Origin of the sequence: Cupriavidus sp. KK10 (assembly GCF_018223725.1) — a bacterium.
GTDB lineage: Bacteria > Pseudomonadota > Gammaproteobacteria > Burkholderiales > Burkholderiaceae > Cupriavidus > Cupriavidus necator.
In genome coordinates, this window is sequence record NZ_CP073677.1 from 6110074 (window position 1) to 6225172 (window position 115099).

Annotated in this window: 97 protein-coding genes, 3 tRNA genes, 3 rRNA genes and 3 pseudogenes (2 of these 106 running past the window's edge); 37 read left to right on the plus strand and 69 right to left on the minus strand. The window is 66.3% G+C overall.

All coding sequences use genetic code 11. The features are described from left to right. Positions 1-686, minus strand: the 5' portion of a protein-coding gene (dapA, locus tag KB879_RS28435; protein ID WP_013958029.1) for a 4-hydroxy-tetrahydrodipicolinate synthase. It extends 211 nt beyond the left edge of the window; 686 of the gene's 897 nt are visible here — the first part of the coding sequence; its start codon is at positions 684-686; its stop codon lies off the left edge, out of view. A 318-nt stretch (positions 687-1004) separates the two neighbouring features. Beyond that, on the minus strand, positions 1005-1979 hold the full coding sequence (locus KB879_RS28440) for a LysR family transcriptional regulator (RefSeq protein ID WP_211982334.1): 975 nt from the start codon (positions 1977-1979) through the stop codon (positions 1005-1007). 98 nt (positions 1980-2077) lie between these two features. Here KB879_RS28440 and KB879_RS28445 point away from each other — a divergent pair, with 98 nt between their 5' ends. Both KB879_RS28445 and KB879_RS28450 read left to right on the plus strand, forming a co-directional pair. Continuing rightward, entirely contained in the window at positions 2078-3418 is a 1341-nt protein-coding gene (locus tag KB879_RS28445; RefSeq protein ID WP_211982337.1) for a D-serine ammonia-lyase, read from the plus strand. A gap of 93 nt (positions 3419-3511) precedes the next feature. Beyond that, positions 3512-4073 (plus strand): annotated as a pseudogene (locus KB879_RS28450) (MFS transporter); the annotation flags it as partial. 282 nt (positions 4074-4355) lie between these two features. Here the strand turns inward: KB879_RS28450 and KB879_RS28455 are convergent. The 7 genes from KB879_RS28455 to KB879_RS28485 form a co-directional block, all read right to left on the minus strand. Continuing rightward, complete coding sequence (locus KB879_RS28455; RefSeq protein WP_013958036.1) at positions 4356-5540, minus strand: ribonucleotide-diphosphate reductase subunit beta; 1185 nt, start codon at positions 5538-5540, stop codon at positions 4356-4358. Positions 5541-5678: 138 nt separating this feature from the next. Then, positions 5679-8612 carry a ribonucleoside-diphosphate reductase subunit alpha gene (locus KB879_RS28460; RefSeq protein WP_211980311.1) on the minus strand — a complete coding sequence of 978 codons (2934 nt, stop codon included), beginning with the start codon at positions 8610-8612 and terminating at the stop codon, positions 5679-5681. Positions 8613-9105: 493 nt separating this feature from the next. After that, positions 9106-9723: a 1,6-anhydro-N-acetylmuramyl-L-alanine amidase AmpD gene (ampD, locus tag KB879_RS28465; RefSeq protein WP_013958038.1), complete on the minus strand. Its 618-nt coding sequence runs from the start codon at positions 9721-9723 to the stop codon at positions 9106-9108. Then, positions 9720-11342: a sigma-54 dependent transcriptional regulator gene (locus KB879_RS28470; RefSeq protein WP_211980312.1), complete on the minus strand. Its 1623-nt coding sequence runs from the start codon at positions 11340-11342 to the stop codon at positions 9720-9722. Before KB879_RS28470 ends, ampD begins: the two co-directional genes overlap by 4 nt. A 25-nt stretch (positions 11343-11367) precedes the next feature. Then, on the minus strand, positions 11368-13473 hold the full coding sequence (locus KB879_RS28475) for a sensor histidine kinase (protein ID WP_211980313.1): 2106 nt from the start codon (positions 13471-13473) through the stop codon (positions 11368-11370). Further along, positions 13470-13775: a PP0621 family protein gene (locus KB879_RS28480; protein ID WP_013958041.1), complete on the minus strand. Its 306-nt coding sequence runs from the start codon at positions 13773-13775 to the stop codon at positions 13470-13472. The genes KB879_RS28475 and KB879_RS28480 overlap by 4 nt, the downstream gene beginning before the upstream one ends. A 6-nt stretch (positions 13776-13781) precedes the next feature. Next, on the minus strand, positions 13782-14720 hold the full coding sequence (locus tag KB879_RS28485) for an inner membrane protein YpjD (protein ID WP_211980314.1): 939 nt from the start codon (positions 14718-14720) through the stop codon (positions 13782-13784). Positions 14721-14852: 132 nt separating this feature from the next. Between KB879_RS28485 and ffh the strand changes: the two genes are divergently transcribed. Then, positions 14853-16247 (plus strand): signal recognition particle protein, encoded by a 1395-nt coding sequence (gene ffh, locus KB879_RS28490; protein ID WP_013958043.1) that lies wholly within the window; start codon positions 14853-14855, stop codon positions 16245-16247. A 54-nt stretch (positions 16248-16301) separates the two neighbouring features. Continuing rightward, positions 16302-16844, plus strand: a complete 543-nt coding sequence (locus KB879_RS28495; RefSeq protein ID WP_013958044.1) for a hypoxanthine-guanine phosphoribosyltransferase — start codon at positions 16302-16304, stop codon at positions 16842-16844. A 47-nt stretch (positions 16845-16891) separates the two neighbouring features. Here KB879_RS28495 and KB879_RS28500 read toward each other — a convergent pair whose 3' ends face one another. The 4 genes and pseudogenes from KB879_RS28500 to KB879_RS28515 form a co-directional block, all read right to left on the minus strand. Then, a complete protein-coding gene (locus KB879_RS28500; RefSeq protein WP_211980315.1) occupies positions 16892-17506 on the minus strand; it encodes a LysE family translocator in 615 nt (204 codons plus the stop codon). Between the two features lie 106 nt (positions 17507-17612). Beyond that, entirely contained in the window at positions 17613-18095 is a 483-nt protein-coding gene (locus KB879_RS28505) for a type II secretion system protein (RefSeq protein ID WP_211980316.1), read from the minus strand. Then, a pseudogene (locus KB879_RS28510) lies at positions 18067-18458 on the minus strand (type II secretion system protein). Before KB879_RS28510 ends, KB879_RS28505 begins: the two are co-directional and overlap by 29 nt. Next, complete coding sequence (locus tag KB879_RS28515) at positions 18433-18843, minus strand: general secretion pathway protein GspG (RefSeq protein ID WP_211980317.1); 411 nt, start codon at positions 18841-18843, stop codon at positions 18433-18435. The pseudogene KB879_RS28510 and the gene KB879_RS28515 overlap by 26 nt, the downstream one beginning before the upstream one ends. Here KB879_RS28515 and KB879_RS28520 point away from each other — a divergent pair. Continuing rightward, positions 18836-19270: a lytic polysaccharide monooxygenase gene (locus KB879_RS28520; RefSeq protein ID WP_211980318.1), complete on the plus strand. Its 435-nt coding sequence runs from the start codon at positions 18836-18838 to the stop codon at positions 19268-19270. The two genes, KB879_RS28515 and KB879_RS28520, sit on opposite strands and share 8 nt — an antisense overlap. A gap of 16 nt (positions 19271-19286) precedes the next feature. On the opposite strand, the gene KB879_RS28525 is transcribed toward KB879_RS28520, so the two are convergent. Genes KB879_RS28525 through KB879_RS28535 form a run of 3 tightly spaced genes read right to left on the minus strand, consistent with a single transcriptional unit; the run spans position 19287 to position 22647 of the window. Further along, entirely contained in the window at positions 19287-20180 is an 894-nt protein-coding gene (locus tag KB879_RS28525) for a 2OG-Fe(II) oxygenase (protein WP_013958049.1), read from the minus strand. Further along, entirely contained in the window at positions 20177-20920 is a 744-nt protein-coding gene (locus KB879_RS28530) for a lytic transglycosylase domain-containing protein (RefSeq protein WP_013958050.1), read from the minus strand. Before KB879_RS28530 ends, KB879_RS28525 begins: the two co-directional genes overlap by 4 nt. A gap of 5 nt (positions 20921-20925) precedes the next feature. Continuing rightward, positions 20926-22647, minus strand: coding sequence for a proline--tRNA ligase (locus tag KB879_RS28535; protein WP_013958051.1), 1722 nt, complete (start codon positions 22645-22647; stop codon positions 20926-20928). Positions 22648-22839: 192 nt separating this feature from the next. Here KB879_RS28535 and KB879_RS28540 point away from each other — a divergent pair, with 192 nt between their 5' ends. After that, the gene (locus KB879_RS28540; RefSeq protein ID WP_013958052.1) at positions 22840-23523 is read left to right on the plus strand and encodes an RNA pyrophosphohydrolase; all 684 of its coding nucleotides are present in this window, start codon (positions 22840-22842) and stop codon (positions 23521-23523) included. Continuing rightward, on the plus strand, positions 23516-24097 hold the full coding sequence (locus tag KB879_RS28545) for a CNP1-like family protein (protein ID WP_013958053.1): 582 nt from the start codon (positions 23516-23518) through the stop codon (positions 24095-24097). Before KB879_RS28540 ends, KB879_RS28545 begins: the two co-directional genes overlap by 8 nt. 90 nt (positions 24098-24187) lie before the next feature. On the opposite strand, the gene proB is transcribed toward KB879_RS28545, so the two are convergent. From proB to rplU, 4 genes are all read right to left on the minus strand, one after another. Beyond that, positions 24188-25306, minus strand: coding sequence for a glutamate 5-kinase (gene proB / locus KB879_RS28550; protein ID WP_013958054.1), 1119 nt, complete (start codon positions 25304-25306; stop codon positions 24188-24190). A gap of 97 nt (positions 25307-25403) precedes the next feature. Then, positions 25404-26501: a GTPase ObgE gene (gene obgE / locus KB879_RS28555; RefSeq protein ID WP_211980319.1), complete on the minus strand. Its 1098-nt coding sequence runs from the start codon at positions 26499-26501 to the stop codon at positions 25404-25406. A gap of 133 nt (positions 26502-26634) precedes the next feature. Then, the gene (rpmA, locus tag KB879_RS28560; RefSeq protein ID WP_010814747.1) at positions 26635-26895 is read right to left on the minus strand and encodes a 50S ribosomal protein L27; all 261 of its coding nucleotides are present in this window, start codon (positions 26893-26895) and stop codon (positions 26635-26637) included. A gap of 39 nt (positions 26896-26934) precedes the next feature. Further along, positions 26935-27246 (minus strand): 50S ribosomal protein L21, encoded by a 312-nt coding sequence (gene rplU / locus KB879_RS28565; protein ID WP_006576525.1) that lies wholly within the window; start codon positions 27244-27246, stop codon positions 26935-26937. Between the two features lie 530 nt (positions 27247-27776). Between rplU and ispB the strand changes: the two genes are divergently transcribed. Together ispB and KB879_RS28575 are read left to right on the plus strand one after the other, a co-directional pair. Continuing rightward, the gene (ispB, locus tag KB879_RS28570) at positions 27777-28706 is read left to right on the plus strand and encodes an octaprenyl diphosphate synthase (protein ID WP_049800579.1); all 930 of its coding nucleotides are present in this window, start codon (positions 27777-27779) and stop codon (positions 28704-28706) included. A gap of 130 nt (positions 28707-28836) precedes the next feature. After that, positions 28837-28913, plus strand: a tRNA-Pro gene (locus tag KB879_RS28575). 110 nt (positions 28914-29023) lie between these two features. On the opposite strand, the gene KB879_RS28580 is transcribed toward KB879_RS28575, so the two are convergent. Continuing rightward, a complete protein-coding gene (locus tag KB879_RS28580) occupies positions 29024-29305 on the minus strand; it encodes a helix-turn-helix domain-containing protein (RefSeq protein WP_249221207.1) in 282 nt (93 codons plus the stop codon). A 240-nt stretch (positions 29306-29545) separates the two neighbouring features. On the opposite strand from KB879_RS28580, the gene pilB reads away from it, so the two are divergent. The 6 genes from pilB (at position 29546) to KB879_RS28610 (ending at position 35397) form a co-directional block, all read left to right on the plus strand. Further along, positions 29546-31276, plus strand: a complete 1731-nt coding sequence (pilB, locus tag KB879_RS28585; RefSeq protein ID WP_211980320.1) for a type IV-A pilus assembly ATPase PilB — start codon at positions 29546-29548, stop codon at positions 31274-31276. A gap of 79 nt (positions 31277-31355) precedes the next feature. Next, positions 31356-32627 (plus strand): type II secretion system F family protein, encoded by a 1272-nt coding sequence (locus tag KB879_RS28590; protein WP_013958059.1) that lies wholly within the window; start codon positions 31356-31358, stop codon positions 32625-32627. Between the two features lie 3 nt (positions 32628-32630). Continuing rightward, positions 32631-33533 (plus strand): A24 family peptidase, encoded by a 903-nt coding sequence (locus KB879_RS28595; RefSeq protein WP_013958060.1) that lies wholly within the window; start codon positions 32631-32633, stop codon positions 33531-33533. A gap of 63 nt (positions 33534-33596) precedes the next feature. After that, on the plus strand, positions 33597-34223 hold the full coding sequence (coaE, locus tag KB879_RS28600; protein ID WP_035826779.1) for a dephospho-CoA kinase: 627 nt from the start codon (positions 33597-33599) through the stop codon (positions 34221-34223). Positions 34224-34432: 209 nt separating this feature from the next. Next, positions 34433-35191 carry a cell division protein ZapD gene (gene zapD, locus KB879_RS28605; RefSeq protein WP_035826777.1) on the plus strand — a complete coding sequence of 253 codons (759 nt, stop codon included), beginning with the start codon at positions 34433-34435 and terminating at the stop codon, positions 35189-35191. A gap of 17 nt (positions 35192-35208) precedes the next feature. Beyond that, positions 35209-35397, plus strand: coding sequence for a DNA gyrase inhibitor YacG (locus KB879_RS28610; RefSeq protein WP_013958063.1), 189 nt, complete (start codon positions 35209-35211; stop codon positions 35395-35397). Positions 35398-35426: 29 nt separating this feature from the next. Here the strand turns inward: KB879_RS28610 and KB879_RS28615 are convergent. The 5 genes and pseudogenes from KB879_RS28615 to secA all read right to left on the minus strand — a co-directional run bounded on the left by KB879_RS28615 (position 35427) and on the right by secA (position 43278). After that, a pseudogene (locus KB879_RS28615) lies at positions 35427-37503 on the minus strand (OPT family oligopeptide transporter). Positions 37504-37597: 94 nt separating this feature from the next. Continuing rightward, complete coding sequence (locus KB879_RS28620) at positions 37598-38044, minus strand: NUDIX domain-containing protein (RefSeq protein ID WP_211980321.1); 447 nt, start codon at positions 38042-38044, stop codon at positions 37598-37600. Then, complete coding sequence (locus tag KB879_RS28625) at positions 38041-38946, minus strand: ATP-binding protein (protein ID WP_013958065.1); 906 nt, start codon at positions 38944-38946, stop codon at positions 38041-38043. The genes KB879_RS28620 and KB879_RS28625 overlap by 4 nt, the downstream gene beginning before the upstream one ends. Positions 38947-39123: 177 nt before the next feature. Further along, a complete protein-coding gene (gene argJ / locus KB879_RS28630) occupies positions 39124-40350 on the minus strand; it encodes a bifunctional glutamate N-acetyltransferase/amino-acid acetyltransferase ArgJ (protein ID WP_153954174.1) in 1227 nt (408 codons plus the stop codon). 150 nt (positions 40351-40500) lie between these two features. Continuing rightward, complete coding sequence (gene secA, locus KB879_RS28635; protein WP_013958067.1) at positions 40501-43278, minus strand: preprotein translocase subunit SecA; 2778 nt, start codon at positions 43276-43278, stop codon at positions 40501-40503. A 294-nt stretch (positions 43279-43572) separates the two neighbouring features. Here secA and KB879_RS28640 point away from each other — a divergent pair, with 294 nt between their 5' ends. Then, the gene (locus KB879_RS28640) at positions 43573-44076 is read left to right on the plus strand and encodes a hypothetical protein (protein WP_013958068.1); all 504 of its coding nucleotides are present in this window, start codon (positions 43573-43575) and stop codon (positions 44074-44076) included. Between the two features lie 65 nt (positions 44077-44141). Here the strand turns inward: KB879_RS28640 and lpxC are convergent, their stop codons facing one another. The 18 genes from lpxC to coq7 all read right to left on the minus strand — a co-directional run bounded on the left by lpxC (position 44142) and on the right by coq7 (position 64772). Next, complete coding sequence (gene lpxC / locus KB879_RS28645; RefSeq protein WP_013958069.1) at positions 44142-45059, minus strand: UDP-3-O-acyl-N-acetylglucosamine deacetylase; 918 nt, start codon at positions 45057-45059, stop codon at positions 44142-44144. Positions 45060-45212: 153 nt separating this feature from the next. Beyond that, the gene (locus tag KB879_RS28650; RefSeq protein WP_013958070.1) at positions 45213-45719 is read right to left on the minus strand and encodes a peroxiredoxin; all 507 of its coding nucleotides are present in this window, start codon (positions 45717-45719) and stop codon (positions 45213-45215) included. A 450-nt stretch (positions 45720-46169) separates the two neighbouring features. Beyond that, complete coding sequence (gene ftsZ, locus KB879_RS28655) at positions 46170-47363, minus strand: cell division protein FtsZ (protein ID WP_010814764.1); 1194 nt, start codon at positions 47361-47363, stop codon at positions 46170-46172. Between the two features lie 179 nt (positions 47364-47542). Continuing rightward, complete coding sequence (ftsA, locus tag KB879_RS28660) at positions 47543-48775, minus strand: cell division protein FtsA (RefSeq protein WP_010814765.1); 1233 nt, start codon at positions 48773-48775, stop codon at positions 47543-47545. Next, entirely contained in the window at positions 48772-49686 is a 915-nt protein-coding gene (locus KB879_RS28665) for a cell division protein FtsQ/DivIB (protein ID WP_211980322.1), read from the minus strand. Before KB879_RS28665 ends, ftsA begins: the two co-directional genes overlap by 4 nt. A 27-nt stretch (positions 49687-49713) precedes the next feature. Further along, on the minus strand, positions 49714-50697 hold the full coding sequence (locus KB879_RS28670; RefSeq protein ID WP_013958071.1) for a D-alanine--D-alanine ligase: 984 nt from the start codon (positions 50695-50697) through the stop codon (positions 49714-49716). Continuing rightward, positions 50694-52127 (minus strand): UDP-N-acetylmuramate--L-alanine ligase, encoded by a 1434-nt coding sequence (gene murC, locus KB879_RS28675; protein WP_013958072.1) that lies wholly within the window; start codon positions 52125-52127, stop codon positions 50694-50696. Before murC ends, KB879_RS28670 begins: the two co-directional genes overlap by 4 nt. Before the next feature lie 22 nt (positions 52128-52149). Continuing rightward, positions 52150-53220, minus strand: a complete 1071-nt coding sequence (gene murG, locus KB879_RS28680) for an undecaprenyldiphospho-muramoylpentapeptide beta-N-acetylglucosaminyltransferase (protein ID WP_013958073.1) — start codon at positions 53218-53220, stop codon at positions 52150-52152. Beyond that, positions 53217-54458: a putative lipid II flippase FtsW gene (ftsW, locus tag KB879_RS28685; RefSeq protein WP_013958074.1), complete on the minus strand. Its 1242-nt coding sequence runs from the start codon at positions 54456-54458 to the stop codon at positions 53217-53219. The genes murG and ftsW overlap by 4 nt, the downstream gene beginning before the upstream one ends. Beyond that, the gene (gene murD, locus KB879_RS28690) at positions 54455-55966 is read right to left on the minus strand and encodes a UDP-N-acetylmuramoyl-L-alanine--D-glutamate ligase (protein WP_211980323.1); all 1512 of its coding nucleotides are present in this window, start codon (positions 55964-55966) and stop codon (positions 54455-54457) included. The genes ftsW and murD overlap by 4 nt, the downstream gene beginning before the upstream one ends. Positions 55967-56036: 70 nt before the next feature. Next, the gene (mraY, locus tag KB879_RS28695; RefSeq protein WP_013958076.1) at positions 56037-57206 is read right to left on the minus strand and encodes a phospho-N-acetylmuramoyl-pentapeptide-transferase; all 1170 of its coding nucleotides are present in this window, start codon (positions 57204-57206) and stop codon (positions 56037-56039) included. 13 nt (positions 57207-57219) lie between these two features. Beyond that, positions 57220-58620 carry a UDP-N-acetylmuramoyl-tripeptide--D-alanyl-D-alanine ligase gene (gene murF, locus KB879_RS28700; RefSeq protein WP_153954171.1) on the minus strand — a complete coding sequence of 467 codons (1401 nt, stop codon included), beginning with the start codon at positions 58618-58620 and terminating at the stop codon, positions 57220-57222. Beyond that, positions 58617-60179, minus strand: coding sequence for a UDP-N-acetylmuramoyl-L-alanyl-D-glutamate--2,6-diaminopimelate ligase (locus KB879_RS28705; protein ID WP_153954211.1), 1563 nt, complete (start codon positions 60177-60179; stop codon positions 58617-58619). The genes murF and KB879_RS28705 overlap by 4 nt, the downstream gene beginning before the upstream one ends. Next, entirely contained in the window at positions 60176-61981 is a 1806-nt protein-coding gene (locus KB879_RS28710; RefSeq protein WP_013958079.1) for a penicillin-binding protein 2, read from the minus strand. The genes KB879_RS28705 and KB879_RS28710 overlap by 4 nt, the downstream gene beginning before the upstream one ends. Then, positions 61978-62295 carry a cell division protein FtsL gene (gene ftsL / locus KB879_RS28715; RefSeq protein WP_013958080.1) on the minus strand — a complete coding sequence of 106 codons (318 nt, stop codon included), beginning with the start codon at positions 62293-62295 and terminating at the stop codon, positions 61978-61980. Before ftsL ends, KB879_RS28710 begins: the two co-directional genes overlap by 4 nt. Further along, entirely contained in the window at positions 62292-63293 is a 1002-nt protein-coding gene (rsmH, locus tag KB879_RS28720; RefSeq protein ID WP_211980324.1) for a 16S rRNA (cytosine(1402)-N(4))-methyltransferase RsmH, read from the minus strand. Before rsmH ends, ftsL begins: the two co-directional genes overlap by 4 nt. A 7-nt stretch (positions 63294-63300) precedes the next feature. Continuing rightward, positions 63301-63729 carry a division/cell wall cluster transcriptional repressor MraZ gene (mraZ, locus tag KB879_RS28725; protein WP_013958082.1) on the minus strand — a complete coding sequence of 143 codons (429 nt, stop codon included), beginning with the start codon at positions 63727-63729 and terminating at the stop codon, positions 63301-63303. Between the two features lie 419 nt (positions 63730-64148). Then, positions 64149-64772, minus strand: coding sequence for a 2-polyprenyl-3-methyl-6-methoxy-1,4-benzoquinone monooxygenase (gene coq7 / locus KB879_RS28730; protein WP_211980325.1), 624 nt, complete (start codon positions 64770-64772; stop codon positions 64149-64151). 336 nt (positions 64773-65108) lie between these two features. On the opposite strand from coq7, the gene KB879_RS28735 reads away from it, so the two are divergent. The 4 genes from KB879_RS28735 (at position 65109) to KB879_RS28750 (ending at position 68511) form a co-directional block, all read left to right on the plus strand. Beyond that, entirely contained in the window at positions 65109-66248 is a 1140-nt protein-coding gene (locus tag KB879_RS28735; RefSeq protein ID WP_211980326.1) for a porin, read from the plus strand. A 184-nt stretch (positions 66249-66432) separates the two neighbouring features. Beyond that, a complete protein-coding gene (locus KB879_RS28740) occupies positions 66433-67434 on the plus strand; it encodes a tripartite tricarboxylate transporter substrate binding protein (RefSeq protein ID WP_211980327.1) in 1002 nt (333 codons plus the stop codon). 130 nt (positions 67435-67564) lie between these two features. Beyond that, a complete protein-coding gene (locus tag KB879_RS28745; protein WP_013958086.1) occupies positions 67565-68068 on the plus strand; it encodes a MarR family winged helix-turn-helix transcriptional regulator in 504 nt (167 codons plus the stop codon). Beyond that, the gene (locus tag KB879_RS28750; protein ID WP_211980328.1) at positions 68065-68511 is read left to right on the plus strand and encodes a hypothetical protein; all 447 of its coding nucleotides are present in this window, start codon (positions 68065-68067) and stop codon (positions 68509-68511) included. Before KB879_RS28745 ends, KB879_RS28750 begins: the two co-directional genes overlap by 4 nt. Before the next feature lie 72 nt (positions 68512-68583). On the opposite strand, the gene KB879_RS28755 is transcribed toward KB879_RS28750, so the two are convergent. The 4 genes from KB879_RS28755 to KB879_RS28770 all read right to left on the minus strand — a co-directional run bounded on the left by KB879_RS28755 (position 68584) and on the right by KB879_RS28770 (position 74389). Continuing rightward, on the minus strand, positions 68584-70266 hold the full coding sequence (locus KB879_RS28755; RefSeq protein WP_211980329.1) for a long-chain fatty acid--CoA ligase: 1683 nt from the start codon (positions 70264-70266) through the stop codon (positions 68584-68586). Positions 70267-70455: 189 nt separating this feature from the next. Beyond that, positions 70456-71118, minus strand: coding sequence for a TetR/AcrR family transcriptional regulator (locus tag KB879_RS28760; RefSeq protein ID WP_013958089.1), 663 nt, complete (start codon positions 71116-71118; stop codon positions 70456-70458). Positions 71119-71150: 32 nt separating this feature from the next. Further along, positions 71151-72284, minus strand: a complete 1134-nt coding sequence (locus tag KB879_RS28765; RefSeq protein ID WP_211980330.1) for an aminopeptidase — start codon at positions 72282-72284, stop codon at positions 71151-71153. Beyond that, positions 72281-74389 carry a molybdopterin-dependent oxidoreductase gene (locus KB879_RS28770; protein ID WP_211980331.1) on the minus strand — a complete coding sequence of 703 codons (2109 nt, stop codon included), beginning with the start codon at positions 74387-74389 and terminating at the stop codon, positions 72281-72283. Before KB879_RS28770 ends, KB879_RS28765 begins: the two co-directional genes overlap by 4 nt. A 287-nt stretch (positions 74390-74676) precedes the next feature. Here KB879_RS28770 and KB879_RS28775 point away from each other — a divergent pair, with 287 nt between their 5' ends. After that, positions 74677-75879 (plus strand): ABC transporter substrate-binding protein, encoded by a 1203-nt coding sequence (locus tag KB879_RS28775; RefSeq protein ID WP_211980332.1) that lies wholly within the window; start codon positions 74677-74679, stop codon positions 75877-75879. A 47-nt stretch (positions 75880-75926) separates the two neighbouring features. Here the strand turns inward: KB879_RS28775 and KB879_RS28780 are convergent, their stop codons facing one another. The 5 genes from KB879_RS28780 to KB879_RS28800 form a co-directional block, all read right to left on the minus strand. Continuing rightward, positions 75927-76958 carry an ABC transporter ATP-binding protein gene (locus KB879_RS28780; RefSeq protein ID WP_167540182.1) on the minus strand — a complete coding sequence of 344 codons (1032 nt, stop codon included), beginning with the start codon at positions 76956-76958 and terminating at the stop codon, positions 75927-75929. Between the two features lie 26 nt (positions 76959-76984). Then, positions 76985-77983 (minus strand): ABC transporter ATP-binding protein, encoded by a 999-nt coding sequence (locus KB879_RS28785; RefSeq protein WP_013958094.1) that lies wholly within the window; start codon positions 77981-77983, stop codon positions 76985-76987. Between the two features lie 13 nt (positions 77984-77996). Beyond that, positions 77997-78929 carry an ABC transporter permease gene (locus KB879_RS28790; RefSeq protein WP_013958095.1) on the minus strand — a complete coding sequence of 311 codons (933 nt, stop codon included), beginning with the start codon at positions 78927-78929 and terminating at the stop codon, positions 77997-77999. A 3-nt stretch (positions 78930-78932) separates the two neighbouring features. Further along, positions 78933-79910, minus strand: a complete 978-nt coding sequence (locus tag KB879_RS28795) for an ABC transporter permease (protein ID WP_013958096.1) — start codon at positions 79908-79910, stop codon at positions 78933-78935. A 153-nt stretch (positions 79911-80063) separates the two neighbouring features. Further along, positions 80064-81650, minus strand: coding sequence for an ABC transporter substrate-binding protein (locus KB879_RS28800; RefSeq protein ID WP_211980333.1), 1587 nt, complete (start codon positions 81648-81650; stop codon positions 80064-80066). Between the two features lie 325 nt (positions 81651-81975). Between KB879_RS28800 and KB879_RS28805 the strand changes: the two genes are divergently transcribed. Further along, the gene (locus tag KB879_RS28805) at positions 81976-83169 is read left to right on the plus strand and encodes a M20 aminoacylase family protein (RefSeq protein ID WP_211980334.1); all 1194 of its coding nucleotides are present in this window, start codon (positions 81976-81978) and stop codon (positions 83167-83169) included. 49 nt (positions 83170-83218) lie between these two features. After that, complete coding sequence (locus KB879_RS28810) at positions 83219-84244, plus strand: DUF2891 domain-containing protein (RefSeq protein WP_013958099.1); 1026 nt, start codon at positions 83219-83221, stop codon at positions 84242-84244. A gap of 18 nt (positions 84245-84262) precedes the next feature. On the opposite strand, the gene KB879_RS28815 is transcribed toward KB879_RS28810, so the two are convergent. From KB879_RS28815 to KB879_RS28860, 10 genes are all read right to left on the minus strand, one after another. After that, the gene (locus tag KB879_RS28815; RefSeq protein WP_211980335.1) at positions 84263-85213 is read right to left on the minus strand and encodes a DUF3047 domain-containing protein; all 951 of its coding nucleotides are present in this window, start codon (positions 85211-85213) and stop codon (positions 84263-84265) included. Positions 85214-85490: 277 nt separating this feature from the next. After that, positions 85491-85603: ribosomal RNA gene (gene rrf, locus KB879_RS28820) — 5S ribosomal RNA — on the minus strand. 126 nt (positions 85604-85729) lie between these two features. After that, a 23S ribosomal RNA gene (locus KB879_RS28825) occupies positions 85730-88610 on the minus strand. A gap of 296 nt (positions 88611-88906) precedes the next feature. Continuing rightward, positions 88907-88982, minus strand: a tRNA-Ala gene (locus KB879_RS28830). Positions 88983-88993: 11 nt separating this feature from the next. Continuing rightward, positions 88994-89070 (minus strand) — tRNA-Ile (locus tag KB879_RS28835). Between the two features lie 62 nt (positions 89071-89132). Continuing rightward, a 16S ribosomal RNA gene (locus tag KB879_RS28840) occupies positions 89133-90664 on the minus strand. The 16S, 23S and 5S rRNA genes sit together here with 2 tRNA genes alongside, the layout of an rRNA operon. Before the next feature lie 578 nt (positions 90665-91242). Next, positions 91243-92019: an enoyl-CoA hydratase gene (locus KB879_RS28845; RefSeq protein ID WP_013958101.1), complete on the minus strand. Its 777-nt coding sequence runs from the start codon at positions 92017-92019 to the stop codon at positions 91243-91245. A 93-nt stretch (positions 92020-92112) separates the two neighbouring features. Next, positions 92113-92865, minus strand: coding sequence for an amino acid ABC transporter ATP-binding protein (locus KB879_RS28850; RefSeq protein ID WP_211982339.1), 753 nt, complete (start codon positions 92863-92865; stop codon positions 92113-92115). A gap of 37 nt (positions 92866-92902) precedes the next feature. Next, positions 92903-93556, minus strand: a complete 654-nt coding sequence (locus KB879_RS28855; RefSeq protein ID WP_211980336.1) for an amino acid ABC transporter permease — start codon at positions 93554-93556, stop codon at positions 92903-92905. 110 nt (positions 93557-93666) lie between these two features. Further along, entirely contained in the window at positions 93667-94452 is a 786-nt protein-coding gene (locus KB879_RS28860) for an amino acid ABC transporter substrate-binding protein (protein ID WP_211980337.1), read from the minus strand. 265 nt (positions 94453-94717) lie between these two features. Between KB879_RS28860 and paaG the strand changes: the two genes are divergently transcribed. From paaG to paaK, 3 genes are read left to right on the plus strand one after another with little or no spacing between them, the layout of a single operon-like run. Further along, on the plus strand, positions 94718-95542 hold the full coding sequence (paaG, locus tag KB879_RS28865; RefSeq protein ID WP_211980338.1) for a 2-(1,2-epoxy-1,2-dihydrophenyl)acetyl-CoA isomerase PaaG: 825 nt from the start codon (positions 94718-94720) through the stop codon (positions 95540-95542). Between the two features lie 40 nt (positions 95543-95582). Then, positions 95583-96035, plus strand: coding sequence for a hydroxyphenylacetyl-CoA thioesterase PaaI (gene paaI, locus KB879_RS28870; protein ID WP_013958106.1), 453 nt, complete (start codon positions 95583-95585; stop codon positions 96033-96035). A 49-nt stretch (positions 96036-96084) separates the two neighbouring features. Then, positions 96085-97389 (plus strand): phenylacetate--CoA ligase PaaK, encoded by a 1305-nt coding sequence (gene paaK / locus KB879_RS28875; RefSeq protein ID WP_013958107.1) that lies wholly within the window; start codon positions 96085-96087, stop codon positions 97387-97389. Between the two features lie 64 nt (positions 97390-97453). Here paaK and KB879_RS28880 read toward each other — a convergent pair whose 3' ends face one another. Next, the gene (locus KB879_RS28880) at positions 97454-98584 is read right to left on the minus strand and encodes a murein transglycosylase A (protein ID WP_013958109.1); all 1131 of its coding nucleotides are present in this window, start codon (positions 98582-98584) and stop codon (positions 97454-97456) included. 113 nt (positions 98585-98697) lie between these two features. Between KB879_RS28880 and KB879_RS28885 the strand changes: the two genes are divergently transcribed. After that, on the plus strand, positions 98698-98913 hold the full coding sequence (locus tag KB879_RS28885; protein WP_041228161.1) for a hypothetical protein: 216 nt from the start codon (positions 98698-98700) through the stop codon (positions 98911-98913). Positions 98914-98926: 13 nt separating this feature from the next. On the opposite strand, the gene apaG is transcribed toward KB879_RS28885, so the two are convergent. After that, positions 98927-99301, minus strand: coding sequence for a Co2+/Mg2+ efflux protein ApaG (gene apaG, locus KB879_RS28890; RefSeq protein ID WP_010809905.1), 375 nt, complete (start codon positions 99299-99301; stop codon positions 98927-98929). A gap of 239 nt (positions 99302-99540) precedes the next feature. Between apaG and rpe the strand changes: the two genes are divergently transcribed. The 8 genes from rpe to KB879_RS28930 all read left to right on the plus strand — a co-directional run bounded on the left by rpe (position 99541) and on the right by KB879_RS28930 (position 106855). Continuing rightward, positions 99541-100242: a ribulose-phosphate 3-epimerase gene (gene rpe / locus KB879_RS28895; RefSeq protein WP_041228163.1), complete on the plus strand. Its 702-nt coding sequence runs from the start codon at positions 99541-99543 to the stop codon at positions 100240-100242. After that, entirely contained in the window at positions 100239-100982 is a 744-nt protein-coding gene (gph, locus tag KB879_RS28900) for a phosphoglycolate phosphatase (protein WP_211980339.1), read from the plus strand. The genes rpe and gph overlap by 4 nt, the downstream gene beginning before the upstream one ends. A 421-nt stretch (positions 100983-101403) precedes the next feature. Further along, on the plus strand, positions 101404-102921 hold the full coding sequence (gene trpE, locus KB879_RS28905; RefSeq protein WP_211980340.1) for an anthranilate synthase component I: 1518 nt from the start codon (positions 101404-101406) through the stop codon (positions 102919-102921). 20 nt (positions 102922-102941) lie between these two features. Further along, entirely contained in the window at positions 102942-103511 is a 570-nt protein-coding gene (locus KB879_RS28910; RefSeq protein WP_013958113.1) for an aminodeoxychorismate/anthranilate synthase component II, read from the plus strand. Positions 103512-103573: 62 nt separating this feature from the next. Further along, positions 103574-104599, plus strand: a complete 1026-nt coding sequence (gene trpD, locus KB879_RS28915; protein ID WP_211982341.1) for an anthranilate phosphoribosyltransferase — start codon at positions 103574-103576, stop codon at positions 104597-104599. Positions 104600-104610: 11 nt separating this feature from the next. Beyond that, a complete protein-coding gene (gene trpC, locus KB879_RS28920; protein ID WP_013958115.1) occupies positions 104611-105414 on the plus strand; it encodes an indole-3-glycerol phosphate synthase TrpC in 804 nt (267 codons plus the stop codon). 3 nt (positions 105415-105417) lie between these two features. Next, positions 105418-106047: a CYTH domain-containing protein gene (locus KB879_RS28925; RefSeq protein WP_153955460.1), complete on the plus strand. Its 630-nt coding sequence runs from the start codon at positions 105418-105420 to the stop codon at positions 106045-106047. Positions 106048-106078: 31 nt separating this feature from the next. After that, positions 106079-106855, plus strand: a complete 777-nt coding sequence (locus KB879_RS28930; RefSeq protein ID WP_013958117.1) for a uracil-DNA glycosylase — start codon at positions 106079-106081, stop codon at positions 106853-106855. A 4-nt stretch (positions 106856-106859) separates the two neighbouring features. Here KB879_RS28930 and KB879_RS28935 read toward each other — a convergent pair whose 3' ends face one another. Further along, the gene (locus KB879_RS28935; protein ID WP_013958118.1) at positions 106860-107138 is read right to left on the minus strand and encodes an acylphosphatase; all 279 of its coding nucleotides are present in this window, start codon (positions 107136-107138) and stop codon (positions 106860-106862) included. A gap of 212 nt (positions 107139-107350) precedes the next feature. Between KB879_RS28935 and KB879_RS28940 the strand changes: the two genes are divergently transcribed. After that, positions 107351-109102, plus strand: a complete 1752-nt coding sequence (locus tag KB879_RS28940) for an ABC transporter permease subunit (protein ID WP_211980341.1) — start codon at positions 107351-107353, stop codon at positions 109100-109102. 7 nt (positions 109103-109109) lie between these two features. Further along, on the plus strand, positions 109110-110447 hold the full coding sequence (locus tag KB879_RS28945) for a nitrate/sulfonate/bicarbonate ABC transporter ATP-binding protein (RefSeq protein ID WP_013958120.1): 1338 nt from the start codon (positions 109110-109112) through the stop codon (positions 110445-110447). An 80-nt stretch (positions 110448-110527) separates the two neighbouring features. Here the strand turns inward: KB879_RS28945 and KB879_RS28950 are convergent, their stop codons facing one another. From KB879_RS28950 to KB879_RS28960, 3 genes are all read right to left on the minus strand, one after another. Then, positions 110528-112924: an FUSC family protein gene (locus KB879_RS28950; protein ID WP_211980342.1), complete on the minus strand. Its 2397-nt coding sequence runs from the start codon at positions 112922-112924 to the stop codon at positions 110528-110530. Positions 112925-112974: 50 nt separating this feature from the next. Beyond that, complete coding sequence (locus tag KB879_RS28955; protein ID WP_013958122.1) at positions 112975-114789, minus strand: M61 family metallopeptidase; 1815 nt, start codon at positions 114787-114789, stop codon at positions 112975-112977. 70 nt (positions 114790-114859) lie between these two features. After that, positions 114860-115099 carry the end of an MDR family oxidoreductase gene (locus tag KB879_RS28960; protein WP_211980343.1) on the minus strand. Its footprint extends 765 nt past the window's final position, so the window shows 240 of its 1005 coding nt (coding positions 766-1005); its start codon lies beyond the right edge, outside the window — the gene reads right to left on this strand; it ends in the stop codon at positions 114860-114862.

Consider the following 115099-nt stretch of genomic DNA (forward strand, 5'->3'; position numbering starts at 1 on the left):
CTCAGACGCTGCTCAGCCACAGCGCGCCACAACGCCGAGAAGAGATCAGGCCGAATGTGCGCTGACGCAACGATTGCGCCCTGACCGCCCATGCACAGCGTGGCAAGCAGTTGGTGGTCCTCTCCCGAAAGGACAGCTAGGCGGCCATCGGCGATCAACGCCTGTGTAGTTTCAGCGTTACCGCCGCAGTCCTTGATACCTCGAATATTGCCGTGGTTCGCCAACGAGAGCAGCGTTTCGGCGCTCAGCGTCACACCGGTTCGGTAGGGGATGTCATACAGCACCAGCGGTGCCGTAGATCTATCGGCCAGGTCGCGAAAGTATCCCTTCAATCCTTCCTGCGACGGTCTTATGTAGTACGGTGCAGGCGCTAAGACCCCCGCCAGCGGACGCTCGCCAATCCTGTCCAGACGGCTCAACACATCCCGAAGATTGTTGCCAGCCAAGCCCATCATGACCGGCAGTTCCCCGGCCTCGGCCAGCACGGTATCCAGGACGGCCAACTGTTCCGCCTCATCGAGCGCGGCGGCTTCGCCGGTGCTCCCGCACACCACCAACCCCGCCAAGCCGCTACCGCGGTAATGGGCCACTAGCCGCCGCAGCGCGACGTGATCCACCTCATGGTTGCGAAAAGGGGTGACCAGGGGTAGCCAGATACCACGATAGAGATAATCCACTTCTTGCATTGCATGCTCCGGATCGACCGATTCGGAAACCGCGCAGGCAAGCGACGGAGCAAGATGCGCTCAAGACGGCAAGGGAGGGATTGGCAGACCGTCTTCTACACTGATGCTGTTCCGTCGCTCAACTGACGGAACAGCACGCTCCGGTCAGATGAGCGACTGTTTTTTGGATTTGGCGCGCGCGCCCCACTGCGGCTGGTTCGCAGTGAGATCAAGAGAGAGGGAGGCGGGGCGGCGGCTCATGGTTGCGTCAATCTATCCGCTTCTCGGCAAGCTCGTCAAGCCTGGCCTGGGAGGGCTCTCTTCCAAGGGGCTATCGAATCAACGCCCCAACCTGGCTCTTCGCGGTACTCCATCCAGCGAAAGCAACTCCATTCGCGCGGTATCGAAGCGCGCACACTCTGCCTTGAGCCACGTCGAGAAAATGATCACGCGCCTATCCTCAGGATTACGAGAAAGCAGCATGTAGCGCGCCGGCGCGCGTACGTGCTTGCCGAAGACATTCACCAGCCGTCCGCTCCTGATCTCGTCATAGACCAGGGCCGTACGCCCCATCGCCACCCCCTGGTGGTTCAACGCCGCGCTGATGGCAAGGCTCGACAGATTGAACTGCGGCCCCTCCAGATGCCCAATCCATGTCGGGTGAAAGGCCTCAAGCCATGTCCGCCATTCCACAAACTCGGCTGCGCCGACCCATGGCGATGCGTCATGCAGCAACACGACGCCGTCGAGCGAAGCCCCGTCAGATAGCCCAGGATGCTGGGTGAGGTACTCGGGTGTGGCCACCGGAATCAGGAACTCGTCCAGCAAAACGTCAGCTTGCAACTGGCTGTAGCGGACGGGGTCGTAACGCACTGCCACGTCAATGTCTTCCGCCTCCATCGATTGCCTGTCCAGGGCCTGGAACTCGGCTTTCAGGCGCACGGATACGTCCGGCTGCTCGCGGTGGAACTCAGTCAGGCGCGGCATCAGCCATTGCAGCGCATACGACGGCAGGCAATTGACCTGCAAAGGCGCATTTGGCAGGCCGAGTCGCTGGATCGTCTGCTGAATCTCGTGCAGTGCGCGCGTGGTCGTCTCGAACATAGCCTCACCCTTTGGCGTCAGTTTCAAGTTGCGCGGCTGGCGCACGAAGAGCATGTAGCCGAGACGGTCTTCCAGATGGCGAATCTGCTGGCTCACCGCGCTTTGGGTGAGGCTCAGCGATTCGGCGGCCTTGGTAAAGCTCAGCAAGCGCCCCGCGGCTTCGAAACACCGCAACGCGCCGAGAACAGAGGAATCGAGCTGCATTCGTATTAGCCTGACTAATGCATGCGTTAGAAACGATCGCTATTTTTGCACGATTACAGCGTCTACGATCACGGTTCATAAGGAATTCCTTGGAGAAGGACGTGATGGCCACCCTGCCGCTCACTCGTGATCTATTAGAAATACTTCAATCGAGACAGCCGCTGCTTTGGCTGAATCCGAGGCTGGGGCAACCCCTGCCGGCTTCCGCCCCATCGACGGAACTGATCGCATCGGCCGAGGCGCGCCTTGCGCGCTGTGCACCACTCATGGCGACGCTGTTTCCCGAACTGGGGTCAAGCCATGGGCAAGTGGAATCGCAATTGATGCCGGCCACCGCACTCCAACACGCGATCGTCGGCAACGATGGCGCCGAGGGGGCATGGTTCATCAAGCGGGACGACGAACTGCCGATTGCAGGTTCCATCAAGGCTCGCGGCGGCTTTCATGAAGTGCTGGCGATTGCCGAATCTATCGCGATCGAGCACGGTGTCCTGAAGCCTGCGGGTGATCGCCGCCTGCTGGCGACGGCGGCAGCGCGCGCGCTGTTCTCGCAATACTCGGTAACGGTCGGCAGCACGGGCAACCTCGGCTTGAGCATCGGCGTGATGGCGGCTGCTCTCGGGTTCGATGCGGTTGTACATATGTCCGCGGACGCCAAGGCGTGGAAGAAGGACCGCCTGCGCAAACGCGGCGTACGCGTCGTGGAACATGAAGGCGACTACGCTGAAGCAGTGGCAGCTGGCCGGGACCAGGCGCTGGCAGCGCCGCGCTGCCATTTTGTTGATGACGAGCGCTCCGCCCTGCTCTTCTTCGGATACGCTGCCGCGGCACGCCACCTGGCGCGCCAGCTGGCCGAAGCCGGCCGCGTCGTGGATGCCGCGCATCCGCTCTTCATCTATCTGCCCTGCGGTGTCGGCGGCGCACCCGGTGGTATCACTTACGGGCTCAAGGCACTGTTCGGCGAGCATGTGCACTGTTTCTTCGCCGAGCCCGTGGCCTCGCCATGCGTACTGGTGCAGTTGGCCTCAGGTGCGCAAGCTCCCGTATCCGTCTACGACATCGGCCTGGATAACCGGACCGACGCCGATGGCCTCGCCGTCGGCCAGGCATCCCATCTGGTCAGCCCGTTGATGGCTTCCCAACTCGCCGGCGTGTTCACCGTCCCCGACGATCAACTCTACGTTCAGTTGCTCGCGCTCAAGACGTCGATGGGCGTGGAAGTCGAGCCGTCAGCGGCCGCCGGCATCGGAGGCCCGGGCTGGCTGCGTCGCTCGCCCGAGGGCCAGGCGTATGTGCGCGATCACGGATTGCACATGCACGACGCCACGCATGTGATCTGGGCCACCGGCGGCTCGCTCGTCCCGCCCGAGGAGCTTCGCCGGTTCCAGGATTACGCCGCAACACTGGCCGGCCATGCTTCTGGCGCGATGCAACAGGCAGCCTGACCCTCTCGTCGTCGCGCCCCCCACAATACAAGGAGACACTTTCATGGAGCAGCATCGCCCGATGTTCAGGGGCGGCCTGACACTTACGCATTTGAAGACGCCACCTATCGCAAGGTCGCCCTGCGCTTCATCCCGTTCCTGATGCTGTGCTACGTCGTCGCGTATCGCGATCGCGTGAATATCGGCATCGCCAAGCTCAACATGCTGGCCGACCTGCAATTCAGCGAGGCGGCCTATGGGCTCGGCGCAGGGCTGTTCTTTATCGGCTACATGCTGTTCGAGGTACCGAGCAACCTAATCATGCATCGTGTCGGCGCGCGACGCTGGATTGCCCGCATCATGATCTCCTGGGGCCTGCTCTCAGGAGTCATGGCATTTGTCACGACACCATTGCAGTTCTACACGGTACGCTTCCCTGCTCGGCGTCGCCGAAGCCGGCTTCTACCCCGGCGTAATCCTCTATCTGACGTACTGGTTTCCGAATCGCCGCCGCGCTAAAGTCACTGCCATATTTCAGGCGGGCATTCCAATCGCCGGCTTGCTCGGCAGCCCTTTGTCGGACTGGATCCTGGAGCGCTTTCACCTGGTCGGCGGTCACGCCGGCTGGCAATGGGTGTTTGTGCTCGAAGCCCTGCCGACGCTCCCGCTGGCGATCGGCGTGAAATACGGCCTGACGACGAATTCACAAACACGTCAATCCCGCCCTGAGTGTCCTCTTCGACCGTTTATCTTTGGAAGTGGGTCGTTGAGCACCTCGCCATAGATGCGGGCGCACATATCTTCCAAGGCCGAATCGTCTGTTGGCTTCGAAATTTCAAATTGCACGACGCGCATGCCCTTCCCTTGTGCTTGCTCCTCTCGTGAAGGCGCCAATGCGCAAACAAAAAATGGGAGCGAGTTGCTCCCATTCTTTGTCACTTAGCATATATCTACTGCCTCAATCCCAGCTCAACGCCCCACCCGTCTGATACTCAATAACGCGAGTCTCGAAGAAGTTGCGTTCCTTCTTCAGATCGATCATCTCACTCATCCACGGGAACGGATTCTCCTCATTCGCGAACAACTGATCCAACCCAATCTGCTGGCAACGACGATTGCAAATGAACCGCAGATACCCCTTAAACATCGGCGCATTCAACCCCAACACCCCACGCGGCATCGTATCCTCCGCATAGCGATACTCCAGATCCACCGCCTTCTTGAACAGCTCAGTAATCTCAGCCTTGAACTCCGCCGTCCACAGATGCGGGTTCTCCAGCTTGATCTGGTTGATCAGGTCGATACCAAAATTGCAGTGCAGCGACTCATCGCGCAGGATGTACTGATACTGCTCGGCAGCACCAGTCATCTTGTTCTGCCGGCCCATCGCCAGGATCTGCGTAAAGCCCACATAGAAGAACAGCCCTTCCATGATGCAGGCGAACACGATCAGGCTCTTCAGCAGCTTCTGGTCGTTTTCCGGCGTGCCGGTCTTGAACGACGGGTCGGTCAGGGTGTCGATGAACGGGATCAGGAACTCGTCCTTGTCGCGGATCGACTGCACTTCGTGGTACGCGTTGAAGATCTCGGCTTCGTTCAGGCCGAGGGACTCCACGATGTACTGGTAGGCGTGGGTGTGGATGGCCTCTTCAAAGGCCTGGCGCAGCAGGTACTGGCGGCATTCCGGCGCGGTGATCTGGCGGTAGGTGCCCAGGACGATGTTGTTGGCGGCCAGCGAGTCGGCGGTGACGAAGAAGCCGAGGTTGCGCTTGATGATGCGGCGCTCGTCTTCGGTCAGGCCGTTGGGGTCTTTCCACAGGGCGATGTCGCGGGACATGTTGATTTCCTGCGGCATCCAGTGGTTGGCGCAGCCGGCCAGGTATTTTTCCCACGCCCACTTGTACTTGAACGGCACCAGCTGGTTGACGTCGGTCGAGCCGTTGATCACGCGCTTGTCGGCGGCATTGACGCGGCGGTTGCTTTGCGCGGCGGCGGCGTTGGGATTGTCGCCCAGGATACCGGGCTGCGTGGCGGCCGGCGGCAGTACGCCTTGCTGGTCGGCCGTGGCGGCAACAGCGGGTTGCAGGGCAGGCTGCGGTGCGGCCTGCGGGGTGGCTTGAACGTCGTCGTCCCAGCTCAGCATGATGTGGTTCTCCGTGATTCGATTTGGGGGCGGCGGTTTGGTCGGATTTGACGCTTCACTTCGTGGTGGCGCCGGCCCTCACCCCCGCCCCTCTCCCGCAAGCGGGAGAGGGGCGGGGGTGGCTTTTACTCTCTTACGTTATTGGCAGGCTTCGCACTCTTCAAAGCCAGGGTCGCCCGGGCGCATCGTGCAGACCGCGCCTTCGGCTTCCGGCATGGCCGGGGCCGATGCTGCGGCTGCGTCCAGGGCGGAGCCGCTGTCGCTGCCCGACGACACTGCGTTCAGCGAGCCGCGCGACACGGTGGACTTCTCCACGTGCGTCGCAGCCATGGTGCGCAGGTAGTAGGTGGTCTTCAGGCCGCGCAGCCAGGCCAGCTTGTAGGTGTCGTCCAGCTTCTTGCCCGAGGCGCCGGCCATGTAGATGTTCAGGGACTGGGCCTGGTCGATCCACTTCTGGCGGCGGCTGGCGGCTTCCACCAGCCAGGTCGGCTCCACTTCGAACGCGGTGGCGTAGATGTCGCGCAGGTCTTGCGGGATGCGGTCGATGCGCGACAGCGAGCCGTCGAAGTACTTCAGGTCGGCAACCATCACCTCGTCCCACAGGCCGCGCTCCTTCAGGTCGCGCACCAGATAGTCGTTGACCACGGTGAACTCGCCCGACAGGTTGGACTTGACGTACAGGTTCTGGAAGGTCGGCTCGATGCAGGCCGACACGCCGATGATGTTCGAAATGGTCGCGGTCGGGGCGATCGCGATGCAGTTCGAGTTGCGCATGCCGTGCTGCTTGATGCGGGCGCGCAGCGCGTCCCAGTCCATCGTGCTGGACAGGTCCACGTCCAGGTAGCCGCCGCGCTCTTCGGCCAGCAGCTTGAGCGAGTCTTGCGGCAGGATGCCACGGTCCCACAGCGAGCCTTCATAGGTGCTGTAGCGGCCGCGCTCTTCGGCCAGCTCGGTCGAAGCCTTGTAGGCGTAGTAGCACACCGCTTCCATCGAGGTATCGGCAAACTTGACGGCGGCGTCGCTGGAGTACGGCGTGCGCAGCACGTGCAGGCAGTCCTGGAAGCCCATGATGCCCATGCCGACCGGACGGTGGCGCAGGTTGGAATTGCGCGCCTTGTCCACGGCGTAGTAGTTGATGTCGATCACGTTGTCGAGCATGCGCATGGCGGTGCGCACGGTCTTCTGCAGCTTGGCGTGATCCAGCGCGTAGGTGCCGTCGGCCTGCTTGGTCATGTGGGCGACCAGGTTGACCGAGCCCAGGTTGCACACGGCGATCTCGCTCTCATTGGTATTGAGCGTGATTTCCGTGCACAGGTTGGAGCTGTGCACCACGCCCACGTGCTGCTGCGGGCTGCGGATGTTGCACGGATCCTTGAAGGTGATCCACGGGTGGCCGGTCTCGAACAGCATACCCAGCATCTTGCGCCACAGTTGCAGCGCCGGCAGCTTCTTGAACAGCTTCAGTTCGCCGCTGGCGGCCTTGGCTTCATAGCCCAGGTAGGCCTTTTCGAATTCCTTGCCGACCTTGTCGTGCAGGTCCGGGCAGGTGGCGGGCGAGAAAAGGGTCCATTCGCCGGCTTCCATCACGCGCTTCATGAACAGGTCCGGAATCCAGTTGGCCGTGTTCATGTCGTGGGTGCGGCGGCGGTCGTCGCCGGTGTTCTTGCGCAGTTCCAGGAATTCTTCGATGTCCAGGTGCCACGTTTCCAGGTAGGCGCAGACGGCGCCCTTGCGCTTGCCGCCCTGGTTCACCGCCACGGCGGTGTCGTTGACCACCTTCAGGAACGGCACCACGCCTTGCGACTTGCCGTTGGTGCCCTTGATGTGCGAGCCCAGTGCGCGCACGTTGGTCCAGTCATTGCCCAGGCCGCCGGCGAACTTGGACAGCAGCGCGTTTTCCTTCAGCGCTTCATAGATGCCTTCCAGGTCGTCCGAGACGGTGGTCAGGTAGCACGACGACAGCTGCGAGCGGCGGGTGCCGGAGTTGAACAGGGTCGGCGTGGACGACATGAAGTCGAACGACGACAGCAGCTGGTAGAACTCGATGGCGCGCGCTTCACGGTCCTTCTCGTTCAGCGCCAGGCCCATGGCCACGCGCATGAAGAAGGCTTGCGGCATTTCGATGCGGGTTTCATCGATATGCAGGAAGTAGCGGTCGTACAGGGTCTGCAGGCCCAGGTAGTTGAACTGGAAGTCGCGGCCGGCGTCCAGCGCCGCGCCCAGGCGGGCCAGGTCGTAGGTGGCCAGTTGCTCGTCCAGCAGTTCGGCTTGAATGCCGCGGGCGATGAACTTGGGGAAGTACTCGGCGTAGCGGCTGGACATCTCGGCCTGGGTCACTTCGGTGCCCAGGATTTCCTTGCGGATGGTGTGCAGCAGGATACGGGCGGTGACCTGGCTGTAGTCCGGGTCCTTTTCGATCAGGGTACGCGCGGCCAGGATGGCGGAGTCGTACACCTGCGTCATCGGTACGCCGTCGTACAGGTTCTTCAGGGTTTCCTTCAGGATCGGCTCGGCGCTCACTGCATTGCCAAGGCCGCTGCAGGCATTGTCGATCAGGGCGTGCAGCGCGGCGATGTCCAGCACGTGCGTGACGCCGCCATCGGTCACGTTGACCGAGATGCCGCCTTCCTGCACGCGGGCCACGGCCTGGGCGTTGGCCTGGGCGCGCTCGTCCTTGCGCTTCTCGCGGTACAGCACATAGGCGCGGGCCACTTCATGCTCGCCCGAGCGCATCAGCGCCAGTTCCACGTGGTCCTGCACGTCTTCGATATGGATGGCGCCGCCGTTGGGGCGGCTGCGCACCAGTGCGCGCACGACGTTGTCAGTCAGTTGCTCGACGATCTCGCGCACACGCGCGGACGCAGCGCCCTGCCCGCCGTTCACGGCGAGGAAGGCCTTGGTCATGGCAACGGCGATCTTGGACGGCTCGAAAGCCACCACGGCGCCGTTGCGTCGAATGATCTTGTGATCCGGGTAGTTCGTATTGGCGGCGTTGGCGGGGGTCTGCTGCGCGGTCGGTGCAATACCGGCGGCGGCGCCACCCGTGGTGATTTCGTTCTGGGCCGTTTGCATGAGAACTCCTGTTTTTACCCTGGAAATAAGAGACAAAAGAGTCCCTGGCGAAATGCGGCGAAAAGAACGTCCCTCCCGGCGTGAAGTCAGGGCGGACAGACTGCCTTTACGTGAACATTTCGCCAGGGACTCTTGTGATTCGCTGGCCTTAGCGGGCGGTTTCGAGACGATGCACGAACTTCGTGATCCCTGACTCGCCCTTGGGCCGGCTCCCCGGTTTGACTACTAGATATAGTGTGTGACGCGTGAAACTGGGCTAAGTATAGTGAAACGAATCCGAATGACCAGTCTTGACAAGCGCTATTTCGGAGGCGGTTGCGCCGATGCGGCAGCGCCACATGCCCGCAACCCTAATACTCGCAAGGGTTTTCGCCAGACCGTTCGCAACTGCACATTTCACAAAAATTTTTTTGATTGTTGCGAGGTTGCGATAGCCCCAGGCCGAGGTAGGGCATGTGCGCCGGAACGGGGCGCACGGGCATGGGGAATGACGTTAAGAATTCGTCACCTGGCCAGCCGCGCCAGGGCACTGGTAGGGCAACATGCCCGGCGCCACGCCCGCCTGCCTGGCGAAGCGCGCCCAGTCGAAATGCGGGCCGGGATCGGTCTTGCGCCCCGGGGCGATGTCGCTGTGGCCGGCAATCGCGCGCACCGGGTAGGCGACCAGCAGCGCGGGCACCAGCGCGGCCACGGTGTCGTACTGGGCCAGGGTGAACGGCAGGTCGTCGCAGCCCTCGATCTCGATGCCGATGGAAAAATCGTTGCAGCGGGCGCGGCCGAAGAAGTCTGACTGCCCGGCGTGCCAGGCCCGCTGCGTGCACGGGACGAACTGCACCAGTTCACCCTCGCGGGTGACCAGGAAGTGCGCGGACACCTGCACCTGGTGGATGGTGGCAAAGAACGGGTGCTTATTGGGATCGAGCCGGTTCTGGAAGAAGGCCTCGATGTCGCCGCTGCCGAACTGGCCGGGCGGCAGGCTGATGTTGTGCAGCACCACCAGGTCCACCGGCATGCCGGCCGGGCGCTCATCGAAATTGGGCGACGGCACGCGGCGCGCGGCGGGGACCCAGCCGTCGGCATCGGGCAGGTAGCGGTGCTCAGGCTTGCTCATGGCGTGCCCTCGCCTTCCACGGCGCTGCGGTCGGCGGCGTCCATGGCTTCGCGGATGCCCAGTTGCTGGATGCGGTAGCGCAGCTGGCGCAGGTTCAGGCCCAGCAGCGGCGCGGCCGCGGTGCGATTGAAGTTGGTCTGCGCCAGCGCCTGCAGAATCAGCTCGCGCTCCACGGCTTCCAGCCTGGCCGGCAGGTCGATCGGGAAGACGATGCCGCGGCAGGCACGTTCGGCGGGGTCGCCGGCGGGCTCGGGTTCGGGCGCGCTGGCTGGGGTCGGTGCCACGGGCGGCGGCTCTGCCAGGGCCGGCGCGGGCGCGGCGGCCGGCGGCACCGGCGCCCACATGCCTGCGGCACCCCAGGGTGCGTAATAGTTAGGCGCCATCGCCGGCGCGGGGGCATGCATCAGCCCGGCCCGTTCGGCACCGGCGTCCAGCGGGCCCAGATCGGCCGGCTCGATCTCTTCGCTCTCGGCAAAGGCGTAGGCGCGCTCCAGCAGGTTCTCCAGCTCGCGCACGTTGCCCGGGAAGGGATAGGCCACCAGCCGTTGCAGCGCCGCCGGCGACAGCCGCTTGGGGCGCGGGTCGCCGTAGCGCACCGCCAGGTGGTCCAGGATGGCGCGCGCCAGCACCGGGATGTCTTCACCGCGCTCGCGCAGCGTGGGCATGCGCAGCGCCAGCACGTTCAGGCGGTAGTACAAGTCCTGCCGGAACTGCCCGGCCGCCACCATCGCGGCCAGGTCCTTGTGGCTGGCGCACATCACGCGCACGTCGACGGCGTCTTCGCGGCTGGCGCCGATCTTGCGCACGCGGCGCTCCTGCAGCGCGCGCAGCAGCTTGACCTGCATCGGCAGCGGCAGGTCGGCCACCTCGTCCAGCAGCAGCGTGCCGCCGTTGGCGGCCTGGAAGAAGCCGCCGCGCTCCCCGTCGGCACCGGTGAAGGCGCCTTTGACATGGCCGAAGAACTCGGACTCCATCAGGTTCTCGGGGATGGCGCCGCAGTTGACGGCGATAAAGGGATGCGCGGCCCGCCCGCTGGTGGCGTGAATGGCGCGCGCGGCGCGCTCCTTGCCGCTGCCGGATTCGCCGCTGATCACCACCGGCGCCATGCTACGCGCCAGCCGCGACAGCGAGCGGCGAACCTCCTGCATGGCGGCGGAATGGCCGGGCAGCAGGGCCGCGGCGCGGTCGGCGGCCTGCTCGGCCGCGGCGGCTTCGGCATCGGTGCTGTCGCGTTGCTGGCGGCCCAGCGCGTTCAGCACCAGGCTGCGCAGCTGCTCCAACGAGACCGGCTTGGCGATGTAGTCGAAGGCGCCGGCCTTGAGTGCTTCCACGGCGTTGTCGGCGCTTCCATAGGCGGTGATGACCGCCACCGGGATGCGCTCCGGCGCGGCCGACAGCTGGCGCACGATCTCTATACCCAGGCCGTCGCCCAGCCGCATGTCGGTCAGCACCAGGCTGTAGCGGCCCTGTGCCAGCTTCTCGCGCGCCTCGGCCAGGGAGCCGGCCAGCACCACGTCATGGCCCATGCGGCGGATCGAGATGTCCAGCAGCTCGCGCAGGTCGGCCTCGTCGTCGATGACCAGGATGGGGTCGGGCGCTCGGGGCATTCGGGGTGGCATGAGGTGGTGGCTGGGTTGGGACAGGTCAGGCGGCGGCCGCATCGGCACTCTCGATGCGCAGCGTCAGCACGAAAGCCTTGGTCGGCAGTGTATCGCGCGCGGCGGGGGCCAGCATGCCGGTGCGCTCGAGCAGCGCCGGCAAGGCGATGGCGCCGTAGCGCACCTGGGCGTCATTGGCGCCGCACAGCTCGCGCGCCATGAACAGGCCCAGCCCGGTGCCCTGGGCGTTGCTGGTGAAAAACGGTTCGAACAGGCTGCGCTGGTGCTCGCGCGCGACTTCGGCGCCGTCGTTCCAGACGATCAGCTCGGCATGGTGCTGGTCCAGCGCATGCGCCAACAGCCGGATCGAGCCCGGCAGCCGGCTGCAGTAGCGCCAGGCGTTGTCCAGCAGGTTGCCCAGTACCTGTTGCAGCTGCGAGGCGTCGAACACCACCGGCTGGGCCACGTCCACGGTCAGCCGGATGGCATTGGCGTTGATGTCGGCCCGGCCCGCCGGGCGGGTCTCGCCGGCGCGCGGGCGGCGCGAGCGCATTTCGGCGCGCCAGCGCTCGACGATCTCGGGCAGCGCCTGCGCCAGGTGCACGGTGCTGCGGCCGGTGCGCGGGCGGCGCGACATCTGCAGCACGTCTGACACCACCTGGTCCAGCCGGCGCACGTTGTCGTTGATGATGCGCAGCAGGCGGGCGTCGATATCGACATCGGCGCCGCCATGGTCCTGGGCGGCGGGGTCGCGCCGGCCGGAATCGCCCAGCAGCTCGCTGGCCTGGCTGATCGCCGCCAGCGGGTTGCGGATTTGGTGCGCGATGCTGGCCACCAGCCGGCCCATGGCGGCCAGCTTTTCCTGCTGCACCTGCTCGGCGATGCGTTCCCAGCTTTCGATGTGGACCAGCACGGTGTCGCGCATCTCGTTGCGCAACAGGGCCTCATCCTCCTGCGACCAGGCCATGGCCTCGTTCTGGGCGATGGCCAGGCGCAGGCGGCCGGCGGCTTCGGGCGACAGTTCGCTCCAGGCGGCCGTATCCAGCGTGGCCGGCACGGTGCGGCCATGCGCCATGGTCGAACGCAAACCTGCCAGCCCCGGCAGCACAAAGCGCAGCCGCAGCCGGGTGTGCTGCATGGTGCCGTCTGCCAGCGCGGTGCCGGACGCCATCGGCAGCAGCTGCAGGATGCGCGGCACGTCGTCCTTGCTGTGCAGCCAGTCGCGCAGCATCTCCATCAGCGGCTGCAGGCGCGGGATGCGGCGCAGGTCGAACAGCACGGCTTCGCCGCCCTGCCCTGCCGCACCACCCAGCCGGCGTGAGTAGATGCGCTCATGCGGCTGCACGCCCAGCAGCACCACCGCCGCGGGGTTGGCCGCCACCACCGCGCCGTTGGCGCGCACCAGCATCACGCCGTCCTGCATATCGTTGACCATCAGCCGGTTGACCAGCTGCTGCAGGCGCAGCTCCTGCTCGCGCGCCAGCGCCAGCCGCTCCTGCGCGATCTGGCGGTTGGCCAGCATATACATCAGCAGCGCCGCGATCATGAACACCAGCCCGAACAGGCCCGAGCCCAGCAGCCCGGCATCGGCCTGGCGCAGCAGGATGGTGTGCATGAAGGGCCCGCTCATCACCACCAGCGCGGAGATCGAAGCGGCAAACAGCGCGAACAGCAGGCTGGTCAGCGCGCCGGCTTCCAGCGCCGGCAGCAGGAAGATCATGGCCAGGCCCTCGGCCTGCCCGCCCCGCCCCAGCACGCTGAAGACCAGCGCCAGCAGGGCCAGGTCGGCCAGCACCTGCACCCGCACGCGCAGATGGAAGTGCCGGCGCCACAGCGTGCCGGCCAGCATCGCCAAGGCAATGCCAAGATAGGGCACGGCGATGGTCATGGCCGCCGCGTGCTCGATGCCGCCCAGGGCCCCAAGGTCGAACGGCACGGGCGGGATCGCTTTCGTGACGGCGGTGATGGATGCCGGCTCGCCGCGCCGCATCAGCGCAAAGCCGACCAGCAGCAGGCCCACGGCCACGCGGGTCCAGCAGAAATAGCGCAGCAGGCGCCAGTGGAAGTCAGGCGGTTCGGGCTGGCGCCACAGCTGGGCCAGGCCGCGCCAGGCGTTCAGCCGCTGCCAGCCCGACGACGCCGGCTCTGTCACGGGCGGGGGCCGCTGCTGCCGTCACCGCCTTCAGCCCGACTCTCGTCAGGCAGATGGCTGCGGCGGCAGTAGTGCAGGCCGCGCCAGGCAATGGCCTCGCCCTGCGGCAGGTGCACGCCGCACTGGGCGCACTGGACCATGGGTTCGGCGGTGGCGTCGTCGGCCGGGCCGGCTGCGCCAGTGCGCTCGCCGGCCTGGCGGGCCTGGCGTGCGCGGTGTTCAGCCAGCCGGGCCTCGGCGCGGGCGCGCAGCCACCAGATGACGCCCAGCACCACGGCCAGCAGGATCAGGATACGTGCCATGGAAGATCAGAGACGATGCAGGACGACTTCAATCACGAAACGGCTGCCGACATAGGCCAGCAGCAGGATGCCGAACGAGGCGATGACCCAGCGCAGCGCCACCTTGCCGCGCCAGCCGCGGAAGATGCGCCCGGCCAGGATGCCGCCGAACATGGCCCACGAGATCAGCGCGAACACCGTCTTGTGGTCCAGCCGGAAGGCGCGGCCGAACAGCTCTTCAGAGAACAGCAGGCCCGAGCCGATGGTCAGCGTCAGCAGCACAAAGCCGGCGCCGATCAGCCGGAACAGCAGCTTCTCCAGCGTCAGCAGCGGCGGCAGCAGGTCAAGCCAGCGGCCCAGCCATTCGCTGGGTTGCTGCTCCGGCGGCCGCGCGGGCGCGTGCCGGAAGCCGTGCAGGCGCCGTTCGGCCAGGAGCATCAGGAAGGCGTGGAACGCCGCCAGCGTGAACAGCCCGTAGGCCACGTTGGCGATGATGAAATGCAGCTTGAACAGCGGCCGCGCCGCGTAGCCCAGGATCTGCGAGCCGGGGAAGGCCAGGGGCATCAGGCTGGCTACCAGCGCCACCGGGATCACGATCAGCCCCAGGCCCGCCAGCGAGAAGAAGAAGCTTTCTATCCAGTAGATGCCCACGCCCAGCCACAGCATGGCCGACAGCGCAAAGGCAAAGCCGAACATCATGCGCTCGGCCGGGAAGATGGTTTCATGCAGCAGCAAGCCGTGGCTGGCCAGCGCCGCCAGCATCAGCACGTGCCACCAGGCCGGGCGCCCTTCGCCATGCGCGCCGCCTACCGGGGGGATGGGGCCACCGCCGGCCACCAGCACGGCCGAGGTCGCCCCCCCTGCCTGGCCGGCAGCGGTGGCAACGCGTGGATGGCGCGTGGCCCAGCCGTGATAGGCCAGGCCGCAATAGAGAAGTGCCGTCAGGGCATACAGTACAATGACCATTTACGCAGTTTACCTTAGTGCCCACGGACGGTGGCGGCCGGTTGAACAGGTGTTCCAGGCGCGCCCCGTGTGCCAGACTGCCTCCGAATTTCAGCCCCGAGCCCTGCTCCGACTTCTCCCCCGATTCCTGCCATGCTGGACAATCTCACTCAACGCCTGGCGCGTGTGGTCAAGACCATGCGCGGCGAGGCGCGCCTGACCGAGGCCAACACTGCCGAGATGCTGCGCGAAGTGCGCCTTGCCATGCTCGAAGCCGACGTGGCGCTGCCGGTCGTGCGCGAATTCGTTGCCCGCGTGAAGGAAAAGGCCATGGGCGAGGAGGTTGTCAGCAGCCTCACCCCGGGCCAGGCCCTGGTCGGCGTGGTCCAGCGCGAGCTGACCGCCGTGATCGGCGGCGCCGACGCGGCCAGCGGCAACAACAAGGAAGCCGAGCTGAACCTGGCCGTGCAGCCGCCCGCCATCATCCTGATGGCCGGCCTGCAGGGCGCCGGCAAGACCACCACCGTGGGCAAGCTGGCCAAGTGGCTCAAGGAAAACAAAAAGAAGAAGGTGCTGACGGTCTCGTGCGACGTCTACCGCCCCGCCGCTATCGCGCAGCTGAAGACGGTTTCCGAGCAAGTCGGCGCTGACTTCTTCCCGTCACAGCCGGACCAGAAGCCGGTGGACATCGCCCGCGCGGCGGTGGACTGGGCGCGCAAGCACTACCACGACGTGCTGATCGTCGACACGGCCGGCCGGCTCGGTATCGACGAGCTGATGATGCAGGAAATCGCCGCGCTGCACGCGGAGCTGAAGCCCGCCGAAACCCTGTTCGTGGTCGACGCCATGCTGGGCCAGGACGCCGTCAACACCGCCAAGGCCTTCAACGACACCCTGCCGCTGACCGGCGTGGTGCTGACCAAGCTGGACGGCGATGCGCGCGGCGGTGCCGCACTGTCGGTGCGCCATATCACTGGCCGCCCGATCAAGTTCGTCGGCGTCGGCGAAAAGCTGGACGGCCTGGAGCCCTTCTACCCCGACCGCATGGCCCAGCGCATCCTGGGCATGGGCGACATCCTCGCGCTGGTCGAGGAAGCCCAGCGCGGCGTGGACATGGAAGCGGCCGAGAAGCTGGCCAAGAAGATCAAGAAGACCGGCGACTTCGACCTGGAAGACTTCAAGGCCCAGATCGGCCAGATGAAGAAGATGGGCGGCCTGGGCAGCCTGGTCGACAAGCTGCCGGCGCAGTTCGCCCAGCAGGCGCAGGGCGCCAACATGGACCAGGCCGAGAAGCAGGTGGCCCGCATGGAAGGCATCATCAACAGCATGACGCCCACCGAGCGCGCCAAGCCCGAGCTGATCAAGGCCAGCCGCAAGCGCCGCATTGCCGCGGGCGCCGGCGTGCCGGTGCAGGAAGTGAACCGCCTGCTCAACCAGTTCGACCAGATGCAGTCCATGATGAAGAAGCTCAAGGGCGGCGGCATGATGAAGATGATGCGCCAGATGGGCGCGATGAAGGGCGGCATGAAGGGTCTCTTCAACCGCTAGAATCCGTCTGCGCACCTCGACTTGCCTCCCCCGCAAAAGAACAGGAAAGACATCATGATGAGCGCCGTACAGGCCCGCGAGCTGTGGGCCAACTCCGAAGAAATCGTCTCCGCCGCGGAAGTCCAGGCGTCGCTGGACCGCATGGCCACGGAAATCACCGCCAAGATGGGCGATGCCTTCCCGCTGGTGCTGTCGGTGATGGGCGGCGCGGTGGTCTTCACCGGCATGCTGCTGCCCAAGCTGGCCTTCCCGCTGGAGTTCGACTACATCCACCTCTCGCGCTACAACAACAAGACCGTGGGCGGCGAGATGCAGTGGCGCGTGGCCCCGCGCGAGTCGGTCAAGGATCGCGTGGTGCTGGTGCTGGACGACATCCTGGATGAAGGCGAGACCATGGCCGCCATCCGCGAGCGCATCATGGACATGGGCGCCAGGGAATTCCACGCCGCCGTGCTGTGCGAGAAGACGCTGACCAAGATCAAGCCCATGCATCCGGACTTCTGCGGCTTTGCAGTGCCGGACCGCTATGTCTTTGGCTGCGGCATGGACGCCAAGGGATACTGGCGCAACCTGGACTCGATCCGCGCGCTGGTTTGATCAGTTGAATACAGGCACCCGCCCGGGTGCCTGCCCCGGCGCCATCCTCAGGCGCCCAGGATCGGCCACAGCGAGGCCAGCAGCAGCACGGCCATGCCGATATTGAAGGCGCGCAGCACCCGCGGACGCGCCAGCCAGCGCCGCAGCGCCGAGCCGCACAGCGCCCACATCGCCACGCTGGGCAGGTTGACCACCCCGAAGATCCCCGCCAGCAGCAGCACGTTGAGCAACAGGTTGCCGTGCAGCACGTAGGTGCTGCACGCGCCCACCGCCATCACCCACGCCTTGGGATTGACCCACTGAAACGCCGCCGCGGCCCAGAAGCCCATCGGCCGCTTGGCCTGCTGGTCCTGCACGCCGCCGGCAGTGGCCAGCTTCCACGCCAGCCATATCAGGTAGACCGTCGCCACCACGCGCAGCACCTGCCAGGTCCACGGGAAGGCGTGGAACAGCGATCCCAGCCCGAGCCCGACCAGCCCTACCATCAGCGCAAAGCCAATGCTGACGCCAAGCAGGTGCGGCACCGTGCGCACGAAGCCAAAGTTCACGCCCGAGGCGAGCAGCATCGTGTTATTGGGACCAGGGGTGATCGACGACACCAGCGCAAAGCCGGCAAACGCGGCAAAGACACCGGTTCCGGCGGCGAGTTGTGATACTTCCATGACTGACTCCAAGGCATTCAGGGAATCAGTCTACGGTCAGTAAACGGTACAGTACCGGTACACTTTGACGGAAATACGCCGATACAGGGATGCCGCCGGCCGCCGGTCAGTTTGCTTCCGGCTGGTGGACAAAGATCCACTCCTGGTAGCTGCCCTTGTCGGCAAACCCTGCGTTTGCCGGCGTAAAGCTGCCCACGCGAAGCGGGGTGCCTGGGGCCTGGCTGTACACGCCGACGATGCCGTTGTCCGGTCCGGGGACGATGCCCCACTCGCCGCCTTTCGGGAGCGGGTCGCGCCAGGCCCGGCGCAGGTAGCGCGCGACCACCGGCTGCCTCGGATCGAGCACCAGTTCATCAAGGCGCTTCGGGTACTGCCCGGCCGGGTTGGCATCGTAGTAGGCGCCGATTGCGCGGCGGATCTCGTTGCCGTGCGCGAGCAGGTCAGCCTCGCGCGCGCGCCGGTCCTGCGTGGCCCACAGCACGCCGAACTGGCTCAGCATCACGCCCAGGATAGCCAGCGCCACCAGCGCGCCGATGTAGACGGAGCCGCGGCTGTGCCGATCACCAGCTTGCATAGTCGGTCCCGTCATGCGCCTTGCCGGGCGCGCCGCTGTGCACGTCGGCAATGCCGCCCTTGGGCGAGCGCTCGAACACCCAGCTGTCGCGCCGGTTGTGAGCGGGTCCAGCGGCAGCTCGCGCAAGTAGCGGCGCTGCACCAGCTCGTCGAGCGATTCCGGGGATTTGCCACGGTCGTCGCGGTAATCGTCCAGCGCCTTGCGCAAGGTCACCAGGTTGTGGCGCAGCACGGTCTCGCGCGCCTTGTCCTGCTGGCGGAAGTACTGCGGCATGGCAAGCGACAGCAGCGTGGCGATAATGGCCAGCACCACCAGCAGCTCGATCAGCGTAAAGCCGCGGCGGCGCATGCCGTCACCACTGGTCATAGTGGTTGCCATCCAGCGCCTCGCCGCTATTGCGCGACATCACGTCGAACACAACGCCCCCCTCGCGCGGATCGTCGGGCGGGCTCTGGTAGCTGCGCAGGCGCCAGTTGCGCGCGGCGGGCTCATCGGGGCAGCCGCACAGCGGGTCGCGCGGCAGGCGCCGCAGGAAGTAGAGGCGGCGCTCGCCGGCGGGATCGGTGGCGTCGGGCACGCCCTCGGCCAGCGCTTCCAGCGACGGCGGATAGCCGCTGTCGCCGACCTTGCGCTGGATCTTGCCGGCGTCCGCCGCGTCCTTGTAGTCGTCGATGGCCTTGCGCAACTCGCGCAGTACGCGGCGCAGCTCGTTTTCCTGCGCGCGACGCACCGTCAGTTCGGCGGACGGCTCGGGCGTGCCCAATGCCGCTTGCCGCGAGGCCTTCCGGCGCAGCGGCGCCTATCCCTTCCAGCAATGGAACGAGATCACCGGGTTCCCGCAGGACTACAGCCAGGCCTCGGTCGAGCAAGCCATCAAGGACTGCACGCTGTGCAGCGGCGGCGACCTCAGGAAGGCGGGGCTCGACGTGCGCTCGACGCAGTGGCACAAGACCCCGATCAAGCCCCAGAGCGGCAAGATCCGCGTGATGTTCTACGCCACGCTGCGGGCCCTGCGCGCGCTGCGGCAGGAAGCCGGCGCGGCCGAGGACGACCCCCACCTGCTGGCGCGCATCGATGCGCTGCTGGAGTTGCTGACGCTGCTCGGCGGCTGGATGCACGGCATGCAGCGGCTGGACGATGAGGCCGTGCGGCGCGCATTGCGCCATGGCGCTGCGCCGGAGCCGCCCTAACGGGCCATGGGGTGGCTCACCGCTCGCTGCGGTACGGGCGTTCGCGCAGCCATTTGGTGGCGATCCACTTCTCGCCGGACGCCACCGGCAGGCCGGCGTGCAGCGTGCGTTCGTCCAGCGTGCCGTCGGGCAGCAGGTAGCTGAAGTACACCGCGTTGCCCTTGACCGGCGCCACCTCCAGCCCCACGCGCGGGAACGCCGTGGCGCCGCCCGCCTCGGGCGTGTTCAGGTAGATCACCAGGGTGGCGATGCGCTGCCCGCCGACGGACAGTTGCCGCGCCTCGCCCGGGCGCTGCGGGTTGAAGTAGTCGAAGTGCGGCTGGTACTCGCCGCCGGGCTTGTAGTTGAGGATCTGCAGCCCTTCGCCGTGCTCGGCGGGTACGCCGGTGACGGCGGCGATGCGCGCCTCGATGCGCGCGATCAGGGCGTGCTCGGCCACCTGGAACATCGCGCCCATGCTGGTGCGGGCGTCGATCAGGTTCTCGTCGCCGGTATCGGGGTTGACCACCGGCGAGCGCGCCAGGCGGCCGCGCGACAGCGCCACCAGGGCATCGCACTCGTCGTCGGTCAGCAGTTGCTGGAACAGCTGGACCTGCGGCGACGCCAGCCGGAACAGGATCGGGACCTGGCGGTCGCCGCCATCGGCCGCGTAGACCGCGGGCGTGCCGGCGGTGGCGGCAGGGCGGGCCGGCGCGGGCCTGGCCGGCGCGGCGCCATCGGCGCCTTGTGCAAAGGCCGAGGCCACGGCCCGGCGCGCAAAGGCCTCGTCATAGCCCGAGCGCAGCATCGACAACACCAGCGCATCGGCGGCAAAGCCCTGGGCGATATGCCGGGCCAGCCATTGTTCAAGTTCGGGCGAGGATTCGGTGTAGCCGGTCTTGCCGCCGGCAACGGAGGCTTCGCGGATCATGACGGATTGGCGGCGACGCGTTGCGACGAGAACGGGTTGCGGGCAGGCGGCTCGGACACCGGTGCGCGCGGGCGCGACGGCGCGATCTCGGGATCGCCGGCCACGGTGACCGTGGCTTCGGAATACTGCCAGCGCTTCCACGCCGCCAGCACCGCGTTCGGGTATTCGGGGCGGCCGCGGCTGCCGTTGTAGCGGCCCAGCGCCAGATACAGGTCGCCCTGCTCGCGGTCCAGGTAATAGCGCAGGATGGTGCAGCCGTAGCGCAGGTTGCTCTGCAGGTGAAACAGCTTGCGCGGGTCGCTGTCGCCGATGGCGCGCACCCAGAACGGCATCACCTGCATCAGCCCGCGCGCACCGGCCGAGCTGATCGCGTACTTGCGGAAGTTGCTTTCGACCTGGACCAGGCCCAGCACCAGCGCGGGCTCCAGCCCGGCGCGCTTGGCCTCGTAGTAGGCCACCTCGATCAGTTCCACACGCACCTGCGGCTCGGGGATGCGCGAGGCCAGGCGGGCGGACATCTCGCCCAGCCATTTCAGGTAGGCCAGGCGCTCGCCGCCGGACGCAAATACCGGCCGCGTGGGCCGGTCATCGGCGATGGCGGCGGCCAGCGCGCCGCGCACGGAATCGGCCAGGTCTTCTTCCTTTTGCGCGCCGGCGTGGGCTGCCATGGCCGCCAGGGCCAGCAGCAACCCGCCCGCGCAGCGGCGGGCGGCGTCGGTCATGCCGCGGGCGGCGCGCATGGGGCTCAGTTCGCCAGCTGGCTGCGCACGTGGCCGACCACATCGGCCACGCTGACGGCGGTGGCCTGCGCGTCGCGCCGGCCCTGGTACTCGACCTTGCCTTCCTTCAGGCCGCGGTCGCCCACCACCACACGGTGCGGCACGCCGATCAGCTCCCAGTCGGCAAACATCACGCCCGGGCGCTCGCCGCGGTCGTCCAGGATGACGTCCACGCCGGCGGCCAGCAGCTCGGCATGGATGCGGTCGGCCTCGGCCTTGACGGCTTCGGAGCGGTCGTAGCCCACCGGGCAGATCACCACCGCGAACGGCGCGATCGCGGCCGGCCAGATGATGCCGCGCTCATCGAAGTTCTGCTCGATCGCCGCGCCCAGGATACGGGTGACGCCGATGCCATAGCAGCCCATCTGCATCGGCTGGGTCTTGCCGTTCTCGTCCAGGAAGGTGGCGTTCATGGACTCGGAATAGCGCGTGCCGAGCATGAACACGTGGCCCACCTCGATGCCGCGGCAGATTTCCAGCGTGCCCTTGCCGTCCGGCGAGGCGTCGCCTGCGACCACGTTGCGCAGGTCGGCCACGATCGGCTCGGGCAGGTCGCGACCCCAGTTGACGCCGGTGTAGTGGTAGTCGCGATAGTTGGCGCCACAGACGAAGTCGCTCATGTTGGCGACGGTGCGGTCGGCCACCACCTTGACCGGCTTCTTCATGTCGATCGGGCCCAGGTAGCCCGGCGGCGAGCCGAAGGCGTCGACGATCTCGTTCTCGGTGGCAAAGCGGAAGTCGGCCAGGCCCGGCACCTTGGACGCCTTGACCTCGTTCAGTTCGTGGTCGGCACGGATCAGCAGCAGCCAGATTTCGGCGCCCGCTTCGGTATCCTTGGCCAACACGATCGACTTGACGTTGCGCTCCAGCGGGATGTTCAGGAATTCCGCCACCTGCTCGCACTTGACCTTTTCCGGGGTGAAGGTCTTGACCAGGTCTTCCTTGGGCGAGGCGCGCTCGGCAAGCAGGGGCAGCGCCTCGGCTGCCTCCATGTTGGCGGCGTAGTCCGAGGTCGGGCAGTAGACGATGGCGTCTTCGCCGGTGTCGGCGATCACATGGAACTCATGCGAGCCCGAGCCGCCGATGGCGCCGTTGTCGGCCGCCACGGCGCGGAATTCCAAGCCAAAGCGGCGAAAGATGCGCACGTAGGCGTCGTACATGTTCTCGTACGACTTGCGCAGGCCGTCCGTGTCGCGGTCGAAGGAATAGGCATCCTTCATGGTGAACTCGCGCCCGCGCATGATGCCGAAGCGCGGCCGGCGCTCGTCGCGGAACTTGGTCTGGATCTGGTAGAAATTGACCGGCAGCTGCTTGTAGCTGCGGATTTCCGAGCGGGCGATGTCGGTCACCACCTCTTCCGAGGTCGGCTGGACTGCGAAGTCGCGCTCATGGCGGTCTTTCAGGCGCAGCAGTTCGGGGCCCATCTTGTCCCAGCGGCCGGTTTCCTGCCACAGCTCGGCCGGCTGGATCACCGGCATGGACAGCTCCACCGCGCCGGCGCGGTTCATTTCCTCGCGCACGATGTTCTCCACCTTGCGGATCACGCGCAGCCCGATCGGCATGTAGTTGTAGATGCCGGCACCCAGCTTCTTGATCATGCCGGCGCGCATCATCAGCTTGTGCGAAACGATTTCCGCGTCGGCGGGCGCTTCCTTGAGGGTGGAAATGAAGAATTGCGAGGCTTTCATCCGTAATTTCTCTCTGGGCCGCTAGGTTCGGGAAAATCCGTCCCGGCAAAATCCGGGGGCCGGCGGCACTGAATTGTGTGCACGCGCCTGAAACTGCCCTTCCGCTCGGGGAAAACCAGCATCCCCCGGTCCGGGCCCGGCTGCGCGCTTCCTTTATAATCAGCGTAATTCTAAAGGATTCGAGGTGCAGTCATGCTCGATCGTGAAGGCTTTCGCCCGAACGTCGGCATCATCCTCCTCAACGCACGAAACGAGGTTTTCTGGGGCAAGCGAATCGGCGAACACTCCTGGCAGTTCCCGCAAGGTGGCATCAAGTACGGCGAAACGCCTGAACAGGCCATGTACCGCGAACTGCATGAGGAAATCGGCCTGCTTCCGGAGCACGTCAGGATCGTCGGTCGCACGCGCGACTGGCTGCGTTACGAGGTGCCGGACAAGTTCATCCGCCGCGAGATCCGCGGCCACTACAAGGGCCAGAAACAAATCTGGTTCCTGCTGCGCATGGCCGGCAGGGACTGTGATATCCATCTGCGTGCCACCGAGCACCCTGAGTTCGACGCCTGGCGTTGGAGTCATTACTGGGTGCCGCTGGAGGCGGTGATCGAGTTCAAGCGCGATGTCTACCAGCTGGCGCTGACGGAGTTGTCACGCTTCCTGAACCGGCACGCGCGTGTGCCGCTGAGTCCGTATGGCACACACGGGACGCACGGCCCCCACGGCATGCATGGCCGCCACGGCGGACCACGCAGCCAGGCGCTCAGCCGCGCCCAGCAGGCGCAGCAGGCCGACGCCGACTGCAATGCCGAGGCCGAGCACGCGACAGAGCACGATTCACCGGCAACGCCGGTTTCCACCTCACGGAGCACTGATGACTAGTTTCACCGGCCTGGGCCGCCGCGGCGGCCTGACCGCTGCCGGAATGCTGATTGCCGCGGCCAGCCTTGCGCTGGCCGGCTGCAAGACCACCGGCAAGGAAATGGCGGAGGAAGAAAGCACCTGGATCAACCCGTTCGGGGCCAAGACCTTTGAAGAGGCCAAGGCCATGCTGCCGGCGCCGCCGCAGGACGCCAACCTGATCCCGTTCACGGTGTCGGGTACCGGCTCGCTGTCGTTCGCGGTGGACGGCAAGTCGGTCTCGGTCGGCAAGGACAACGTGGTGCGCTACACGGTCGTCACCACCAGCCAGAGCGGCGCGCGCAACGTGACCTTCGAAGGCCTGCGCTGCGATGCGTTCGAGCGCAAGCTCTACGCCACGCTGCCCAAGGGTGCGACGGAATGGGTGCCCAACAGCAGCGACTACGGCGAGACCTGGCACCGCATGGAGACTGGCGTGCGCAATGCCTACGCCGCCACGCTGGCGATCGACTTCTTCTGCGAGGGCCGTACCGTGGCCGGCACCGCCGACGCCATGGTGCGCGACCTGCAATCGCGGGCGCCGCGCAAGCGCTGAAGCGCACAGCGTCGGCATGAAAAAACGGCGGGACTGCCTGGCAGCCCCGCCGTTTTCATTTCCGCCTGGCCTTTGCGCCGGGATGCCGGATCAGACCAGCACCAGGTTGTCGCGATGGATCAGTTCGGGCTCGTTCAGGTGTCCCAGCACGGACTCGATCTCGGACGAGGGCTTGCGCGCAATCAGCCGCGCCTCGGCACTGGAATAGTTGGTGATGCCGCGCGCCACCTCCTTGCCCTGGGTGTCGACGCAGGCGATTACCTCGCCACGGGCGAACTCGCCCTGCACTTCCGTCACGCCGATCGGCAGCAGCGACTTGCCGCCGCTGGTGAGCTTCTCGACCGCGCCGTTGTCGATCACGACCCGGCCGCGCAGTTGCAGGTGATCGGCCATCCATTGCTTGCGCGCCGTGAGCCGCCCGGTCGGCGCCAGCAGCTGTGTGCCGATGGCCTCGCCCGCGGCCAGTCGCTCCAGCACGTTGGCCTCGCGCCCGGAGGCGATGGTGGTGTGGGCACCGGACTTGGCCGCGCGCTTGGCCGCCAGGATCTTGGTCAGCATGCCGCCGCGCCCGATCGACGTGCCGGCGCCGCCGGCCATGGCTTCCAGCTCGGGGGTGCCGGCCAGGGCCTCGTCCACGAACTGCGCGGCCGGGTCCTTGCGCGGATCGGCGGTATACAGGCCGCGCTGGTCGGTCAGGATCACCAGCGCGTCCCCTTCGATCAGGTTGGTCACCAGCGCGCCCAGCGTGTCGTTGTCGCCGAACTTGATTTCGTCGGTGACCACGGTGTCGTTCTCGTTGATGATCGGCACCACACCCAGGGACAGCAGCGTGAGCAGGGTCGAGCGGGCGTTGAGGTAGCGTTCGCGGTCGGCCAGGTCGGCGTGGGTCAGCAGCACCTGCGCGGTGCGGATGCCGTAGCGGCCGAACTGGCTTTCATAGACCTGCGCCAGGCCCATCTGGCCGACGGCGGCGGCGGCCTGCAGCTCATGGATTTCCTTCGGGCGGCGCACCCAGCCCAGGCGCTGCATGCCTTCGGCGATGGCGCCGGAGCTGACCAGCACCACTTCCTTGCCGGCTACGCGCAGCTTGGCGATCTGGGCCGCCCAGCGGGCGATGGCGTCGTGATCCAGCCCCTTGCCGTCGTTGGTGACCAGGCTGGAGCCGACTTTAACGACGATGCGCTTTGCCTGCGCGATGACCGATTGCATGACGGGAATCCTGTCTCCCGGGCAGCCGGCGGCGGGCGCCGCGCCCGAATTGTCCGTGGGTATTCTTCTGTGGTGGGGCGCCAGCGGCGGCCCCGGCTTATGCCTCGCCCTGCCCCTGGTCGACGTTGTGCAGCCGCTCGTCCAGGCGGATGTCCGGCTCGGCCAGCGCCGCGGCCTCTGCGGCCTTGATCGCCAGCAGGTGATCCTTGATCGCGTAGATCAGCTCGCGGCAGCCTTCGCCGGTCAGCGCCGAAATCTGGAACACCGGCCCCTTCCACTTGTAACGCTTGATGAAATCCTTCACGCGGGCGGCGCGCTCTTCCCCGGGAACCACGTCGAGCTTGTTCAGCACCAGCCAGCGCGGCTTGTCGTACAGGGTTTCGTCGTACTTCTTCAGCTCGTTGACGATGGCCTTGGCCTCAGCCACCGGGTCGACTGCCTCGTCGAACGGCGCCAGGTCGACGATATGCAGCAGCAGGCCGGTGCGCTGCAGGTGGCGCAGGAACTGGTGGCCCAGGCCCGCGCCTTCGGCGGCGCCTTCGATCAGGCCGGGAATGTCGGCGACCACGAACGATTGCTCATGGTCCACGCGCACCACGCCCAGGTTCGGGTGCAGCGTGGTGAACGGATAGTCCGCCACCTTCGGACGCGCGTTGGAGATATGCGAGATAAAGGTCGACTTGCCGGCGTTGGGCATGCCCAGCAGGCCGACGTCGGCCAGCACCTTGAGTTCAAGCTTGAGCATGCGTCGCTCGCCCGGCTTGCCGTCCACCTGCTGGCGCGGCGCGCGGTTGGTACTGGACTTGAAATGCAGGTTGCCCCAGCCGCCCATGCCGCCTTCGGCCAGGCACACGCGCTGGCCGTTCTCGGTCAGGTCGGCGATGACTTCGCCGGTGTCCATGTCGGTGATCAGCGTGCCCACCGGCATGCGCAGCGAGATGTCCTCGCCGGCGGCGCCGTAGCAGTCGGAGCCGCGGCCATTCTCGCCGTTGCGGGCCACGTGCTTCCTGGCGTAGCGGAAGTCGATCAGGGTATTGATGTTGCGGTCCGCCACGGCGAACACGCTGCCGCCGCGGCCGCCATCGCCACCATCCGGGCCGCCGAAGGGCACAAACTTCTCGCGCCGGAACGAGGCGCTGCCATTGCCGCCGTTGCCGGCGATGGCTTCGATTCGGGCTTCGTCTATGAACTTCATGATGATGGGTTTCCGTGATGGATCGGCGGATCAGCGGCTGGAAGCCTCCAACCGGGCTGGCGAACTGACATTGTCGCCAGAAAAGAAAAGGCCCCGCAAGCGTTGCGGGGCCTTCATCCTGCAAAGGCTGTTATCAGGCCGCCGGAACGACGCTGACTTGCTGCTTCTTGGCAGGGCCCTTGACGGCGAACTGCACGTGGCCGTCCACCAGGGCAAACAGCGTGTGGTCCTTGCCCACGCCGACGTTGTCGCCGGCATGCACGCGGGTACCGCGCTGGCGGATGATGATGCCGCCGGCGTTGATGGCCTGGCCACCAAACACCTTCACGCCCAGACGCTTCGATTCGGAATCACGGCCGTTCCGCGTGGAACCGCCGCCTTTTTTCTGTGCCATGTCTTACTCCTGTCGCTTTACCTGGTTACGCTCGATCGATCAGGCAACGATCGCTTCGATGCGCAGTTCGGTGTAATTCTGACGATGGCCTTGACGCTTCTGGTAGTGCTTGCGACGGCGCATCTTGAAGATCTTCACTTTGTCGTGACGACCTTGGGAGATAACGGTAGCCTTGACGGAAGCCCCGCTAACCAGCGGCGTACCAAACTTGATTTGGTCGCCGGCGCCCACTGCGAGCACCTGGTCGAGCGTGATTTCTGCGCCAATGTCTGCCGGTATCTGTTCTACTTTCAGTTTTTCGCCAGCAGCAACCTTGTATTGCTTGCCGCCGGTTTTTACGACCGCGTACATTGTCGAACCTCTCGGATGTGAATAAAACGCCGTATGCCGGCACTGGCGCATCCTGCGCGGCCGGTCAATTGCACGGCCTGGCGTCTGGATGGGCTCACTGCGGCCCGGTTATCTCCCGCCGGCCAGAACCCGCAAAGCGAGCGCAGCTACCGGAGGAAACCGGGAATTGTAAACGAGATCAGGGAAAAGCGCAAAGAAAACAGGCGCATAGCCTGCGTGCGGCGGCATCACCACAAAGGAACCGCGCCCTGGCTCAGGTCAGGTCGGCGAGCAGGAATCCCGCCAGCGCCGCAAACGCCACCCAAAGGGCAGTGCGGCGCAGGTGGCGGCGAGGAACAGACTTGTTCATGGCTGCATTATAGATGCGCGCCTTGCGAACACCCTGAGCGCATACCCTGAGCACGAATCTTTAGAAGAGCCCCATAAGTAGAACGCCACGCGCATCGCATATAATCGTCCGGTTTTGCGTAACGGTGATCATCTTGTCCCAGCCTTCCGCCACTGCCTTGCTTGCCCCGGTCGCTGCAGACATGCGCGCGGTCGATGCTGTTATCCGCCAGCGGCTGTCTTCTGAAGTCCCCCTGATCGAGCAGATCGGCGAATACATCATCGGTGCCGGCGGCAAGCGCCTGCGCCCGGTGATCCTGCTGCTGACGGCGCGCGCGATGGGTTACGACGGCAATCGCCACCATGAGCTGGCCGCCGTGGTGGAGTTCATCCACACCGCCACCCTGCTGCACGACGACGTGGTCGACGAGTCCGAGCTGCGGCGCGGGCGTGATACCGCCAATGCCGTGTTCGGCAACGCCGCCAGCGTGCTGGTGGGCGACTTCCTCTATTCGCGCGCGTTCCAGATGATGGTCGATGCCGGCAGCATGCGCATCATGGAGATCCTGTCCAACGCGACCAACGTGATCGCCGAGGGCGAGGTCCTGCAGCTGCTGAACATGCACGACCCCGACGTCACCGTCGAGCGCTACCTGCAGGTGATCCGCTACAAGACCGCCAAGCTGTTCGAGGCCGCCGCGCAACTCGGCGCCGTGCTGGCCGGCGCCGACGCCCAGATGGAAGAAGCCGCGGCAGAGTATGGCCGCCGCATCGGCACCGCCTTCCAGCTGATCGACGACATGCTGGACTACACCGCCAGCGCCGAGCAGATGGGCAAGAACGCCGGCGACGACCTGCGCGAAGGCAAGCCCACCCTGCCCCTGCTGCACCTGCTGGAACACGGCACGCCCGAGCAGCGCCAACTGGCGCGCGACGCCATCGTGCAAGGCGGCACCGAGCATTTCGACGCCGTGTTCGCCGCGATCCACGCCAGCGGCGCGCTGGACGTCACCTTCGAAGCGGCACGGCGCGAGGCCGAAGCCGCCGAACAGGCAGCACGGCAGTTCCCGCCGTCGGAACTGAAGGAAACCCTGATCCAGCTCTGCGCGTTCTCATTGCAACGGCAGTCCTGACGCAACCGCGGGGAAGGCAGCGGAAGCGGGCTGAACGGCGATTTTCCTCGCCCTCTTCCATTCCCTAAAAAACGCTGCTAAACTTACATTCTTTGCTGCAGACGGTCAGACGTTTGCCAGCAAACCAAATCGGGGTGTAGCTTAGCCTGGTAGAGCGCTACGTTCGGGACGTAGAGGCCGGAGGTTCGAATCCTCTCACCCCGACCAGATTTAAAAGGCCGAACCAACGTCAGTTGGTTCGGCCTTTTGTCTTTCTGCCCCCTCCCGCCCTCCGGCAACTCATCCCTTGATCGCCTTGCGCTGACGCTTGAATGCCTTCAGGTCGGCCGCGGAGAACAGCTGGCTACGCCCACTTCCGCATGAGGCGCCAGCTTGCCGTCGCGCACCCTCCGCCGGAAGGTGGCAATTGAAACTTCGAGGTATTCAGCCGCCTCCGCGGCGGTGAAGTCTGCTTCAGCGAGGTGGCCAAAGACTTCCTCGTGCGAGAAGTTCTCGTCCTTGAAAGCCTGCTCGCCCGCCAGCGTGAAGAACTTGACGCGCTCCTGCGCGGGCATCTTGCTGACGGCCTTCATCAGGTCTTCTGCGGTCATGATGGTCATCTTTCTCTCCCTCTCTCAAAAGGACACCACCCCGCGCGCAAGGCAGCTGCCTGAAACGCCCCTTCTTCCCCGCGCAAGTAGGGTTGCGCCCGTGTCGCGCAAACGCCAACACCACGCCCGCATCGGCTTTACAAAAAGTGACCCCGGCGGCAAACTGCCCCGATCCGGGGACGTGGGTCCGTCCGCCCCCGCCAGCGTGGCATCCGCCACCGCCTAACCGCACCGCACAGCGCACCTGCCATGACACTCGGTCTTGCCCTGGCCCAGAGCCGGCGTATCGCGCCCGCCCTGCTTGCTCAGCTGGAGCAGGCCGCGCGTGAAAAGCAGTCGCAGCTGATCGACGAGATCGTCGGCAGCGGCACCATGAACGCGCACGACCTGGCGCTGTTTGCCGCGGACAAGTACCAGCTGCCGCTGCTGGACCTGGCCCAGTACAACCTGACCAAGGTGCCGCCGGCGCTGGCCGGCAACCGTGAATTCCACGCGCACCGGTTGCTGCCGCTGGGCCGGCGCGAGAACCGGCTGGTGCTGGCGATGTCCGACCCGTCCAACCAGGCCGGGCTGGATGCGATCAAGGAAAAGTACAAGCTGCCGGTCGAAGCGGTGGTGGTCGAGCACGACAAGCTGATGAAGCACGTGCGCTCCGCCGGCGAGGCCCTGGGCACGCTCAGGAACATCTCGCCGGTGCAGGCCGAGCGCAAGATGATCGAATACGATCCGGTGGCCGCGGCCGGCAACCAGCGCAACCGCACCACCGCCGACAATATCGACGACGCCCCGGTGGTGCGCTTCCTGCAGAAGCTGCTGACCGAGGCCTTCCACCGCGGCGCGTCCGACCTGCACTTCGAGCCGTTCGAGACCTTCTACCGCGTCCGCTTCCGCGTGGACGGGGTGCTGCAGGAAGTTGCACGCCCGCCGCTGGATATCCGCGACAAGATCGCCACCCGCATCAAGGTGCTGTCGCGCTTGGACATTTCTGAAAAGCGCGTGCCGCAGGACGGCCGCATGAAGCTGCTGATTGCCCTGCCCAAGGACAAGGACGCCAAGGAGACGGTCGAGAGGGCAGTGGATTTCCGCGTGTCGACGCTGCCGACGCTGTTCGGCGAGAAGATCGTGATGCGGATCCTGGAATCTTCGTCCGACAAGCTCGACATCGACCAGCTCGGCTATGAGCCCGAGCAGAAGGCGCTGCTGCTAGACGTGATCAAGCGCCCCTACGGCATGGTGCTGGTGACCGGCCCCACCGGCAGCGGCAAGACGGTGTCGCTGTACACCTTCCTGAACCTGCTGAACCAGGGCGACATCAATATCTCCACCGCGGAAGACCCGGCCGAAATCCAGCTGCCCGGCATCAACCAGGTCAACGTCAACGACAAGGCGGGCCTGACCTTTGCCGCGGCCCTGCGTTCGTTCCTGCGGCAGGACCCGGACATCATCATGGTCGGCGAAATCCGCGACCTGGAAACCGCCGACATCTCGATCAAGGCCGCGCAGACCGGTCACCTGGTGTTGTCGACGCTGCACACCAACGATGCGCCGACCACGCTGACGCGGTTGATGAACATGGGCGTGGCGGCCTTCAATATTGCGTCGAGCGTGCTGATGATCACCGCGCAGCGGCTGGCGCGGCGGCTGTGTACCTGCAAGCGCGAGGGCGAGGGCGAGATCCCGCGCGAGGCGCTGTTGGAGGCGGGCTTCCGCGAACAAGACCTGGACGGCAGCTGGCAGCCCTACCACCCGGTCGGCTGCGAGCGCTGCAACGGCACCGGCTACAAGGGCCGCTGCGGCATCTACCAGGTCATGCCGATCACCGAGGCCATGCAGGAGATCATCCTGACGCACGGCACGGCACTGCAGATCGCCGAGCAGGCGCGCAAGGACGGCGTGCTATCGTTGCGCGAAGCGGGGCTGCTGAAGGTGAAGCAGGGCGTCACGTCACTCGAAGAAGTGCTGGCGACAACGAATACTTAGGGAAGCAGGACAGGCGGGGCAAGACACAACGTAAATACAAGACGCAGAACAAGCGTCATTTACATCGGGGGTCAATATCATGGCGACGCGTGCACCAGCGGCGGGCGCCCGGACGGCGGCACCGTCACGGGCAAAATCAGGGAAGGGGCGCAAGGCACCCACCCAGTACATCTTTGAGTGGGAAGGCAAGGACCGCAAGGGCAAGACCTTCACCGGCGAACTGCGCGCCGAGAACCAGGCGGAGGTCACCGCCACGCTGCGCAAGCAGGGCCTGACCATCGTCAAGTTGAAGAAGCGCAAGGCCGCGCGCGGGCGCAAGATCACCGAGAAGGACATCGCCTACTTCACCCGGCAGCTGTCGACCATGCTCAAGGCCGGCATTCCGCTGCTGCAGTCGATCGACATCATCGCGCGTGGCCACGTGAACCCCAACTTCACCCAGCTGCTGTCCGACATCCGCTTCGACATCGAGGCCGGCAGCAGCATGGCCGCGGCATTCCGGCGCCATCCGAAGTACTTCGATACGCTGTACTGCAACCTGATCGATGCCGGCGAACAGGGCGGTATCCTGGACTCGCTGCTGGAGCGCCTGTCGCTCTACATGGAAAAGACCATCGCGCTGAAAGGCCAGATCAAGTCGGCGATGATCTATCCGATCGCGGTGCTGACGGTGGCCTTTGCCGTGACCGTGATCCTGATGCTGTTCGTGATCCCGGCGTTCAAGGGCGTGTTCTCCAGCTTCGGCGCCAACCTGCCGGCGCCGACGCTGCTGGTGATCGCCATCTCGGACTTCTTTGTCCAGTACTGGTACCTGGTGATCGGGGTGCCGGTGGCCGCCATCTCCTTCTACCTGCGCTCGCTGAAGAAATCGGAGAAGGTGCAGCGCGTCACCGACCGCGCGCTGCTGAAGCTGCCGATCTTCGGCAGCCTGTTCCGCAAGGCCGTGATCGCGCGCTGGACCCGCACGCTGGCCACCATGTTCGCCGCCGGCACGCCGCTGGTGGAGTCGATGGAGTCCGTGGCCGGCGCGGCCGGCAACTGGGTCTACTACGACGCCACGCGCGAGATCGAGCAATCGGTGCGCATCGGCACCAGCCTGACCAACGCGATGCAGGCCACCCATGTGTTCGACAACATGGTGCTGCAGATGACGCAGATCGGTGAGGAGTCCGGCGCGCTGGACAACATGCTGCTGAAGGTGGCGGAGTTCTACGAGCGCGAGGTCGACGATGCCGTGGCCGCGATCTCCAGCCTGATCGAGCCGCTGATCATCGTGGTGCTAGGTGTGCTGATCGGCGGCATGGTGGTGGCGATGTACCTGCCGATCTTCAAGCTGGGACAGGTGGTGTAAGCGATGTTGTCTGCGTGGTCTGCTTCTCCGTATCCGACCGGTGGCGCGCCGCTGGTGGAGGCACTGGCGGCGCTGCCGCCCGCCTTTCTGGTGGCTGCCGCGGCGCTGCTCGGGCTGGTGGTCGGCAGCTTCCTCAACGTGGTCATCCACCGGATGCCGCGCATGATGGAGCGCGACGAGGCCAACTATATCGCCGAGCTGCGCGGCGACCCGCTGCCCCACCCCGGCCGCTACAACCTGATGGTGCCGCGCTCGGCCTGCCCGCATTGCGGCCACGCGATTGCACCCTGGGAGAACGTGCCGGTGCTGAGCTACCTGTTCCTGCGCGGGCGCTGCTCGGCATGCAAGGCGCCGATCAGTGTGCGCTATCCGCTGGTCGAGCTGGCCTGTGGCGTGCTGAGCGCGCTGGTGGCGTGGCGCTTCGGCCCCGGCGGACAGGCCCTGGCCGCGCTGGTGCTGGTGTGGGCGCTGCTGGCGCTGACCATGATCGATGCCGATACGCAACTGTTGCCGGACCAGATCACCCTGCCGCTGCTGTGGCTGGGCCTGCTGCTGAACCTGGGCGGCGTCTTCGTGGCGCTGCCCGACGCCGTGATCGGCGCGGCTGCCGGCTACCTGGTGCTGTGGACGGCCTACTGGCTGTTCCGGCTCGTGCGCGGCAAGGAAGGCATGGGCTTTGGCGACTTCAAGCTGATGGCGGCGCTGGGCGCCTGGTTCGGCTGGCAGGCGCTGCCGGCGCTGGTGCTGCTGTCGTCGGTGGTCGGCGTGCTGTTCGGGCTGGCCAATATTGTGCTGCGCCGCCAGGAACGCGACACGCCCTTCCCGTTCGGACCCTTCATCGCGCTGGCCGGGGTGGTGGTGCTGCTGTTCGGCCCCGGCGTGCTGCCGCTGTTTGCATGGCCCTGACGGTGTCCGACGATATCCGCTGAAGCTGGTATCGTTGCGGCAACATCGTCAACAGAGCCTCACATGCTGGAAATCGGACTGACCGGCGGCATCGGCAGCGGCAAGACCCGCGTGGCCGACATGTTTGCCGCGCGCGGTGCCGCGATCATCGACACCGACCTGCTCGCGCACGAGATCACCGCCCCGGGCGGGCGCGCCATCCCGGCGCTGGTCGAGGCCTTCGGCCCGGCCTGCCTGCGCCCCGACGGCGCCATGGACCGCGACGCGATGCGCGCACTGGTGTTTGCCGACCCCGCAGCCAAGGCACGGCTTGAAGCCATCACCCACCCGCTGATCCGTGCGCTGACCACCGAGCGCGCCCACGCGATCCGCGATGCCGGCGAGCATCCCTACCTGATCTACGTGGTGCCGCTGCTGGTGGAATCGGGCTCATGGCGCGAGCGCGTGGGCCGCGTGCTGGTGGTGGACTGCACCGAGGCCACCCAGGTGGCGCGCGTGATGGCGCGCAACGGCTTCAGCCGCGAGCAGGTGCAGGCCATCATGGCCAGACAGGCCACCCGCGCCGCGCGCCTGGCATGTGCCGACGACGTCATCGACAACGACGGCCCGGTGGAGGCGCTGGTGGACCAGGTCGACCGGCTCGACCGCTACTATCGTGAACTGTCGGCGGCGGCCAGGGTCCATCCATAACGCGCAACCCGGCGCGCCAGCGCATGGCATCATGCACGCGACATTGTCCTCGGCCCTTGTCTCGCATAGAATGCGCTGGAATATGCGGGGAAATCACCGCATACTGCCGGTAACCGCCTGTCATATATCGCCCCTTCCGGCATTTCCCGGGCCTCATTCTGCACCGGGCCGCTCCTGAAAGCGCCCGACGCCCTGCACGGACATTGCACTTGATTCTGTACGAATACCCTTTCAACGAACGCATCAGGACACTCCTGCGCCTGGAGGACCTGTTCGATCGGCTGGAATACTTTCTCGGCCAGGATCATGCCCACCAGCATCATGTCGCGCTGACCACGCTGTTCGAGATCATCGACGTGGCCGGCCGCGCCGACCTCAAGACCGACCTGATCAAGGAACTGGAACGCCAGCGCCAGGCACTGGCGCCGCTGCGCGCCAGCCCGCAGATCGACCAGGAGGCACTGGACGCCATCATCGGCGAGATCGAGCAAGGCATCGCCATGCTCAACCAGACCGTGGGCAAGGCCGGCCAGCTGCTGGCCGACAACGAGTGGCTGACCAGCATCCGCAGCCGCGCGATCATCCCCGGCGGCACCTGCGAGTTCGACCTGCCGGCCTACTATGCCTGGCAGCACCGCCCCGCCGAAGACCGCCGCGCCGATATCCTGAAGTGGGTACGTCCGCTGCTGTCGCTGCGCATGGGCACCACCATCGTGCTGCGCCTGCTGCGCGAAGCCGGCCAGAGCGGCAAGGTGATCGCCACCGGCGGCAGCTACCAGCAGATGCTGTCCGGACGCAGCTACCAGCTGATGCAGGTCTACCTGGATGACTCGCTGCTGGCCTTCATCCCCGAGATGAGCGCCAACAAGTACATGCTGTGGGTGCGCTTTACGCAGCAGGACGGCGACCTGCGTCCGCGCTCGGTCGATGCGGATATCCCGTTCCTGCTGAAACTCTGCAATTTCTGAAGCCTGCGCTGAACGCTATGCCTGCTGTCGTCAAATGCCCCACCTGCGGCACCGAGGTGGCCTGGGTGCCCGACAACAAATTCCGCCCCTTCTGTTCCGAGCGCTGCAAGCAGATCGATCTCGGCGCCTGGGCGTCCGAGAAATACGTGATCGGCGGCAAGCCGGGCGAAACCTCCGCCGACCAGCCTGAAGACGAGGACGACTGAAGCGCCCTCGCCTTCAGCGCCCCCCTGGTTCAGTGCGCCGCCGCCAGCACGCGGCGGTAGAAGCCCACGCACACCAGTGCGAACACCGCCAGGCCCAGCCACTGCGCGGTCGCTTCAAACCCGGCCCCGACCAGCGCCAGCGGCGCATCCTTGCCCGACAGGCCGATCACCGCGGCCAGCATCACGCCGACCAGGCTTTCCCCCACGATCAGGCCCGAGGCCAGCAGCGTGCCGCGCCGCTCGGCATGTTCCAGCGCCAGCTTGACGTCGTCGCCGCGCGCGGTGGCGCGGCGGCGTTCGCTGCGCAGCAGGAGCCACGACAGCACCGCGCCCACCACCAGCGCCGAGCTGATGGTCGGCGGCAGGTAGATGCCGATGCCCACCGCCAGCACCGGCAGCCGCGCCGCGCCGCGGCGGCGGCGCAGCACCTCGTCGATGGCGATCAGCACCACGCCCAGCCCGATGCCGATCAGGATCATGGTCCAGTTGAGCTGGTGGGTGAAGATGCCGGTGGCGATCGCGGTCATCAGCGTCGCCTGCGGCGCGGCCAGCGCCTGGTTGGGGTCCATGCCCGCACGCGGCAGTGCGCCGGCGAAGCCATAGGCGCTGTAGAGCAGTTCCAGCGCCGGCGAAGCCATAGGCGCTGTAGAGCAGTTCCAGCACCGGCGGGATCACCGCGGCGCCGACCACGCAGCCGATCAGCAGCGCCACCTGCTGACGCCACGGCGTGGCGCCGACCAGCCAGCCAGTCTTCAGGTCCTGCAGGTTGTCATTGGCGATGGATGCGACCGCCACCACCGCCGAGGTGGTAAAGATCGCCAGCGCAATCGAGAACTTGCTGCCCTCGGGCGTGGCCAGCAGCCCGTCGGCCTTGCCCGCCACCAGGATCAGCAGCGACACCAGGATCACCGCGATGATGCCGATGCCCGAGATCGGGCTGGCCGACGAGCCCACCAGCCCCGCCATATAGCCGCACGCCGCCGCCACCAGGAAGCCGAAGATAAAGGCGAATACCACCGCGTAGATCACCAGGCGCCAGCGTGCGCCGCCATCGAGCGGCGCCGGCGCGAGGAACCAGGCGAATACCGTCACCAGCACCGCCAGCAGCCCCAGCATCACCAGCCCGATCCATTTGGCCGGCATATCCTGCTGCGTGCGCGGCATCTTGCCCTGCCCCGCCGGCCCGCCCTGCAGCGCGCCGAACGAGGCGCGGATACCGTACAGCATCGGCCCGGCCAGCGACAGCAGCGTCCAGATCGCGGCGATGCCGATGGTGCCGGCGCCGATAAAGCGCGCCTGCTGGCTCCACACCATGGTGCCGAAGGCCGACAGCGTGGCGCCGTCCGGGCGCGGCGTGATGGCCGTCAGCCACGGCACCGCGACGCCCCAGGTCAGCACCAGCCCGAGCAGCATGGCCAGCCCGCCGACGATGCCGACCAGGTAGCCCGCGCCCACCAGCGCCAGCGAGAAGCCCATCGACAGCCTCACCACCGAGGCCCCGGCCGACAGCCAGAAGTTGGCGCCCTCGGCCAGCAGGCGCAGACCGCCGGCGGCAAAGCTGAACAGCCCCGCCACCAGGCCGCCGGCCATCAGGTCGGCCAGGCCGGTCGCCTGAGGCTTCTGGCCCGGCGCGGCCTGGTCCGGCGCGGCGCTGCCCACGCGCAGGATTTCCGCCGCGGCCACGCCCTCCGGATAGGGCAGCTCGCTCTGCACCACCATCGCGTGGCGCAGCGGGATGCTGAACACCACGCCCAGCATGCCGCCGGCCGCGCAGATCGCCAGCGTCTGCCAGAACGGGAAGCCCTGCCAGTGGCCCAGCATCACCAGGCCCGGCAGGATAAAGATGATCGACGACAGGGTGCCCGCGGCCGAAGCCTGCGTCTGCACCATGTTGTTTTCCAGGATGTTGGCGCCGGGGAAGAGCCGCAGCACGGCCATCGAGATCACGGCCGCCGGGATCGCCGACGAGAAGGTCAGGCCGACCTTCAGGCCCAGGTAGATGTTGGAGGCGGTGAACACGACCGTGATCAGCGCACCGAGGATGATGCCGCGCAGGGTCAGTTCGGGCAGGGAAACGTCGTCGGCGATACGATCGACACGTAGCATGCAGGTTCTTTTCCTGTGGATCAGGGCCTGGTCAGGCCCTGGCGGCGCGCAAGCGGGCGCCGCGGCCGCTTGCCCGACAGCGGGAATGGCAGGGTCAGCCGTTGCCCGATTCCTCGGCCAGCCACTCCACCACGGGAATGGTGGCCGGCAGCAGCGGCCCCACCGTCACCGGCGTGCGCTGCCACGAGAAGGCCTGGCCTTCGCGGCCGATGGGGTCGCCCCGCCAGTCGGTGACCTTGCAGAAATACAGCCGCACATAGGCGTGCGGGTAGTCATGTTCCAGGATGTGCCAACGCTCACATTGCGTGACATCAAGACCCAGCTCTTCATGCAGCTCGCGGGCGAGTGCCGCCTCTACCGACTCGCCCGGCTCCAGCTTGCCGCCTGGGAATTCCCAGTAGCCCTCGTAGGGCTTGCCGGCCGGGCGCTGCGCCAGCAGGAAGCGTCCGTCGGGCTGCACCAGCACGCCGACCGCCACCTCGGTCACCTTGCGCGGCGGGTTGCCACCGGTCTGCGCGGGGTTCTGCGTGGCCGCGCTCATGCCTTGGCGTCTCCGGCGACATCGGCAATATAGGGCTTGCCATGCTTGCCGCCCCAGTCGCGCGCAAACTGCCAGGCCACGCGGCCCGAGCGCGAGCCGCGCTCCAGTGCCCACACCAGCGCGTCGCCGCGCGCTGCGGCGATGTCCTCGTCGGTGCAGCCGAAGTGCCTGAGCCAGTGGCCGACAATGGCCAGGTACTCATCCTGCTTGGGCGGGTAGAACGACAGCCACAGCCCGAAGCGCTCGGACAGCGAGATCTTCTCTTCCACCACTTCGCCGGGATGGATCTCGCCATCGTCGGTGTGGCGGTAGGTCTCGTTGTCCTTCATGTACTCCGGCAGCAGGTGCCGGCGGTTGGAGGTGGCGTAGATCAGCACGTTGTCCGACTGCGCCGCCACCGAGCCGTCCAGCGCCGACTTGAGCGACTTGTAGCCCGACTCGCCCTCTTCGAACGACAGGTCGTCGCAGAAGATCACGAAGCGCTCGGGGCGCTGCGCAACCAGCTCGACGATATCGCCGAGGTCGCCCAGGTCATCCTTGTCCACCTCAACCAGCCGCAGCCCGTCCTTGACGAAGGCATTGAGGCAGGCCTTGATCAGCGATGACTTGCCGGTGCCGCGCGCGCCGGTCAGCAGCACGTTGTTGGCCGGCAGCTTGCCCACGAACTGGCGCGTATTGCCGACGATGGCATCCTTCTGGCGCTCGATATTCTTCAGGTCGTCCAGGTGGATCGGCGGCAGCTGGCGCACCGGCTGCAGGTAGCCGATATTGCCGAACAGGCTCTGCCGCTTGCGCCAGCGGAACGCCACGGCCTCCTGCCAGTCGGCGTCGCTCAGTTGCGGCGGCAGCCATTGTTCGAGTCGTGCGAGGAAGTTGTCGAGGCGGGCGGCGAGGTCAGACATGGCAGGGGCGATGACAGTAGAGGGTTGGCTTATGCCAATTGTTTTGGCTCCCTCTCCCCTCAGCGGGAGAGGGTTGGGGAGAGGGGTGGTTTGGCTAGGCACCACGCATCTTGATACGCCGCCCCTCTCCCCCGGCCCCTCTCCCGCAAGCGGGAGAGGGGAGCAAACCAGCGATGCTTAAGAACGGTAGTCGGCGTTGATCGACACGTAGTCGTGCGACAGGTCGCAGGTCCAGACCGTCGCTTCGGCCTTGCCGCGGCCGAGCGCGATGCGCACGGTGATCTCGGCCTGCTTCATCACGCGCTGGCCGTCTTCCTCGCGGTAGTCGGGGTTGCGGCCGCCGTCGCGGGCCACCCAGACATCGTCCAGCCACAGGTTGACGCGGTCGACGTCGAGGTCGTTCACGCCGGCGTAGCCGACCGCGGCCAGGATGCGGCCCAGGTTGGGGTCCGACGCATAGAACGCGGTCTTGACCAGCGGCGAGTGCGCCACCGCATAGGCGATCTGGCGGCACTCGGCCACGTCCTTGCCGCCTTCGACGCGGATGGTCATCAGCTTGGTGGCGCCCTCGCCGTCGCGCACGATCATCTGCGCCAGCTCCTGCGCCAGCGCGGTCACTGCGTCGCGCAGCGCCTCGAAGGCCGGGCCTTCGGTGCGGTCGACCACGGCGCCGGACTTGCCCGTCGCGATCAGCACGAACGAGTCGTTGGTCGACGTATCGCCGTCAATGGTGATGCTGTTGAACGAATGGTCGGCGGCGTAGGAGACCAGCGCCTGCAGCACCGGCTGGGCCACGGCGGCGTCCATGGCGATAAAGCCGAGCATGGTCGCCATGTTCGGGCGGATCATGCCGGCGCCCTTGCTGATGCCCGACAGCGTCACGGTCTTGCCGTCGATCTGCACCGTGCGCGACGCGGCCTTGGGCTGCGTGTCGGTGGTCATGATGGCTTCGGCGGCGGCCAGCCAGTTGTCCGGCTTCGCGTTGGCGATGGCGGCGGGCAGGCCGGCCACCAGGCGGTCAACCGGCAGCGGTTCCAGGATCACGCCGGTCGAGAACGGCAGCACCTGCTCGGTGGCGATGCCCAGTTGCGCGGCCAGCGCGTCGCAGCTGGCGCGGGCATTGGCCAGGCCCGGCTCGCCGGTGCCGGCATTGGCATTGCCGGTGTTGACCACCAGCGCGCGGATGCCCTTGCCAGCGGCAAGGTGCTCGCGGCAGACCTGCACCGGCGCGGCGCAGAAGCGGTTGCTGGTGAAGACGCCGGCCACGGTGCTGCCTTCGGCCACGCGCACCACCAGCACGTCCTTGCGGTTGGCCTTGCGGATGCCCGCCTCGGCCCAGCCCAGCTCCACGCCGGCGACGGATTTCAGGTTCTCTGCCTGGGGCAGCGGAAGATTGACGGGCATGTGGACTCCTCTTTCCTGCTTGCGTTATCTGCTTGCGGCTTCTGCTCGCAACTTGCTTGTCATCAGACGAACATGCCCGCTAAGGGCGGGCATGTCGTTTCCATTCGCGTCACGCCGTGCGACGGGCGCGACCTCATACCGGTGCGCGACTCAGCTGAGCCTGCCGTGGCACTGCTTGAACTTCTTGCCCGAGCCGCACGGGCACGGGTCGTTGCGGCCGACCTTGGGCATGCCCGCCAGCGCCAGCTCGGCGGCGGCCATGGCCGCACCGGTGCGCGGCGACGGCGCTTCCTCGACCGGCTCTCGCCCTTCGGCGAACTCGTCGTGCTTGTACTGCACGTTCTCCAGGTGCGACAGGCCTTCCTCGATCTCTTCCGAAGCCTGCTCCAGTTCTTCCGGCGACTGGATCTGCACGTTGAAGGTCACGCGCGTGACTTCGCTCTTGATCAGGTCCAGCAAACGCGCGAACAGCTCGAACGACTCGCGCTTGTATTCCTGCTTGGGATCCTTCTGCGCATAGCCGCGCAGGTGGATGCCCTGGCGCAGGTGGTCCAGCGCGGCCAGGTGCTCGCGCCAGTGCGTGTCGATGCTCTGCAGCATGACCGAGCGCTCGAAGCCGGCGAACGACTCGCGGCCGACCATCGCGACCTTGCTGCCGTAGCGCTCCGCGGCCGCCTTCATGATCAGGTTGAGCAGCTCTTCGTCCTCGATGCTCTGCGCGCCCTCGATGGTCTGCGCCAGCGGCACTTCCAGGCCCCAGTCCTCGCGCAGGCGCGTTTCCAGGCCGGCGATGTTCCACTGCTCTTCCATGGTGTCGGCCGGCACGTGGTCGCGGAACAGCTCAACCAGCACGCTCTCGCGCAGGTTGGTCACCATGTCGCCGACATCCTGGGCTTCCAGCACGTCGTTGCGCAGCTTGTAGATTTCCTTGCGCTGGTCGTTGGCAACGTCGTCGTACTGCAGCAGCTGCTTGCGGATGTCGAAGTTGCGGCCTTCGACTTTGCGCTGCGCCGACTCGATCGAGCGCGTGACGATGCCGGCCTCGATCGGCTCGCCCTCGGGCATCTTCAGGCGTTCCATGATGGCGCGCACGCGGTCGCCGGCGAAGATGCGCAGCAGCTGGTCGTCCAGCGACAGGTAGAAGCGCGACGAACCCGGGTCGCCCTGGCGGCCGGCACGGCCGCGCAACTGGTTGTCGATACGGCGCGATTCATGGCGCTCGGTGCCGACGATATGCAGGCCGCCGGCGGTCTTGACCTGCTCGTGCAGCGAATGCCACTCATCCTCGAGCTGCTTGATGCGCGCGGCCTTCTCGGCGTCGGACAGGTTCGGATCCGCCTCGATAAAACCGGATTGCTTCTCCACATTGCCGCCCAGCACGATGTCGGTACCGCGACCGGCCATGTTGGTGGCAATGGTGATCATCTTGGGGCGGCCGGCCTGGGCCACGATCTCGGCTTCGCGTGCGTGCTGCTTGGCGTTGAGCACCTGGTGCGGCAGTTGTTCGCGATCGAGCAGGCCCGACAGGTATTCCGAGGTCTCGATCGAGGTGGTGCCCACCAGCACCGGCTGGCCACGCTCGTAGCAGTCGCGGATATCCCGCACCACGGCGTCGTAGCGCTCCTTGCCGGTCTTGTAGATCTGGTCCTGCTGGTCCTTGCGCTGGGCCGGGCGGTTGGTCGGGATCACCACCACTTCCAGGCCGTAGATCTCCTGGAACTCATACGCTTCCGTGTCAGCCGTGCCGGTCATGCCGGCCAGCTTGCTGTACATGCGGAAGTAGTTCTGGAAGGTGATCGTCGCCAGCGTCTGGTTCTCTTGCTGGACGGTGACACCTTCCTTGGCCTCCACGGCCTGGTGCAGGCCGTCGGACCAGCGGCGGCCGGTCATCAGGCGGCCGGTGAACTCGTCGACGATCACGACTTCGTCGTTCTGCACCACGTAGTGCTGGTCGCGATGGAACAGGCTGTGTGCGCGCAGGGCCGCGTACAGGTGGTGCATCAGCGTGATGTTCTGCGGCGCGTAGAGCGATTCGCCCTCGCCGATCAGGCCCTGCTGCGACAGGATCTCTTCGGCCTTCTCGTGGCCGGCTTCGGTCAGGTAGACCTGGTGGCCCTTCTCGTCGACGTAGTAGTCGCCCGGCTTCTCCACGCCGGTGCCATCGGCCTTCTCTTCACCGATCTGGCGCTCGAGCAGCTTGGGGATGCCGTTCATGCGCTGGTACAGGTCGGTCTGGTTCTCAGCCTGGCCGGAGATGATCAGCGGGGTGCGGGCCTCGTCGATCAGGATCGAGTCCACTTCATCGACGATGGCGTAGTTGAGCGGGCGCTGCACGCGCTGCGACGGGTCGTAGACCATGTTGTCGCGCAGGTAGTCGAAGCCGAACTCGTTGTTGGTGCCGTAGGTGATGTCCGAGTTGTACGCCGCCTGCTTGGCGTCGTGCGGCATCTGCGACAGGTTCACGCCCACCGACAGGCCCAGGAAGTTGTACAGCCGGCCCATCCACTCGGCATCGCGCTGCGCCAGGTAGTCGTTGACGGTCACCACGTGCACGCCCTTGCCGGTGATGGCATTCAGGTACACGGCCAGTGTCGCGGTCAGCGTCTTGCCTTCGCCGGTGCGCATTTCGGCGATCTTGTTGTCATTCAGCACCATGCCGCCGATCAGCTGCACGTCGAAGTGGCGCATCTTCATGACACGCTTGCTGGCCTCGCGGCAGACGGCGAAGGCCTCGGGCAGCAGCGCCTCGAGCGATTCGCCGCCGGCGTGGCGCTGCCGGAAGGTCTCCGTCATGCCGCGCAGCTCGTCGTCCGAGAGCTGCTCGAACTTCGGCTCCAGCGCATTGATCTGCGCCACCGTGCGGCGATATTGTTTGATCAGCCGCTCATTGCGGCTGCCGAAGACTTTCTTGAGAAGGCCGGTGATCATCGATTGCTTTCACCTGCGCGGAACCGGGTGCACCCCAGGGATGCGGGCTGCTCCGGCGGCCGGGCGAGGAATGGATAGATTGGCGCAAAACGCCGAGTTTATCATGTGCCGGGGTCACGGCCGGAACGCGCCTGGCCCCGTCCCGCAAGGGCAGGCAAGCCCGCCGAATGTTGACCACGCGTGTCGTGCGCATGATTGCCCGCGCGCCCCGTCAGCCACAGTTTGGGGCGGCCGCCGCAGCTTCAATCCGCGGTCGGGCAAGGCGGCCCCCGCGCCCCTTGCTAGAATGCATGCATGCGCCGCTTCACCCACCACGCCCTGCAGACCCCCGCCGCCAAGCCGCTGAACGACTGGCTGGCCAAGGCCGGCCCGGTTTCGACGCTGATGCAGACCGCGCGCCAGCTGTCGGTGCTGGAGGCCGAGGTGCTGGCGCTGCTGCCCGCCGGCATGCGCGACGGCCTGGCCGTGGCCGGCGTCAAGCGTGACGCCACCGACCCGAACGCCCAGGTGCTGCTGTTGCTGGCCGCGCACGGCGCCGCCGCTGCCCGCGTGCGCCAGGTGGTGCCGACGCTGCTGGCACGGCTGCACCAGCGCGGCTCGCACATCACCGCGATCCGGGTGCGGGTGCAGCCAGAGGTGTCGCGCCACGCGGACTGGGAAGTGGAGCCCGTGCAACGTCAGCGCACCGGCGGCCGCATGACGCCCACGGGACTCGCCAACCTCGACCAACTGGCGCGCAGCCTGCCGGATTCGCCGCTGCGCGACGCGCTCAATACGCTGCTCGCCCATCACCGCTAGCCCGGTGCCGATCACGAAAAAGCCGACCCTCGGGTCGGCTTTTTTTTTGCGCCAGTTCGCCAGGATCAGGCAAACGCCGGCTGCGCCTGCGGCAGGAACGCGGCCGGGGCTTCCTCGACGCGGTCGAAGGTGACCAGCTCGTAGGCTTCCTGGTCGGCCAGCAGCGCGCGCAGCAGCTGGTTGTTCAGGCCGTGGCCCGACTTGTTGGCCACATAGGCGCCGATCAGCGGATGGCCCACCACATACAGGTCGCCGATCGCATCCAGGATCTTGTGGCGCACGAACTCGTCGCCGTAGCGCAGCTCTTCATTGTTGAGCATGCGGTGCTCGTCCAGCACGATCGCGTTGTCCAGGCTGCCGCCGCGCGCCAGGCCCATCTCGCGCAGGGCTTCCACCTCGTGCGCAAAGCCGAAGGTGCGGGCGCGGGCAATCTCGCGCACGTAGCTGGTGTCGGCAAAATCGATCGAGAAGGTCTGGCCGGTCTTGTCGACCGCCGGGTGGCGGAAGTCGATGGTGAACGACAGCTTGAAGCCGAAGAACGGCTCCAGCCGCGCCAGCTTGTCGCCCTCGCGCACTTCCACCGGTTTCTTGACGCGGATGAAGGTCTTCAGCGCGTTCTGCTCTTCAATGCCGGCCGACTGCAGCAGGAACACGAAGGACGCGGCGCTGCCGTCCATGATCGGGATTTCCTCGGCGTCGACATCGACATAGAGGTTGTCGATGCCCAGGCCGGCGCACGCCGACATCAGGTGCTCGACGGTCGAAACGCGCGCGCCATCCTTCTGCAACACCGATGCCAGGCGCGTGTCGCCGATGGCCGACGCGGCCACGGGAATCTCGACGGCCTCGGGCAGGTCGACGCGGGTAAAGACGATGCCGGTGTCCGCCGACGCGGGACGCAGGGTCAACGTGACCTTGCGCCCCGAGTGCAGGCCGATGCCAACGGTCTTCACCAGGGATTTGATCGTGCGCTGTTTGAGCATGACAGCCTCAACTATTATAAAAATCTATCGTGTAGTTTTTCTGATTAAGGGATTTTACCACCACATCAAGGGCGCTGCAGCCGGGTTTTGTTTCCGGCTGTTAACACCCCCTTAATAAGTTGCGTATTATCCACGTTTACCCGGATGACTGTGTCAGCCACGCAACGCCGCCAGCACTGCCTCGGCGCTGCTGACGCGGAATTCGCCCGGTGCCTCGACGTCGAGCCGGGTGACGACGCCGTCGTCGATCACCATCGCGTAGCGCTTGGAGCGCACGCCCATGCCGCGTGCGGTCAGGTCCTGGTCCAGGCCCAGCGCACGGGTCCACTCGGCGCTGCCGTCGGCCATCATGCGCACCGTGCCGCCCGCCTGCTGCTCACGGCCCCAGGCGCCCATCACGAAGGCGTCGTTGACCGACACGCACCAGACCTCGTCGACGCCGGCCTCGCGTAGCGCCGCGGCATGCTGCACAAAGCCCGGCACATGCTTGGCCGAGCAGGTCGGCGTGAAAGCGCCGGGCAGGCCGAACACCACGATCTTGCGGCCGCGGACCAGGTCCGCCACCTTGAAGGCATTGGGGCCAAGGGCACAGCCGTTGCCTTCGGTTTCGAAGAATTCCTGCAGCGTGGCGTCGGGGACGCGGGAACCGACAGTGATCATGGGTCGTGGTCCTCCTGGGTTTTCTGAAGAATAGTCCGGATGCCGGTGCGCAGACGCCCGCACTCAGGCAGATGGGCAATCTCAAGATCATAGGCGCCTTGCCCACATTGCCAAAGCCGGCTCACATCCGGTGACATCCGGCGCGGATCCGATACACCTTGCTACAAAGACGTCCGCGCGGCGCACCTCTTGGGTGCGCCGCGCGGACGCTGATACATCCCGACCGGGAAGGCGGGAAACCAGTCCGGGGAGGCGGCCAGCGGCACGCCCGTCCCGGCGACGGGATGCGGGTGAAGCTCAGTCCGGCGCAGGCGCGGCGCCGCCAGCGGCCCGGCGGTTCACGTCAGTCCATGCAAGGCACGCGCGGATGGGGAGCGCACGTGCATCGCGACAAGGCGACGCGTTCCGTCAGGCGGCCGGTGGAGGCACCGATGCCGCGCCAGGCAGGGCTCAGTCTGCCTGCTTGCGCAGGAAGGCCGGGATGTCGTACGTATCCACACCCTTTTCCTGCAGCGCCGCCACGTGGGCCGACGCCGACTCACGCGAGCTGCGCCACACTGCCGGCGTATCCAGGTTGCTGTAGTCCGGCGAGCTGTGCGTGGCCGCGGCGGCGGTCATGTTGGCCATCATCTGCACCGGCATGTTGTCCGTGCCGGTCTTGAGCAGGGTCATCGGCTGTTGCTTCTTGGCCGAGCGGCCCAGGCCCGTGGCCACCACCGTCACGCGCAGCGCATCGCTCATCGAATCGTCGTACACCGTACCGAAGATCACGGTCGCATCTTCCGCGGCGTAGCTGCGGATGGTGTTCATGACTTCCTTGGTTTCCGACAGCTTCAGCGAACGGCTGGCGGTGATGTTGACCAGCACGCCGCGCGCGCCGGACAGGTCCACGCCTTCCAGCAGCGGGCTGGCAACGGCCTGCTCGGCCGCCAGGCGGGCGCGGTCAACGCCCGACACGGTGGCCGTCCCCATCATGGCCTTGCCTTGCTCGCCCATCACCGTCTTCACGTCTTCGAAGTCGACGTTCACCAGGCCGTCAACGTTGATGATCTCGGCAATGCCGGCCACCGCGTTGTGCAGCACGTCGTCGGCGCACTGGAAGCACTTGTCCATCTCGGCGTCGTCGCCCATCACTTCGAACAGCTTCTCGTTGAGCACCACGATCAGCGAGTCGACGCTCGATTCCAGCTCGCTGGAACCGTGTTCGGCCACCTTGGCGCGGCGCGCGCCTTCGAAGTCGAACGGCTTGCTGACCACGCCCACGGTCAGGATGCCCATCTCCTTGGCCACTTGCGCGACGATCGGCGCGGCGCCCGTGCCGGTGCCGCCGCCCATGCCGGCAGTGATGAAGACCATGTGCGCGCCGCGCAGGGAATCGGCGATCTGATCACGGGCCGATTCGGCGCAGTTGCGGCCGACTTCCGGCTTGGCGCCAGCGCCCAGGCCCGTATTGCCAAGCTGCAGCACGCGTGAAGCGCTCGAACGCTTGAGCGCCTGGGCATCGGTGTTCATGCAGATGAATTCGACGCCTTGCACGCCGCGGCTGATCATGTGCTGCACGGCGTTACCGCCCGCACCGCCCACGCCGACCACCTTGATGATGGTGCCGTCCTGCACTTCCGTTTCGATCATGTCAAAGTCCATCACTGCCTCCGAGAAAAATCAGTCCCCAGACGATGCAGCCTCCCCGCCGCAACCCCTGGTTTCTGAACAAGAAACCAAAAAAAGAAAACCAGAAAACTTCCACTCAGCACACAGGCCTGTCCGGTAGACCGCCCTGCCTGCGCGCCGCTGCATCGTCAGCGCGTCAATTTCCGCATTGATCAGAAATTGCCGACAAACCATTCCTTCATGCGCGTCCACACCTGCTTGACCGACCCGCTCTGCACCGCGACCTTGCGCCCGCGCATGCGTTGCACGCGGCCTTCCAGCAGCAGGCCCATCACCGTCGCATAGCGCGGGCTCTTCACCACCTCGTGCAGGTTGCCGCGGTACTCCGGCACGCCCACGCGCACGGGCTTGAGGAAGATGTCCTCGCCCAGCTCGACCATGCCCGGCATCATCGCGGTCCCACCGGTGATGACCACGCCTGACGACAACAGTTCTTCATAGCCGGACTCGCGCACCACCTGGTGCACTAGCGAGTACAGCTCTTCGATGCGCGGCTCGATCACCGCGGCCAGCGCCTGGCGGCTGAGCGTGCGCGTGCCGCGGTCGCCCACGCCGGGCACCTCGATCATGTCGTCCGGGTCGGCGATCGCCTGCTTGGCGATGCCGTACTGGATCTTGATGTCCTCGGCGTCGGGCGTCGGCGTGCGCAGCGCCATCGCGATGTCGTTGGTGATCTGGTCGCCGGCGATGGGGATCACGGCCGTATGGCGGATCGCGCCTTCGCTGAAGATGGCGATGTCGGTGGTGCCGCCGCCGATGTCGACCAGCACCACGCCCAACTCCTTCTCATCCTCGGTCAGCACCGCCAGGCTGGAAGCCAGCGGCTGCAGGATCAGGTCGTGCACTTCCAGGCCGCAGCGGCGCACGCACTTGACGATGTTCTGCGCGGCGCTGACCGCGCCGGTGACAATATGCACCTTCACTTCCAGGCGGATGCCGCTCATGCCGATGGGCTCGCGCACGTCTTCCTGGCCGTCGATGATGAATTCCTGCGTCAGGATGTGCAGGATCTGCTGGTCGGTCGGGATATTGACCGCCTTGGCGGTCTCGATCACGCGCGCCACGTCGGTCTGCGTGACCTCCTTGTCCTTGATCGCCACCATGCCGCTGGAGTTGAAGCTGCGGATGTGGCTGCCGGCAATGCCTGTGAAGACCTCTGAAATCTTGCAGTCGGCCATCAGCTCGGCCTCTTCCAGCGCCTTCTGGATCGACTGCACGGTGGCCTCGATATTGACCACGACCCCTTTCTTCAGACCCTTGGACTCTGACTGGCCCATCCCGATCACCTCGTAGCTGCCGTCGGGGCGCAGTTCTGCCACCACCGCCGCCACCTTCGAGGTGCCGATATCCAGACCGACCAACAGGTCCTTGTATTCCTTGCTCATCGGGTTTTCTCCGCGTTCTTGCTCTTCAGTCGCGTCGGATTGTTGTTGGAAGTACCTGAAACCGCTGCTGCCGCCGGCGCCGGCTTGGCCGCCTTCGCTGCCTTCGCCGCCTTCTCTGCCCTGACCGCCGCTGCGATCTGCGCCTCGGTCAGGAAGCGGGCATTGGCGGCGCGGATGGCAAAGCCGTTGGGATAACGCAGGTCGGCATACTCGATCTGGCTGCCCCATTGCTGGGTGACCTGCGGCCAGGCCGCGACGAAGCGCCGGACCCGCTGGTCCATCGCCACGCGATCCTCATCGTTCTGCTCGCGGCCCAGTTCGACCTCCATGCCGTTGGACAGCTTCGCGCGCCAGGCATAGCGGCCGGACAGGGCCACCGCCAGCGGCTCGGCCTTGAGCGGCTTGAACCACTGGCGCATGACCTCGAGCTTCTCGATCACGTCGCCCTCGCTGTCCGGCGGCCCGTCCAGCGCCAGCAGCTGTGCGTCTTCTTCCGCCTCGGCGGTGTTGGCGACAAAGATCTCGCCATAGGTATTGATCAGGCGCCCGCTGTCGGGCGTGCCCCAGGTGCCCAGCGCCTCGTGTTCCTCGACTTCGACCGCCAGGCCGTTGGGCCATTCGCGCCGCACGCTGGCGCGCCGCACCCAGGGCACCGACTCGAACGCCTGCCGGGCCGCGTTCAGGTCCAGCGTGAAGAAATTGCCGGTCAGCTTGCCCAGCGCGCTGGCGCGCACGCTGGGCGCGTTCACGTGGCGCAGGGCGCCGCCGTCCAGCGGGCCGATCTCCACATGGGTGATGGCGAACACCGGCCGCTGCGCCAGCCACAGCAGGCCTGCCGCGAGCGCCATCAGCACCACCAGCGCGTACAGCGCGGAGGCGATCAGGTTGAGCAGGCGTGCGTTATGCCACATGGTCCGGTGCGGTCCTGTTCGGTTGCGTTATTCGGGTTTCCAATGCTCGTTGGGATGCAGGTCCAGCGTGGCCGCGGCCACCACCTGCATCACGAAGTCCTCGTAGCTGATGCCAACCGCGCGCGCCGCCATCGGCACCAGCGAATGGCCGGTCATGCCGGGCGAGGTATTCATCTCGAGCAGGAAAGGCTTGCCGTCGGCGCGCAGCATCAGGTCGGCGCGCGCCCAGCCGCGGCATCCCAGCACGCGGTAGGACTGCACCGCCAGTGCCCGGACCTCGCGTTCGACTTCAGGGTCCAGGCCCGACGGGCACAAGTACTGGGTATCGTCAGTAAAGTACTTATTTTGATAGTCGTAGTTGGCTTCGGGCGCAACGATGCGGATCACCGGCAGCGCTTCGGCGCTGTCGCCCTCCCCCACGATCGGGCAGGTCAGCTCGGCGCCGTCGATAAAGGTCTCGGCAATGACGTCGTTGTCCAGCGCCGCGGCCTTCTCGAACGCCGCGCGCATCTGGTCGGCGGCAGTGACCTTGGTCAGGCCGATCGACGAGCCCTCGCGCGCCGGCTTGACGATCAGCGGCAGGCCCAGGTCGGCCGCCACGGCATCAAAGTCAGTGTCCGCATGCAGCATGGCAAAGCGCGGCGTGGCCAGGTCATGGGTCATCCACAGGCGCTTGGTGGCCTGCTTGTCCATGGCCATGGCCGAAGCCAGCACGCCGCTGCCGGTGTACGGCACGCCCAGTTGCTCGAGCAGGCCCTGCATGGTGCCGTCCTCGCCATAGCGGCCGTGCAGTGCGATAAAGACGCGGTCAAAGCCGGCCGCGGCCAGCTCGGCCACGCCCTGCAGGCCCGGGTCGAAGCCGTGCGCGTCCACGCCGCGCGACTGCAGCGCTGCCAGAACGCCCTTGCCCGACATCAGCGAGATCTCGCGTTCGGCCGAGCGCCCGCCCAGCAGCACGCCGACCTTGCCCAGCGACTTGGGATCGATATTGGGATGGGCGACGAAGCTCATGCCTGGCCTCCCTGCGTTGATTGCGTCGATTGCTGGTGCGACACCAGCTGCCCCGGCACGGCCCCGATCGAGCCCGCGCCCATCGTCACGACCACATCGCCCGGCCGGACGGCATCCAGGATGGCCTGCGGCATTTCTTCCATCTGCTCCACGAAAACAGGTTCGACCTTGCCGGCCACGCGCAGCGCGCGGGTCAGCGCACGGCCGTCGGCAGCCACGATCGGGGCTTCGCCGGCGGCGTAGACCTCGGCCAGCAGCAGGGCATCGACGGTGCCCAGCACTTTGACGAAGTCCTCAAAGCAATCCCGCGTACGGGTAAAACGGTGCGGTTGGAACGCCAGCACCAGGCGGCGCCCCGGGAACGCGCCGCGCGCGGCGGCCAGCGTGGCCGCCATCTCCACCGGGTGGTGGCCGTAGTCGTCCACCAGGGTGAAGGTGCCGGCGCCATCGGGCGTGGCCACCTCGCCATAGCGCTGGAAGCGCCGGCCCACGCCGTGGAATTCGCGCAGCGCCTTGACGATGGCGGCATCGGGCACTTCCAGCTCGGTGGCGATGGCGATCGCCGCCAGCGCGTTCTGCACGTTGTGCAGGCCGGGCAGGTTCAGCACGATCTCCAGCGGCGGCTCGGCATGGCCGTCGAGGTGGCGCTGCACGGTGAAGTGCATCTGGCCGTCGACCGCGCGCGCGTCCACGGCGCGGATCTGGGCATCCTCGGCAAAGCCGTAGCGCACCACCGGCTTGGACACGAACGGCAGGATCTCGCGCACGTTGGGGTCATCCACGCACAGCACCGCGATGCCGTAGAACGGCAACCTCTGCGTGAATTCGATGAACGCCTGCTTGAGCCGGGCAAAGTCGTGCCCGTAGGTGTCCATGTGGTCGGCATCGATATTGGTAATGACCTCGATGACCGGGAACAGGTTCAGGAAAGATGCGTCCGACTCGTCGGCCTCGGCCACGATGAAGTCGCCGGTGCCCAGGCGCGCATTCGCGCCGGCCGAGTTCAGGCGGCCGCCGATCACGAAGGTGGGATCGAGCCCGCCCTCGGCCAGCACCGACGCCACCAGGCTGGTGGTGGTGGTCTTGCCGTGCGTGCCGGCGATGGCCACGCCCTGCTTCAGGCGCATCAGTTCGGCCAGCATCACCGCGCGCGGCACCACCGGGATGCGCTTGCTGCGGGCGGCCAGCACTTCGGGGTTGTCGCCGCTGACCGCGGTCGACACCACCACCGCGTTGGCGCCGGTCACGTTGGCTGCGTCATGCCCGTGCATGACCGTGGCGCCCAGCGAGGCCAGGCGCCGCGTGGCGGCATTGTTGCCCACGTCCGAGCCCGAGACCTTGTATCCCAGGTTCAGCAGGACCTCGGCGATGCCGCTCATGCCGGCGCCGCCGATGCCCACGAAGTGGATGTTTTTGACGATATGCTTCATTCGATTGCTGCTTAATTAGGCTTCAGTCCCTGGCCAGCTGACTGCAGATCTCGGCGACGCGCCGGGTTGCCTCAGGCTTGGCCAGTCCGCGCGCCAGGCGCGCCATGTCTTTCAGCTGCGGCCGGGTCAGGCTGGCGATGGTTTGCGCCAGCCCCTCGGCCGTCAGGTCTTTCTGCTGCACCAGCAGGGCCGCGCCCTGCTTCGACAAAAATTCCGCGTTGGTGGTCTGGTGGTCGTCCACCGCATGCGGGAACGGCACGAACATCGCCGCCACGCCTGCGGCAGCCACTTCCGAAACCGTCATCGCGCCGGCGCGGCAGATCACCAGGTCCGCATCGGCGTAAGCGCGCGCCATGTCGTCGATAAACGGCAGGGTCTGCGCGGGCACCTGCGCGGCCGCGTAGTTGGCGCGCAGCGTGTCGATCTGCTTCGCGCCCGCCTGATGCGTGACCACCGGGCGCTTGCCCTCGGGCAGCAGCGCGATGGCCTTGGGTACCACCTCGTTCAACGCCGCAGCGCCCAGGCTGCCGCCCACCACCAGGATGCGCAGCGGGCCGCTGCGCTGGTCATAGCGCGCTTCGGGCGCGTCCAGGTGCGCCAGTTCCTCGCGCACCGGGTTGCCGGTCCATTCGCCGCCGGGCAGCGTGTCCGGGAATGCGCACAGCACGCGGTCGGCCACCTTGGCCAGCACCTTGTTGGCCAGACCGGCGATCGAGTTCTGCTCGTGCAGCACCAGCGGCCGCCCCAGCAGCGACGCCATCATGCCGGCCGGGAAGGTGATATAGCCGCCCATGCCCAGCACCACGCTCGGGCGCACCCGGCGCAGCGCGACTATGCTCTGCCAGAACGCGCGCAGCAGGTTCAGCGGCAGCAGGAACTTGGTCACCAGGCCCTTGCCGCGCAGCCCGCCGAACTGGATGAACTCCATCGGGATGTCGTGCTTGGGCACCAGCGTGGCTTCCATGCCGGTGCGGTTGCCCAGCCAGACCACCTTCCAGCCTTGCTCGCGCAGCGCGTGCGCGACCGCAAGCCCCGGGAACACGTGCCCCCCGGTGCCGCCGGCCATCACGAGCAAGGTGCGCGGTGCGGTCATACCTTCCCTCCGCGCATCAATACTCGATTTTCATAATCAATGCGCAGCAGGATCGCCAGCGCCACGCAGTTCATCAAGATCCCCGACCCGCCATAGCTCACCAGCGGCAGCGTCAGCCCCTTGGTCGGCAGCAGGCCCAGGTTCACGCCCATATTGATAAAGGTCTGCCAGCCGATCCACACGCCGATGCCCTTGGCCACCAGCCCGGCAAAGGTGCGGTCCAGCTGCAGCGCGGTGCGGCCGATATTGAAGGCGCGGCGCACCAGCCAGTAGAACAGCACAATCACCACCAGCACGCCGATAAAGCCGAATTCCTCGCCGATCACCGCGAGGATGAAGTCGGTATGCGCCTCAGGCAGGTAGTGCAGTTTCTCGATGCTGCCGCCCAGGCCCACGCCGGTCCACTCGCCGCGGCCGAAGGCGATCAGCGAGTGCGTCAGCTGGTAGGCCTTGCCCAGCGCATTGCTCTCTTCCCACGGGTTCAGGTAGGCGAAGATCCGCTCGCGCCGCCAGGGCGACGCGGTGATCAGCAGCGCGAACGCGCCCACTGCCACGCCGACCAGCCCGGCGAACAGCTTGCCGTTGATGCCGCCCAGGAACAGGATGGCCATGGCCACGGCCGCGATTACCAGGAATGCGCCCATGTCCGGCTCGAGAAGCAGCAGCATGCCGACCACCACCACGGCCACGCCCATCGGCAGGAAGCCCTTGGACACGGTCTGCATCCACTCCTGCTTGCGCACCGTGTAGTTGGCGGCATACAGCACCACCGCCAGCTTCATCAGCTCCGATGGCTGGAAGTTCATCACGCCCAGCGGGATCCAGCGCCGCGCGCCGTTCACGCCCTTGCCGACGAACGGCACCAGCACGATCACCAGCAGGATCAGTGCGACGATAAAGAGCTTGGGCGCGTAGCGGTCCCACACCTTGACCGGGATCTGGAACGACGCCAGCCCGACCGACAGCCCGATCCCCAGCGCGAACGCATGGCGCATCAGGAAGTGGCTCTCGCGGTAGTTGGCGTAGCGCGGCGAGTCCGGCAGCGCGATCGAGGCCGAATAGACCATCACCAGGCCGAGCGCGAGCAGCACGATCGACACCCACAGCATGGGCTGGTCGTACTCCATCATGCGCGAGCGCGTCGGCTTGACGCCGGACACGGCGTCGCGCAGGCCACCCCAGGCATTGCCGATGGTGGCGCCGATAAAGCCGCTGCGCTTGACCTGTGCTTCGCTCATGGCAGGATCCCCCGGGACAGCGCCAGTTCTTCCACCGCGCCGCGGAACACCTCGGCGCGATGCACGTAGTTGCGGAACATGTCGAGGCTGGCGCACGCCGGCGACAGCAGCACCACGTCGCCGTTCTCGGCCAGTCCGGCAGCCTTCGTCACGGCCTCTTCCAGCGTGGCGGCGTCGACCAGGCTGGCACCGCTGCCCTGCAATGCATCGCGCAGCTCACCCGCGGCGCGGCCGATCAGCACCACCGCGCGTGCGTACTGCGCCACCGGCGCGGCCAGCGGCGAGAAATCCTGGCCCTTGCCTTCGCCACCGGCGATCAGCACCACGCGCTTGTCCAGCCCCGACAGCGCGGCCACGGTGGCGCCGACATTGGTGCCCTTGCTGTCGTCGAAATACTCGACGTCGTCGATGGTGGCAACCCACTCCACGCGGTGCGGCTCGCCGCGGTATTCGCGCAGGCCGTGCAGCAGCGCGTTCATCGGCAGGTCGATGGCACGGCACAGCGCCAGCGCGGCCATGGCGTTGGTGGCGTTGTGCATGCCGCGGATATGCAGCGCGTCGGCCGGCATCAGGCGCTTGTGGCGCGCCGGCACGGCTTCCTGGACCACCTCGGCGGCCTTGCGGCGGCGCGGCTTGCCCTCCCCTTCCGCGTCCGGGTCGGCTTCGGCCAGCACCAGCCAGGGCATGCCGCCCTCGCGCAGGATGCCGAAGCTGCCCGGCGTTTCCGGCAGGTCGGTGCCGAAAGTCAGCGGCGAGCGCCCGGGCCGCGCCATGTCCATGGTCAGGCGGTCGTTGCGGTTGAGCACCTGCACGCACTCGCTGCCAGCCGGCCCGAAGATGCGCGCCTTGGATGCGGCATAGGCTTCCATCGAGCCATGCCAGTCCAGGTGGTCCTGGGTGACGTTGAGCACGGTGGCCGCGGCGGGCGCCAGCGTGTGCGTGGTTTCCAGCTGGAAGCTGGACAGCTCAAGCACCCACACTTCCGGCAGCGATGCCGAGGCGATGCAGGCCGACAGCTTGTCCAGCGCCGACGGGCTGATATTGCCCGCCACCGCCACGCTCTTGCCGGCGCGCTCCACCAGCCGGCCGGTCAGCGCGGTGGTGGTGGTCTTGCCGTTGGTGCCGGTGATCGCCAGGATCTTCGGCGCGTAGCCGGACTCGGCTTCCAGGTGGCGCAGCGCGCGCACGAACAGTTCGATCTCGCCCCACACCGGGATGCCGCGCGCCTGCGCCGCGGCCAGCAGCGCGCCGGTGCCGGCTTCCAGCGGCGACAGGCCCGGGCTGATCGCCACCAGGCCGATGCCGTCGAGCAGGCTGTCGGCGAACGGGCCGCCGACGAACTCGGCCGAAGTCAGCTCGGCCTGCAGGAAGACAAGGTTGGCGGGCGCCTCGCGCGTGTCGGCCACGCGCACCGCGCAGCCGTTCAGGCCACACCAGCGCGCCATGGCCAGGCCCGATTCACCGAGGCCCAGTACCAGCACATGAGGTTTTTGCAGCTCGCCAAACACTTCGATTTCCTGCCTTTGATTTCCTGAATCTATATAGAAGAGCGCCGTCAGTCCCTGACCCGCGCAACCGTTAACGCAACTTCAGTGTCGACAACCCGATCAGCACCAGCAGCATGGTGATGATCCAGAAGCGCACCGTGACTTGGGTTTCCTTCCAGCCGCCCAGTTCGAAATGGTGATGCAGCGGCGCCATCCTGAAGAGCCGCCTGCCTTCGCCATAGCGGCGCTTGGTGATCTTGAACCACGTGACCTGCGCCATCACCGACAGTGTTTCCACCACGAAGATGCCGCCCATCACGAACAGCACGATCTCCTGGCGCACGATCACTGCCACCGTGCCGAGCGCGCCGCCCAGCGCCAGCGCGCCCACGTCGCCCATGAACACCTGCGCCGGGTGCGCGTTGAACCAGAGGAAGGCCAGCCCCGCCCCGCTCAGCGCCGAGCAGAAGATCAGCAGCTCGCCCGCGCCCGGGATATGCGGGAACAGCAGGTACTTGCTGTAGACCGAACTGCCCATCACGTACGCAAACACACCCAGCCCGCTGCCGACCAGCACCACCGGCATGATCACCAGCCCGTCCAGGCCGTCGGTCAGGTTGACAGCGTTGCTCGAGCCCACGATCACCAGGTAGGTCAGCACGATGAAGCCGGCCACGCCCAGCGGGTAGCTGATCTCCTTGAAGAAAGGCACGATCAGGTTGGACTTGTACGGCATGTCCAGCGACAGCCCGCCCTCGACCCAGCTCAGGAACAGGTCCCACACCTTCACGTTGCTGCTTTCCGACACCGAGAACGCTAGGTAGACCGCGGCCACCAGGCCGATCAGCGTCTGCCAGAAAAATTTCTCGCGGCTCGACATGCCGCGCGGGTCGCGATACACCACCTTGCGGTAGTCGTCGACCCAGCCGATAGCGCCGTAGCCGAAGGTGACCAGCATCACCACCCAGATGAAACGGTTGCCCCAGTCGCACCACAGCAGCGTCGACACCGCGATCGAGACCAGCACCAGCACGCCGCCCATGGTCGGCGTGCCGGCCTTGACCAGGTGGGTCTGCGGGCCGATGGTGCGCACCGCCTGGCCGACCTTCAGCTCGGTCAGCTTGCGGATCACCCACGGACCGAACGCCAGCCCGATCAGAAGCGCGGTGAGGTTGGCCATCACCGCGCGGAAAGTCAGGTAGTTGACGACCCGGAGGAAGCTGTAGTCGTTTTGCAGCCACTGGGCCAGAGCCAATAACATCGTGTTGTCTTATTTAGTGTGCGGAAGAGTCTGCGACCAGCGCCGCGACCATCCGTTCCATGCGCATGAAGCGCGATCCCTTCACCAGCACGGCGCCCGCTTGCGCCACCATGCCCCTGCTGTCTTCCTCCAGTGCCTTTGCCAGTGCTTGCGCGCTGCCGAAATGCCGGCCGCCCGCGCCGAATGCCTGCACCGCATGCACGGCCAGTTCGCCGGTCGCCCACAGCGTGCCAACGCCGCGCGCCTTGGCGTAGGCGCCGATCTCTTCGTGGAACGCCGGGCCCTGGTCGCCCACTTCGCCCATGTCGCCCAGCACTAGGATGCGCGGCGCGGCAAAGCCGGCCAGCACGTCGATGGCGGCGCGCATGGAGTCGGGGTTGGCGTTGTATGTGTCGTCGATGACGACCGTCCCACCCGGCGTGTACTTGACCTGCAGCCGGCCCTTGACCGCATGAAAGCCGGCTAGGCCCGACTGGATCGCCGGCACGTGCACTCCCGCGGCCAGCGCGCAGGCGATGGCGGCCAGCGCGTTGCGCACGTTGTGCTCACCCAGCAGCGCCAGGCGCACGTCGAAGCCATGGCCGGGCGCGCGTACCTGCATCACCTGTGCGCCGTCGACCAGCGTCACGGTGGCGTGCACATCGGCGCGCTGCGAGGTGCCGAACGACAGCGCGCGGCGCGCGCCCGCGGCTTCGCGCCACACCGGCGCGTGGGCGCCGCCGCTTTCCGCGTCGAGCGGGTACACCGCCACGCCGTGGGCCGGCAGCGCCGCGATCGCGGCAGCGTGCTCGTGGGCGACGGCTTCCACGTTCACCATGAACTCCTGGTGCTCGCGCTGCGCGTTAGTGATCACCGCCACGGTGGGCTGGGCGATGCCGGCCAGGTAGACCGTCTCGCCCGGGTGGTTCATGCCGAGCTCCAGCACCGCCAGCTTGTGCGTGGCGCGCAGGCGCAGCACCGTCAGCGGCAGGCCGATATCGTTGTTCAGGTTGCCGCCGGTGGCCAGGCGCTGGTCCTCGCCCACCGCCGCGGCAAAGATGGCCGCGATCATTTCCTTGACCGTGGTCTTGCCGTTGCTGCCGGTCACCGCCACCGCCGGCAGCGTGAACTGGCGGCGCCAGCCGGCGCCCAGCTCGCCCAGCGCGAGGCGCGTGTCCGGCGCGACGATGGCCGGCACGCCGGCATCGACTTCGCGGCTGACCAGCACGGCGGCAGCGCCGCGTGCCACCACGTCGGCGATGAAGTCATGCGCGTCGAAGCGCTCACCCTTGAGGGCGACGAACAGGTCGCCCGGCTCGACGCTGCGGCTGTCGGTATGCACGCGCGAAAACTTCACGGCGCCGTCGCCGCAAACGCGCGCGCCGGCGATCCAGCCGGCGGCTTGCTGCAAGGTGGTCATTGGGGTCTGGCTCATGCCGATACTCCACGGGTGGCAAGCGCCAGTCGTACGTGTTCGCGATCGGAGAACGGGCGCTTGCGGCCCTGGATCTCCTGGGTGGCCTCATGGCCCTTGCCCGCCACCAGCACCACGTCGGCCGGTGCCGCGTGCTTGACGGCATAGAGGATGGCGGCGGCGCGGTCTTCGATCTGGCGAGCGCGCGCGCGCTCGGCCATGCCGTCGGCAATGGCGTCCAGGATGTCCTGCGGGTCTTCGCTGCGCGGGTTGTCGCTGGTCAGGATGACCTCGTCGGCCTCGCGCTCGGCCACTGCGCCCATTAGCGGGCGCTTGATCGGGTCGCGGTCGCCGCCGCACCCGAACACGCACCACAGGCGGCCGTTGCGCGCCTGCGCCACCGGGCGCAGCGCGGCCAGCGTCTGCGCCAGCGCGTCCGGGGTATGGGCGTAGTCGACCACGGCCAGTGGCGCATCCGGGCCGCCGGCGGCACCGAACAACTCCATGCGCCCTTCCACCGGCGTCAGCGCGCGCAGCGCGGCGATGGCCGCGTCCCACGCCACGCCGTTGGCGAGTGCCGCACCCAGCACCGCCAGCAGGTTGCTGACGTTGAAGGCGCCGATCATCGGCGTGGCCATCTCGGCGCTGCCGAAGCTGCCGTCGATATGGAAGGCGGTGCCGGTGGGCGTGGCGCGCACGTTGGTGGCGCGCAGCCACTCGCCGCGCGGGCGGCGCACCGTGGCCGCGTCGGGGCCGTCGATGCCGTATTCGATCACGTGCGGCGCACCGATGGCGGCGGCGTCCGCCGCAAGCAGGCGCTGGCCCATGGCGTCGTCGCGGTTGATCACAGCAGTGCGCAGGCCGTCCCAGCGGAACAGGCTCTCCTTGGCGGCCTCGTACTCAGCCATCGAGCCGTGGTAGTCGAGGTGGTCCTGGGTCAGGTTGGTCAGCACCGCCACCGAGAAATGCGTGCCGGCCACGCGCTCCTGCTCCAGGCCGTGCGAGGACACCTCCATCGCCACGGCGCGCGCGCCGGCGTCGTGCAGGGACGCCAGGCTGGCCTGCAGCTGCACCGCGTCGGGCGTGGTGAAGCCGGTGGCCTGCAGCGCGCCCGGGAAGCCGGTGCCCAGTGTGCCGATGGTCGCGCAAGGCGTGCCGGCGGCCTGCAGCACCCGTGCCAGCCACTGGCTGCACGATGTCTTGCCGTTGGTGCCGGTAATGCCGGTCACGGCCAGGCCGCGCACCGGGTTGCCATGCCAGCCGGCGGCGATCGGGCCGGCCAGCTGGTGCAGGCGGCTCACCGCGAGGTGTGGCACGACGTCGCCGAAGGGCCAGTCGAAGCCGTCGGCCTCATAGACGATGGCCCCCGCGCCGGCGGCGATCGCCTGGGCGATATAGGGCCGGCCGTCGGTGGCCAGGCGCTCGTTGCCGAGCACGTAGGCGAAGAACACATCGCCGCGCGCCAGGCGCCGGGTATCGCCGGTCAGCTGCGCGGCGGCGGCCACGTTGGTACGCAGCCAGGCCAGCGCGTTGCTGGCCTGGGCGGTGACCTCGAGCGGGAGCAGTGGCTTGGCCGTCATTGGGTCGAGCTCCACGGTTCGCTCTCCTGCACCTTGTCGCTGACCACCAGCTGGCGGATCGGCGAGTCGGGCTGCACATTCAGTGCGCGCAGCGTGCCGCCAGTGATGGCCGCGAACGCCGGGCCGGCCACCAGGCCGCCGTAGTGGCTGCCGGCCGTGGGCTCGTCCACGCTGACGGCCACGATGATGCGCGGATTCGACATCGGCGCCAGGCCGATGAACGAGGCGCGGTACTTGCTGCGGTTGTAGCCGCGGCCTTCATGCTTGTAGGCGGTGCCGGTCTTGCCGCCGACGCGGTAGCCCATCACCTGCGCCTCGGGGGCGGTGCCGCCGGGCGCGGTCACGGTTTCCAGCATGGCGCGCACATCGCGCGCCACCTGGGGCGACAGGATGCGTTCGCCGGCGACAGGACCGTTGGTGCGGAACATCGACACCGGGATCAGCTCGCCGTCATGCGCGAAGATGGTGTAGGCATGCGCCATCTGGAACAGCGACACCGACAGGCCGTAGCCGTAAGACATGGTGGCCTGCTCGATCGGGCGCCAGCTCTTGAACGGGCGCACGCGGCCGGCCACGGCGCCGGGGAAGCCGATCTTGGGCGCCTGGCCAAGGCCGACGCTGGTGAACATGTCCCACATTTCCTGCGGCTTCATCATCATCGCGATCTTGGTCGTGCCGATGTTGCTCGACTTCTGGATCACGCCGCTCACCGTCAGCGCCCCATAGTTGTGGGTATCGCTGATGGTGGCGCCTTCGAAGTTGTACTTGCCGGTGGTGGTGATCACCGTGGACGGCGTCACGCGCTTGAGCTGCAGCGCCAGGCCGACCGTGATCGGCTTCATCATCGAGCCCGGCTCGAAGGTATCGGTCAGCACGCGGTTGCGCAGCTGCTCGCCGGACAGCCGGGTACGGTCGTTGGGGTTGTAGGTGGGCCAGTTGGCCAGCGCCAGCACTTCGCCGGTCTGGGCGTCGAGCACCACCGCGCTGGCGGCCTTGGCCTTGTGCTTTTCGACCACGGCCTTGAGTTCGTTATAGGCCAGGTACTGGATCTTGGCGTCGATCGACAGCTGGATGTCCTCGCCGTCACGCGGGGTCTTCAGCACGCCGACGTCCTCGACCACGCGGCCCAGGCGGTCCTTGATCACCTGGCGCGCGCCGGCACGGCCGGCCAGGCCGGGTTCGCGCGCCAGCTCCACGCCTTCCTGGCCGCGGTCTTCCACGTTGGTGAAGCCGACGATGTGGGCCATCGCCTCGCCTTCCGGGTAGAAGCGCTTGTATTCGCGGGTCTGGTGGATGCCTTCGATCTTCAGCGCGGCGATCTTGTCGGCGACGTCAGGCAGCACCTGGCGCTTCAGGTAGACGAAGCCCTTGTCCTCGGACAGCTTCTTGCCCAGGTCTTTCTCGGACATGCCGAGCAACTTGGCCAGCTGGCGGATCTTGGCGGCATCGACCTGGTTGGGCACGTCCTCGGGCACCGCCCAGATGGCCTTGACCGGCAGGCTGGTGGCCAGCACCAGGCCGTTGCGGTCCAGGATCTTGCCGCGCGTGGCCGGCAGCTCCAGCGTGCGCTGGAAGCGCTTCTTGCCCTCGGCCTCATAGAACTGGTTGCCGGGGCCCTGGATCCAGGCCGCGCGCACGGCCAGCGCGCCGAAGGCCGCGAACATCATGAACACCACCAGCTTGGAGCGCCACATCGGCAGGCGCAGGCCCAGCACCGGGCTGGCCGAGAACTGGCCGCTGCGCGGGCGCGACGCGGTGCCGTTGCGGTCACGGCGGGGCGGGTTGGGACGGGCCATGCTCATCGGCGCGCCTCCGCGGCACTGGCCGGCGCCGCCTCGGCGGGCGCCGGCAGCACGATGCCGGACAGGTACTGGGTCTTGCCGGGGTTGACCGGCGCCATCTTCAGCTGCGCGCGCGCCGTGTCGGCGATGCGCGCGCTCTTGCCCAGCGCGCTCTGCTGGTACTGCAGGCGCGACCAGTCGATATCGAGCTGCTTCTCTTCAGCCTGGGCCCGCTCCAGTGCGACGAACAGCGTGCGCGCCTGGTGCTGCGCGCTCACCAGCGACAGCGCGCACAGGATCAGCGCGGCGAGCAGGAAGAAGGTCAGGCGGTTCATACGCGTGCGCCTCCGCCCGCAGGAGTCGCGGCAGGGGCCAGCTTCTCGGCCACGCGCATCACGGCCGAGCGCGCGCGCGGGTTGGCGGCCACCTCCTCAGTGCCCGGCTTGTAGCGGCCGAGCAGGCGCAGCGTCGGTTGCGGCAGGTCGGCCGCGCGCAGCGGCGCACGGCGCAGCGCCGGGTCGGCATCCTGCTGGGGACGGGCGTGCGCCGCCATGAACCGCTTGACGATGCGGTCCTCCAGCGAGTGGAAGCTGATCACCACCAGGCGCCCTCCGACCTGCAGCAGTTCATACGCCGCCTTCAGCCCTCTTTCGAGGTCCTCAAGCTCTTGATTGACGTGAATCCGTAGAGCCTGAAAGGTGCGGGTCGCAGGGTCCTGACCCTTCTCGCGTGTCTTGACGGCTTTCGCCACGAGCGCGGCAAGGTCGGCAGTAGTGGCGATGGGTCCGCCATCGCCGGGTTCGCTCCGGCGAGCAACAATCGCCTTTGCAATCTGTACAGCAAACCGTTCTTCCCCATAGTCTCGTATCACCCTGGCAATGTCCTGCTCATCCGCCTGCGCCAGCCACTGCGCGGCAGTGATGCCGCGCGTGGTGTCCATGCGCATGTCCAGCGGGCCCTCGAAACGAAAGGAAAACCCCCTCGCCGCCTCGTCGATCTGGGGCGAGCTGATCCCCAGGTCGAGCAGCACGCCAGCGACGTGGCCGCGCCCCGACAGGCGCTCGGCCATGGCCGCAAAGCTCGCGTGCTCAATGGAGAAGCGGGCATCCTTGATGGTGCCCGCTTCTGCGATTGCTGCTGGGTCCTTGTCGAACGCAACCAGGGCCCCGTCTGGCCCCAGCCGGGCCAGCACCGCCCGGCTGTGCCCTCCCCTGCCGAAGGTGCCGTCGACGTAGACCCCGTCGGGCCGCCAGACCAAGGCGTCGACGGCCTCGTCCAGCAGCACGGTGCGATGGCGCAGGGCGGGGGTTGCCGGCGTTCCGGTAGGACTCATGACCTCGTCAGAAAGAGAAATTCTTCAATGCTTCGGGCATGCCCTGCGCCATCGCCTGCTGTTCCTTGGCGGCGTAGGTCGCGGCATCCCACACTTCGAAATGGCTGCCCATGCCGAGCAGCATGACTTCCTTGTCGAGCAAGGCGGCACTGCGCAGTTCCGGGGCGATCAGCACCCGGCCCGCGCCGTCCATTTCCACGTCGGCGGCGTTGCCCAGGAAGATGCGCTTCCACCAGTGCGCATCCATCGGCAGCGCTGCAATGCGCGTGCGGAAGGTTTCCCACTCGGGCCGGGGAAACAGCAACAGGCAGCCATCCGGGTGCTTGGTCAGCGTCACCCGGCCTTCGGCCTGCTGTTGCAGCGCCTCGCGGTGCCGGGACGGAATGGACATCCGACCCTTGGCATCCAGCGAGAGTGCCGATGCTCCCTGAAACAAGCTTGCTCCCGGTCCATGCCGGCCGGTTGTCGGCCAGCATGCGCGTGAATCCCTTCTGTTCCGACTATGGCGACATCATCCCACGGCCGGGGCCCAATTTCACACAAAAATACACTTCCTCACACTATTTCCCACTTTAGAGGAAGCGATATGGCGGGTCAAGGCTGGTTGCAGGGCAGCAAACGAGTTTTTTTGAATCAGAACAATGACTTAGCGCGCACACTTCACGCACCGAAAAAGTGAATCCTTAATGAAATGAAGATCTTAGGGAGGAAAGCCGAGAAACCACCTGAGAACCACTTGCGGAGGAACTGCCGGCGGCACGGGAAAGACCTGCCCCGTCGCCCGAAGAAAGGATACAACAATTGCCCGCCAGCCCCGCCGGAACCAGGGCCAGCGAGGGGCAAGCAGGGGCCGGCTCAGATCCGGTAGGCGGCGGTGGTCATCACGCGCGAGGCGCCGCGCATCAGTGCCCGCACCGGGGCGGGCAACGGGATCCCGCCGGCATCGCGCGCGGCATCGCCGTGGCGGATCTCGTCGTCGCGCATCTGCTCGAGGATGGCGCGCGAGCGGCCGTCGGCCTCGGGCAGGCGGTCCAGGTGCCCGCCCAAGTGGTGCTCGACCTGGCGCTCGGTCTCGGCGACGAAGCCCAGGCTGACACGATCGCCGGCGCGGCCGGCCACCCAGCCGATGGCGAAGGCGCCGGCGTACCACAGCGGGTTGAGCAGGCTCGGGCGCGAGCCCAGTTCGCGCAGGCGCTCGGCGCACCAGGCCAGGTGGTCTTCCTCTTCGCGCGCGGCGGCATCCATCTGCGCGCGCACCGCGCCGTTGCGGGCGGTGAGCTTCTGGGCCTGGTACAGGGCCTGCGCGCAGACCTCGCCGACATGGTTGACGCGCATCAGCCCGGCCACGTGGCGGCGTTCATCGGCGCTCATCTGTTCGGTGTCCGGTGCCAGCCGGTCAGCCGGGTTGGTGCGCGCGGTGCGCGTGGCGCCGGCAATGGCGCGCAATGCCACGTCGAATTCTTTGATCAGGGTGTCCATGTCGCAGAGGCAGTTGGTCTTCGTTCCCGGCAGCCCCTGCCATCATGGGGTGCGCGGCCGCGGCGCGGCACGCGCAGGGGCCATCGGGATTACCCGCATTGTAGCTTGCCTCTAATCGGCGCCAACCCGCATCCCGCCTTGCATTGATGCGCCTGGCTACTCAGAAACCCTGAGTTGTTAAAAGAAGACAAGGGGGATTGGCCTGACTAGTGAATTAAGGGTTGTTTGTTACAGTACTTCGCAACTTCCAAGGAAGTTTGACGCACGGGGGATGGAGACCAACAGGAGGTTCGCCCGGGCCGTCACCAATAATTCTTACAGTGGAGATCAACGAGCATGAAGAAATCGCTTCTGGCGCTGGCAGCGCTTGGCGCATTTGCTGGGGCGGCGCAGGCCCAATCGAGCGTGACCCTGTACGGCGTGGCCGATGCGAACCTCGAATACGTCAGCAATATGTCGACGACGAACCCGACCAACGCCAGCCCCACCAACCCGTTCCCGGGCGCAGCGCACAACCTGTTCCGGATGTCCTCCGGCGGCCTGTCCGGCTCGCGCTGGGGCCTGCGTGGCGTCGAGGACCTGGGCAGCGGCCTGAAGGCGCTCTTTGTGCTTGAAAGCGGTTTTGGGCTGGATGACGGGAAATCGCAGCAAGGTGGCCGCCTGTTCGGTCGTCAAGCCTACGTCGGCCTGGAAAGCGACCAGGTCGGCCGCGTGACCTTCGGTCGCCAGTACACCTCGCTGTTTGACATGATGGCCAACTTTTCGCCGGCCGGCTATGCCACCCAGTACGAGCCGGTGGTCGCTCAACTGGGCCTGAACTTCCGCTCGGACAACACTGCCAAGTACACCGGCAAGTTCGGCCCGGTGACCGCGGTCGCGCACTGGTCGTTCGGTAACGGCGTTGCCGGCGGCGGCGAAGTCCCCGGCCAGTTCCGCCGCGACACCGGCTACGGTGCCGGCCTGGCGTGGGCCGCCGGCCCGTTCGGCATTACCGCCGCCTATGACCAGTACAACCCGACCCTGAACGCCGCCGGTGGCACCGGTGACTTCAAGAAGGCCGCGGTTGCCGCCAGCTATGCCTTCGGCCCGGCCAAGCTGATGGCCGGCTATCGCTGGGGCATGAACAAGGCACCGAATGACAATACGATCCTGAAGGACAACTACTACTGGGTCGGTGCCAACTACCAGGTCACGACGGCGCTGGGCCTGACGCTGGCTTACTACTACGACGACGTCAAGAACCTGAACCTGGCCGCCACCGGCGCCACCAACAATATCAAGAACCCCTGGCAGATTTCGTTCATCGCCGACTACAACCTGTCCAAGCGCACCGACCTCTACCTGACCACCGCCTATTCGAAGAACGCCGGCCTGAACTTCGACACCTCGGCCATCAGCTTCGCCAACGGCTACTTCCTGGGTGCCGGCAAGGACAACATGGTCGGCGTCGCCCTGGGCATCCGCCACAAGTTCTGATCGCCTGTCGATCCCGGTCGCAAGGCCGGTCTGCAAAGGCACCTCCGGGTGCCTTTTTTCATTGGCGCGCCCCCCACTCCCATAGGGCATCACCTCATCGGCGCCACCCCGGCAGCGGACTAGAATGCACTTACCGTAGCCGCCCCACCGACCTCACGAGCGGACAACACCAGGAGACTCACGCATGCAACCCAATCGCCGGCGCGCCGTCGCGCTGCTGCTGTCCGCCAGCCTTGCCGCGCTCGCCAGCCAGTCGGTGCTGGCCGCCGACCCGTACCCGGCCAAGCCGATCCGGCTGGTGGTGCCCTTTGCCGCCGGCGGCACCACCGACATCCTGGCCCGCGCCGTGGCCGCGGAGCTGGCCAGGCTGCCGGGCTGGAACGTGGTGGTCGACAACAAGCCCGGCGCCGGCGGCAATATCGGCGCGGACCTCGTCGCCAAGGCCGCGCCGGATGGCTACACGCTGCTGATGGGCACCGTGGGCACCCATGGCATCAACCAGTCGCTGTACGGCAAGCTGCCGTTCGACCCGATCAAGGACTTCGCTCCGATCACCGAGGTGGCGGCCGTGCCCAACGTGCTGGTGCTGAATCCGGCGTTTGCGCAGCAAAACAAGATCGACAGCGTCAAGGACCTGATCGCCTACGCGCGCGCCAACCCCGGCAAGATCAACATGGCCTCCAGCGGCAACGGCACCTCGATCCACCTGGCCGGGGAGCTGTTCAAGACGCAGACCCGGACCTTCATGGTCCACTTCCCGTACAAGGGCAGCGGGCCGGCGCTGACAGACCTGGCCGGGGGCACCGTGCAGGTGATGTTCGACAACCTGCCTTCGTCGATGGCGCTGATCAAGAGCGGCAAGCTCAAGGCGCTGGCGGTGACCAGCGCCAGGCCGTCGCCGGCGCTGCCGGGCGTGCCGACCATAGCCCAGGCCGCGGGCCTGCCGCAGTATGAAGCCAGCTCCTGGTTCGGCATGCTGGCGCCGGCCGGCACGCCGCCGGATGTCATCCACCGCATCCAGCAGGAAGTGACCAAGGCGCTGAATGCCCCGGCCGTGCGCGAACGCCTGCAGGCGCAGGGCGCCGAGCCTGTCGGCAACACCCCGGAGCAGTTCGCCGCGTTCATCCGCGCCGAAACCGCCAAGTGGGCCAAGGTGGTCAAGGATTCCGGCGCCAAGGTGGATTGACGCCGATTTGATCGCCGGCAGGGCGGCGGCCCGTATCGCGCATATACTTGAGGCATCAAATGTCGGCTGCCCGCCCCGTGGGCGGCCCCTGGCGGCTGCGGCCGCACCCCTGCGCACCGATGCACTGAAGATGCCAAACCCGTCCCCTGCCGCCGGCGCCGAAAGCGCGCCGGTCGACCTTGAAACCCGCGCCGACCAGACCGAGCACGAAGCCCTGCGGCTGTGGTTGCGGCTGTTGACCTGCACCACCCTGATCGAGGGCGATATCCGTTCGCGGCTGCGCCAGGATTTTGCCTGCACCCTGCCGCGCTTCGACCTGATGGCACAGCTCGACCGCCACCCTGAAGGCCTGAAGATGGGCGAGCTGTCGCGCCGCATGATGGTGACAGGTGGCAACGTCACCGGCATCACCGACCAGCTGCAGCAGGAAGGCCTGGTCTCGCGCGAGGCCCTGCCCACTGACCGCCGTGCCTACCTGATCCGCCTGACCCCGGCCGGGCGCGCCGCGTTCTCGCGCATGGCGCGCGCGCATGAGGACTGGATCGAGCAACTGTTCTCCGGCCTGGCCGAGACCGACCGGCGCGCCCTGTTCCGACTGCTTGGCCGGCTCAAGACCGGCCTGATCTCGCCATGAAGACCCTGCTCTACCTTGTCCTGTGCGGCCTGCTGCCGGCGCTGGCCGCCTGCAGCAGCACGCCGCCGCCGCCGCAGGTCACGCCGGTGAACGCCACCATCAAGCTTGGCCGCGTCACCGAGAAGACGTTCCTGACCCGCCTGGACGTGGCCCAGGTGCCCCCGTACTACGGCGGCGGCACCAGCGTCGGCGTGGGCGCCGCGGGTGGCGGCGGGGGTGGCGGGGTGGGCGTGGGCTTTGCCTTCGACCTGAGCCGGCTGTTCAGCAAGCCCGCACCGGTGCAGCAGGTGGACCTGTTCCAGTACAAGGTGCGAACCATGGACGGCGCGATCGTATCGGCCAACGCGCCGGCGGCGCCGGGGCTGGAGCCTGGCGCGTGCGTGCGGGTGATCTACCCCGACGGCAGCCAGGAAGCCCGCCTGGCGCCATCGAACGAGTGCTGAGCCGCCGCAACGCGGCCTGAAAGCACAACGGCCTCCACTCGGGAGGCCGTTGTCGTTTGCAGCGGCTGCCGCTCAGGCGGCCTTGCGGCTGTCGCGCAGTTCGCGGCGCAGGATCTTGCCGACGTTGGTCTTGGGCAGCTCGGTGCGGAACTCGACGTACTTGGGCCGCTTGTAGCCGGTCAGGCGTTCCTTGCAGAACTCAATCACATCGGCCTCGGTCAGCCCCGGATCCTTCTTCACCACGAACAGCTTGACCACCTCGCCCGAGTGCGTGTCGGGCACGCCCACGGCCGCCACTTCCAGCACGCCCGGGCACTCGGCGACCACGCCTTCGACCTCGTTCGGATACACGTTGAAGCCCGACACCAGGATCATGTCCTTCTTGCGGTCGACGATCTTGGTGTAGCCGCGCTCGTCCATCACGCCGATGTCGCCGGTCTTGAAGAAGCCGTCCGGGGTCATGACCTTGGCGGTCTCGTCCGGGCGGTTCCAGTAGCCGGCCATCACCTGCGGGCCGCGGATGCAGATCTCGCCCGGCTGGCCGAGCGGCACGTCCTTGCCGTCGTCGTCGCGGATCACCACTTCGGTCGAGGGTAGCGGCATGCCGATGGTGCCGGAGAACACGTTGGTGTCGGTCGGGTTGCAGGTGGCCGAGGGCGAGGTCTCGGACAGGCCGTAGCCTTCGATGATCGGGCAGCCGGTCTTGGCCAGCCACTGCTTGGCCACCGCCTCCTGCACCGCCATGCCGCCGCCGTTGGCCACGCGCAGGCCGGAGAAATCGACCTTGCTGATTTCCGGGTTGTTGAGCAGCGCGTTGTACAGCGTGTTGACCGCTGGGAACATGTTGAACCTGTACTTCTGCAGTTCCTTGATGAAGCCCGGGATGTCGCGCGGATTCGGGATCAGCACGCTGGTGCCGCCGCTGCGCATGCCCAGCAGGCAGCAGACCGTCAGCGCGAAGATGTGGTACAGCGGCAGCGCGGTGATGGTGATGGGCTGGTCGATATGGGCGCCCTTGTCCAGCGCCGGCTGCATCCACGCCTCGGACTGCAGCACGTTGGCCACCACGTTACGGTGCAGCAGCACCGCGCCCTTGGATACACCGGTGGTGCCGCCCGTGTATTGCAGGAAGGCAACGTCCTCCGGCCCCGTGGTGGCCGGCTGCAGCGTCAGCTTGCGCCCTTCGGCCAGCACGCTGTTGAAGCGCACGCAGTTGGGCAGCTCCCACGCCGGCACCATCTTCTTGACGTTGCGCACCACGAAATTGACGATCGCGCCCTTCAGGCCGCCGAGCATGTCACCCATGCTGGCCACCACCACATGCTTGACCGGGGTCTTGGCCAGCACCTGCTGCAGCGTCGAGGCAAAGTTCTCCAGGATCACGATGGCCTCGGCGCCGCTGTCCTTGAGCTGGTGCTCGAGTTCGCGCGGGGTGTAGAGCGGGTTGACGTTGACCACCACGAAACCCGCGCGCAGCACCGCCGCCAGCACCACCGGGTACTGCAGCACGTTCGGCATCATGATCGCCACGCGTGCGCCGGGGCGCAGCCCGCGCGACTGCAGCCACGCGGCAAAGTGGGCCGAGAGCTGGTCCAGTTCGCCGTAGGTGATGGCCTTGTCCATGCAGATGAAGGCCTTGCGGTCGGCATAGGTGCGGAAAGACGCCTCGAGCAGCGCGGCAAGCGAGCGGAACTGGCTGGCATCGATCTCGGCGGGAACGCCGGCCGGGTAGTGTTTCAGCCAAATTCTTTCCATAGCACCGTCTCCTGAATTTCTGAATGGTCGTTCGATTTTGCCGAGATGCTAAACGTGCGCCCCGGTTAAAACAACAACTTAGACGAAGTCCTCGGGGTCACCGGACAGCCCTTGGTGCCCCTGACGGGCATTATGCGCCACCGATCGGGCGCAAGTAGCGGGATAACCCCTAGTGAGGCAAATCCGCACTCACCCGCCGCTGGGCAGCGCCAGCTTCATCATGCTGGCGGCAAGCTCCTGCGCCAGTGTCTCCGGGTCCATGCGCCCGGGTTCATGCCAGGTGTACAGGAAGCCCACCACGCTGCCGATCGCATGCGCCGTCACGCGCGCGTCGCCGAAGGCGAACACGCCATCGCGCCTGCCCTCTTCCAGCAGCGCATAGAGGTCGCGATAGAAGTCCCGCGCCATGCTGTCGAGCCACGCCACGGTGTCGGGGCGCAGGTACTGGTTGTCGCGAAAGCTCAGCGTGGCCGGCACATGGCAGGCAACGCAGCGCCGCGCCATCTCGAGCAGGCAGGCCTGCAGGCGCTCGCGCACCGGCAGCGCCGGGTCCGCGGTCTCGCGGATCACGGGCAGGCAGGTCTGGGCCGACTCGCGGCACAGGATGTCGAAGATCTCGTACTTGTCAGTAAAGTAGTAGTAGACCGCCGGCTTGGTCACGCCCAGCGCGCGGCACAGGTCGTTCATGGTCATGCCGGGATAGCCCTTGCTGTAGAAGAGCTGCGCGGCGGTATCGAGGATCTGGCGGCGGCGGGCCTCCTGGCGCTCGGCGATATGCGGGCGGGCCGGCTGCGGCTCTGGCGGTGCGCTCAACGGCGGGTTCAGCGGTGCGGATCTGGGTGCAATCGACATGATGCAATTCTCGCACGGCGGGACGCGGCAGCTTAGTTGGCCGCCGTCTTGCCGCCCGCGGTCAGCGTGCCGGTGCGCGTGGCTGGCGGCGCCAGCCGCTGCAGCGCGGCCTCGCGCTCGGCGGCGGGCAGCGCGCCGATACGGGCGGCCTCGTCATAGAACCGCTGCCAGTCGCCGTTGCACCGCGCCAGCAACGCGGTGAAGGCCGGCACCCACTGCTGGTAGGTGGCCACCGCGGCCAGATGGGCGTTGGTCAGCGGCTGGTCGAACCAGCGGTCATAGCCGCTGAAGCCGCCCCACTCCGTGCGTAGCCGCGCGTACTCGGTGCGCAGGTCGGCGAAGATCCTGGCCTTGCCCTCGCGCTTGGCGTCATCATCGAGCGGGGTCTGGTACAGCGCCACCAGCCGGTCGCGCGTGCCCAGCAACAGCGCGCGGAACTGCTGGCGCCGGGCATCGTACTGCCGATAGCTGGCGCGCGCGTCCTCCGACGCATCCTCGGACAGCCAGCGCTCCACGCCCGCGGCTTCCACCGCGGTGGCGAAGGACTCGTTGAAGGCGGTGTCGTTGCGCACGTACACCACCTGGTGCGCCAGCTCGTGGAAGATCAGCCGCGCCAGTTCGCCCTCGGGCAGGTAGACGAAGGTATTGAGCAGCGGGTCGTCGAAATAGCCCAGCGTCGAATAGGCGGGGATGCCGGCCACGTACGTCTCCAGCCCGTCGCGGCGCAATCCCTGCGCATACTGCTCGGCATCGGACTGGGCGTAGTAGCCGCGGTAGCTGATGCAGCCGACGATGGGGAAGCACCACTTGCGCAGCTCCATCGACAGCTCGGGCGTGGCGAACACGCTCCACACCACATAGGGCCGGTGCAGGTTGGCGTAGCGGCGGTAGCTCCCGTTCTCGGGCAGCTTCAGTTCGCGCGAGGCAAAGTCGCGCATGCGGCCGGCCAGCGCCAGGCGCTGCGCCAGGCGCGCATCGTTGGCGTCGCGCGCGCTGGCGATGGCGTCGGTCAGCGGCTGTGCCTGGGCCATCACGCCCAGGTGGCCGCCGATCGACTGCGCGTAGTAGCCGACGGCCTCGCACCCGGCCGTCACCAGGACCACCGCGATGAGGCCGGTCGCCGCCAGGAGTGCCGCCCAGCGCCGGCGGCCAGGCTGCGGCGTCATGCAGGCAGGACTGCCCCTTGCGTGCAGGCCTCGACCTGCACCAGGCAGTCATAGAACACCGGCGCGCGGCCCAGGTCGGTCAGGCGCTGGCTGGTCAGCTCGTTGGCGTTCTTGCCGTCCGAAGCCAGCTTCTTCCACCAGATCGACAGGCCCACCACCAGCCCGCGCCGGGCGCGGTCGGTGACGCGGGCGCGCGCCACCATGCTGCCGCGGTCGTTGAAGACGCGCACCATGGCGCCGTGCACGATGCCGCGCTCGGCGGCGTCGGCCGGGTGGATGTCCAGGTGCGGCTCGCCCTCGGTGGCGCGCAGGCTGTCGACGTTGACGAAGGAGCTGTTGAGGAAGTTGCGCGCCGGCGGCGAGATCATCGCCAGCGGATAGCGCGCCGCCAGCTCGGGCGCGGTCAGCGGCGCCTCGTACTGCGGCACGTAGTCAGGCAGCGGGTCGAAGCCATCGCGCGCCATCGGCTCCGAATAGAACTGGCACTTGCCCGATGCGGTCGGGAAGCCGCCCTCGGCGAACGGCGCCGCCGGCAGCGCCAGCTTCTGCCAGCCCTGCTCCTTCAATGATTCCCAGCTGATGCCGGCCGCGCGCGCATCGCCCGGAATGATGGCCTGCGCGGCGATGGCCTCGTCGCTGTCGGCAAAGCACGCCTCGGTGAAGCCCAGGCGCTGCGCCAGCCGGCGGAAGATCTCGGTATTAGGCAGGGCCTCGCCCATCGGCGCGATGGCGGCGTTGTTGGCCAGGAAATAGGTATGGCCGTAGGCCTTGTGCACGTCGGTGTGCTCAAGCTGCGTGGTCGCCGGCAGCAGGATGTCGGCATAGTCGGCGGTGTCGGTGCGGAAATGCTCCAGCACCACCGTGAACAGGTCCTCGCGCGCAAAGCCCGCGGCGACCTTGCCGGATTCCGGCGCCACCGCGACCGGGTTGCTGTTGTAGACCACCACGGCCTCGATGCGCGGCGCGCCGGGTGCCGGCTCGGCCAGCAGCGCGTCGCCGATGGTGCTCATGTTGACGATGCGCGGCAGCGTCTGCGGCCAGCCAGGCAGCAGGTCGGGGCGCTGCAGCGCGGCTTCGTCGATCGGGAAGAAGCCCGAGGTCGACAGCTGCAGCCCGCCCGCGGGCTGGCGCCAGGCGCCCACCAGCGACGGCAGGCACGCCACCGCGCGCACCGCCTGGCCGCCGCCGTGCACGCGCTGCATGCCGTAGTTCAGGCGGATTGCCACCGGCTGGCGCTCGCGCACCGCCAGCTGGCCGTAGAGGCCGGCCAGCCATTCGATGTCCTCGGCCGGGATGCCGCAGATTTCGGCCGCGCGTGCCGGAGTGTAGGCCTGCGCGCGCTCGCGCAGCGCCTCGAAGCCGACGGTGTGGCGTTCGATGTAGTCGTGGTCGAGCAGGTCGTCGCGGATCAGCACATGGATCAGCGCCAGCGCCAGCGCGCCGTCGGTGCCGGGCATCGGGGCGATGTGGCGGTGGCACTTCTCGGCGCTCAGCGAGCGGTACGGGTCGATCGCCACCAGCGTGGCGCCGCGCCGCTTGGCTTCCTGCGCGCGGGTCCAGAAATGCAGGTTGGAAGCAATCGGGTTGCCGCCCCAGATGATCACCAGCCTGGCATCGACCACGTGCTCCATGTCCATGCCCACGCTGGCGCCGTAGGTGTAGCGCAGCGCGGTGGCGCCGGCGCTGGCGCAGATGGTGCGGTCCAGCCGCGACGCGCCCAGCTTGTTGAAGAAGCGCGCGGCCATGCTCTCGCCCTGCACCAGCCCCATGGTGCCGGCATAGCTGTACGGCACGATCGCCTGCGGATCGCGCGCCGCAATCGCCTGCAGGCGCGTGGCGATGGTGTCCAGCGCCTCCTCCCAGGAGATCGGCGCGAACTTGCCTTCGCCCTTCCTGCCGATGCGCTTCATCGGCGTCAGCAGCCGGTCCGGGTGGTAGGTGCGCTCGGTGTAGCGCGACACCTTGGTGCACAGCACGCCCTGCGTGCCGGGATGGTCGGGATCGCCCGCTACCTTGACGGCACGGCCGTCCTCGACGGTAACGAGCAAGGCACAAGTGTCGGGGCAGTCATGCGGACAGGCGGCGCGGACGATGCGGGAAGCCATGGGGTCTCCGGGCGGGGTGTGTTGTTTTCGTTCGGTCGTACGGAACTGGAGATGCCGGCGCAGGCGGCGGGTTGCGGCGCCCGAGCCGCGCCGGCGGGCGGCGCTTTCCCGGCCGTGCGGGGTGATGGCGGGGAGTATCTCGATCCGATTGTATTCGATTATGATGTGCCGGCGCGCTGCCGGCACAGACCAGTACGCGCACCATGCCGCACGACGTGAGCAATTCGCCGGCGAGAGACCGGCCGACGCGGCCAACGGGTAACCGAACCACATTTCGCGGGGGGTTTATGTCTTTCCGATCGGGGGTCAATGGCCGGCTTGCCGGCCTGCTGGTGGCGTGCGCCATCGGCACGGGTGGCGCATCCTGCGCTGCCTTCGCAGCCAACACGGCGGGCACCGCCGACACATCCGAAAACGGCGTCACTGCCGACACCATCCTGCTGGGCCAGTCCGCCGCCCTGACCGGCCCGACCGCCGTGCTCGGCAAGCAGATGAACTCGGGCGCGCGGCTGTATTTCGACCACATCAACCAGCAGGGCGGCATCTACGGCCGCAAGATCCGGCTGGAGGCGCTGGACGACTACTACGAGCCCGAGCCCGCCGCCAGGAACACAAAGAAGCTGATCGAGGAAGACCGCGTCTTCGCCCTCTTCGGCTATGTCGGCACGCCCACCAGCCAGGCCGCGCTGCCGCTGGCAACCCAGGCCAAGGTGCCGTTCTTCGGCCCGTACACCGGGGCGCAGTCGCTGCGCGAGCCGCGCAGCCGCTACGTCTTCCACGTGCGCGCCGGCTACAACGAGGAAACCGCGGCCATCCTGCGCCAGATCCAGACCACCGGCCTCAGGCGCGTGGCCGTGGTCTACAACGAGGACGCCTACGGCAAGGCCGGACTGGAAGGTCTGGAGCGCGCGCTCAAGGCCGCGCCCGACAGCGGCGTACAGATCGTCGCGCGCGAGCCCGTGATCCGCAATACCACGGAAATCGGCGACGCCATACAGGGCTCGATGAAGACCAGGCCCGACGCCGTGGTGATGATCAGCGCCTACCGCACCGCCGGCGCCTTCGTGAAGGAAGCGCTGCGCCGCGGCTACAACGGCCAGTTCTACAACGTCTCCTTCGTCGGCACGCAGGCGCTGGCCAACGAGGTCGGCGCGCAGGGCAGCGGCGTGATCATCTCGCAGGTGATGCCGCACCCGGGCAACGCCACGCTGCCGATCGTGCGGGAGTACCTGCGCATGCTGCAGGCCGCCGGCAAGCCCAGCGAATTCGACTACGCCAGCATCGAAGGCTTTATCGCCGCCAAGGCCTTCACCGAAGGCCTGCGCCGCGCTGGCAAGGACCTGACGCGCGAGAAGCTGGTGACCGCGCTGGAGTCAATGCGCAGCTATGACCTCGGCGGGTTTATCGTCAACTTCACGCCGGAGAACCACGTGGGCTCGAAATTCGTGGAGATGACGATCATCAATTCGAAGGGCCAGGTGATCCGCTGAGACTCCGGGTTTTCTCCTCCCTGCGCGAGGGAGGAGAAAACCAGGCCCTACTCCATGTCGTTCAGGTGACACGCCGAGAATCGCATCGGCGCAATCTCCTTCAGCAGCGGCTGCTCTTCCCGGCAACGCGGCATCGCATGCGGGCAGCGCGGGTGGAAATGGCAGCCCGGCGGCGGGTTCAGCGGCGACGGGATCTCGCCGCGGATCGCGACATAGGTCTTGCGGGCCACCTCCAGCTTGGGCGCCTCGGCCAGCAGTGCCTGGGTATAGGGATGGTTGGGCGCGGCGAACACGTCTTCGGTCGGCGCGGATTCGACCACCCGCCCCAGGTACATGATCACCACGCGGTCGCTGATGTGCTTGACCACGCCCAGGTCGTGGCTGATGAACAGGTAGGTCAGGTTCAGGTCTTCGCGCAGGCGCATGAACAGGTTCAGCACCTGGGCCTGGATCGACACGTCCAGCGCCGCCACCGACTCGTCGCACACCAGGAACTCGGGCTTCACCGCCAGCGCCCGGGCAATGCCGATGCGCGCGCGCTGCCCGCCGGAGAACTGGTGCGGAAAGCGCCGCAGCACGGTCGGGTCCATGCCCACGCGCACCAGCATGTCTTCCACATAGCCCTTCTGCGCGCCGCGCTCGACCATGCCGTGCACCACCGGCGCCTCGCCGACGATATCCAGCACGCGCAGCCGCGGATTGAGCGAGGCATACGGGTCCTGGAAGATCATCTGGATCGCCAGCTGCTTCTCGCGGCGCTTGTCGGGCGGCAGGTGGTCGAGGTTGGTGCCGCGCCAGAAACGCTCGCCCTCGGTCAGTGAGTGCAGGCCTACAGCCATGCGGCCCAGCGTGGACTTGCCGCAGCCGGACTCGCCCACCAGGCCCACCACCTCACCGGCACGGATGCTCAGGTCGACGCGGTCGACCGCGTGCACCACCTCGTCATGCGCATGGGCGCCGAACAGGTTGGCGATGCGCGCGGCGGCGTCGAGCGACTTGACGAAGCGCTTGGACACGCCGCGCAGCTCCAGGATCGGCGCGCTCGGCGTGGCCCCCTCTTCAGCGGCAGGATTCGTCATCGGTCGGGATTGCAGTTCAGTTGCGCTCATGCCGCCTCCTGGTTGGCCAGCACCGGATGGAAGCAGCGCAGGCGGCGGCCGTCGGCGGCGGTCTCCAGCGGCGGCTCGGTCTTGCAGGCAGCGGTGGCGTAGGGGCAGCGCTCACGGAAGGCACAGCCGCCCGGCAGGTTCAGCAGCGACGGCGTCATGCCCGGGATCTGCCGCAGCGGCGCGCCGCGCGGATTGCGCGACGGCGCCGAGCTGATCAGCCCGTGGGTGTACGGGTGCTCAGGGTGCTCCAGCACCTGGCGCACGTCGCCGGCCTCGACGATCTTGCCGGCGTACATCACGCACACGGTATCGGCCAGCCCCGCCACCACCGACAGGTCGTGCGTGATCCAGATCAGCGCCGTGCCCGATTCGCGGCACAGGGTCTGCATCTCGTACAGGATCTGGCCCTGGATGGTGACGTCCAGCGCGGTGGTCGGTTCGTCGGCAATGATCAGGTCGGGCTTGTTCAGCAGCGCGATCGCGATCGCCACGCGCTGGCGCATGCCGCCCGAGAACTGGTGCGGATAGGCCTGCAGGCGCTCGTCCGGCGACGGGATGCCGACCCGCGCCAGCGCATTGCGCGCGCGTTCGCGCGCCACCGCCTTGCCCACCTTCTCATGGGCCAGCACCGCCTCGATCATCTGCGTGTCGATGCGCAGGACCGGGTTCAGCGTCATCATCGGGTCCTGGAAGATCATCGCGATGCGGTTGCCGCGCACGTCGCGCTGCTGCGCCGGCGTGAGCGCGCGCAGGTCGCGGGTGATGCCGTCGCGGCTGGTCAGCGCGATGCGGCCGTCGACGATCTTCCCGGGCGGGTCGATCAGGCCCATGATCGAATACCCGGTCATGGACTTGCCCGAGCCGGACTCGCCCACCAGCCCCATGATCTCGCCGCGGCCCACGGTGAAGGACACGTCGTCGACGGCCTTGGCGATGCCGCCGCGCGTGTGGAATTGCGTCTTCAGGTGTTCAACTACCAACGTCGGTTGTGCCATGTTCCGCTCCTGGTTATTGCGTCTGCAGGCGCGGGTTGAGGACATCGCGCAGCTGGTCGGCCACCAGGTTCATCGCCACGATGGTGACCACCAGCGCGATGCCCGGGAAGAAGCTGATCCAGTACTTGCCCGACAGCATGTACTGCTGGCCGTTGGAGATCAGCGAGCCCAGCGAGGGCTCGGTGACCGGCACGCCCAGCCCGAGGAAGGACAGCGTCGCTTCCAGCGTGATGGCCGAAGCCACCTGCAGCGCCGCGATCACGATCAGCGGCGGCAGGCAGTTGGGCAGCAGGTGGCGGAACATGATGCGCATCGGCGGCAGGCCCAGGCAGGTGGCGGCCTCGATATATTCCTTGCGCCGCTCCACCAGCGCGGCGCTGCGCGTGGTGCGGGCGTAGTAGGCCCACTGCACCGCCACCAGCGCAATCACGATATTGCCCAGGCCCGGGCGCAGGAAAGCCAGCAGGATCAGCGCCAGCAGGATCGGCGGGAACGACAGCTGCAGGTCGGCCACGCGCATGATGACGGCCTCGGTGCGCCCGCCCAGGAAGCCGGCCAGCAGGCCGAGCGTGGCCCCCAGCAGCAGCGCGATCACGGTGCTGACCACGCCTACGCCGATGCTGATGCGCAGACCGTACATCACCGCCGACAGGATGTCGCGGCCCTGCTCGTCCGAACCCAGCAGGAAGGTCATGCCGTTGCCGGCCTGCTCGCCCGGCGCCAGGCGCGCGTCGAGCACGTCCAGCGTCGCCAGGTCATAGGGGTTCTGCGGCGCCAGCCACGGCGCGAAGATGGCGATCAGGATGATGATGACCAGCGTGGCCAGTCCGGCCACGGCAATCTTGCTGGAGAAGAACTCCGCGGCAAAGCGCCGCCACGGCGATTGTTCGCGCGCCGCGGCGGGCGGCGGCGTCTTGTCCTCTTGTTCGGCAGATACGGCACTCATGGCTCAGCCCTTGTTGTCGGCAATGCGCACGCGCGGATCGAGCATGCTGTAGATGATGTCCACCACCAGGTTGATCAGGATAAACAGCGTCACGATCACCATCAGGTAGGCGACGATCACCGGCCGGTCCAGCAACTGGATCGAGTCGATGATGAGCTTGCCCATGCCGGGCCAGGCGAAGATGGTCTCGGTCACGATCGCAAAGGCGATGATCGAGCCGAACTGCAGCGCGATCACCGTGACAATCGGGATCAGGATGTTCTTCAGCACATGCACGCCGACGATGCGCGTGTTCGACAGGCCCTTGGCGCGCGCGAACTTGACGTAGTCCTGCATCATCGCCTCCTGCGTGCCGGCGCGCGTGAGCCGGATCACCATGGCGATATTCAAGAGCGACAGCGTCACCGCCGGCAAGATCAGGTGGCGGATGCCGTCGGCGGTCAGGAAGCTGAGCGGGATGCCGAGCACGCGCACGGTCTCGCCGCGTCCGTTGGAGGGCAGCCAGCCGAGCTGCACCGCGAACACCATGATCAGCATCAGCCCGACCCAGAAGGTGGGCAGCGAGAAGCCCAGGATCGACACCGCCATGATCGACTTGCCGGCGATGCCCTTGGGCCGCAGCCCGGCCCACAGGCCCAGCGGGATGCCCAGCACGATCGCCAGCAGGATCGCGCAGATGGCCAGCTCCATGGTGGCGGGCATGCGCTCGAAGATCAGCTTGAGCGCTGGCGTGCCGTGCGCGAACGAGGTGCCCAGGTTACCTTGCAGCGCATTCTGCAGGAACACCCAGTACTGCTCCCACAGCGGCTTGTCCAGGCCCAGCGCCGCGATGGTGCGCTTGATGTCCTCCTGGTCGGCCTGCGGGTTGATCAGGATGTCGACGGGATTGCCGATGGCAAAGACGCCGAGGAAAACCAGCAGCGACATGACGAAGAGCACGACCACGCTCTGCATCAGGCGCCGGATGATAAAGACCAGCATAATCGAACCACTATCCTTTCGCGCGCGAATGCACGCCACGCCCGGGCCGCGCCGTGGCGCTTCCCGGGTGTGGCGCGGCAGCCATGCGCGGCACCGCAAACTCGGCCAGCAGACAATCCGCGGGCCGAGGCTCCTGTCTGAGCTGACCGGAGCTTACTGGGGCTTGAAGTTGTGCGCGTAGGTGCGCTCGTCGGTACGCGGCACGTAGACGATGCCCTTTTGCGTGGCCCAGGTGGTCACCTGCTGGTGGATCGGGACGATACCGCCATCGTTGATCGCGATTGCGGTGGCCTCCTGCAGCAGCTTGGAGCGCTCCTTGTCATCCACGGTGGACAGCGCCTTCTCCAGCACCACGTCCATCTTGGGGTTGCAGTACTCGCCCCAGTTGGTGGTGCCGAAACCCTTCTTGCTGTCCTCGCACGCCAGCAGCGCGCGCAGCGGCGAGCTGACCTCGCCGGTCTGCGCGCCCCAGCCCAGCAGCCCGAACGACCACTCGTGCTTGATGCCCTTGGACGAGTACGTCGCCATCGGCATGCCTTCGACCTTGGTGGCGATGCCGATGCGGGTCAGGTTCTGCGCAATCGTCTGCGCGATCTTCTCGTCGTTGACGTAGCGGTTGTTGGGCGTATGCAGCGTCACACCAAAGCCGTTCGGGAAGCCGGCGTCGGCCAGCAGCTTCTTGGCGGCCTCGGGATCGTACTTGACCGTCTTCAGGTTGGGGTTGTAGCCGAACAGCGTCGGCGGCACCAGGTTGTTGGTCGGCTCGGACAGGCCTTCCATCAGGCGGTCCTTGATGCCCTGCCGGTTGATCGCCATGCTGATGGCATTGCGCACGCGCGCGTCCTTCAGCGGGTTCTTGTCCAGCGGTGCGCCTTCCTTGGTGGTGACGTAGGGCGACTTGTCGCGCTTGGCATCGAAATACAGGTAGATCACGCGGTGCGAGATCTTGGAGAAGAACGACAGCTTGGGATCCTGGCGCACCTTCGGCAGGTCAGGCGTGGGCACGTTCTCGATGGCCTGCACGTCGCCCGACAGTAGCGCCGCCAGGCGCGTCGCCGGATTGGGGATGAAGCGCAGCGTGACCTTGTCCCAGGCCGGCTTGGTGCCCCAGTAGTCGTTGTTGCGCACCAGCTCGACCCGGTCATCGCGGGCGTAGCTGACGAACTTGAACGGCCCGGTGCCGACCATGCCCTTGCCCTGCGCGAAGTCATCCGAGCTCAGCCCCTGCGTGGCCTTCTTCTGCACGATGAAGATCGACGTGAGGTCGTTCAGCATCAGCGGATAGGGCTGGTTGGTGGTCAGCTGGATGGTGTACTTGTCGATGATCTTCTTGTTGACGATCGCCTTGGTGTAGACATCGAACTTGCCCGGGCTGTTCTGGATGGTGGCCGGGCGGTCCAGCGACCAGATCACGTCTTCCGCGGTCAGCTCGGAGCCGTCGTGGAACTTCACGCCCTTGCGGATCTTGAATTCCCAGGTGAGGTTGTTGACCAGCTTCCACGACTCGGCGAGGCCCGGGATGATGCGGCTGTCCGGGTCCATCTTGGTCAGCGAGTCAAAGATATGCTCGGAAACATTGATGTTGGAGAACAGGTTGTAGAAGTGCGGATCCATCGAGGTTGGCGGCGAACTCATGGCCAGTTTGAGGTCCGCGGCCTGGGCGGTGCCGGCAAGCGCCAGGCCAAGGGCCCCGGCTACCGCCACCACACCAATTGCCTTCTTGAAAGTGCGAAGGGACATCGCGCAATTCTCCGGAAGTGAAGCAGACGTTTTAGGATCGGCAATGCGCCGCGGGTCACGCGGCGGCGCTGCGTTTTGGTGCGGTTTGGGGTGCGCTTGCGCATCACAAAGCGACGAAATTGCCGGCCGGGCACTTCAAGCATGAACTGTTCCAGCAGTGTGCATGTCGCGGCAATGCGGGGAAACCCACCCGCGCTGGCATATTGCACTGCGCCAACCGGGCAAGCGCGCAGGAAATCGCCGCATTTTGGCGCTTTGCGGAGAGGCATCGTATGATCGGGGTATCCAACGCTAACGCCCCTAACGTCCAGGGCAGCCAGGCATCATGAAGCTCATTCCCGAAATCCTGCAGGCACAAGCCGAAATCCGTGCGATCCGGCGCGACATCCACGCCCACCCGGAACTCTGCTTCGAAGAACAGCGCACCGCCGACGTGGTCGCGCAGAATCTGGAATCGTGGGGCGTCGAAGTTCATCGCGGCCTGGGCACCACCGGCCTGGTGGGCGTGATCCGCAACGGCAACAGCCCGCGCACCATCGGGCTGCGCGCCGACATGGACGCGCTGCCGCTGCAGGAAGCGAACACCTTTGATCACCGCTCGCAGCACTCCGGCAAGATGCACGCCTGCGGCCACGACGGCCACACCGCCATGCTGCTCGGCGCGGCGCGCTACCTGGCGCAGCACAAGCCCTTCGACGGCTCCGTGCACCTGATCTTCCAGCCGGCCGAGGAAGGCGGCGGCGGCGCCCGTGAAATGATCAAGGACGGCCTGTTCGAGCGCTTTCCGTGCGACGCGGTGTTCGGCGTGCACAACTGGCCGGGCATGCCGGTCGGCACGTTCGGCACGCGCGCAGGCCCGCTGATGGCATCGAGCAACGAGTTCCGCATCGTGGTGCGCGGCAAGGGTGCGCATGCGGCCATGCCCAACAATGGCAACGACCCGGTCTTCACCGCGGCGCAGATCGTGTCGGCGCTGCAGGGCATCATCACGCGCAACAAGCGCCCGATCGATACCGCGGTGATCTCGGTCACGCAGTTCCACGCCGGCGACGCCACCAATATCGTGCCGGACCAGGCCTGGATCGGCGGCACGGTGCGCACGTTCACGGTGCCGGTGCTGGACCTGATCGAACGGCGCATGGAAGAAGTGGCGCGCGCGGTGGCGGCGGCGTTCGACTGCACCATCGAGTACGAATTCCACCGCAACTATCCGCCGACCGTCAACAGCGAGGCTGAGACCGGCTTTGCCACCGAGGTCGCCGCCGAACTGGTCGGGCCGGACAACGTCGACAGCAATGTCGAGCCCACCATGGGCGCCGAGGATTTCTCGTTCATGCTGCAGCACAAGCCCGGCTGCTACCTGTTCCTGGGCAACGGCGACGGCGGCCATCGCGACGCTGGCCATGGCATCGGGCCCTGCATGCTGCACAACCCGAGCTACGATTTCAACGACGAACTGCTGCCGGTCGGCTCGACGTTCTTCGTGCGGCTGGTGGAAAAGTGGCTGGCGCCTGCGTGACGTTACGTACCTGAGCACAGCACAACGATAACAAGAGGGGAGCATCCGGATGGGCCGCCTGGCGCTGGATCGCGAGACAGCGCGCAGCTTCGCGCGCGTGGCGCTGGACAATATCCTGCGCCGCTATCCGTACAAGCTGGACCACATGATGGCCAGCGCCGGTGACCTGGCCGAACCGGCGGCCTGGCATCCGGTCTTCTGCGGCAGCTACGACTGGCACTCCAGCGTGCACATGCACTGGTTGCTGGTGCGGCTGCTGGCGCTGTCGCCGGACCTGGAGGAGGCGCCGCGCATCCGCGCAACGCTGGATGCCCAGCTGCGCCCAGAGCACATCGCGGTCGAACTGGCCTACTTCCAGCGGCCCCATTCGCGCACCTTCGAGCGCCCCTATGGCTGGGGCTGGATGCTGAAACTGCAGGCGGAGTTGCTGGTGCTGGCGCGGCAGGACGCCCAGGCAGCCACCTGGGCCGAGGCGTGCGCGCCGCTGGCATCGCACCTGTCACGGCAACTGGCGGATTTCCTGGATGCAGCGGTTTTCCCGGTGCGCACCGGCACCCATTACAACAGCGCCTTCGCCCTGGTGATGGCCATGGCCTATGCACGCACGCACCAGGACCTCACCTTGCGGCGCGCCATCGTGCGGCGGGCCCACCGCTGGTTCGGACATGATCAGAAATACCCGGCGCGGTATGAGCCCGGCGGCGATGAATTCCTGTCCGGCGGGCTGACCGAAGCCGTGCTGATGCACGCCGTGATGGACGGCTGCGCGTTTTCAGAATGGTGGGAGTTGTTCGTGCCGGGGCAGGTGGAACTGGCCAACTGGCTGACGCCGGTCGAAGTGACCAATCGCAGCGATCCCAAGACCTCGCACCTGGACGGACTCAATCTGTCTCGCGCCTGGTGCTGGCGCATGCTGGAGCCCGCCCTGCCCGACCCGCTGCGGCCGCTGGCCATCCGGGCCTGGTCGGACCATCTCGAAGCGTCGCTGCCGCAGGCGGTCGAGGGCGAGTATGTGTCGACGCACTGGCTGGCCTCGTTCGCGGTGCTCGCGCTGGCCGAGCCGATCGGCGGCTGACGGCGCCGCCAGCGTCCTTCAGTCCAGCGCGATGTCGCCGTACCAGGACTCGGCCTTGCTCTTGGTGTTATCGGTATCGGTCATGATGCCCACGGCGATGACCCGGCCGGGGTCTGTCCCGAAGGCCTTGCGGTAGTCGGCGCGCAGGTCGCGCTCATGGCAACGCCACTCATTGGCGTGCTTCATGCCGCTATCCACCACGATCATGCGCACCCTGTCAGTGTGCGGATTTTTCACCACTGAGCCTTCCGCGCGCCGTCCGCCCCAGATATACATCAGCGTGGCGTAGGGCATTTCGCGGCCGGTGGTCAGCCGCGCCATCTCGTACATCAGCTGGTCTTTCAAGGACAATGCACCCTTGTCGCCGTCGAAGGCGACAAACAGGCGCAACGGCGAATCCTCGCGCGGGCCGTGGCTGTTGTCAGCGTTGCGGATAATGCCGCTGGTCTTCCAGGTCCAGCGCAGCATGCCGGCATCGCGATCGCGCAGCGGGACATACAGGCCGGAGGCTGAGCTCTCGGCCTGCGCATGGACGACCACGCGCTGGTCGACCTCTACCATCGAATAACGGGTGGGCGTCTTGTTGCGGTTGATGGTCCACGGCTGCCAGCCGACCGGCAACTGGCCGCGATGCGGTGAGACCGAGAACAACGGCAGCGTGGCCAGGGTCGGCGGCGGCGCGGCATCGGCGACTTCGCCGTCGTCACCCGCCTCGGCTTCCGCCGCATTGGTGTTGGCGGCAGCCAGCGGGTCGGGCGACGACACCGCAGGCAGCGCCGGGTCCGTCTGCGCTGCCACGTACGCGGTCATGCGCCTGGCGAACGTCTGGCAATCGATCGCGGAAGTGCCTGCCGTATTGGCCGTGTCATCCGAATGAACCGCGGAAACAGGGGGAGTGGATGCGCATCCTGCCAGCAGCAGCGCGCCGGCGGCGCCAGTCAAAACCAGCCGAAACACCTTGGCCGTCATGTAACCCCTCGAAACCCGAATCCGGACCTGCTCTGTTGGCAAGGGTCCGGCTATTGCCCACTACTTGCTGCAAACACATGTTGCAACCGCCTTCGTGCCGCATGTGGGCACTTGGGTGTCGACCATAGCAGAAGGCGCGCAGTCCCGGAATGCTCGGCGACCCGCGTTGCGGCATGAAAACAACGAGGACGCGCATGCCTGCGCCGGCCACGGCATTTTCGCCGCGCCAAAGCAAAAACCCCCAAGCCTTTTGGGCTGGGGGTTCTGCGGTATAAGAGCCTGGCGATGACCTACTTTCACACGGGTATCCGCACTATCATCGGCGCGGAGCTGTTTCACGGACCTGTTCGGGATGGGAAGGGGTGGTTCCAGCTCGCTATGGTCACCAGGCATAAGGGGTTGCAGCGCTGAGGTTGAGGTCAACGCTGCGAATAGGGATGTAGTTGGGGTTGTGTGTCTTGTGTCAACTGTTTCGGCACAGTCGCGATCACACACCAGGCAAAACACACTGGTTATAGGATCAAGCCTTACGGGCAATTAGTACTGGTTAGCTTAACGCATTACTGCGCTTCCACACCCAGCCTATCAACGTCCTGGTCTCGAACGACCCTTCAAGGAGGTCAAGCCTCCAGGGAATCCTCATCTTCAGGCGAGTTTCCCGCTTAGATGCTTTCAGCGGTTATCTCTTCCGTACATAGCTACCCTGCGATGCCTCTGGCGAGACAACAGGTACACCAGCGGTACGTCCACTCCGGTCCTCTCGTACTAGGAGCAGCCCCCGTCAAGATTCCAACGCCCACGGCAGATAGGGACCAAACTGTCTCACGACGTTTTAAACCCAGCTCACGTACCTCTTTAAATGGCGAACAGCCATACCCTTGGGACCGGCTACAGCCCCAGGATGAGATGAGCCGACATCGAGGTGCCAAACACCGCCGTCGATATGAACTCTTGGGCGGTATCAGCCTGTTATCCCCAGAGTACCTTTTATCCGTTGAGCGATGGCCCTTCCATTCAGAACCACCGGATCACTATGTCCTGCTTTCGCACCTGCTCGACTTGTCGGTCTCGCAGTTAAGCACGCTTTTGCCATTGCACTTTAGGTACGATGTCCGACCGTACCAAGCGTACCTTCGAACTCCTCCGTTACACTTTGGGAGGAGACCGCCCCAGTCAAACTGCCTACCATGCACTGTCCCCGACCCGGATTCACGGGTCAAGGTTAGAACCTCAAACAAACCAGGGTGGTATTTCAAGGACGGCTCCACGTGAACTAGCGTCCACGCTTCAAAGCCTCCCACCTATCCTACACAGATCGGTTCAAAGTCCAATGCAAAGCTACAGTAAAGGTTCATGGGGTCTTTCCGTCTAGCCGCGGGGAGATTGCATCATCACAAACACTTCAACTTCGCTGAGTCTCGGGAGGAGACAGTGTGGCCATCGTTACGCCATTCGTGCAGGTCGGAACTTACCCGACAAGGAATTTCGCTACCTTAGGACCGTTATAGTTACGGCCGCCGTTTACCGGGACTTCAATCAAGAGCTTGCACCCCATCATTTAATCTTCCGGCACCGGGCAGGCGTCACACCCTATACGTCCACTTTCGTGTTTGCAGAGTGCTGTGTTTTTATTAAACAGTCGCAGCCACCATTTTATTGCAACCCCTTCACCCTTCTGGCGCAGGCCAGTCAAGCTACCAGGGCGTACCTTATCCCGAAGTTACGGTACCAATTTGCCGAGTTCCTTCTCCCGAGTTCTCTCAAGCGCCTTAGAATACTCATCTCGCCCACCTGTGTCGGTTTGCGGTACGGTCTCGTATGACTGAAGCTTAGAGGCTTTTCTTGGAACCACTTCCAATTGCTTCGCAGCACTAGGCCGCTCGCCCCACATCCTTGAATTCCGCGCCCGGATTTGCCTGAGCGCCTTCTCCAATGCAGGGACCGGGACTTCCAACACCCGGACAACCTTCCGCGATCCGTCCCCCCATCGCATCATACGACGGTGCAGGAATATTAACCTGCTTCCCATCAGCTACGCATCTCTGCCTCGCCTTAGGGGCCGACTCACCCTACGCCGATGAACGTTGCGTAGGAAACCTTGGGCTTACGGCGAGGGGGCCTTTCACCCCCTTTATCGCTACTCATGTCAGCATTCGCACTTCCGATACCTCCAGCATCCTTTACAAGACACCTTCACAGGCTTACGGAACGCTCTCCTACCACGCACATTACTGTGCGTCCGCAGCTTCGGTATATAGCTTAGCCCCGTTACATCTTCCGCGCAGGACGACTCGATCAGTGAGCTATTACGCTTTCTTTAAAGGGTGGCTGCTTCTAAGCCAACCTCCTGACTGTTTTAGCCTTCCCACTTCGTTTCCCACTTAGCTATATTTGGGGACCTTAGCTGGCGGTCTGGGTTGTTTCCCTCTTGACACCGGACGTTAGCACCCGATGTCTGTCTCCCGTGATTGCACTCTTCGGTATTCGGAGTTTGCTATGGCGGGGTAATCAGCAATAGACCCCCCAACCATGACAGTGCTCTACCCCCGAAGGTGAGACACGAGGCACTACCTAAATAGTTTTCGGAGAGAACCAGCTATTTCCAGATTTGTTTAGCCTTTCACCCCTATCCACAGCTCATCCCCTAACTTTTCAACGTTAGTGGGTTCGGTCCTCCAGTACGTGTTACCGCACCTTCAACCTGGCCATGGATAGATCATCTGGTTTCGGGTCTACACCCAGCGACTCAACGCCCTGTTCGGACTCGCTTTCGCTACGCCTTCCCTAATCGGTTAAGCTTGCCACTGAATGTAAGTCGCTGACCCATTATACAAAAGGTACGCCGTCACCCCTTACGAGGCTCCGACTGTTTGTATGCATGCGGTTTCAGGATCTATTTCACTCCCCTCCCGGGGTTCTTTTCGCCTTTCCCTCACGGTACTGGTTCACTATCGGTCGATCACGAGTATTTAGCCTTGGAGGATGGTCCCCCCATCTTCAGACAGGATTTCACGTGTCCCGCCCTACTTGTCGTACACCTAGTTCCACAACGCTGTTTTCGCATACAGGGCTATCACCTGCTATGGCCGGGCTTTCCATCCCGTTCTGCTAACAATGCTGCTAAAGAGTACAAGGCTCTTCCCATTTCGTTCGCCACTACTTTGGGAATCTCGGTTGATTTCTGTTCCTGCAGCTACTTAGATGTTTCAGTTCGCCGCGTTCGCTTCCCTGACCTATGTATTCAGTCAGGGATGACCCATACGGGCCGGGTTTCCCCATTCGGACATCTCCGGATCAAAGCTTGTTTGCCAGCTCCCCGAAGCTTTTCGCAGGCTACCGCGTCCTTCATCGCCTGTGATCGCCAAGGCATCCACCACATGCACTTGTTCGCTTGACCCTATAACGAGTGTGTCTCGATTGCTCGAAACAGTCGCTACAGGATGAGTTCTCGCATTTGTGCCGTATTCCAAGTCATCTTTCGATCACTTAAATACATTTTGGTTGATACAATCACAACCCGGTATCGCGTTTTGTACTGCAGCGTCTCATCAACGCTTCGCGACACCTTTACTACATCCCATATTTTTAAAGAACAGCCGATCATTCGATCGCTTGGCAATGCCAAATGGAAACACTCGCAACTCAGCGTCGCGAAGCGCTTTCATTTGACAACCAATCCAAGGTACCAGGTAGTGGTGGAGGATGACGGGATCGAACCGACGACCCCCTGCTTGCAAAGCAGGTGCTCTCCCAGCTGAGCTAATCCCCCTTCGGATAACTTGGTGGGTCTGGTAGGACTTGAACCTACGACCCCCGCCTTATCAAGACGGTGCTCTAACCACCTGAGCTACAGACCCTTGGCTGTAACAGCAAACAAACCGATAAGTGTGAACGCTAGGCTTGAGACACAAGCCTCTAGAAAGGAGGTGATCCAGCCGCACCTTCCGATACGGCTACCTTGTTACGACTTCACCCCAGTCATGAACCCTGCCGTGGTAATCGCCCTCCTTGCGGTTAGGCTAACTACTTCTGGCAAAACCCACTCCCATGGTGTGACGGGCGGTGTGTACAAGACCCGGGAACGTATTCACCGCGGCATGCTGATCCGCGATTACTAGCGATTCCAGCTTCACGTAGTCGAGTTGCAGACTACGATCCGGACTACGATGCGTTTTCTGGGATTAGCTCCCCCTCGCGGGTTGGCAACCCTCTGTACGCACCATTGTATGACGTGTGAAGCCCTACCCATAAGGGCCATGAGGACTTGACGTCATCCCCACCTTCCTCCGGTTTGTCACCGGCAGTCTCTCTAGAGTGCCCTTTCGTAGCAACTAGAGACAAGGGTTGCGCTCGTTGCGGGACTTAACCCAACATCTCACGACACGAGCTGACGACAGCCATGCAGCACCTGTGTCCACTTTCCCTTTCGGGCACCTAATGCATCTCTGCTTCGTTAGTGGCATGTCAAGGGTAGGTAAGGTTTTTCGCGTTGCATCGAATTAATCCACATCATCCACCGCTTGTGCGGGTCCCCGTCAATTCCTTTGAGTTTTAATCTTGCGACCGTACTCCCCAGGCGGTCAACTTCACGCGTTAGCTACGTTACTGAAGAAATGAATCCCCAACAACTAGTTGACATCGTTTAGGGCGTGGACTACCAGGGTATCTAATCCTGTTTGCTCCCCACGCTTTCGTGCATGAGCGTCAGTGACGTCCCAGGGGGCTGCCTTCGCCATCGGTATTCCTCCACATCTCTACGCATTTCACTGCTACACGTGGAATTCTACCCCCCTCTGACATACTCTAGCCTTGCAGTCACAAGCGCCATTCCCAAGTTGAGCTCGGGGATTTCACGCCTGTCTTACAAAACCGCCTGCGCACGCTTTACGCCCAGTAATTCCGATTAACGCTCGCACCCTACGTATTACCGCGGCTGCTGGCACGTAGTTAGCCGGTGCTTATTCTTCCGGTACCGTCATCGACCCCGGGTATTAACCAGAGCCATTTCTTTCCGGACAAAAGTGCTTTACAACCCGAAGGCCTTCTTCACACACGCGGCATTGCTGGATCAGGGTTGCCCCCATTGTCCAAAATTCCCCACTGCTGCCTCCCGTAGGAGTCTGGGCCGTGTCTCAGTCCCAGTGTGGCTGATCGTCCTCTCAGACCAGCTACTGATCGTCGCCTTGGTAGGCTTTTACCCCACCAACTAGCTAATCAGACATCGGCCGCTCCTGTAGCGCGAGGCCTTGCGGTCCCCCGCTTTCACCCTCAGGTCGTATGCGGTATTAGCTAATCTTTCGACTAGTTATCCCCCACTACAGGGCACGTTCCGATGTATTACTCACCCGTTCGCCACTCGCCACCAGGCCGAAGCCCGTGCTGCCGTTCGACTTGCATGTGTAAGGCATGCCGCCAGCGTTCAATCTGAGCCAGGATCAAACTCTTCAGTTCAATCTCTGTGTGGAAGCCTCGCGGCTCCCTCGCTCTTTCGAGCGGTCGCTCACTCTCAGAAAACTGACTGACCAGATCCGAAGACCCAGTCACGTTTTGCTGTGCGAGCACTGCATAACTTGTGAAGCAACACTGTCCGAAGACAGTGGCGTCCGCTACCCAGCGCCCACACTTATCGGTTGTTTGGTTGTTAAAGAACTTCGCTGCCGGCTTTGCCGTTCAGCGCTGCTGCGTTGTCTGCAGCAGAGAAACGAGATTATGCAGAGCTTTCTTCGTTTCGTCAACCGTTTCAGCAACTTTTTTCGCTGCGGTCAGCGCGCTAACTTCGCTGCGCCAACCTACCCGGTCGACCCCGCAACCCTTGCTGCGTCTGCGTTGCAGCGCTGCGTTGTGTGTTGCGAGGGGGCGAATAGTAGGCCGGATTCGCGCACCTTGCAACAACTTTGTCACAACGATCCGCTAGGGGTTCCGGGGATTATGTCGTAAGCCATTGAGTGGCAAAGGAAATCCCCGAAATGACGAGTGCGGGAGAAACTTAATACCCCCGCACTGCCCTCGGGTATTCCCTGATCCAGGCCTTAGCGATGCTGAAAATTCGGGCTGCGCTTCTCGACGAAAGCGGCCATGCCTTCCTTCTGGTCTTCGCTGGCGAAGGTGGCATGGAACAGCCGGCGCTCGAAGTGCACGCCTTCGGCCAGCGTGGTCTCGTAGGCGGCGTTGACCGACTCCTTGATCATCATGACCACCGGCAGCGAGAACCCGGCGATGGTCTCGGCGGCCGCCAGCACTTCGTCCAGCAGCTTGTCGGCCGGCACCACGCGCGACACCAGGCCCGAGCGCTCGGCTTCGGCGGCGTCCATCATGCGCGAGGTCAGGCACAGGTCCATGGCCTTGGCCTTGGACACCGCGCGTGGCAGGCGCTGGGTGCCGCCGGCGCCGGGCATGGTGCCCAGCTTCACCTCGGGTTGGCCGAACCGGGCCGAATCTGCCGCAATGATGATGTCGCACATCATCGCCAGCTCGCAGCCGCCGCCCAACGCATAGCCGGCCACGCCGGCGATCACCGGCTTGCGGATCTTGCGGATGGTTTCCCAGTTGCGGGTGATGTAATCGCCCTTGTACACATCCATGAAGGAATACTTGGCCATCATGCCGATATCGGCGCCGGCGGCAAAGGCGCGCTCGCTGCCGGTAATGACGATGGCGCCGATGCCCTCATCCTGGTCGAAGGCGGTCAGCGCGGCGCCAAGCTCGTCCATCAGCGCGTCATTGAGCGCGTTCAGGGCCTTCGGGCGGTTCAGCGTGACCAGGCCAACACGGCCACGGGTCTCGACCAGGATGTTTTCGTACGGCATGTCTTCTCCTATGTATTTGCAGGCGGATGGCACCGTCGCCACCGGCTGCGGGCTATTCTGCCACCGGTTGCGGTGTGGCGGCGCAGGCGCCGCCTAGAGCATGTGCGCCAGGAATTCGCGGGTGCGCGCGTGAGCTGGTGCCCCGAACACTTCCTCAGGCGGCCCTTCCTCCAGGATCCTGCCCTCGTCCATGAACACAACGTGGTTTGCCACTTCCCGCGCAAACCCCATCTCATGCGTGACAACCAGCATGGTCATATGTTCTTCAGCCAGTTGCCGCATGGTGCGCAGCACCTCCCCCGTCAACTCCGGGTCCAGCGCGGAGGTCGGCTCGTCGAACAGCATGATGTCGGGCTCCATGGCCAGCGCCCGCGCAATCGCCACCCGTTGCTTCTGGCCGCCTGACAGGCGAGCCGGGTAGCTGTCCCGCTTGCCCAGCAGGCCAACCTTGCGCAGCAGCTCTTCGGCCTTGGGCACCACAACATCGCGCGCCAGTCCCTTGACGGTCATGGGGGCTTCGATAATGTTCTGCAGCACCGTCATGTGCGGAAACAGGTTGAACGACTGGAACACCATGCCCATCTTCCGGCAGATGCGGCGCACTTCCGCGTCCGCCACATATCTGGCTGCGCCGTCAGGGCCGGCTGCCGCCAGCGCCTCGCCTTCGATTTCAAGGGTGCCGCGGTCGATCACCTCAAGATGATTCAGGCAGCGCAGCAAGGTACTCTTGCCCGAGCCCGAGGGTCCGATCACCGCGGTGACATCCCCCTTGCGCAAGGTCAGGGAGACACCGCGCAAGACCTCCAGTGGCCCGAACGATTTGAAGAGATCCCGCGCCGCGATCATGATGCCGGGCGCATTGTGGGAATTGGCGCCGGTCGGGCTAGTCATCATGTTTGGCATAGCGTTTTTCGAGATTCTGGAAGAACCAGGTCAGAATCAGCGTCATCAGCAGATAGAAGAGCGCGGCGACCAGGAAAGGCGTGGTGGTGAAATCACGCTGCACGATGCCGCGCGCGGTGCGAAGAATATCGTTGAGGGCCAGCACGTAGATCAGGGACGTGTCCTTGATCAGCGTGATGGTTTCATTGCTGACCGGCGGCAACACCCGGCTGACCATCTGCGGCAGCACGACCCGCCGCATGGTCTGGAAATAGTTCATGCCCAGCGCCTTGCTGGCTTCATACTGGCCGCGATCGACCGACTTGATCCCGGCGCGGAAGATTTCCGCGAAATAGGCAGCGTAGTTCAGGGCGAAGGCCACCACCGCGGCGGGAAAGTCAGGCAGGCGCACGCCGATGACCGGCACGAACGGCAGCGCGAAATAGATAAACAGCATCTGCAGCATCAGCGGCGTGCCGCGCATCAGCCAGATATAGCCATTGACCAGGCCGCTCAGCCACGGCCATGACGAGATGCGTGCCAGCGCCAGCGCAAGCCCCAGCGGCACCGACAGGGCAAGCGTGATGGCGAATAGTGTGAGCGTGACTTGCGCACCCTGCGCCAATGGCGCCAGAAGAGATAAGACGTAGTCCATGCTCGCGCGAAACAGAAGGAGGTGGGATCCCAGGCGCCGGGCCGGCGCGTGAGTCCGGATGTGGCGCGGCGCCCTGCCGGAACGGCGCAGGGCGTCACGCAGCGTCTGGATTACTTGGTGATGTCAGTGCCGAACCACTGGGTGGCGATGCGGGCGGCCGTGCCATCCTGCTTCATGGAGGCCAGGGTCTTGTCGAGCTTGCCGAGCAGCTCGGCGTCATCCTTGCGCACGCCGACGCCATATTCTTCCGTGCCGAAGTTTTCCTCCAGCACCTTGTATTCGCCGGCACGCTTGCTGATCAGGTAGCGGCCCACCACTTCATCCACCACAATTGCATCGAGGCGGCCGGTCGACAGGTCCATCAGGGCCGTGACGTTATCGCCGAAGGTCTTGAGTTCCTTCAGGCTGGCGGCGACCTGGCTTTCCTTCTTGATCGCATCCACCGCGCTGCTGCCGTCCTGCGCGCCGACGATGCGGCCGGCCAGGTCGGCCTTGGCCTTCACCGGCGAGCTGGCACCGACGATGACGATCTGGTGGTTGGTCATATAGGGCGCGGTGAAGCTGATGTTCTTCTTGCGCTCTTCGGTGATGGTCAGCCCGTTCCACAGCACATCCACGCGCTTGCCGTTGAGTTCCGCCTCCTTGGCGCTCCAGTCGATCGGCTTGAATTCGACCGTCATGCCGAGACGGCGGCTGGCCTCCTTGGCCATATCGATATCGAAGCCGACGAGCTCATTCTTGTCATCGCGAAAACCCATGGGTGGGAAGTTGTCGTCCAGGCCGACAATGATCTTGGTGGCCGTGTCGGCGCCGGCAGCAGGGGCCGCTTCTTTCTTGCCGCACGCCGCAAACAGCGCCACGGACGAAATCAGGAGTAATGCAGCGATCTTCTTCATAGGATTTCCAATGCGAATAGGCGAGCATGCCGGTATCCGCACACAGATGTCGGCCGGCAGGTTTCAGATTGTTGTTGGCAGCGCGATTATAGAGCGACGCCCGCGACCGCCATTGCGGACCCTGCCTGCATTGGAAGGCACGCGCCAACCCGCAGCCAAAAATTAGTGCTAACATTTGCCGACCGACTGGTCGGTTTATTTAAGAGGCGCCGTCGACAACAGCCGCCCGCGCCGACCGCGACAATATCCGGCAGGAGACAACCCAATGCCCCCGATGTCCACCTCCGCTGGCCAGCCGGTCAGCATCGATGCCGGCCCGGTCTTGCTGCATTGGCAGGGCCCGGTGGCCGTGATCACCCTGAACCGCCCCGACAAGCTCAACAGCTTCACCCGCGCGATGCACCAGGCGCTGCAGCAGGCGCTCGACCATGTCGAGGCCGGCGGCGCGCGCGCCCTGCTGTTGACCGGGGCGGGCCGCGGCTTCTGCGCCGGCCAGGACCTGGCCGACCTGGATTTCACGCCCGGGCACATGACCGACCTGGGCGAGCTGATCGATACCTGGTTCAACCCGCTGATCCGCCGGCTGCAGGCACTGCCGCTGCCGGTGGTGGCCGCGGTCAACGGCACCGCGGCCGGCGCCGGGGCCAACCTGGCGCTGGCCTGCGACATGGTGCTGGCGGCGCGCTCGGCCAGCTTTATCCAGGCCTTCGTCAAGATCGGGCTGGTGCCGGATTCGGGCGGCACCTGGCTGCTGCCGCAGCGCGTCGGCATGGCGCGCGCGCTGGGCCTGGCCATGACCGGCGAGCGGCTGAGCGCCGAAGAGGCCGAGAAATGGGGCCTGGTCTGGGAGACCATGGACGACCCGCTGCTGCCGGAACAGGCGCTGGCGCTGGCCACGCACCTGGCCGGGCAGCCGACCCGCGCGCTGGCCGCGATCAAGCGCGCCATGTATGCCAGCGCCACCGCCACGCTGGACACCCAGCTGGACCTGGAACGCGACCTGCAGCGCGAGCTCGGCCAGTCCGCCGACTACGCGGAGGGCGTCAACGCCTTCCTCGAAAAGCGCGCACCGCACTTCACCGGCAAGTAAGCCGCGCGGGCCTGCCCGCCCCTCTATATAGGAGACCAGCTTGAAACAGGACCCCCAGGCCCTCGCCGAAGCGGCCGCCGCCGCCATGTATGAAGCCGACACCTGCAGCCGCTGGCTGGGCATCACGGTCGAGGCCGTGCGGCCCGGCTACGCCCGGCTGACCATGCCGGTGCGCAAGGAATTCCTCAACGGCCACGGCATCTGCCACGGCGGCCTGATGTTCACGCTGGCCGATTCGACCTTCGCTTTTGCCTGCAACAGCCATAACATCAACACCGTGGCGGCGGGCTGCAGCATCGAATTCCTCAAGCCCGTGCACGGCGGCGACGTGCTGACCGCCGAGGCCACCGAGCAGGTCCTGTCCGGCCGGCACGGCATCTACGATATCCGCGTGACCAACGCCGCGGGCCAGGTGGTGGCGATGTTCCGCGGCAAGTCGGCGCAGATCAAGGGACACGTGGTGCCGCCGCCTGAAGGGACAGAAGGCGCCTGAGCAAATCCGGCAAGATACTTAAGACCAACGCCCCCGTGCAGGAGACGACATGAGCACGCGCCTGACCGATCTGCCCCTGGATGCGATCGAGACCGCCAGCCGCGCCGAGCTGCAGGCCTTGCAGCTGGAGCGGCTGAGATGGTCGCTCAACCACGCCTACGCCAATTCGCCGGTGTACCGCCGCAAGTTCGACGAAGCCGGGGTCCACCCCGACCAGCTGCATTCGCTGGCCGACCTGGCGCGATTCCCGTTCACCAGCAAGCAGGACCTGCGCGACAACTACCCGTTCGGCATGTTCGCCGTGCCGCAGGACCGGGTGGCGCGCATCCACGCCTCGTCCGGCACCACCGGCAAGCCCACCGTCGTCGGCTACACGCTCCAGGACATCGACAACTGGGCCACGGTGATGGCGCGCTCGATCCGCGCCTCGGGCGCGCGGCGCGGCGACAAGGTGCACATCAGCTACGGCTACGGCCTCTTCACCGGCGGCCTGGGCGCGCACTACGGCGTGGAGAAGGCCGGCCTGACCGCGATCCCCTTCGGTGGCGGCCAGACCGAGCGCCAGGTGCAACTGATCCAGGACTTCAAGCCCGAGGTCATCATGGTGACGCCCAGCTATATGCTGGCGATCGCCGACGAGTTCGAGCGCCAGGGCATCGACCCGGCCAGCAGCTCGCTGCGCGTGGGCATCTTCGGCGCGGAGCCGTGGACGCCGGAAATGCGGCTGGCGATCGAGAAGCGCATGGGCATCTCGGCAGTCGATATCTACGGCCTGTCAGAGGTGATGGGCCCGGGCGTGGCCAATGAGTGCGCCGAGACCAAGGACGGCCCGACCATCTGGGAAGACCATTTCTACCCCGAGATCATCGATCCCGACACCGGCGCAGTGCTGCCCGACGGGGAGTTCGGGGAGCTGGTGTTCACCTCGCTGACCAAGGAGGCAATGCCGGTGGTGCGCTACCGCACCCGCGACCTGACCCGGCTGCTGCCGGGCACGGCGCGTGCGGCATTCCGCCGCATGGAGAAGGTCACCGGCCGCACCGACGACATGATGATCGTGCGCGGGGTCAACGTGTTCCCGTCGCAGATCGAGGAACTGATCCTCAAGCACGCCGAGCTCGCGCCGCACTACCAGTGCGTGCTGACCAAGGACGGCCACATGGACACGCTGACGGTGCGCGTGGAATGCGCCCACGGCAGCGAGCCGGCGCTGGCGCAAGGCGCGCGCGAGCGGCTGGCGCAGGAGATCAAGGCCTATATCGGCGTCACCGCCGGCATCGAGGTGCTGCCCGAGGGCGGCGTCGAGCGCTCGGTGGGCAAGGCGCGGCGGATCGTCGACCAGCGCCCGCGCTGAGGGCTGTCCACCATGAAGAAAGGGCGCCGCGATGGCGCCCTTTTTGCATTGCCGGCTGCGGCGCTCAGCTGCGCGGCATCAGCACCCACATGCGGCCGCCCTGCTTCATGCGGCCCGCGGTCTCGCCGGCGGCGTCGCCCGCGCCCCAGAAGAAGTCCGCGCGTACCCCGCCCTTGATGGCGCTGCCGGTGTCCTGCGCGAACATCAGCCGCTGGATCGGCTCGGTCGACAGCGGGCGCGTGGTCGACAGGAACACCGGCACCCCCAGCGGGATGGTGGCCGGGTCGACCGCGATCGAGCGCTCCGCCGTCAGCGGCACGCCCAGCGCGCCCACCGGGCCGTCGTTGTTGGCCGGCAGCTCGCGGAAGAAGACAAAGCGCGGGTTGATGTTGAGCATCTCGTCGACGCGGCCCGGGTTGGCGCGCGCCCAGGCCTTGATGCCCTGCATGGTGGCCTGCGCCGGCGTGATCTCGCCGCGGTCCAGCAGCCATTTGCCGAACGAGCGGAACGGCTGGTCGTTGGTGCCGCCGAAGCCCACCCGCATGATGCTGCCGTCGGCCATGCGGATGCGGCCCGAGCCCTGGATCTGCAGGAAGGCGGCCTCGACTGCGTCATCTACCCAGACCAGCTCGCTGCCGCGCATGGCCGGGTTCTGCAGCAGCTCGGCGCGGGCCGGCAGCGGGCGGTTGCCGAACTGCGCCGGCTTGCGGTACAGCGGCACCTGGAACTTGCCCTGGCGCGTGCGCGAGCCGTGCAGGATCGGTTCGTAGTAGCCGGTGATCAGGCCGTTGTCGGTGCCGTCGCCGTTGAGCACGCGGTATGGCTGGAAGTTGCTTTCGAAATAGGCGCGCATGGCGTTGAGGTCGCCGGCATCGACCATCATGCCGGCGGCACAGGCGCGGCTCCACTCGGCGCGCTTCTTCAGCGCCTGGCAGCTGGCCTGCAGCGCGGGCCAGGCGGCGCGCACGTCGTCCTGGGCCCAGCCGCCGATCTCGGCCCAGCTGGCGGCCTGCAGACTGCCCTTCTGCGACGAGGCCGTCGGCGGCGTGGCCGGGCCGGTCTCGATGCGCGGCGGCGGGCCGCTCATGCAGCCGGCCAGCAGCACGGCCGCGCCGGACAGCGCCAGCCAGCCGCGAACGCGCAGCGAGCGCCAGGGAGAAACTGGGGAAATCGGGAAAGAGTCTGCGTATGCCATCTTGCTATTGTTCAAAGTCCGGGCGGCGCAGCTTGCGGGCCGATTGCCCCTACAATCCCACCGTCATCCTTCAACCATCGCCTGCGCCCCCGCGGGCCTGCGCTGCATCCGCCATGAGCAAGTTCTTCGAAGCCCATCCCATGCTGCTGTTCGCCCTGGAAGCCGGCGTGGCGCTGTTCCTGCTGATCTTTATCGTGGTCTGGACCATGGGCACGGCGAAAAAGAACCCGCGCCCCACGCGCGCCCCGTCCGAGCATCCGTCGCGCCAGCCGGCGCAGGGCAGCGCTGAAGCGCCGCCGCAGGATCAGGACAGCGCATCGCGCCAATAGGTTCCCCGCAGGGTCAGTGCAGCATGCGCGGCAGCACCAGCGCAAATTCAGGGATCGGCACCTCGAAGCGGTGGCCGTCCTCGGCCACGCAGAAGTATTCGCCCTTCATCGAGCCCACCGGAGTCGAGATGGTGGCCCAGCTGGTGTATTCGAAATGCTCGCCCGGCTTGAGCAGCGGCTGGTGGCCGACCACGCCCAGGCCCGCCACTTCCTGCGTGCCGTTGTCGCTGTCGGTGATGACCCAGTGGCGCGAGATCAGCTGCGCCGCCACCTCGCCGGTATTGTGGATGGTGATGGTGTAGGCGAAGGCATGGCGCCCGCGCTCAGGTTCTGACTGGTCCGGCAGGTACTGGGTGCGTACCGAGACGGAGAAAGCGTACTCGCTCATCGTGGGCAGGGCCGGCGTGTGAGGCGCCAGGCAGGGAAGTGGGTAGCCGCATTGTGCGGGATGGCCGCGGCACGGGCAAGAGCACCGGCAAGATCACCGCGCGCCGGGCAGCGGTAGAATATAGCCCTTTCAGGGCCGGGCCGCGCCGGACGCCCCGCCTGATCCCCTCTGGCGCCCGCCCCTGGGCACGCCAGAGACGCAAACAGCATTCCCCAGCACCCCACCTCCTAGCCGCCGACATGAGCACGCCCACCTACCGCATCGCCCCGTCCATCCTGTCCGCCGACTTTGCCCGCCTGGGCGAGGAAGTGCGCCGCGTGACCGAGGCTGGCGCCGACTGGATCCACTTCGACGTGATGGACAACCATTACGTGCCCAACCTGACCGTGGGCCCGCTGGTGTGCGAGGCGATCCGCCCCCACGTGACCGCGCCGATCGACGTGCACCTGATGGTGCGCCCGGTGGACCGGATCATCCCGGACTTTGCCAAGGCGGGCGCCAATATCATCACCTTCCACCCGGAAGCCAGCGAGCACGTGGACCGCTCGCTCGCGCTGATCCGCGACCACGGCTGCCAGGCCGGCCTGGTGTTCAACCCGGCCACGCCGCTGCACCACCTGGACCACGTAATGGACCGCCTCGACGTGATCCTGCTGATGTCGGTCAACCCGGGCTTCGGCGGCCAGTCGTTCATTCCCGAGACGCTCAACAAGCTGCGCGTCGTGCGCCAGCGCATCGATGAATACACCGCCCGCACCGGCCGCACCATCCTGCTGGAAGTCGACGGCGGTGTGAAGGTGGACAACATCGCCGAGATCGCGGCGGCCGGCGCCGACACCTTCGTGGCGGGCTCGGCCGTGTTCGGCAAGCCGGATGCGGACGGCGGCTACCGCGGCATCATCTCGGCCCTGCGCGGCGAACTGGCCAAGGCCGGCCAATGACCGAGGGCGTGTTCCTGCGCCGCACTGACTGGCGCGGCATCGAAGGCGTGATCGTCGACCTCGACGGCACCATGGTCGACACCGCGGGCGACTTCCACGCTGCAATCAACGCCATGCTGCTGGCGCTGGGCCGCCAGCACCCCAACCTCGGCCCGGCGGCGCCGATGTCCGAGGCGGAGATCGTCAGCTATGTCGGCAAGGGTTCGGAAAACCTGATCCGGCGCGTGCTGGACGCGCGCTTCTCGCCGCTGCATGCCAACGGCCTGTTCGCCGACGCCTATGCGCTGTACGACCGCGAGTACATCCGCATCAACGGCCAGTTCTCGCAGGTCTACCCCGGCGTGCGCGAAGGCCTGGCGGCGATGAAGGCGGCCGGGCTGCGGCTGGCCTGCGTGACCAACAAGCCCTACAGCTTCACCGAGCCGCTGCTGGCCAAGACCGGCCTGGCCCAGTACTTCGAGCTGGTCTACGGCGGCGACGCCTTCCCGCTGCGCAAGCCCGACCCCTTCCCGCTGCTGAAAGTGGCCGACGCCTTCGGGCTGGAGCCGTCGACCATGGCGGCGCTGGGCGACTCGGAAAACGACGCGCAGGCGGCCCGCGCGGCCGGCATGGGCGTGCTGCTGGTGCCCTATGGCTACAACCATGGCAACCCTGTACAAGGCGTTGACGCCGATGGTATAGTCGACTCCATTGCCCACGCCGCAGCGCTGTTTGCGGCACACTGGGCAGGTCATCGATAGTCCGAATTTCGTCGATCCCGACCAAATCCCAAACATTTCATGTTTCTCAACCGCAAACGCATCTCTTCTGGCAGTGATCGGCAGGCTTGGCCCTGGCGTCGCTGGCGCGCCTCCCAACAGGCGTAAAGTGCGTTCGCGAGTCTGCTGACGAGCCCTCGACCCGAGGGCCTCGCCACACCGGCCTAGCTGCCGGGCATTCCCACCAAAACCCGCCGCAAGCCAGCGTAGCCGCCATATTCGTGTGCTACGTTTAGCTCAAGAACGCGCCGCACGCCCTTCCCCGGCCGTGTGCAGTCTTGTCCGCAAGCCGCTTGCACCACGGTCCGCCAACGGGGCGGGTATCCATTCGCTCCAGCCTGATTGCCGATAAGCGGCGCCGCGCCCCTCCACCGCGCAGCGCGCGCCGCACAAGAGGACCGACATGACCGAACTGGAATTCAAATCGCTGGCCGACCAGGGCTACAACCGCATCCCGCTGATCGCCGAGGCCTTTGCCGACCTGGAAACGCCGCTGTCGCTGTACCTGAAGCTGGCCCAGTCGCAGACGCGCGGCGTCAACACCTTCCTGCTGGAATCGGTGGTGGGCGGCGAGCGCTTCGGGCGCTTCTCGTTTATCGGCCTGCATGCCCGCACGCTGCTGCGCGCCTTCGGCAACCGCACCGAGGTGGTGACCGACGGCAAGGTGGTGGAAACCCATGAAGGCAACCCGCTCGATTTCATCGCCGAGTTCGAACAGCGCTTCAAGGTGGCGCTGCGCCCCGGACTGCCGCGCTTCTGCGGCGGCCTGGCCGGCTACTTCGGCTACGACGCGGTGCGCTATATCGAGAAGAAGCTCGCCGACACGCAGAAGCCCGACGACCTGAACCTGCCGGACATCCAGTTGCTGCTGTGCGAGGAACTGGCCGTCATCGACAACCTGTCGGGCAAGCTCTACCTGATCGTCTACGCCGACCCGACCACGCCCGAGGCCTACCCCCGCGCCCGCCAGCGCCTGCGCGAGCTGCGCATGAAGCTGCGCCAGCCGGTGGACGTGCCGGTCACCAGCCCGTCGGTGCAGACCGAGGTCTACCGCGAATTCGCCAAGCACGACTACCTGGCGGCGGTGCATAAGGCCAAGGAATACATCATGGCCGGCGACATGATGCAGGTGCAGATCGGCCAGCGCCTGGTCAAGCCCTACCGCGACGCGCCGCTGTCGCTGTACCGCGCGCTGCGCTCGCTGAACCCGTCGCCGTACATGTACTTCTACAACTTCGGCGACTTCCAGGTAGTGGGCGCGTCGCCGGAGATCCTGGTGCGCCAGGAGGAGCGCAAGGTCGGCACCAACGGCGACATGCGCAGCGAACACATCGTCACTATCCGCCCGCTGGCCGGCACGCGCCCGCGCGGCAATACGCCGGAGAAGGACGCCCAGCTCGCCACCGAGCTGCTGCAGGATCCCAAGGAGATCGCAGAGCACGTGATGCTGATCGACCTGGCGCGCAACGATATCGGCCGCATCGCCGAAACCGGTTCGGTCAAGGTCACCGACAAGATGGTGATCGAGAAATACTCGCACGTGCAGCATATCGTCAGCTCGGTCGAAGGCACGCTGCGCGAAGGCATCAGCAACCTGGACGTGCTGCGCGCGACCTTTCCGGCCGGCACGCTGTCGGGCGCGCCCAAGGTCCACGCGATGGAAATCATCGACGAGCTGGAACCGCGCAAGCGCGGCATCTATGGCGGCGCGGTGGGCTACCTGTCGTTCGGCGGCGAGATGGACCTGGCGATCGCGATCCGCACCGGCATCGTCAAGGACGGCAACCTCTACGTGCAGGCCGCCGCCGGCATTGTTGCCGATTCGGACCCCGAAGCCGAATGGAGGGAAACCGAAGCCAAGGCGCGCGCCGTGATCCGCGCCGCCGAGCAGGTCCAGGATGGCCTGGACTCCGACATCTGAGAGAACAGGAGACAGACGCCATGCTGCTGATGATCGACAACTACGATTCGTTCACCTATAACCTGGTCCAGTATTTCGGCGAACTGGGCGAAGACGTACGCACCTACCGCAACGACGAGATCACCATCGAGGAGATCGAGGCGCTCAAGCCGGACCACATCTGCGTCTCGCCCGGGCCGTGCAGCCCGAAGGAAGCCGGCATCTCGGTGGCAGCGCTGCAGCACTTTGCCGGCAGGATTCCGCTGCTGGGCGTGTGCCTGGGCCACCAGGCCATCGGCGAGGCTTTCGGCGGCAAGGTGATCCGCGCCAAGCAGGTGATGCACGGCAAGGTCAGCACCATCGAGACTACGCAGCAAGGCGTGTTCGCCGGGCTGCCCAAGCACTTCGACGTGACGCGCTATCATTCACTGGCAATCGAGCGCGAAACCCTGCCCGATTGCCTGGAGATCACCGCCTGGACCCCGGACGGCGAGATCATGGGCGTGCGCCACAAGACGCTCGCCGTAGAAGGCGTGCAGTTCCATCCCGAGTCGATCCTGTCCGAGCATGGCCATGCGCTGCTGGCCAACTTCGTCAAGGCGCCGCGATGAGACTGCTCGATTCCGCACCTTCCAGCCCGCACCACGCCATCCAGACTGTCAACGAGAACGCCATGATCACGCCGCAAGAAGCCCTGACGCGCTGCATCGAGCACCGCGAAATCTTCCATGACGAGATGCTGCACCTGATGCGGCAGATCATGCAGGGGCAGATCTCGCCGGTGATGGCCGCCGCGATCCTGACCGGCCTACGCGTGAAGAAGGAAACCATCGGCGAGATCTCCGCCGCCGCGCAGGTGATGCGCGAGTTCGCCAACAAGGTGCTGGTGGCAGATCGCGAGAACTTCGTCGATATCGTCGGCACCGGCGGCGACGGCTCGCATACCTTCAATATCTCCACCGCATCGATGTTCGTCGCGGCCGCCGCCGGCGCCAAGATCGCCAAGCATGGCAACCGTGGCGTCAGCTCCAAGTCGGGCAGCGCGGACGTGCTGGAAGCGCTGGGCGTGAACATCATGCTGACGCCCGAGCAGGTCGGCCAGTGCATCGAAGAGACCGGCATCGGCTTCATGTTCGCGCCCACGCACCACCCGGCGATGAAGAACGTCGCCCCGATCCGCAAGGAGATGGGCGTGCGCACCATCTTCAATATCCTGGGCCCGCTGACCAATCCGGCCGACGCGCCCAACATCCTGATGGGCGTGTTCCACCCCGACCTGGTCGGCATCCAGGTGCGCGTGATGCAGCGCCTGGGCGCGAAGCACGCCATCGTCGTGTACGGCAAGGACGGCATGGACGAGGTCTCGCTGGGCGCCGCCACGCTGGTGGGCGAACTGAAGGACGGCGAAGTGCGCGAGTATGAGATCCACCCCGAGGACTTCGGCCTGCAGATGATCTCCAATCGCGGCCTGAAGGTGGCCAATGCGATGGAGTCGAAGGAAATGCTGCTTGAAGCGCTGACCAACGTGCCGGGCACCCCGCGCGAGATCGTGTCGCTGAACGCCGGCACCGCGCTGTATGCCGCCAACGTGGCCGACTCCGTCGAAGACGGCATCCGCCGCGCGCGCGAGGCGATTGCCAGCGGCGCGGCGCGCGAGAAGCTCGACCAGTTCGTGCGCGCCACCCAGCAGTTCAAGTAAGAGACGCGAATATGTCCGACATCCTGCAAAAGATCCTGGCCGTGAAGGCCGACGAAGTCGCCGCCGCACGCAAGAAGCGCGACCTGCCCAGCCTGCGCGCCGAGGCCGAAAGCCTGCGCACTGAGCCAGGCCTGGCACCGCGCGGCTTTGAGCGCGCGCTGCGCGAGAAGATCGCCGCCGGCCAGGCCGGCGTGATCGCCGAGGTCAAGAAGGCATCGCCGTCCAAGGGCGTGCTGCGCGAGCACTTCGTGCCCGAGGCGATTGCCGAAAGCTACGCCAGCCATGGCGCTGCCTGTTTATCGGTGCTGACCGACGTGAACTTCTTCCAGGGACACGCCGACTACCTGAAGCGCGCCCGCGGCGCCTGTCCGCTACCGGCTCTGCGCAAGGACTTCATGGTCGACCTGTACCAGGTCTATGAAGCGCGCACCTGGGGCGCCGACTGCATCCTGCTGATCGTCGCCGCGCTGGACCCGGGCCTGATGGCCGACCTGGAAGCCTGTGCGCTCGAGCTCGGCATGGATGTGCTGGTGGAAGTGCACGGCGACGACGAGCTCGATGCGGCGCTGCGCCTGAAGACTCCGCTGCTCGGCGTGAACAACCGCAACCTGCGCACCTTCGAGGTGTCGCTGGACAACACCCTGGACCTGCTGCCGCACATGCCGGCCGACAAGCTGGTGGTGACCGAGTCCGGCATCCTCGGCCCGGCAGATGTGAAGCGCATGCGCGATGCCAACGTGCATGCCTTCCTGGTGGGTGAGGCGTTCATGCGGGCGCCGGATCCGGGCGTGGAGCTGGCGCGGCTGTTTGCCTGAGCCATGGCCCAGGAAATCGAACTCAAGCTGACCGTCCCCGACGACGCGCTGGCCCCGCTGGCCGCCTGGCTCGACGCCAACGGCGCCCCGCAGGGCGAAGCCACGCTGCTCAACGTCTACCTCGACACCCCGGAACGCGACCTGGCGCAGGCGCGCGCCGCGCTGCGGTTGCGCCGCAAGGGCGAGCAATGGCTGCAGACACTGAAGACCGCCGGCAGCAGCCAGGGCGGCCTGGCCACGCGTCATGAATGGGAGGCAGAGATCGCCGGCGAGACCATCGAGCTGCAAACCTTCCCCGCGGAAGCGCAAACCGTGCTCGCGCCACTGATCGGCCGGCTGGCGCCGGTGTTCCGCACCGACTTCGTCCGCCGCACCTGGCTGGTCACGCAGGACGGCGCGCGCATCGAGGCCGCGCTCGACTCCGGCACCATCACCGCGCCGGCCGCCACCGCGCAGGAACCCATCCAGGAACTCGAACTGGAATGGCTCGACGGCGACGCCGCGCACGCGACCAATGCCCTGCGCGCCTTTGCCGCGCGGCTGACCACCGTTGGCGCGCTTGCACCCTCGGACCTCAGCAAAGCCGCCCGCGGCTACCGCCTGGCGGGAATCACCGAAGGCAAGGCCTCATAATCGCGGTTTTCCCGCCAAGCTTTCCTCACGCATGCAAGCTGATCTCTTCGCCGCCGAAGCCCCCCGCGCCCCCGGCGAACCGTCCCCTGCGGCCAGCCTGCAGGTCCAGGCCGACGCCCTGCCCGCCGCCTGGCGCACATTGATGGACCCGTGCATCCGCGTGCCGGCGTGGCAGGAACTGGCCGCCTTTGTCGACGGCGAACGTGCCGCTGGCAAGGCGGTGTTCCCGCACCATGTCTTCCACGCGCTGCACCTGACCCCGCCCGACGCGGTCAAGGTGGTGATCCTGGGCCAGGATCCCTACCACGGCACCGGTACGGTCGGCGGCGTGGAGCTGCCGCAGGCGCACGGGCTGGCGTTCTCGGTGCCGGAGGGCATCAAGGTGCCCCCCAGCCTACGCAACATCTTCAAGGAAATCGCAGCCGAGTTCGGCGCCAACGGCAACGGCGCGCCGCGCACCTCCGGCAACTTGGAAGGCTGGGCGCGCCAGGGCGTGCTGCTGCTCAACACCGTGCTGACGGTGGAACAGGGCCAGGCCGCCAGCCACGCGCGGCGCGGCTGGGAAGCCGTCACCGATTGCCTGATCCAGAACCTCGCCGCCAGCCGCCCGAATCTTGTGTTCATGCTGTGGGGCAGCCACGCGCAGGCCAAGAAGCCGCTGTTGGGCGCCGGCCACTGCGTGCTGGAAGCGCCGCATCCGTCGCCGCTGTCGGCGCACCGGGGCTTCCTGGGCTGCGGGCATTTCCGCGAGGCCAACCGCTGGCTGGAAGCGAACGGCCGCACGCCGGTCGACTGGACCGCCGCCTAGTCCATCAGATCGTCGGCCGGAACTCGAAGCCGCCAAACTCCCCTTCCCCAGGCCCGACCTCGACCAGCGTCACCTGCGCCGCCGGCGGGCCCTGTTCCATCCACGCCTGCAGGGCTTCGAGCTGCTTGACCGTGCCGTGCGCCATCACCTCGACGGTGCCGTCGATCCGGTTGCGCACCCAGCCGCCAAGCCCCAGGTCGTCCGCCGCGTCGGCGCAGGCGGCGCGGTAGCCCACGCCCTGCACGCGCCCATGCGCGACCAGGCGCCAGGTTTCCTTCTTCATGGCTTTTCCCTTTGAGCGCACGTCGGCAGCGTGCGCGATCTGTCATCCACACCAAGTAAACTAGACCGCCATGCCGGGCGTTACAAAGGGATGCGCGCCGCCCGGCGTGAAGCCGGCGGCATGCGGGCTTTGCCATTGTCCGCCGGGGCCGCGATCCAGGGCCGGGTTACAAGCCCTGCCATCCAAGCTCGATACAAGCCCGAGAAGCGCCCATGATGCCACCCGCCGACCGCCGCGCGGCCCAACCCGCCCCTGGCTTTGACAGCCAGCTGCTGCGCGCGCCGCCCAACCGCTTCGACCTCGCGCTGCTGCCGATCATCCTGGCCGTGATCGTGATGGTCGCGTTCGCCGCGCAGCAGATGAACGCCCCGTTCCAGCCCGACCAGCAGCTGGCGGTGCACCTGGACGTGGCCTACCTGCCCTACTACCTGATGCGCACCAGCATCCGCATGCTGGCGGCGCTGGCGGCGTCGCTGCTGTTCTCGCTGGCCTTCGCCGCGCTGGCGTCCAAGAGCCGCACGGCCGAGAAGGTGCTGGTGCCGGCGCTGGACATCCTGCAGTCGATCCCGGTGCTGGGCTTCCTGTCGATCACCGTGACCGGCTTTATCGCCCTCTTTCCCGGCAATATCGCAGGGGTGGAGTGTGCGGCGATCTTCGCCATCTTCACCTCGCAGGCGTGGAACATGGCGTTCAGCCTGTACCAGTCGTTCCGCACCATCCCGGGCGAGTTGCTGGAAGCGGCGGCCATGTTCCGGCTGTCGCCGTGGCAGCGCTTCTGGCGGCTGGAAGTGCCGTTCGCCATGCCGGGGCTGCTGTGGAACATGATGATGTCGATGTCCGGTGGCTGGTTCTTCGTGGTGGCGTCCGAGGCTATCTCGGTATCCGGCCACGATATCCGCCTGCCCGGCATCGGCTCCTATATCGCGCTGGCGATCCAGCAGCAGGACCTGGCCGCGATCGGCTGGGCGATCCTGGCGATGCTGGTGGGCATCCTGCTGTACGACCAGCTGCTGTTCCGCCCGCTGGTGGCATGGGCCGACCGCTTCCGCTTCGAGACGCTGGCGCAGGACAAGCTGCCGCAGTCGTGGCTGCTGGACCTGCTGCGCCGCTCGGCGTGGGTGGGTGCACTGCTGGCGCAGACGGCGGCGCTGGCCGGACGCACGCTGGCGTGGGGCGCGCGCCGCGGGCAGGCCCCGGCGCAGCCGGACAATCCGCGGCGCGCGCTGTGGCTCGGCCGGCTGCGCGACGCCGTGATCGTGCTGGTGGCATTGGCCGCATTGCTGCGCGTGGGCTACTTCGTGCACAGCGAAGTGGGCTGGGCCGAGGTCGGGCATGTGCTGTGGCTCGGCACGATTACGATGGTGCGCGTGGTGGTGCTGATCGCGCTGGCGGCGCTGGTGTGGGTGCCGATCGGCATCCGCATCGGCCTGAACCCGGAGCTGGCGCGCATTGCCCAGCCGATTGCGCAGTTCCTGGCCGCCTTCCCGGCCAACCTGATGTTCCCGCTGGCGGTGATGCTGATCGTGCGCTTCGGACTGAACCCGGAGATCTGGCTGAGCCCGCTGCTGATCTTCGGAACGCAGTGGTACATCCTGTTCAATGTGGTCGCTGGGGCTTCCGGCATTCCCACCGAACTGAAGCTCGCCGCGCGCAACTTTGGCCTGCGTGGCTGGCTGCTGTGGAAGCGCTTCCTGATCCCCGCAGTCTTTCCCAGCCTGCTGACCGGGCTGGTGACGGCCGCCGGCGGCTCATGGAACGCGAGCATCGTGTCCGAGTACGTGACCTGGGGCGACCGCACCATCGTCGCCACCGGGCTCGGCAGCTATATCGCCGAGACCACCGCGCGCGGCGACTTCCCGCGCATTGCGCTGGGCATCGGCGTGATGGCGCTGTTTGTGGTCGGCTTCAACCGGCTGCTGTGGAACCGCCTGTATCAACTCGCGCAAGAGCGCACCCGCTTGTAAGGCAACGATGGCCGAGAACATTGCATCCACCGCCGCCCCCGCCGTGATCGAGCTGCGCGGCGTCGGCAAGATCTTCCGCACCGCCAGCCAGAGCGACCGCGCCGTGCTCGAAGGCGTGGACCTGACGCTGCGCGAGGGCGAGATCGTCGCCATGCTGGGCAAGTCCGGCTCGGGCAAGTCCACGCTGTTGCGCATCATGGCCGGGCTGGTCGGCGCCGACCGCGGCGAGGTGCACTTTCGCGGCGAACGGCTGGCCGGCACCGCCGAGGGCATCGCCATGGTGTTCCAGTCGTTCGCGCTGTTCCCGTGGCTGACGGTGCAGCAGAACGTCGAGCTGGGGCTCGAAGCCCAGGGCGTGCCCAGGGCCGAGCGCGAGCGCCGCGCCGAGGCCGCGATCGACATGATCGGGCTGGCCGGCTTCAACAGCGCGCTGCCGCGCGAGCTGTCGGGCGGCATGCGCCAGCGCGTGGGCATTGCGCGCGCGCTGGTGACCGAGCCGGACCTGTTGCTGATGGACGAAGCCTTCTCGGCCCTGGACGTGCTGACCGGCGAGACCCTGCGCGACGAGATGCTGGCGCTGTGGGAAAGCGGCCGTGCCAATATCAGGAGCATCCTGATCGTCTCGCACAATATCGAAGAGGCGGTGATGATGGCCGACCGCATCGTGATCCTGTCGAGCGACCCGGGCCGCATCCGCGCCGAAGTGCCGGTTGCGCTGCCGCGTCCGCGCAACCGCGACAGCGCGCAGGTGCGCGCGCTGGTCGACGAGATCTACGCGCTGATGACCGCCCCCGCCGCCGAAGCGCGCCTGCCCGCGCAAGCCCCCGCGCGCCAGATCGGCTACCGCCTGCCGGATGCCGACATCAGCCAGATGGAAGCCATCCTCGACCTGCTGTGCGAGGCGCCCTTCAACGGCCGCGCCGACCTGCCGCACCTGGCCGACGAAGCCGGCCTCACCGACGACGAACTGCTGCCCGCCTGCGAAGCACTGCAGCTGGTGAAGCTGGTGGCGATCGAGCGCGGCGATATCACCGCCACCGAGGCCGGCCGCACCTACTATGCCGCCGAGCCGCAGCAGCGCAAGACGATCTTTGGCCAGCAACTGCTCGGCAACGTGGCGCTGGCCGCGCACATCCGCCGCGAGCTGGTGGCCAGCGAAACCGGCGAGATCCGCGAGGAACAGGTGCTGAACGAGCTCGAGCAGTTCCTGAAGGCGGCCGAGGCCGAACGCGTGCTGAGCGTGGCGATCGGCTGGGGACGCTATGGCGAGATCTTTGAATACAGCTACAACAGCGGCATGCTGACACTGCCCGAGGAGGAGCTGCCGCAGGGGCAAGGGGCTTAAGCCACAACCATGGTTTGCTCCCCCGGCCCCTCTCCCGCACGCGGGAGAGGGGAGCAACCCCACGGTCTTCAATCGCGCTGCTAAGCGCGCGCCCGCATGGCGCGGCCGATCGCACCGGTGCGCAGCGCGATCTTGGCCGCATCCTCGCGCAAAGCGCGCAGGCGGCGGTCCAGCACCGCATTGGCCGGACGGCCGGTGGAACTGGCGGTGGGACCGGCCTCATGGCTGGATTCGCCGGCGGCGGCCGCGTGCACCAGCACGTCGGTGCGGCGCTTGTCGGCCGAATCGGCCAGGCGGGCGCGGCGTTCGGCGACGGCGTCTTCGGCGGCCTCGGCAACTTCGGTGCTGACGGTGGCCGCTACCGGTTCGGCATCGGCGACAGCTTCAGCGGGGGTTTCGTCCGGCTTGTCCACGGCCGCAGGCGCTGCCGCCTTGCGTTCCACCGGCGTTTTCCCGCTGCGGATAAAGCCCGCGCCACGACCGCCGCCGCGCTCATCGGCATGCAGCCGCTCGCTGGCCACCTGCAGGCTGTGGCTGGCGGCCTCGGTGGCCTGCTCGATCGCGGCTTCCGCGGCCGGAATATCGAGTTCATCATAGTGCTGGCGCACCTGGATGCGCGCCGACGCCACGTGCGCCGCCACCAGGTAGTTCTGCACGATAAAGCGGTTCAGGTTGTCCACCGCGCGGTGCCGGCTCTTGGGCTCGTCCAGCATGCGCTGGAACGACGAGATCAGCGCCGACAGGTTGTCCATGAACTGCTTGCGCTGCACGCGGTAGGCAAAGTCATCCTTGGTCCGGCGCAGCAGCAGGTCGCGCGTGGCGCCGATATAGCGGCGGTTGGCTTGCAGCACCCCCTCCACCAGCTTAGGGATGGCGCGGTATTCCCAGCTCGGCAGCACAAAGCTGAACAGCGAGGCGATGATGCCGCCGATCACCGTATCCACCAGCCGCTCGCCCGCCACGGTTGGACTCCCCGGCATCAGCAGGTGGATCTGGATCAGCACCTGGATGCAGGCGGCAATCGCGGTATAGCGGTACTTGATGGTCACGAACGCGGCGCTGGCCACCAATGACAGGAACAGCACGCCCAGCAGGATCAGCGGCTGGTGCACCACCTTCAGGATCGCGACCGAGACCACGCAGCCGATCAGCGTGCCGATCACGCGGTCGTTGTAGCGCTGCTTGGTCATGCTGAAGTTGGGCTTCAGGATGACGATGATGGTCAGCAGGATCCAGTAGCTGTGCGACACATAGGGCACGTGCTCGGCGATCCACAGCCCCAGCGACACCGCCATCGAGATCCGCAGCGAGAAACGGAACGCCGGCGAACTCCACTTCAGGTTGTCGCGCAGCACGCTGAACTCATACTTCTGGCGCGTCAGGAACGGCGTCATGTCCGAGCCGGGCAGCACCCTGGCCGGCTCCACCGGCGTGCGCGACGCTTCGTGCAGCTGGCCGACCAGCGTGATCGCGCCGCGCATCATGTCGAGCGTTTCAACCAGCGCCGTCATCGCCGCCGGGTTGATATGGTGGTGGCGCAACTGCGCGATCTCGGCCTCGACCGCGCGCAGGCCCGGGCGGTATTCCACCGTGGCGTACGAGGCGCGGCCGCGCGTGACCTCGTAGGCAATCTCTTCCACGTCCTTGCACATCTGCAGCACCAGCCCGCGCAGGTGGTCCAGCACCGGCGTGCCGGCAAAGGTCTGGCGCAGCAGCGGATAGTCGGTGTTGGTCGACAGGATGTACTCGTACAGGTCGAGCATGCGCATGTGCACCTGCACCAGCAGCCCGTCATGCGGGGTGCGGTTGCCGCGCAGCACCAGGTCGCGCGCGGCCTGCTGGCGCTCGGCCACCACGATCTGCTGGCGCACCAACTGGTTGAACTGGGCCTCATAGTCGTTGCCGGCGTCGTAGAAGCCGGCCTTGATCTCAAGATAGCCGGCCAGCTCATACAACGATTCGGCCAGCACCTGCTGCTTGGTGCGGCGCTCGGTGATCCAGCTCACCAGCATCGCATAGCCGAGATAAGCGACCGCGCCGATGCTGAACAGCGCCGCGTGCTCCAGCGCGCGCCGCACCAGGAAGTCTTCGTTGATGGTCAGCGTCATCACGAACAGCGCCGCGAACTGCAGCGGCAGCGTCTTGTTGCCGTACACCGTCATCATGCCGGCCAGGAACGTCACCAGCACCAGCAGGAACGGCATCACGCGCGGGAACGGCGTGGCCAGCGCCACCACCAGCGTGACCACGCTGCACAGCAGCACGCTGGCCAGCATCTCGTTGAACTTGTGGCTCAGGGGGCTGGGCAGGTCCATCAGGCTAGTGCACAGCGCCCCCATCGACACCACCATGGCGGTGGGCAGGTCGCTGAAGTGCAGCGCGATCAGCGTGGCGCCGATCACCCCGGTGGCCGAGCGCAGCCCCCGGTAGACGTAGTGCGAATACAGGAAGGTGCGGGGATCGTGCGCGTATTGCATGCAGCGGGGGCGATGGAGTGCGGTGGCGGCTGTGGCAGCGGAAGACTAGTTCACTGGCCCAGCCAGCGCGAGCGTGCCGCGTGCCGTCCGCTCTCGAGCTTCACCTTGAACTGCGCCGCCGGCTCGCGCGCCAGCGTCACCGGCAGCACCTGCAGCTCGTCGCGGCGGAAGGCGTGCAGCTCGACGCGGTCGCCGGTACGGTAGCGCGCCAGCAGCTTGTCGATCTGGCCCGGCGCCACGCGCAGCCCGTCGATCGCCACCAGCAGGTCGCCGGCGGACAGGCCCGCGGCCTGCGCCGCGCCGCCGTCGAACACCTGCGCCACGCGCACCCAGCCCTCATCGCTCTTGACCTTGATGCCCAGCGCCGCGGTGCGCGCCGGCTTCTGCGCCTCGGCCTTGACGCCGAAGGTCCTGAACAGCGCCGGCAGCGGCAGCTCGCCCGTGCCTTCGGTCAGCGAGCGCAGCAGCGGCCCCATGCGCAGACCGGTGACTTCATCGAACAGTGCATGGACCTCGGCCTCGGTCACGCCGCGCTGCACCGCGCCCGGCGCGTAGAAGCCGCGGCCGTAGCGGCGCCACAGCGCTCGCATGACATCGTCCAGCGAGCGTCGCCCGCGGGTCTTGTCGCGGATGGTCAGGTCCAGCGCCAGCGCCACCAGCGAACCCTTGGTGTAGTAGCTGACGATGGCGTTGGCGGCGTTCTCGTCCTGGCGGTAGTACTTGGTCCAGGCATCGAAGGAGCTTTCCGCCACGCTCTGCTTGGTGCGGCCGCTGCCGCGCAGCACGCCGTTCCAGGTCTTGGCCAGCATCTCGACGTATTGCTCGTCGGTAATGCAGCCGGAGCGCACCAGCACCAGGTCGTCGTAGTAGCTGGTGAAGCCCTCGAACAGCCACAGCAGCGGGGTATGGGTTTCCTCGGCCAGCCGGTACGGCACGAACGCGGCCGGCTTGATGCGCTTGACGTTCCAGGTGTGGAAATACTCGTGGCTGCACAGCCCGAGGAAGGTGCGGTAGCCCTCGCTGGTGTCGCTGTCGCCGCGCACCGGCAGGTCATTGCGCGCGCATATCAGCGCTGTGCTGGCGCGGTGTTCCAGGCCGCCGTAGCCGTCGGTGGTGACCATCGTCATGAAGACGTAGCGGCGGTTGCTGTCCAGGAACGGCGCCTGCGCGGTCTTGGGTTCGAACAGCCGGATCTGCGTTTCGCAGATGCGCTTCAGGTCGCGGCACACGCGCTCGAGGTCGAGCTGCGGCACGCGCCCGGTGAAGACCACGTCGTGCTGCGCGCCGCAGGCGCGGAAGCTGGCCAGCTGGAAGGTGCCCATCTCGACCGGATGGTCGACCAGCTCATCGTAGTCGGCCACCTGGTAGCGGCCGAAGCCGTAGCGCTTCGCGCCTGCGCGGCCCGGCGCCTCGCGCATGGCGGTGGCCACGCGCCAGCCGCGATAGGCCTCGCCGGCGGGCGCATGGATATCGACGGTGCATGGCCGCTCGGCCTGCCCGTCCACGCACAGGAACACCGAGCTGCCGTTGAAGAAGCCGTGGGTGGTGTCCAGGTGCGCCGCGCGCACCGACAGGTCCCAAGCATAGACCTCGTAGCTGAGCGTCAGCGGGCCGTCGGCCAGGCTGACCGGCGCGGCCTGCCAGCGCTGCTTGTCGAGCTTGGTCAGGCTGACCTCGCGCCCGCCCGCGTCGGCGCGGATGCGCACGATATTGCGCGCGAAGTCCCGGATCATGTAGCTGCCCGGGATCCAGGCCGGCAGCGAGAAACACTGGCCGGCGGGATCGGGCTCGCTCACGGTAACGGTGACGGCAAACAGGTGCGCTTCAGGCTGAAGCGGGGCAATGGCGTAGCGGATCGGCGTCATGGGCTGGATTGTAACGTCGGCGCCTGCGGGCGGCGCCGACGCGGTGGTGCATCAGGGCGACGGTGCCCGATCAGCCGCGATTCACATCCACCACCACGCGCCCCCGCATGCCGCCTTCCATGATCTTGCGGCCCGCCTCGATCGCATCGCCCAGGCCGATCTCGCGCGTCAGCGCATTGAGCCGGTCCGGCTCCAGGTCGCTGGCCAGGCGCTGCCAGGCCTGCTCGCGCAGCGGCATCGCCGCCATCACGCTGTCGATGCCGTGCAAGGTGATGCCGCGCAGGATGAACGGCGCCACCGACCCCGGGAA

Coding starts and splice junctions, on each gene's coding strand:
- KB879_RS28445 (WP_211982337.1), top strand. CDS start 2,078: ATGGCCACCCTGCCGCTCACTCGTGATCTATTAGAAATACTTCAATCG.
- KB879_RS28455 (WP_013958036.1), bottom strand. CDS start 5,540: ATGCTGAGCTGGGACGACGACGTTCAAGCCACCCCGCAGGCCGCACCG.
- KB879_RS28460 (WP_211980311.1), bottom strand. CDS start 8,612: ATGCAAACGGCCCAGAACGAAATCACCACGGGTGGCGCCGCCGCCGGT.
- ampD (WP_013958038.1), bottom strand. CDS start 9,723: ATGAGCAAGCCTGAGCACCGCTACCTGCCCGATGCCGACGGCTGGGTC.
- KB879_RS28470 (WP_211980312.1), bottom strand. CDS start 11,342: ATGCCACCCCGAATGCCCCGAGCGCCCGACCCCATCCTGGTCATCGAC.
- KB879_RS28480 (WP_013958041.1), bottom strand. CDS start 13,775: ATGGCACGTATCCTGATCCTGCTGGCCGTGGTGCTGGGCGTCATCTGG.
- KB879_RS28485 (WP_211980314.1), bottom strand. CDS start 14,720: ATGGTCATTGTACTGTATGCCCTGACGGCACTTCTCTATTGCGGCCTG.
- ffh (WP_013958043.1), top strand. CDS start 14,853: ATGCTGGACAATCTCACTCAACGCCTGGCGCGTGTGGTCAAGACCATG.
- KB879_RS28495 (WP_013958044.1), top strand. CDS start 16,302: ATGATGAGCGCCGTACAGGCCCGCGAGCTGTGGGCCAACTCCGAAGAA.
- KB879_RS28500 (WP_211980315.1), bottom strand. CDS start 17,506: ATGGAAGTATCACAACTCGCCGCCGGAACCGGTGTCTTTGCCGCGTTT.
- KB879_RS28505 (WP_211980316.1), bottom strand. CDS start 18,095: ATGACGGGACCGACTATGCAAGCTGGTGATCGGCACAGCCGCGGCTCC.
- KB879_RS28525 (WP_013958049.1), bottom strand. CDS start 20,180: ATGATCCGCGAAGCCTCCGTTGCCGGCGGCAAGACCGGCTACACCGAA.
- KB879_RS28530 (WP_013958050.1), bottom strand. CDS start 20,920: ATGCGCGCCGCCCGCGGCATGACCGACGCCGCCCGCCGCTGCGCGGGC.
- KB879_RS28535 (WP_013958051.1), bottom strand. CDS start 22,647: ATGAAAGCCTCGCAATTCTTCATTTCCACCCTCAAGGAAGCGCCCGCC.
- KB879_RS28540 (WP_013958052.1), top strand. CDS start 22,840: ATGCTCGATCGTGAAGGCTTTCGCCCGAACGTCGGCATCATCCTCCTC.
- KB879_RS28545 (WP_013958053.1), top strand. CDS start 23,516: ATGACTAGTTTCACCGGCCTGGGCCGCCGCGGCGGCCTGACCGCTGCC.
- proB (WP_013958054.1), bottom strand. CDS start 25,306: ATGCAATCGGTCATCGCGCAGGCAAAGCGCATCGTCGTTAAAGTCGGC.
- obgE (WP_211980319.1), bottom strand. CDS start 26,501: ATGAAGTTCATAGACGAAGCCCGAATCGAAGCCATCGCCGGCAACGGC.
- rpmA (WP_010814747.1), bottom strand. CDS start 26,895: ATGGCACAGAAAAAAGGCGGCGGTTCCACGCGGAACGGCCGTGATTCC.
- rplU (WP_006576525.1), bottom strand. CDS start 27,246: ATGTACGCGGTCGTAAAAACCGGCGGCAAGCAATACAAGGTTGCTGCT.
- ispB (WP_049800579.1), top strand. CDS start 27,777: ATGCGCGCGGTCGATGCTGTTATCCGCCAGCGGCTGTCTTCTGAAGTC.
- KB879_RS28580 (WP_249221207.1), bottom strand. CDS start 29,305: ATGACCATCATGACCGCAGAAGACCTGATGAAGGCCGTCAGCAAGATG.
- pilB (WP_211980320.1), top strand. CDS start 29,546: ATGACACTCGGTCTTGCCCTGGCCCAGAGCCGGCGTATCGCGCCCGCC.
- KB879_RS28590 (WP_013958059.1), top strand. CDS start 31,356: ATGGCGACGCGTGCACCAGCGGCGGGCGCCCGGACGGCGGCACCGTCA.
- KB879_RS28595 (WP_013958060.1), top strand. CDS start 32,631: ATGTTGTCTGCGTGGTCTGCTTCTCCGTATCCGACCGGTGGCGCGCCG.
- coaE (WP_035826779.1), top strand. CDS start 33,597: ATGCTGGAAATCGGACTGACCGGCGGCATCGGCAGCGGCAAGACCCGC.
- KB879_RS28610 (WP_013958063.1), top strand. CDS start 35,209: ATGCCTGCTGTCGTCAAATGCCCCACCTGCGGCACCGAGGTGGCCTGG.
- KB879_RS28620 (WP_211980321.1), bottom strand. CDS start 38,044: ATGAGCGCGGCCACGCAGAACCCCGCGCAGACCGGTGGCAACCCGCCG.
- KB879_RS28625 (WP_013958065.1), bottom strand. CDS start 38,946: ATGTCTGACCTCGCCGCCCGCCTCGACAACTTCCTCGCACGACTCGAA.
- argJ (WP_153954174.1), bottom strand. CDS start 40,350: ATGCCCGTCAATCTTCCGCTGCCCCAGGCAGAGAACCTGAAATCCGTC.
- secA (WP_013958067.1), bottom strand. CDS start 43,278: ATGATCACCGGCCTTCTCAAGAAAGTCTTCGGCAGCCGCAATGAGCGG.
- KB879_RS28640 (WP_013958068.1), top strand. CDS start 43,573: ATGCGCCGCTTCACCCACCACGCCCTGCAGACCCCCGCCGCCAAGCCG.
- lpxC (WP_013958069.1), bottom strand. CDS start 45,059: ATGCTCAAACAGCGCACGATCAAATCCCTGGTGAAGACCGTTGGCATC.
- KB879_RS28650 (WP_013958070.1), bottom strand. CDS start 45,719: ATGATCACTGTCGGTTCCCGCGTCCCCGACGCCACGCTGCAGGAATTC.
- ftsZ (WP_010814764.1), bottom strand. CDS start 47,363: ATGGACTTTGACATGATCGAAACGGAAGTGCAGGACGGCACCATCATC.
- ftsA (WP_010814765.1), bottom strand. CDS start 48,775: ATGAGCAAGGAATACAAGGACCTGTTGGTCGGTCTGGATATCGGCACC.
- KB879_RS28665 (WP_211980322.1), bottom strand. CDS start 49,686: ATGTGGCATAACGCACGCCTGCTCAACCTGATCGCCTCCGCGCTGTAC.
- KB879_RS28670 (WP_013958071.1), bottom strand. CDS start 50,697: ATGAGCTTCGTCGCCCATCCCAATATCGATCCCAAGTCGCTGGGCAAG.
- murC (WP_013958072.1), bottom strand. CDS start 52,127: ATGAAGCATATCGTCAAAAACATCCACTTCGTGGGCATCGGCGGCGCC.
- murG (WP_013958073.1), bottom strand. CDS start 53,220: ATGACCGCACCGCGCACCTTGCTCGTGATGGCCGGCGGCACCGGGGGG.
- ftsW (WP_013958074.1), bottom strand. CDS start 54,458: ATGAGCGAAGCACAGGTCAAGCGCAGCGGCTTTATCGGCGCCACCATC.
- mraY (WP_013958076.1), bottom strand. CDS start 57,206: ATGTTATTGGCTCTGGCCCAGTGGCTGCAAAACGACTACAGCTTCCTC.
- murF (WP_153954171.1), bottom strand. CDS start 58,620: ATGAGCCAGACCCCAATGACCACCTTGCAGCAAGCCGCCGGCTGGATC.
- KB879_RS28705 (WP_153954211.1), bottom strand. CDS start 60,179: ATGACGGCCAAGCCACTGCTCCCGCTCGAGGTCACCGCCCAGGCCAGC.
- KB879_RS28710 (WP_013958079.1), bottom strand. CDS start 61,981: ATGAGCATGGCCCGTCCCAACCCGCCCCGCCGTGACCGCAACGGCACC.
- ftsL (WP_013958080.1), bottom strand. CDS start 62,295: ATGAACCGCCTGACCTTCTTCCTGCTCGCCGCGCTGATCCTGTGCGCG.
- rsmH (WP_211980324.1), bottom strand. CDS start 63,293: ATGAGTCCTACCGGAACGCCGGCAACCCCCGCCCTGCGCCATCGCACC.
- coq7 (WP_211980325.1), bottom strand. CDS start 64,772: ATGGACACCCTGATCAAAGAATTCGACGTGGCATTGCGCGCCATTGCC.
- KB879_RS28735 (WP_211980326.1), top strand. CDS start 65,109: ATGAAGAAATCGCTTCTGGCGCTGGCAGCGCTTGGCGCATTTGCTGGG.
- KB879_RS28740 (WP_211980327.1), top strand. CDS start 66,433: ATGCAACCCAATCGCCGGCGCGCCGTCGCGCTGCTGCTGTCCGCCAGC.
- KB879_RS28745 (WP_013958086.1), top strand. CDS start 67,565: ATGCCAAACCCGTCCCCTGCCGCCGGCGCCGAAAGCGCGCCGGTCGAC.
- KB879_RS28750 (WP_211980328.1), top strand. CDS start 68,065: ATGAAGACCCTGCTCTACCTTGTCCTGTGCGGCCTGCTGCCGGCGCTG.
- KB879_RS28755 (WP_211980329.1), bottom strand. CDS start 70,266: ATGGAAAGAATTTGGCTGAAACACTACCCGGCCGGCGTTCCCGCCGAG.
- KB879_RS28760 (WP_013958089.1), bottom strand. CDS start 71,118: ATGTCGATTGCACCCAGATCCGCACCGCTGAACCCGCCGTTGAGCGCA.
- KB879_RS28765 (WP_211980330.1), bottom strand. CDS start 72,284: ATGACGCCGCAGCCTGGCCGCCGGCGCTGGGCGGCACTCCTGGCGGCG.
- KB879_RS28770 (WP_211980331.1), bottom strand. CDS start 74,389: ATGGCTTCCCGCATCGTCCGCGCCGCCTGTCCGCATGACTGCCCCGAC.
- KB879_RS28775 (WP_211980332.1), top strand. CDS start 74,677: ATGTCTTTCCGATCGGGGGTCAATGGCCGGCTTGCCGGCCTGCTGGTG.
- KB879_RS28780 (WP_167540182.1), bottom strand. CDS start 76,958: ATGACGAATCCTGCCGCTGAAGAGGGGGCCACGCCGAGCGCGCCGATC.
- KB879_RS28785 (WP_013958094.1), bottom strand. CDS start 77,983: ATGGCACAACCGACGTTGGTAGTTGAACACCTGAAGACGCAATTCCAC.
- KB879_RS28790 (WP_013958095.1), bottom strand. CDS start 78,929: ATGAGTGCCGTATCTGCCGAACAAGAGGACAAGACGCCGCCGCCCGCC.
- KB879_RS28795 (WP_013958096.1), bottom strand. CDS start 79,910: ATGCTGGTCTTTATCATCCGGCGCCTGATGCAGAGCGTGGTCGTGCTC.
- KB879_RS28800 (WP_211980333.1), bottom strand. CDS start 81,650: ATGTCCCTTCGCACTTTCAAGAAGGCAATTGGTGTGGTGGCGGTAGCC.
- KB879_RS28805 (WP_211980334.1), top strand. CDS start 81,976: ATGAAGCTCATTCCCGAAATCCTGCAGGCACAAGCCGAAATCCGTGCG.
- KB879_RS28810 (WP_013958099.1), top strand. CDS start 83,219: ATGGGCCGCCTGGCGCTGGATCGCGAGACAGCGCGCAGCTTCGCGCGC.
- KB879_RS28815 (WP_211980335.1), bottom strand. CDS start 85,213: ATGACGGCCAAGGTGTTTCGGCTGGTTTTGACTGGCGCCGCCGGCGCG.
- KB879_RS28845 (WP_013958101.1), bottom strand. CDS start 92,019: ATGCCGTACGAAAACATCCTGGTCGAGACCCGTGGCCGTGTTGGCCTG.
- KB879_RS28850 (WP_211982339.1), bottom strand. CDS start 92,865: ATGATCGCGGCGCGGGATCTCTTCAAATCGTTCGGGCCACTGGAGGTC.
- KB879_RS28855 (WP_211980336.1), bottom strand. CDS start 93,556: ATGGACTACGTCTTATCTCTTCTGGCGCCATTGGCGCAGGGTGCGCAA.
- KB879_RS28860 (WP_211980337.1), bottom strand. CDS start 94,452: ATGAAGAAGATCGCTGCATTACTCCTGATTTCGTCCGTGGCGCTGTTT.
- paaG (WP_211980338.1), top strand. CDS start 94,718: ATGCCCCCGATGTCCACCTCCGCTGGCCAGCCGGTCAGCATCGATGCC.
- paaK (WP_013958107.1), top strand. CDS start 96,085: ATGAGCACGCGCCTGACCGATCTGCCCCTGGATGCGATCGAGACCGCC.
- KB879_RS28880 (WP_013958109.1), bottom strand. CDS start 98,584: ATGGCATACGCAGACTCTTTCCCGATTTCCCCAGTTTCTCCCTGGCGC.
- KB879_RS28885 (WP_041228161.1), top strand. CDS start 98,698: ATGAGCAAGTTCTTCGAAGCCCATCCCATGCTGCTGTTCGCCCTGGAA.
- apaG (WP_010809905.1), bottom strand. CDS start 99,301: ATGAGCGAGTACGCTTTCTCCGTCTCGGTACGCACCCAGTACCTGCCG.
- rpe (WP_041228163.1), top strand. CDS start 99,541: ATGAGCACGCCCACCTACCGCATCGCCCCGTCCATCCTGTCCGCCGAC.
- gph (WP_211980339.1), top strand. CDS start 100,239: ATGACCGAGGGCGTGTTCCTGCGCCGCACTGACTGGCGCGGCATCGAA.
- trpE (WP_211980340.1), top strand. CDS start 101,404: ATGACCGAACTGGAATTCAAATCGCTGGCCGACCAGGGCTACAACCGC.
- KB879_RS28910 (WP_013958113.1), top strand. CDS start 102,942: ATGCTGCTGATGATCGACAACTACGATTCGTTCACCTATAACCTGGTC.
- trpD (WP_211982341.1), top strand. CDS start 103,574: ATGATCACGCCGCAAGAAGCCCTGACGCGCTGCATCGAGCACCGCGAA.
- trpC (WP_013958115.1), top strand. CDS start 104,611: ATGTCCGACATCCTGCAAAAGATCCTGGCCGTGAAGGCCGACGAAGTC.
- KB879_RS28925 (WP_153955460.1), top strand. CDS start 105,418: ATGGCCCAGGAAATCGAACTCAAGCTGACCGTCCCCGACGACGCGCTG.
- KB879_RS28930 (WP_013958117.1), top strand. CDS start 106,079: ATGCAAGCTGATCTCTTCGCCGCCGAAGCCCCCCGCGCCCCCGGCGAA.
- KB879_RS28935 (WP_013958118.1), bottom strand. CDS start 107,138: ATGAAGAAGGAAACCTGGCGCCTGGTCGCGCATGGGCGCGTGCAGGGC.
- KB879_RS28940 (WP_211980341.1), top strand. CDS start 107,351: ATGATGCCACCCGCCGACCGCCGCGCGGCCCAACCCGCCCCTGGCTTT.
- KB879_RS28945 (WP_013958120.1), top strand. CDS start 109,110: ATGGCCGAGAACATTGCATCCACCGCCGCCCCCGCCGTGATCGAGCTG.
- KB879_RS28950 (WP_211980342.1), bottom strand. CDS start 112,924: ATGCAATACGCGCACGATCCCCGCACCTTCCTGTATTCGCACTACGTC.
- KB879_RS28955 (WP_013958122.1), bottom strand. CDS start 114,789: ATGACGCCGATCCGCTACGCCATTGCCCCGCTTCAGCCTGAAGCGCAC.